Source organism: Affinundibacterium amnicola (assembly GCF_014284275.1).
GTDB lineage: Bacteria > Pseudomonadota > Gammaproteobacteria > Burkholderiales > Burkholderiaceae_D > Undibacterium > Undibacterium amnicola.
In genome coordinates, this window is record NZ_JACOFU010000008.1 from 1 (window position 1) to 115,343 (window position 115,343).

General features: G+C 45.3%; 86 protein-coding genes and 1 tRNA gene (1 of these 87 running past the window's edge). 41 read left to right on the forward strand and 46 right to left on the reverse strand.

Annotated features, from left to right (window positions below):
• Nucleotides 1-627: 627 nt before the first annotated feature.
• From H8K33_RS16355 to H8K33_RS16375, 5 genes are all read right to left on the reverse strand, one after another.
• Nucleotides 628-3,252, reverse strand: coding sequence for a DUF1631 family protein (locus tag H8K33_RS16355; protein ID WP_186892136.1), 2,625 nt, complete (start codon nucleotides 3,250-3,252; stop codon nucleotides 628-630).
• Between the two features lie 21 nt (nucleotides 3,253-3,273).
• Entirely contained in the window at nucleotides 3,274-5,850 is a 2,577-nt protein-coding gene (locus H8K33_RS16360; protein ID WP_186892137.1) for a DNA topoisomerase III, read from the reverse strand.
• 183 nt (nucleotides 5,851-6,033) lie between these two features.
• A complete protein-coding gene (locus H8K33_RS16365) occupies nucleotides 6,034-6,528 on the reverse strand; it encodes a Smg family protein (RefSeq protein ID WP_186892138.1) in 495 nt (164 codons plus the stop codon).
• 91 nt (nucleotides 6,529-6,619) lie between these two features.
• Nucleotides 6,620-7,741: a DNA-processing protein DprA gene (gene dprA, locus H8K33_RS16370; RefSeq protein ID WP_186892139.1), complete on the reverse strand. Its 1,122-nt coding sequence runs from the start codon at nucleotides 7,739-7,741 to the stop codon at nucleotides 6,620-6,622.
• A 25-nt stretch (nucleotides 7,742-7,766) separates the two neighbouring features.
• Nucleotides 7,767-8,864 (reverse strand): LysM peptidoglycan-binding domain-containing protein, encoded by a 1,098-nt coding sequence (locus H8K33_RS16375; protein ID WP_186892140.1) that lies wholly within the window; start codon nucleotides 8,862-8,864, stop codon nucleotides 7,767-7,769.
• A gap of 194 nt (nucleotides 8,865-9,058) precedes the next feature.
• Here H8K33_RS16375 and def point away from each other — a divergent pair, with 194 nt between their 5' ends.
• From def to H8K33_RS16400, 5 genes are all read left to right on the forward strand, one after another.
• Entirely contained in the window at nucleotides 9,059-9,583 is a 525-nt protein-coding gene (gene def / locus H8K33_RS16380; protein WP_186892141.1) for a peptide deformylase, read from the forward strand.
• Entirely contained in the window at nucleotides 9,580-10,545 is a 966-nt protein-coding gene (gene fmt / locus H8K33_RS16385; protein ID WP_186892142.1) for a methionyl-tRNA formyltransferase, read from the forward strand. Before def ends, fmt begins: the two co-directional genes overlap by 4 nt.
• 114 nt (nucleotides 10,546-10,659) lie before the next feature.
• Nucleotides 10,660-11,679, forward strand: coding sequence for a transporter (locus tag H8K33_RS16390; RefSeq protein WP_186892143.1), 1,020 nt, complete (start codon nucleotides 10,660-10,662; stop codon nucleotides 11,677-11,679).
• Between the two features lie 105 nt (nucleotides 11,680-11,784).
• Nucleotides 11,785-13,005, forward strand: a complete 1,221-nt coding sequence (locus H8K33_RS16395; protein ID WP_186892144.1) for an MFS transporter — start codon at nucleotides 11,785-11,787, stop codon at nucleotides 13,003-13,005.
• On the forward strand, nucleotides 13,002-13,622 hold the full coding sequence (locus tag H8K33_RS16400; RefSeq protein WP_186892145.1) for a helix-turn-helix transcriptional regulator: 621 nt from the start codon (nucleotides 13,002-13,004) through the stop codon (nucleotides 13,620-13,622). Before H8K33_RS16395 ends, H8K33_RS16400 begins: the two co-directional genes overlap by 4 nt.
• Before the next feature lie 22 nt (nucleotides 13,623-13,644).
• Here H8K33_RS16400 and H8K33_RS16405 read toward each other — a convergent pair whose 3' ends face one another.
• The 3 genes from H8K33_RS16405 to H8K33_RS16415 form a co-directional block, all read right to left on the reverse strand.
• Nucleotides 13,645-14,331: a riboflavin synthase subunit alpha gene (locus H8K33_RS16405; RefSeq protein WP_186892146.1), complete on the reverse strand. Its 687-nt coding sequence runs from the start codon at nucleotides 14,329-14,331 to the stop codon at nucleotides 13,645-13,647.
• 18 nt (nucleotides 14,332-14,349) lie between these two features.
• The gene (locus tag H8K33_RS16410) at nucleotides 14,350-15,333 is read right to left on the reverse strand and encodes a LysR family transcriptional regulator (RefSeq protein WP_186892147.1); all 984 of its coding nucleotides are present in this window, start codon (nucleotides 15,331-15,333) and stop codon (nucleotides 14,350-14,352) included.
• Nucleotides 15,334-15,459: 126 nt separating this feature from the next.
• The gene (locus H8K33_RS16415; RefSeq protein ID WP_186892148.1) at nucleotides 15,460-17,307 is read right to left on the reverse strand and encodes a phosphoenolpyruvate carboxykinase (GTP); all 1,848 of its coding nucleotides are present in this window, start codon (nucleotides 17,305-17,307) and stop codon (nucleotides 15,460-15,462) included.
• 353 nt (nucleotides 17,308-17,660) lie between these two features.
• On the opposite strand from H8K33_RS16415, the gene H8K33_RS16420 reads away from it, so the two are divergent.
• Both H8K33_RS16420 and H8K33_RS16425 read left to right on the forward strand, forming a co-directional pair.
• On the forward strand, nucleotides 17,661-18,638 hold the full coding sequence (locus H8K33_RS16420; protein WP_186892149.1) for a D-2-hydroxyacid dehydrogenase family protein: 978 nt from the start codon (nucleotides 17,661-17,663) through the stop codon (nucleotides 18,636-18,638).
• A 106-nt stretch (nucleotides 18,639-18,744) separates the two neighbouring features.
• Nucleotides 18,745-20,145 carry an L-cystine transporter gene (locus H8K33_RS16425; protein WP_186892150.1) on the forward strand — a complete coding sequence of 467 codons (1,401 nt, stop codon included), beginning with the start codon at nucleotides 18,745-18,747 and terminating at the stop codon, nucleotides 20,143-20,145.
• A 573-nt stretch (nucleotides 20,146-20,718) separates the two neighbouring features.
• Here the strand turns inward: H8K33_RS16425 and H8K33_RS16430 are convergent.
• Both H8K33_RS16430 and H8K33_RS16435 read right to left on the reverse strand, forming a co-directional pair.
• The gene (locus H8K33_RS16430) at nucleotides 20,719-23,832 is read right to left on the reverse strand and encodes a TonB-dependent receptor (protein WP_222613464.1); all 3,114 of its coding nucleotides are present in this window, start codon (nucleotides 23,830-23,832) and stop codon (nucleotides 20,719-20,721) included.
• Nucleotides 23,833-24,680: 848 nt separating this feature from the next.
• Entirely contained in the window at nucleotides 24,681-27,692 is a 3,012-nt protein-coding gene (locus tag H8K33_RS16435; RefSeq protein ID WP_186892151.1) for a TonB-dependent receptor, read from the reverse strand.
• An 806-nt stretch (nucleotides 27,693-28,498) separates the two neighbouring features.
• Between H8K33_RS16435 and H8K33_RS16440 the strand changes: the two genes are divergently transcribed.
• The 3 genes from H8K33_RS16440 to H8K33_RS16450 all read left to right on the forward strand — a co-directional run bounded on the left by H8K33_RS16440 (nucleotide 28,499) and on the right by H8K33_RS16450 (nucleotide 33,383).
• Complete coding sequence (locus tag H8K33_RS16440; RefSeq protein ID WP_186892152.1) at nucleotides 28,499-29,206, forward strand: TonB-dependent receptor plug domain-containing protein; 708 nt, start codon at nucleotides 28,499-28,501, stop codon at nucleotides 29,204-29,206.
• A 35-nt stretch (nucleotides 29,207-29,241) separates the two neighbouring features.
• A complete protein-coding gene (locus H8K33_RS16445; protein ID WP_222613465.1) occupies nucleotides 29,242-31,257 on the forward strand; it encodes a TonB-dependent receptor domain-containing protein in 2,016 nt (671 codons plus the stop codon).
• A gap of 161 nt (nucleotides 31,258-31,418) precedes the next feature.
• The gene (locus H8K33_RS16450) at nucleotides 31,419-33,383 is read left to right on the forward strand and encodes a S9 family peptidase (RefSeq protein ID WP_186892154.1); all 1,965 of its coding nucleotides are present in this window, start codon (nucleotides 31,419-31,421) and stop codon (nucleotides 33,381-33,383) included.
• Nucleotides 33,384-33,464: 81 nt separating this feature from the next.
• Here H8K33_RS16450 and H8K33_RS16455 read toward each other — a convergent pair whose 3' ends face one another.
• Nucleotides 33,465-35,390: a M64 family metallopeptidase gene (locus tag H8K33_RS16455; RefSeq protein ID WP_186892155.1), complete on the reverse strand. Its 1,926-nt coding sequence runs from the start codon at nucleotides 35,388-35,390 to the stop codon at nucleotides 33,465-33,467.
• Nucleotides 35,391-35,625: 235 nt separating this feature from the next.
• Here H8K33_RS16455 and H8K33_RS16460 point away from each other — a divergent pair, with 235 nt between their 5' ends.
• The 3 genes from H8K33_RS16460 (at nucleotide 35,626) to H8K33_RS16470 (ending at nucleotide 40,552) form a co-directional block, all read left to right on the forward strand.
• On the forward strand, nucleotides 35,626-37,209 hold the full coding sequence (locus tag H8K33_RS16460) for an amidohydrolase family protein (RefSeq protein ID WP_186892156.1): 1,584 nt from the start codon (nucleotides 35,626-35,628) through the stop codon (nucleotides 37,207-37,209).
• A gap of 142 nt (nucleotides 37,210-37,351) precedes the next feature.
• Nucleotides 37,352-38,656 (forward strand): HD-GYP domain-containing protein, encoded by a 1,305-nt coding sequence (locus tag H8K33_RS16465; protein ID WP_186892157.1) that lies wholly within the window; start codon nucleotides 37,352-37,354, stop codon nucleotides 38,654-38,656.
• 6 nt (nucleotides 38,657-38,662) lie between these two features.
• Nucleotides 38,663-40,552 (forward strand): PAS domain-containing sensor histidine kinase, encoded by a 1,890-nt coding sequence (locus tag H8K33_RS16470; RefSeq protein WP_222613466.1) that lies wholly within the window; start codon nucleotides 38,663-38,665, stop codon nucleotides 40,550-40,552.
• A gap of 2 nt (nucleotides 40,553-40,554) precedes the next feature.
• Here H8K33_RS16470 and H8K33_RS16475 read toward each other — a convergent pair whose 3' ends face one another.
• The 3 genes from H8K33_RS16475 to H8K33_RS16485 form a co-directional block, all read right to left on the reverse strand.
• Complete coding sequence (locus H8K33_RS16475) at nucleotides 40,555-41,187, reverse strand: CAP domain-containing protein (RefSeq protein ID WP_186892159.1); 633 nt, start codon at nucleotides 41,185-41,187, stop codon at nucleotides 40,555-40,557.
• 82 nt (nucleotides 41,188-41,269) lie between these two features.
• Complete coding sequence (locus H8K33_RS16480) at nucleotides 41,270-41,734, reverse strand: nuclear transport factor 2 family protein (RefSeq protein WP_186892160.1); 465 nt, start codon at nucleotides 41,732-41,734, stop codon at nucleotides 41,270-41,272.
• Between the two features lie 26 nt (nucleotides 41,735-41,760).
• Nucleotides 41,761-42,108 (reverse strand): hypothetical protein, encoded by a 348-nt coding sequence (locus tag H8K33_RS16485; RefSeq protein WP_186892161.1) that lies wholly within the window; start codon nucleotides 42,106-42,108, stop codon nucleotides 41,761-41,763.
• A gap of 345 nt (nucleotides 42,109-42,453) precedes the next feature.
• Between H8K33_RS16485 and H8K33_RS16490 the strand changes: the two genes are divergently transcribed.
• Nucleotides 42,454-43,224, forward strand: a complete 771-nt coding sequence (locus tag H8K33_RS16490; RefSeq protein WP_186892162.1) for a DUF481 domain-containing protein — start codon at nucleotides 42,454-42,456, stop codon at nucleotides 43,222-43,224.
• 56 nt (nucleotides 43,225-43,280) lie between these two features.
• On the forward strand, nucleotides 43,281-44,339 hold the full coding sequence (gene dinB, locus H8K33_RS16495) for a DNA polymerase IV (RefSeq protein WP_186892163.1): 1,059 nt from the start codon (nucleotides 43,281-43,283) through the stop codon (nucleotides 44,337-44,339).
• 212 nt (nucleotides 44,340-44,551) lie between these two features.
• Here the strand turns inward: dinB and H8K33_RS16500 are convergent, their stop codons facing one another.
• The 5 genes from H8K33_RS16500 to H8K33_RS16520 form a co-directional block, all read right to left on the reverse strand.
• A complete protein-coding gene (locus tag H8K33_RS16500; RefSeq protein WP_222613467.1) occupies nucleotides 44,552-45,805 on the reverse strand; it encodes an ATP-grasp domain-containing protein in 1,254 nt (417 codons plus the stop codon).
• A gap of 10 nt (nucleotides 45,806-45,815) precedes the next feature.
• On the reverse strand, nucleotides 45,816-47,276 hold the full coding sequence (locus H8K33_RS16505) for a pyridoxal phosphate-dependent decarboxylase family protein (RefSeq protein WP_186892164.1): 1,461 nt from the start codon (nucleotides 47,274-47,276) through the stop codon (nucleotides 45,816-45,818).
• Between the two features lie 110 nt (nucleotides 47,277-47,386).
• A complete protein-coding gene (locus H8K33_RS16510) occupies nucleotides 47,387-48,367 on the reverse strand; it encodes a hypothetical protein (protein ID WP_186892165.1) in 981 nt (326 codons plus the stop codon).
• 31 nt (nucleotides 48,368-48,398) lie between these two features.
• Nucleotides 48,399-48,770 carry a flagellar protein FlaG gene (locus H8K33_RS16515; protein ID WP_186892166.1) on the reverse strand — a complete coding sequence of 124 codons (372 nt, stop codon included), beginning with the start codon at nucleotides 48,768-48,770 and terminating at the stop codon, nucleotides 48,399-48,401.
• A gap of 314 nt (nucleotides 48,771-49,084) precedes the next feature.
• Nucleotides 49,085-49,161 (reverse strand) — tRNA-Arg (locus H8K33_RS16520).
• 230 nt (nucleotides 49,162-49,391) lie between these two features.
• On the opposite strand from H8K33_RS16520, the gene H8K33_RS16525 reads away from it, so the two are divergent.
• Complete coding sequence (locus tag H8K33_RS16525) at nucleotides 49,392-49,931, forward strand: c-type cytochrome (protein WP_186892167.1); 540 nt, start codon at nucleotides 49,392-49,394, stop codon at nucleotides 49,929-49,931.
• Nucleotides 49,932-50,008: 77 nt separating this feature from the next.
• Here the strand turns inward: H8K33_RS16525 and H8K33_RS16530 are convergent, their stop codons facing one another.
• Complete coding sequence (locus tag H8K33_RS16530; RefSeq protein ID WP_186892168.1) at nucleotides 50,009-52,042, reverse strand: NADPH-dependent 2,4-dienoyl-CoA reductase; 2,034 nt, start codon at nucleotides 52,040-52,042, stop codon at nucleotides 50,009-50,011.
• Between the two features lie 304 nt (nucleotides 52,043-52,346).
• On the opposite strand from H8K33_RS16530, the gene H8K33_RS16535 reads away from it, so the two are divergent.
• The gene (locus tag H8K33_RS16535) at nucleotides 52,347-52,970 is read left to right on the forward strand and encodes a hypothetical protein (RefSeq protein WP_186892169.1); all 624 of its coding nucleotides are present in this window, start codon (nucleotides 52,347-52,349) and stop codon (nucleotides 52,968-52,970) included.
• A gap of 23 nt (nucleotides 52,971-52,993) precedes the next feature.
• On the opposite strand, the gene H8K33_RS16540 is transcribed toward H8K33_RS16535, so the two are convergent.
• On the reverse strand, nucleotides 52,994-53,398 hold the full coding sequence (locus H8K33_RS16540) for a BLUF domain-containing protein (protein WP_222613468.1): 405 nt from the start codon (nucleotides 53,396-53,398) through the stop codon (nucleotides 52,994-52,996).
• Nucleotides 53,399-53,477: 79 nt separating this feature from the next.
• Nucleotides 53,478-55,982, reverse strand: a complete 2,505-nt coding sequence (locus tag H8K33_RS16545) for a zinc-dependent metalloprotease (RefSeq protein ID WP_246443691.1) — start codon at nucleotides 55,980-55,982, stop codon at nucleotides 53,478-53,480.
• A gap of 331 nt (nucleotides 55,983-56,313) precedes the next feature.
• On the opposite strand from H8K33_RS16545, the gene H8K33_RS16550 reads away from it, so the two are divergent.
• The 5 genes from H8K33_RS16550 to H8K33_RS16570 are packed head-to-tail and all read left to right on the forward strand — an operon-like array spanning nucleotide 56,314 to nucleotide 60,910.
• Nucleotides 56,314-57,102, forward strand: coding sequence for a substrate-binding periplasmic protein (locus H8K33_RS16550; RefSeq protein ID WP_186892171.1), 789 nt, complete (start codon nucleotides 56,314-56,316; stop codon nucleotides 57,100-57,102).
• Nucleotides 57,103-57,157: 55 nt separating this feature from the next.
• Nucleotides 57,158-58,510, forward strand: coding sequence for an MATE family efflux transporter (locus H8K33_RS16555; protein WP_186892172.1), 1,353 nt, complete (start codon nucleotides 57,158-57,160; stop codon nucleotides 58,508-58,510).
• A gap of 15 nt (nucleotides 58,511-58,525) precedes the next feature.
• Nucleotides 58,526-59,011: a hypothetical protein gene (locus H8K33_RS16560; protein WP_186892173.1), complete on the forward strand. Its 486-nt coding sequence runs from the start codon at nucleotides 58,526-58,528 to the stop codon at nucleotides 59,009-59,011.
• 52 nt (nucleotides 59,012-59,063) lie between these two features.
• Nucleotides 59,064-59,348 carry a hypothetical protein gene (locus H8K33_RS16565; RefSeq protein WP_186892174.1) on the forward strand — a complete coding sequence of 95 codons (285 nt, stop codon included), beginning with the start codon at nucleotides 59,064-59,066 and terminating at the stop codon, nucleotides 59,346-59,348.
• Nucleotides 59,349-59,401: 53 nt separating this feature from the next.
• Nucleotides 59,402-60,910, forward strand: coding sequence for a peptide MFS transporter (locus tag H8K33_RS16570; RefSeq protein WP_186892175.1), 1,509 nt, complete (start codon nucleotides 59,402-59,404; stop codon nucleotides 60,908-60,910).
• 149 nt (nucleotides 60,911-61,059) lie between these two features.
• Here the strand turns inward: H8K33_RS16570 and H8K33_RS16575 are convergent, their stop codons facing one another.
• The 3 genes from H8K33_RS16575 to H8K33_RS16585 form a co-directional block, all read right to left on the reverse strand.
• Nucleotides 61,060-62,571 carry a YdgA family protein gene (locus H8K33_RS16575; protein ID WP_186892176.1) on the reverse strand — a complete coding sequence of 504 codons (1,512 nt, stop codon included), beginning with the start codon at nucleotides 62,569-62,571 and terminating at the stop codon, nucleotides 61,060-61,062.
• 224 nt (nucleotides 62,572-62,795) lie between these two features.
• Nucleotides 62,796-65,240: a sensor domain-containing protein gene (locus tag H8K33_RS16580; protein ID WP_186892177.1), complete on the reverse strand. Its 2,445-nt coding sequence runs from the start codon at nucleotides 65,238-65,240 to the stop codon at nucleotides 62,796-62,798.
• The gene (locus tag H8K33_RS16585) at nucleotides 65,237-66,535 is read right to left on the reverse strand and encodes an HD-GYP domain-containing protein (RefSeq protein ID WP_186892178.1); all 1,299 of its coding nucleotides are present in this window, start codon (nucleotides 66,533-66,535) and stop codon (nucleotides 65,237-65,239) included. Before H8K33_RS16585 ends, H8K33_RS16580 begins: the two co-directional genes overlap by 4 nt.
• 260 nt (nucleotides 66,536-66,795) lie before the next feature.
• Here H8K33_RS16585 and H8K33_RS16590 point away from each other — a divergent pair, with 260 nt between their 5' ends.
• From H8K33_RS16590 to H8K33_RS16620, 7 genes are all read left to right on the forward strand, one after another.
• The gene (locus tag H8K33_RS16590; RefSeq protein ID WP_186892179.1) at nucleotides 66,796-67,539 is read left to right on the forward strand and encodes a metallophosphoesterase family protein; all 744 of its coding nucleotides are present in this window, start codon (nucleotides 66,796-66,798) and stop codon (nucleotides 67,537-67,539) included.
• Nucleotides 67,540-67,543: 4 nt separating this feature from the next.
• On the forward strand, nucleotides 67,544-69,052 hold the full coding sequence (locus H8K33_RS16595; RefSeq protein ID WP_186892180.1) for a bifunctional serine/threonine-protein kinase/universal stress protein: 1,509 nt from the start codon (nucleotides 67,544-67,546) through the stop codon (nucleotides 69,050-69,052).
• Between the two features lie 31 nt (nucleotides 69,053-69,083).
• Nucleotides 69,084-72,494 (forward strand): ligand-binding sensor domain-containing protein, encoded by a 3,411-nt coding sequence (locus H8K33_RS16600; RefSeq protein WP_186892181.1) that lies wholly within the window; start codon nucleotides 69,084-69,086, stop codon nucleotides 72,492-72,494.
• A gap of 263 nt (nucleotides 72,495-72,757) precedes the next feature.
• A complete protein-coding gene (locus tag H8K33_RS16605) occupies nucleotides 72,758-74,407 on the forward strand; it encodes a M28 family peptidase (protein WP_186892182.1) in 1,650 nt (549 codons plus the stop codon).
• A 98-nt stretch (nucleotides 74,408-74,505) separates the two neighbouring features.
• The gene (locus H8K33_RS16610; RefSeq protein ID WP_186892183.1) at nucleotides 74,506-74,919 is read left to right on the forward strand and encodes a hypothetical protein; all 414 of its coding nucleotides are present in this window, start codon (nucleotides 74,506-74,508) and stop codon (nucleotides 74,917-74,919) included.
• Between the two features lie 176 nt (nucleotides 74,920-75,095).
• Nucleotides 75,096-75,353 carry a type II toxin-antitoxin system Phd/YefM family antitoxin gene (locus tag H8K33_RS16615; protein ID WP_186892184.1) on the forward strand — a complete coding sequence of 86 codons (258 nt, stop codon included), beginning with the start codon at nucleotides 75,096-75,098 and terminating at the stop codon, nucleotides 75,351-75,353.
• 5 nt (nucleotides 75,354-75,358) lie between these two features.
• Nucleotides 75,359-75,772, forward strand: a complete 414-nt coding sequence (locus H8K33_RS16620; RefSeq protein ID WP_186892185.1) for a type II toxin-antitoxin system VapC family toxin — start codon at nucleotides 75,359-75,361, stop codon at nucleotides 75,770-75,772.
• Between the two features lie 134 nt (nucleotides 75,773-75,906).
• Here the strand turns inward: H8K33_RS16620 and H8K33_RS16625 are convergent, their stop codons facing one another.
• The 3 genes from H8K33_RS16625 to creB all read right to left on the reverse strand — a co-directional run bounded on the left by H8K33_RS16625 (nucleotide 75,907) and on the right by creB (nucleotide 79,690).
• A complete protein-coding gene (locus H8K33_RS16625; protein ID WP_186892186.1) occupies nucleotides 75,907-77,319 on the reverse strand; it encodes a hypothetical protein in 1,413 nt (470 codons plus the stop codon).
• A 232-nt stretch (nucleotides 77,320-77,551) separates the two neighbouring features.
• On the reverse strand, nucleotides 77,552-78,991 hold the full coding sequence (gene creC / locus H8K33_RS16630; protein ID WP_186892187.1) for a two-component system sensor histidine kinase CreC: 1,440 nt from the start codon (nucleotides 78,989-78,991) through the stop codon (nucleotides 77,552-77,554).
• Between the two features lie 3 nt (nucleotides 78,992-78,994).
• Nucleotides 78,995-79,690, reverse strand: coding sequence for a two-component system response regulator CreB (creB, locus tag H8K33_RS16635; protein ID WP_222613469.1), 696 nt, complete (start codon nucleotides 79,688-79,690; stop codon nucleotides 78,995-78,997).
• 136 nt (nucleotides 79,691-79,826) lie between these two features.
• Here creB and H8K33_RS16640 point away from each other — a divergent pair, with 136 nt between their 5' ends.
• A complete protein-coding gene (locus tag H8K33_RS16640; protein WP_186892188.1) occupies nucleotides 79,827-80,456 on the forward strand; it encodes a hypothetical protein in 630 nt (209 codons plus the stop codon).
• Here the strand turns inward: H8K33_RS16640 and H8K33_RS16645 are convergent, their stop codons facing one another.
• Nucleotides 80,457-81,659 (reverse strand): serine hydrolase domain-containing protein, encoded by a 1,203-nt coding sequence (locus H8K33_RS16645; RefSeq protein WP_222613470.1) that lies wholly within the window; start codon nucleotides 81,657-81,659, stop codon nucleotides 80,457-80,459. It abuts the gene before it with no gap.
• 91 nt (nucleotides 81,660-81,750) lie between these two features.
• Here H8K33_RS16645 and H8K33_RS16650 point away from each other — a divergent pair, with 91 nt between their 5' ends.
• Nucleotides 81,751-83,103, forward strand: coding sequence for a glycerate kinase type-2 family protein (locus H8K33_RS16650; RefSeq protein WP_186892189.1), 1,353 nt, complete (start codon nucleotides 81,751-81,753; stop codon nucleotides 83,101-83,103).
• A gap of 28 nt (nucleotides 83,104-83,131) precedes the next feature.
• Here the strand turns inward: H8K33_RS16650 and H8K33_RS16655 are convergent, their stop codons facing one another.
• From H8K33_RS16655 to H8K33_RS16675, 5 genes are all read right to left on the reverse strand, one after another.
• Nucleotides 83,132-83,860, reverse strand: a complete 729-nt coding sequence (locus H8K33_RS16655) for a tetratricopeptide repeat protein (RefSeq protein WP_186892190.1) — start codon at nucleotides 83,858-83,860, stop codon at nucleotides 83,132-83,134.
• Nucleotides 83,861-83,985: 125 nt separating this feature from the next.
• Nucleotides 83,986-84,351 (reverse strand): VOC family protein, encoded by a 366-nt coding sequence (locus H8K33_RS16660; RefSeq protein WP_186892191.1) that lies wholly within the window; start codon nucleotides 84,349-84,351, stop codon nucleotides 83,986-83,988.
• A 40-nt stretch (nucleotides 84,352-84,391) separates the two neighbouring features.
• Nucleotides 84,392-84,826 (reverse strand): DUF3806 domain-containing protein, encoded by a 435-nt coding sequence (locus H8K33_RS16665; protein ID WP_186892192.1) that lies wholly within the window; start codon nucleotides 84,824-84,826, stop codon nucleotides 84,392-84,394.
• A gap of 121 nt (nucleotides 84,827-84,947) precedes the next feature.
• Nucleotides 84,948-85,331, reverse strand: coding sequence for a nuclear transport factor 2 family protein (locus H8K33_RS16670; RefSeq protein ID WP_186892193.1), 384 nt, complete (start codon nucleotides 85,329-85,331; stop codon nucleotides 84,948-84,950).
• 290 nt (nucleotides 85,332-85,621) lie between these two features.
• Nucleotides 85,622-86,389, reverse strand: coding sequence for a class II glutamine amidotransferase (locus H8K33_RS16675; protein WP_186892194.1), 768 nt, complete (start codon nucleotides 86,387-86,389; stop codon nucleotides 85,622-85,624).
• A gap of 578 nt (nucleotides 86,390-86,967) precedes the next feature.
• Here H8K33_RS16675 and H8K33_RS16680 point away from each other — a divergent pair.
• The 4 genes from H8K33_RS16680 to H8K33_RS16695 all read left to right on the forward strand — a co-directional run bounded on the left by H8K33_RS16680 (nucleotide 86,968) and on the right by H8K33_RS16695 (nucleotide 90,358).
• Nucleotides 86,968-87,123: a hypothetical protein gene (locus H8K33_RS16680; protein ID WP_186892195.1), complete on the forward strand. Its 156-nt coding sequence runs from the start codon at nucleotides 86,968-86,970 to the stop codon at nucleotides 87,121-87,123.
• A gap of 258 nt (nucleotides 87,124-87,381) precedes the next feature.
• On the forward strand, nucleotides 87,382-87,651 hold the full coding sequence (locus H8K33_RS16685) for a hypothetical protein (RefSeq protein ID WP_186892196.1): 270 nt from the start codon (nucleotides 87,382-87,384) through the stop codon (nucleotides 87,649-87,651).
• Between the two features lie 12 nt (nucleotides 87,652-87,663).
• Nucleotides 87,664-89,886, forward strand: coding sequence for a TonB-dependent receptor plug domain-containing protein (locus H8K33_RS16690; RefSeq protein WP_186892197.1), 2,223 nt, complete (start codon nucleotides 87,664-87,666; stop codon nucleotides 89,884-89,886).
• Nucleotides 89,887-89,923: 37 nt separating this feature from the next.
• The gene (locus H8K33_RS16695; RefSeq protein ID WP_186892198.1) at nucleotides 89,924-90,358 is read left to right on the forward strand and encodes a glutaredoxin family protein; all 435 of its coding nucleotides are present in this window, start codon (nucleotides 89,924-89,926) and stop codon (nucleotides 90,356-90,358) included.
• A gap of 258 nt (nucleotides 90,359-90,616) precedes the next feature.
• Here H8K33_RS16695 and H8K33_RS16700 read toward each other — a convergent pair whose 3' ends face one another.
• The 3 genes from H8K33_RS16700 to H8K33_RS16710 all read right to left on the reverse strand — a co-directional run bounded on the left by H8K33_RS16700 (nucleotide 90,617) and on the right by H8K33_RS16710 (nucleotide 95,756).
• Nucleotides 90,617-92,230: a M20/M25/M40 family metallo-hydrolase gene (locus H8K33_RS16700; protein WP_186892199.1), complete on the reverse strand. Its 1,614-nt coding sequence runs from the start codon at nucleotides 92,228-92,230 to the stop codon at nucleotides 90,617-90,619.
• A gap of 206 nt (nucleotides 92,231-92,436) precedes the next feature.
• Complete coding sequence (locus H8K33_RS16705; RefSeq protein WP_186892200.1) at nucleotides 92,437-94,557, reverse strand: TonB-dependent receptor; 2,121 nt, start codon at nucleotides 94,555-94,557, stop codon at nucleotides 92,437-92,439.
• Between the two features lie 377 nt (nucleotides 94,558-94,934).
• Nucleotides 94,935-95,756, reverse strand: coding sequence for a D-hexose-6-phosphate mutarotase (locus H8K33_RS16710; protein ID WP_186892201.1), 822 nt, complete (start codon nucleotides 95,754-95,756; stop codon nucleotides 94,935-94,937).
• Nucleotides 95,757-95,982: 226 nt separating this feature from the next.
• Between H8K33_RS16710 and H8K33_RS16715 the strand changes: the two genes are divergently transcribed.
• A complete protein-coding gene (locus H8K33_RS16715) occupies nucleotides 95,983-97,233 on the forward strand; it encodes a GIN domain-containing protein (RefSeq protein ID WP_186892202.1) in 1,251 nt (416 codons plus the stop codon).
• 287 nt (nucleotides 97,234-97,520) lie between these two features.
• Here the strand turns inward: H8K33_RS16715 and H8K33_RS16720 are convergent, their stop codons facing one another.
• On the reverse strand, nucleotides 97,521-97,925 hold the full coding sequence (locus H8K33_RS16720; RefSeq protein ID WP_222613471.1) for a hypothetical protein: 405 nt from the start codon (nucleotides 97,923-97,925) through the stop codon (nucleotides 97,521-97,523).
• Nucleotides 97,926-97,928: 3 nt separating this feature from the next.
• Complete coding sequence (locus tag H8K33_RS16725) at nucleotides 97,929-98,924, reverse strand: TraB/GumN family protein (protein WP_186892204.1); 996 nt, start codon at nucleotides 98,922-98,924, stop codon at nucleotides 97,929-97,931.
• Nucleotides 98,925-99,486: 562 nt separating this feature from the next.
• On the opposite strand from H8K33_RS16725, the gene H8K33_RS16730 reads away from it, so the two are divergent.
• A complete protein-coding gene (locus H8K33_RS16730; RefSeq protein WP_186892205.1) occupies nucleotides 99,487-100,935 on the forward strand; it encodes an amino acid permease in 1,449 nt (482 codons plus the stop codon).
• Between the two features lie 97 nt (nucleotides 100,936-101,032).
• On the opposite strand, the gene H8K33_RS16735 is transcribed toward H8K33_RS16730, so the two are convergent.
• The 6 genes from H8K33_RS16735 to H8K33_RS16760 form a co-directional block, all read right to left on the reverse strand.
• A complete protein-coding gene (locus H8K33_RS16735) occupies nucleotides 101,033-101,638 on the reverse strand; it encodes a response regulator transcription factor (protein WP_186892206.1) in 606 nt (201 codons plus the stop codon).
• A 4-nt stretch (nucleotides 101,639-101,642) separates the two neighbouring features.
• Complete coding sequence (locus H8K33_RS16740) at nucleotides 101,643-102,791, reverse strand: sensor histidine kinase (RefSeq protein ID WP_186892207.1); 1,149 nt, start codon at nucleotides 102,789-102,791, stop codon at nucleotides 101,643-101,645.
• Between the two features lie 300 nt (nucleotides 102,792-103,091).
• The gene (gene xerC, locus H8K33_RS16745) at nucleotides 103,092-104,018 is read right to left on the reverse strand and encodes a tyrosine recombinase XerC (RefSeq protein WP_186892208.1); all 927 of its coding nucleotides are present in this window, start codon (nucleotides 104,016-104,018) and stop codon (nucleotides 103,092-103,094) included.
• Nucleotides 104,019-104,039: 21 nt separating this feature from the next.
• Nucleotides 104,040-104,699 (reverse strand): DUF484 family protein, encoded by a 660-nt coding sequence (locus tag H8K33_RS16750; RefSeq protein WP_186892209.1) that lies wholly within the window; start codon nucleotides 104,697-104,699, stop codon nucleotides 104,040-104,042.
• A gap of 123 nt (nucleotides 104,700-104,822) precedes the next feature.
• On the reverse strand, nucleotides 104,823-105,680 hold the full coding sequence (gene dapF / locus H8K33_RS16755) for a diaminopimelate epimerase (RefSeq protein WP_186892210.1): 858 nt from the start codon (nucleotides 105,678-105,680) through the stop codon (nucleotides 104,823-104,825).
• A 26-nt stretch (nucleotides 105,681-105,706) separates the two neighbouring features.
• Complete coding sequence (locus tag H8K33_RS16760) at nucleotides 105,707-107,932, reverse strand: methyl-accepting chemotaxis protein (RefSeq protein ID WP_186892211.1); 2,226 nt, start codon at nucleotides 107,930-107,932, stop codon at nucleotides 105,707-105,709.
• A 399-nt stretch (nucleotides 107,933-108,331) separates the two neighbouring features.
• Here H8K33_RS16760 and H8K33_RS16765 point away from each other — a divergent pair, with 399 nt between their 5' ends.
• The 4 genes from H8K33_RS16765 to H8K33_RS16780 all read left to right on the forward strand — a co-directional run bounded on the left by H8K33_RS16765 (nucleotide 108,332) and on the right by H8K33_RS16780 (nucleotide 114,106).
• Nucleotides 108,332-111,949 (forward strand): indolepyruvate ferredoxin oxidoreductase family protein, encoded by a 3,618-nt coding sequence (locus tag H8K33_RS16765; protein ID WP_186892212.1) that lies wholly within the window; start codon nucleotides 108,332-108,334, stop codon nucleotides 111,947-111,949.
• A 141-nt stretch (nucleotides 111,950-112,090) separates the two neighbouring features.
• A complete protein-coding gene (locus H8K33_RS16770; RefSeq protein WP_186892213.1) occupies nucleotides 112,091-112,471 on the forward strand; it encodes a DUF423 domain-containing protein in 381 nt (126 codons plus the stop codon).
• A 70-nt stretch (nucleotides 112,472-112,541) separates the two neighbouring features.
• Entirely contained in the window at nucleotides 112,542-113,024 is a 483-nt protein-coding gene (locus H8K33_RS16775; protein ID WP_186892214.1) for an SRPBCC family protein, read from the forward strand.
• A gap of 26 nt (nucleotides 113,025-113,050) precedes the next feature.
• A complete protein-coding gene (locus H8K33_RS16780) occupies nucleotides 113,051-114,106 on the forward strand; it encodes a polymer-forming cytoskeletal protein (protein ID WP_186892215.1) in 1,056 nt (351 codons plus the stop codon).
• Nucleotides 114,107-114,188: 82 nt separating this feature from the next.
• On the opposite strand, the gene H8K33_RS16785 is transcribed toward H8K33_RS16780, so the two are convergent.
• Nucleotides 114,189-115,343 carry the end of a type I secretion C-terminal target domain-containing protein gene (locus H8K33_RS16785; RefSeq protein WP_186892216.1) on the reverse strand. The gene runs 4,329 nt beyond the window's last position, so the window shows 1,155 of its 5,484 coding nt (coding positions 4,330-5,484); the start codon falls outside the window, past its right edge; the stop codon is at nucleotides 114,189-114,191.

Below are 115,343 nucleotides of genomic sequence, written 5' to 3' on the forward strand. Positions count from 1 at the left end.
GTAAGGCATGCCGCCAGCGTTCAATCTGAGCCAGGATCAAACTCTTCAGTTTAATCTCTGTTACTTGTTTCCATTTCTGGAATTCGTTCTTTCGAACGAGTCGCTCACTCAAAATACTGACAGTTGCAATAATGATTACTCACTATCGCGTCTTATCTTTACTTCTTGTGAACATTTGATATTTTTTAAGCTTCCTAACTACCGAAGTAGCTAGTCGCTTCATTATCAAGTGCCCACATTTATTGACTGTTAATTGTTAAAGATCTTATTCTTTTCTACTCAAACTCACCCAGAGGATTTTGTTTTTGCTACGAAGCGTTGTGTTCGTCAGCAGCAGAGAAATGAGATTATGCAGCACTTCTTTATTTCCGTCAACCCCCTGTTTTATATTTCATTTAAATCGCTTCTTACTCTCTCGATTTAAACACCAGGAAAATCAACGCATTACCGCTTGCACTTCTCTTTGTTTCAGCACCGCATTTCTGCGGGAGGCGAACTATAGCAAAGCAAAAGGCATCTAGCAAGTCTATTTGCCAGATGCCTTTCTTATTTGCATCATCCTTAGTTCAGCCAAGTTAAGCTTAATAACTAGCTGTCTAAAATTTCATAACGGGAACAGAGTCACTTCTAGGCTGATTTAGGTGCGTCCACGACGTCAGCAGATTTTAATAAAGATTGAACTGCTCTTTCAAACAAAGGTTCAGTCTCTAAAAATTTTACTCGACCATGAGCGATCATTCGGCGGAACATCCGCACACTCAACATAGATGGCTGCTCTTGTCCGTCCAAAGTCAAAATGACATTCGTTAGAGCCGGATCGATCCAATTGAGCTTGCCTTGACTAGGTTCACCACCCAAATTAATTTCTACTGAGACACCGGTTTTTAATTGTTCCATTACGAGATCAACTCCGCCGTCCTTCACAGGCGAAATGTCTTCAGTACTTTCTTTCGGCAACTCTTGTACATACACTTGATCCAATAACTGGACTTTCTGATCCAATTCTTTAATCGCTTTATCAAGGAATTGATTGACATCCGACCTATCAGGCTTTTCAAGGACAGCAAAATTCTGCAGGTCTGGATCAGCAAAGAAACTATTAAAGTGTTGATGTATAGCCGACAAAGATGGCTGCTTTTGTATCGTGCCAGAATGATTCAAGCGCATCGATTTGGTATGCGCATCCACCAGCCAATTCATCAATCCTTCTTGCAATGTTGGATTGCACTGAATACTCGTCATGCCTTCTTTGAGCGTTCTAAGGATAATTGGCAACAATGCCAATAATTGAGTACGCTCCTCTTCATTCGACTTAGGAATAATACTCCATAGCAGATCTGGCACAAGTAGTCGCAGTCGATGCGCAAGCTTAGGATCTTCTCTATCGGCCAATTCAAGTGCGTAGACCCATACAGTTTCAAAGAAATTTTGCAAGTAAGGATCGATCGTCAATCCCAACAAAGCTTCATGCAATTGGGCTGAAGTATGTGCGAAACGCAAAGTACGGTTGCGAATTTGCTCAGCGCCTTCGATCGCGCTTTCGGTTTTTGCATCACTTGCACGTAGCTCTTGCGCAATAAATGCATCGAACTCGTCGAGCATCTGCGAGAAAATATCTGGATTTTCGCTCTCGTCTTGCAAAATAATTTCAACGATACGACAAATCTCTTTGGTGATCTCAACACCGCTAGGATCAAGTTGTTTTAATCCCAGAGAAATAGATCCAATACGATTAACCAATAATCGTGCAGGATGTCCCTTCTGAGTTAACAGCGTATTGTCTTTCAGCGCTAGCTTGAGAACTAAAAACTGCAAACGCCCCAGTTGCGCACGAATTTCAGCAGGGACTTGAGTATCGCGCAAGATGAATTCGAACAACATTGCAACAATATCGATCGTCATCTTCTCGTCGATATTTGAGGCCAACTGATTTAATGCACTTCTCTGCTCCAGAATCAGATTGCGCAAGCCACCCCGTCCATCGAACATTTGCTCACCAGATGGTGTGTATGTTTTCTGAAAGCTCGGGATTGAGTTTGATAAATGCCCACGTCCTGGAGAAATATTGGCCGCATTGCCAACTGAAGGGGATGCGCCAATCGACGAGGAAAAATGATCAGTATCTCCACTAATACCTGATTGCGCTTGTGATTGTCCCGCTACGCTGTTTGCATCACTGGCTTGAAAGGTATTCTCCTGATTTCCAGAAGTTTGTCCCCCACCAAAAAAGCCACGAATTGCATCACTAACTGCCTCTCCACTTTTTAACCAAGAAAATGGACCGTTTGAAGCTGGTTCTTGACTATCATCAGTTTGCCATTGCTGCGTCGAACTTGGCTCAGCATTGCTATCCGCCATTGACGATGATGTGTTTCTCGTACTCGTCATTAAATTGCTCGCACGATGCATCGCTGAACTAAAAAACTGTTCAATTTGCGAACCACGCCGAGGCTTGGGTCTGGCGACCCCGCCACCATCCATCGCATTTGTTACTGGATTTGTACTAGACAATTCATCAGCCGGGTTAATTGTCTCCTCATCGTCATGGTCTGTCGCACTTGCACTATTTTGCATGACGGGAGATTTACGAATTTTTAGCTGTAGCTGGGCGGCAATACCGTTCTGCGCCAGATAATTATTCACCGAGGCATAAATAGTTGGCACGAATCCCAAAAAATTTTCTGAGATACGGTCGATCAAAATATCGAACAAAGCTGGATTAATATCGAGTCGTTCGATTGTGTTGGAAATGCACCGTGAGAATAAATAAGGACGGAACGGATTTTCCCGTTCATTTGTAATTTCTTGCTCGAAAATCAGTGCAATCCGAATATTCAGATCACGGAGCTGATCGGCGGCCTCACTGCGAAATCGACTAGTGATTTCTTCCATGCGCAAACCGCCTTCAAAAGCGGTTGGATCAATCAACGTCAGATTATCAGTATTGAAATTAGCACTTGGGCGATAAGTGCTATAGGTAGTTTGGAAACTACGCGCCAACAAATGCTCCATCCCATTTGTAAGCTGCTCAATAACATGCGAACCTTGCTCAACCAAAACAGTGCGCGCGTCCAGCAGTCGCCCCTGTTCCAAAGAGGAATAAGTGTCATCTGCTTTAACGAAGCAGTCTTCAATGCACCGAGGCAAGGTGCGTTGCATTGCCTCGGTGAAGCTGCGCATAAATTCAGCGCGAGCATTCGTCAATAGCACATTCGGATCCATACTTCCCTTAATCACGCAGCCTCCCAACATGAGAAATTTTCTGGCGCAAAACTAAACCGCCTTCTTCTTCCTGACAACTGCTTTTTTGACTGGTGCCTCAGTATCAGCACTGGCAACCTTTGCTTTTGCTGCAGATTTGGCTGGCGCTTTTGCTTTACGCTCTTCAAACTCAAAGCTGGTTTTACCATCTTTGCCGCGAACCAAGAATGCTTTGAACGGGCGACGAGTCCGTTGAGAAACAAATCCTGGCAACAAGTCAGTTTTACCTTCGACCAGTAGTTTACGCATTTGTTCTGGCACAATTTCTTGCTGCAAAATGATGCGTCCACTTCTAAAATCACAGGCTTTTGGTTTCGCTACCGTTTTTTCACACACATAGGCGAGGCCTAATTCGTACACATTGCTGCCACATTTTGGACATGCTCCGAGCACCTCAGCCTGAGAAAAATCATGATCTTCCCCTTCATCACCTTCGTCTTGATTCTGTCCGAAATCAAACTCCAACTTCAAATTCTTGATCTCTTCATCACGTACAATTTTCAGAATCGCAGCAAACGGGCGTCCCATTTTGGACCGGAAGCCCTGTAGAGGTCCGATCTCACGCTTCTGCAACAGCTCTTCAACTTCTGCGATTTCAAACTGCCGACTACCCGGCGTTTTACTCATGGAGAATTCACATTTTGTACAAGCGAAACGACGATAGTTTTCTTTCACAACACCGCCACAATTCGGACAAGGTGTGTGCAATGTCGCGTAGTCGCCCGGAATCGTGTCGTTATTAAATTCTTTTGCACGCTTGACGATGATCTGAGTCATTTGTGCAATTTCACGCATAAACTCTTCACGCGTAATTTTGCCACGCTCCATCTGCGCTAATTTATTTTCCCACTCTCCGGTTAACTCTGGTGATGTCAATTCATCGACACCTAAACCGCGTAACAAGGTCATCAATTGAAACGCTTTGGCGGTTGGAATTAGCTCACGACCTTCGCGCAGTAAATATTTCTCATAGAGAAGACCTTCAATAATGGCCGCGCGCGTTGCTGGAGTGCCCAAACCTTTGCCAGACATCGCTTCACGCAATTCCTCATCATCAATGAGTTTTCCTGCACCTTCCATCGCTGATAACAAGGTCGCTTCTGAATAACGAGCAGGTGGTTTCGTCACCAGCCCATTAGAGAAGACTTTTTCGGTTTTGACTTTTTCGCCTTTGGCAACTGCTACCAGATTCCCTTTATTTTCTGGATCGGTTTCGTCCTGGGCTTCTTTTCCATAAATTGCCAACCAGCCAGGATTAGTCATGACCTTACCTTCGGTCTTAAACTGATGTCCTGAAACTTCGGTCATGCGGGTTGTTACCTGATATTCAGCAGCAGGGAAAAACACCGCCATGAAACGACGCGTCACCAAGTCATAAAGCTTTTGTTCAGGCTCTGACAAGTTTTTTGGTAAGTGCCCTGTTGGGATAATCGCAAAGTGATCACTAATTTTAGTGTTATCGAAGATGCGCTTATTTGGCTTAATCCAGTTGTTATTCAAAATCTTCGCAGCAAATTGCTGGAAGTTATTGATCTCACTAATCTTGCTAACAGTTTCTTTCACCGTAGGCAAATAATCCTCAGGTAAATGACGTGAATCAGTACGAGGATAAGTTAATACCTTATGCTTTTCATATAATGCTTGCGCCAGACCTAGGGTATTTTTGGCTGAAAAACCAAACTTAGAGTTGGCTTCCCTCTGCAAACTAGTTAAGTCGAACAATGCAGGCGCAATTTGCGTTGCTGGTTTGGACTCTTCGGTTACATTGCCTTGCTTGTTGCGGCAAGCTGCTACGATAGATTCCGCTGCTGCTTTACTCCACAATCTTTCGGCTTTTCGCTCGGGGTCGGTCTCATCTTTCTTAAACTGATGATCTAACCAACGTCCCTCATAAATTCCAGCGGCACACACAAATTCGGCGCGCACTTCCCAAAAATCACGAGAAATGAAGTTCTTAATTTTCTCTTCGCGCTCAACAACAATCGACAATGTAGGCGTTTGCACCCGACCGACCGTGGTCAAATAAAAGCCTCCTTCTTTCGAGTTAAACGCGGTCATAGCGCGTGTGCCATTGATACCGATCAGCCAATCAGCCTCGGAACGGCAACGCGCGGCATCGGCAAGCGGCAACATTTCTTCATCGCTACGTAATTTTTTAAACCCACTACGAATCGCATCCGCAGTCATCGATTGCAGCCATAAGCGTTTAACTGGTTGCTTTGCTTTCGCATGCTGGGCAATTAGACGAAAAATCAACTCACCTTCGCGGCCCGCGTCACATGCGTTAATCAGAGCAGAAACATCTTTACGCTTAATGAGTTTATTCAACACTTTAAGACGCGACTCAGTCTTGGCAATAGGATTCAAGGCGAAATGCGGTGGGATCATCGGCAAATGTGCAAATGTCCATTTACCACGTTTTACATCGTATTCTTCGGGAACTGCGATTTCCAATAAATGACCGACCGCCGAGGACAAGACATAGTCATCAGATTCAAAATAATCGTCGTGTTTGGTGAACCCACCCAAGGTCTTTGCGATGTCATTCGCAACCGAGGGCTTCTCGGCGATGATGAGGGTTTTAGTCATAGTGGGTTTAATTTTTTATAATTTGTGCGGTTGATTGCAACTTAGAAACGATACTGGCGCCATCCTTGCCATATAAAACAAGGGAAATGCTATATATCAGCGGGGAATAATAAACGGAATGAATCAGCTACGGCAATAGAGACACTATATTTGCCACAAATAAAGAATAAATTATGTTAAAAATCAATGCAAAAGCGGGTGTCTCTGCTCATCATCACTTAATAAGAACTCATCAAACATGAGCATTTCCGACTCACGCCCTTGGCTCCAAAGTATCATTAAAACAATTATTTTAAACTTTGACAAAGACAAGCTTTGGTCATGAACTGCCATTGCACGCTCAATAACAATCTCACGTTGCTGCGCATCTAACATTTTAGTGTTTTGCAAATAATATAAGTAACCAAGAGCCTCACTACCCAGCATGGCATTTTCTTCTTCAGTGAAAACTCTAAAGCCCGCGCTATCGGATAAATCCGAGGAACTTAATTGCTCGCCAATTTCGATCTCTGCCAAATGGTTCGTGGTATCAGCCAGACCTCTTAACCAATCAAGGGCAGCGATAATTTCTTCATCATCGAATCCAACCGAAGACAATTTTTTCGCTAAAGCAATCGAATCGGGACAGGTATCCGGCCTGTAATAAGTTTCGTAAAGATAAACTAAAATATCAAACATACACGTCAATCATAATAATAATCAAGGAATACTCATAAACAAATACCAATAAACCCTTAGCGATGAGATGAGTTCATCGCTAACGTCGACTTTAGGTCGCACTTAAGCGCTGAATCAAGCCGCTTGGTAAGGTTTCTATATATCCCTGCAATTCAAGCTCTAATAATTGTGCGGACAAATCCGTCACATTCTCTCCGCACCGCGATAGCAGTGCATCAATATGCACCGGATCATACCCGATAATCGAAAGCAGCTTGTTCGCTGGCTCTTTCAAGCTTGGGGTTTCAACCAAGAATGTCGATTGACAGGCCGAAGCCGCGAAACGAACTTCATCTAAAATATCCTGGGCAGATTCAACCAGCTTTGCGCCTTGCTTAATTAACTGATGACATCCTTTCGCTAAGGGTGAGTGAATTGATCCAGGTATTGCAAACACATCGCGCCCTTGCTCAGCTGCCATTCTCGCGGTAATTAGCGAACCTGATTGTGCAGCGGCTTCAATCACCAGAACGCCCTGCGCCAAACCTGAAATAATACGATTTCGCCTTGGGAAATTCCCCGCAATAGCAGGCATTCCCAACGGATACTCACTCAACAAACACCCATTTTCAACGATCTGATGCGCCAACTGTCGATTGCGTGCAGGATAAACAATATCCGCGCCAGTACCAATCACCGCGATAGTCGATCCCTTGCCACGCAATGCGCCAGCATGCGCAGCTGCATCAATCCCCGCTGCCAGTCCAGAACTAATACATAGTCCGGCATGACTTAAATTCTCAGAGAATTTTTCGGCGTTTAAGACCCCTTGCGCGGTTGCATTACGACTTCCAACGACAGCAATTGTTGGGGCATCAAGCAGATCCAAGCGCCCTTTTACGTACAGTAACAAAGGTGGATCAGGAATGCTTAATAAACTAGGGGGAAAACGCGCATCTGCCAAACTCAGCAGAAAATTTCCGGGCAGTTCCAGCCAATCTTGGGTCAGATTGATCTGAGAACGCATGGCATCATCAGGGTCCTGCAGCAAAGCACGTGCTGATTTCGCAGAAATATACTCGGTCAAAAGTTCGAATTCGGTCGAGAAAATTTGCGATGGCAATCCAAACACGCTCAATAATTTGCGCGCCGTCTCGTTCCCAATGCCCTTGGTAAGAGACAAGCGCAGCCAATCATACAAATCTTGTTCCTGCTCGTGTTTGTTTAAATTCAATCTCAATCCACGCTAGAAAAATTTCTTATTTTGCAGGTGTCCGAACGACGTCGCCAACACTGACCACATCCGTTACCTGCATCACCAAGCCATAAGAGATATTGTTAAACACGCGGAAAATAAAAAGCTGTCCGTAGATTTCATCTGGCAAGCGAATTGGTTTTTTATCATTAGTACGATCAGGGATAATCTTGCCGTAGCGACCCAGCTCTAGCACCGTACCAATATCTATACCTGAACTGGAACCACGATTAATACTAATAATATTGTTCTGTCCTGCAAAACTCACACCACCGTAGACAGCAACAACGCGTGCAGTAATGTCTTTTTCAGGGGCATGCGGCACATAATTAATAATCGGTGTCGGTGGAATTGGCACTAAACGGTCACCAATACCCATTTCTTCTTTAGAACTGACAACAGAAAACGAATCAACACCATCTGCGGTTTTTGCCGTACGCTCTAATTTTACAGCGCCAATATAAACGGCTTCATAACCAATAATCGCCTTAGTATCCGGGTCTTTCAGCGCAATCCCGGGTCGGAATACTTGAAATGATGTGCCGCTTTTAAGATCACCCTTGACATAAATTTTGTCGCCTTTGCCCATGTAGACACGCCCTTCTGGCGCAGCAACAATTCGCGGAGCATTGGCGAATTCATCTTTCTCGATGATTAAAGGTTGGGATAAATAAGGTTCAATCAAATTATTCGGAATTGCTGAGATCGCGTCCATACCGCTACTCGAGACATTCCGAATCTGTGGGCTTAACTTGGTAACTCCAGTCGCACCGTCGCCCAAAGGATTAGCTAAGCGCAAACGTCCATTGACTCGATCGAAATAAACAATCTGCTTAGGATAAATCCAATGTGGATTGCGAATTTCATCTTTGTTCATACCCCAAACTTCAGGCCAGCACCATGGATTGCGCAAGAATCGGCCAGAGATTCCCCATAGGGTGTCACCTTTAACGACGACATGCTTGTCAGGTGCATCTGGCAAAAATGTACATTTACTACTCAATGCTGGTGGCTGAGTACTTCCTGTCTCTTGCGCAAATACAGGTAGACAAACCGCGACAGGAAAGGCAAAAGCGAGGGCGATTGTGCTAAACTTTTTCATGAAATTTTCCGATGCAGATAACTGATTCTAGGGAATGGCGGCTCACAAACGATCGCTGAGATAGAACTGATTTCATTTCAACGACAGATCAGCTCTTGCCAAACTTACCAAATTGAATCAAATTCTGCCCATAAATCCTTGAACTAGCAAGAGAAACCGCATTCTAGCGTCTCTGGCTTGTTGTGAATTGTCTTATGTCGATACTAAATATTCTCCGTTATCCTGATCCCCGCTTACACAAAATTGCTAAGCCTGTCACAGTTTTTGATGCACGCTTGAAGCAACTCGCTGCCGATATGGCGGAAACCATGTACGACGCTCCCGGCGTTGGTTTGGCTGCTTCGCAAGTTGATGTACATGAACAACTCGTCGTCATTGACACCTCGGAAGATAGCTCCCAACTGCAGGTTTTCATCAATCCTGAAATTATTTGGGAGAGTGAAGAACGCAAAGTGTATGACGAAGGTTGCTTGTCAGTGCCCGGCATCTACGATGGCGTTGAGCGCCCTGCTGAGGTTAAAGTACGCGCGCTTGATCTTGAAGGCAATTCTTTTGAATTACACGCGGACGGCTTGCTAGCCGTTTGCATTCAACATGAAATGGATCATTTAAAAGGCAAGGTCTTCGTTGAATATCTATCGCCACTCAAGCGCAACCGCATCAAGACCAAGATGCTTAAAGAAGAACGTGATATGAACAAAAAGGCTGGTCGTCGATGAAAGTGATTTTTGCCGGCACACCTGAATTTGCCGCAACCGCGCTCAAAGCCATCATTGATGCTGGCTTTGAAGTGCCCTTGGTGTTGACACAACCAGATCGACCAGCAGGACGCGGCATGCAATTGCAGGCGTCAGCGGTCAAACAATTGGCTCTGACACATCAAATCCCAGTAGCGCAGCCTGTCTCTCTGCGCTTAGATGGCAAATATCCAGAAGTCGCGCAAGAGGCACATGAACTGCTACGCAATACGCCGCATGACATCATGGTTGTAGCCGCTTATGGTCTGATTTTGCCGTTATCTTGTCTGAGCATTCCACGCTTGGGCTGTATCAATATTCATGGTTCCTTGCTACCACGTTGGCGTGGTGCTGCGCCTATCCATCGCGCGATTGAAGCTGGCGATACAGAAACAGGTATCACGATCATGCAAATGGAAGAAGGATTGGATACCGGGCCAATGTTGATGCGCCGTGCAATCAGCATCGGTGCACATGACACGACCGCCGCCTTACATGACCAGCTAGCCACATTGGGCGGTGAAATGGTAGTAGAAACCTTGCAGCAATTAGCAATCGCGCCATTGACAGCGACAACGCAGCCAGGCGAGGGAGTCTGTTATGCCGCCAAAATTAGCAAGGAAGAAGCCGCAATTGACTTCAGTATTAGTGCGCAGGTAATTGATAGAAAAATCCGCGCATTCAATCCCTTTCCGGCCGCACATGCCAACATCGATGGCACGACCATCAAATTCTGGCGTGCTGAAGTTGCCAATGGCGACAGTAAGTTATCAAGTGGCAGCATCATCGAAGCCTCTGGTCAGCAAGGGATTTTGATTTCCTGTGACAATGGCAAATCAGTCTTGCGGGTACTTGAACTGCAAAAACCCGGTGGTAAGCGTCTACCTGCACAAGATTTCTTACAAGGCTTTCCACTGAAAGCTGGGCAAGTATTTCATTCATAAGCGTTAACTTCACAGCTCTTGCAAAGACAGATCGCAGATCTGAGCAAGAACTGTCACATTTACATCATGTAAAACACTTACAATAGCCACCAATACCAGAGTACAGGCAAGGCTATGAACAAAGAACGCTTACAGTATGGTTCCGATCAATCGGGACTGATTTGTGGATATCTATTTACCGGTCAGGATGCAGGTAAGGCTTTGCATTCGACAGAGGTATTAGATTTTCTTAGTCAGGTGCGGGCACTGGAGCCATCACATTTTCTTTGGCTGCATTTCAATCTAGCAAATGCCTCTACCGAAAAATGGTTACGCGAACACAGTCATTCGCCCGAAGAGTTCTATGAAACCTTACATCAGGGTTCACGCTCAACTCGGATTGAACACGCCGATCAGCACCTAATTGCCGTCGTCAATGATGTGCTGCATGACTTCAGCTTCGATCCTTCAGAAATTGCTACATTGTGGCTCAATGTCAGTCGCGACGTCATGATCAGCGCTCGTCGTAAGCCACTCAAGTCGGTTGATCATTTACGTAATGCGGTAAACGCGGGAGAGATTTTCCATTCACCGATGGAATTACTCACGCACTTACTGCGCGATCAAGCCGATGTATTGACAGGCATCGTCAGGGATGCGACTACAAAAATTGACGAAGTCGAAGACCACCTGTTGGCTGAACGATTAAGCCGGAAACGCGCGAACCTTGGCGAACTTCGTCGCTTACTGGTGCGCCTGCAGCGCCTATTAGCGCCAGAGCCAGCGGCACTGTTTCGTCTGCTGCAAAAACCACCAGCGTGGATGGCTGACAATGATGTACATGAATTGCGACAATCGACCGAGGAATTTTCTGTCGTTTTAAGTGATATGGCATCACTGCAAGAGCGCATTAAATTACTGCAGGAAGAAATTGCCGCGCATGTCGGCGAGCAAAATAATCGCTCTTTATTTGTCTTAACCATCGTGACCGTGCTCGCACTACCGATCAATATCACTGCTGGCTTAATGGGCATGAATGTTGGCGGCATTCCGTGGGCGCAAAATGACAGCGGATTTTGGATTGTCGTCGCCTTGGTCAGCCTGATCACTGTGGTTGGCGCTTGGATAGCGCGGCACTTTAAGAATAAAGATTAGTGTTCATATCAAACATACCAAATCAATTTATTAAATAAACTTTTTAGTTTACTTAATAAGAAAATTCAACTATTCTCCTGCTATTCATTTTGATTGATGTTATGCATGAAAACTCCATTATTAATCGCTGCTGCTTGCCTGCTCGCCCTCCTTTCTACCGTAGGTGCAGCGCTACCGTATCCTATTTTGCCACCGCTATTTGCCGCCGATGCCGCAAATGATTTAAATCATTTTTTAGGATTACCACCAAAATTATTGTTCGGTATTGCGCTCAGCATTAACCCACTCGGGTTGCTGATAGGTTCAACTTTGCTAGGGCCCTTGTCCGATCGTTTTGGCCGTCGCCCAATTTTGCTAGCAAGTGCTGTCGGCGCTGCGGTTGGTCATGCGATCACCGCTTGGGCTTTGGTACAGCAGTCCTACCCTTTATTTATCGTTGCGCGCTTTATTACAGGTCTGCTGGAAGGGAATGCGCCAGTAGCGCGAGCTATGTTGGCTGACCGACTTGAGGGTGATCTACGTGTGCAAGCCCTATCTTGGCTCAATGGCGCAATTTACACTGGCTGGCTAGCAGGTCCATTATTGGCGGGGCTCACTTTAGGCTGGGGGATCACCGTGCCATTTTGGATCGCCGTGATTGCCTTACTATTGGCGGCGACCTTGATTGCCATCGCTTTGCCACGCGAAACACCATCCACCCTCACCACATCTTGGCTACAAGTCGCACGCAAGAAACACGCCTTTCATTTACTGCGCACACCAAGCTTGCGGCAACTATTCATCATTCAGTTGGCCTACACCTGTGGCGTCACAGCATTTTATGAGTTCTATCCATTATGGTTGGTGGAATTTGCAGGCTATCACTCAAAAGGAATCGCTTGGATGACGGCCGCTTTATGCGGCGTGATGACCTTGTCGTCTTTAGTTGCAGGTCGTCCTAGTCAATTAATGCCATTGGAGCGAGTTCGTTTTCACGCTTACTTCGCCGCAGCGGCGATCGCAATTGTAGGACTCGGTAACGCATGGCTAGGATTGGCAGCGATTATCCTGTTTGGCTTTCCCAATGCTTTTTATAATGCGCTTTTACCGAGCTGGTGTGCCGAGCGTTTTGGACATCATGGGCAAGGCGCCGTTATGGGTTTAATCTCGACCACTTTTTGTTTGGCAAACATCATCATGGCGATCATCGGCTCCGTGTTAACTTTGATTGATACGCGCTTAATCCTTTTGTTAGGGGCAGTGATGAGTACTTGGGCAGCATGGCGCATAGGACATTGGCAACGAGAATTAGCTGAACTTGATAGCAGAAAAATGGAAGCTGTATGAATACCGCAGAACGTATTTTATTTTTACTCAAAACACGTGGTCCACAAACTGCGCAGGAACTTGCCGATCAGTTAGAGCTCAGCTCTATGGGGGCGCGCAAACATCTGGAAAGCTGGTTAGAAAAAGGCTTGGTGACATTCGAAGATAGCGCGGAAAAACAAGGGCGTCCATGCAGACGTTGGCACTTAAATGAGGCTGGGCATGCGCGCTTCCCTGATCGACATGGTGAATTGACTGTGCAAGTGTTGCAGCAAGTACGTCAGCTTTTCGGGGACCAAGGCATCCATCAAATCATCAGCGCCCGCGAATCAGAAACATTACATTGCTATACACAAGCGACGAGTAAACTCAAAACCCTGAAAGCCAAACTCAAAGTCTTAACAGAAATTCGCACCCAAGAAGGCTATATGGCAGAGTTATTGCCACACGAAGAAGGTGGATTCTTACTCATAGAAAATCACTGTCCCATCTGCGCCGCGGCTAAAGAATGTCAACAATTTTGCAAATCAGAACTCGCTATCTTCCAAAAAAGTTTGGGCGAATCCTGTGTAGTTGAACGCACAGAACATCTACAAAGTGGCGCCCGCCGTTGTGCGTATTGGGTCAAGTCGGTTTAGAGACGCACTTCAGGCAAAACACTTATTTCGATAGCAAATCTTGCGTTGATTTTCCTTGCTGCGCCAATAAGGCATCCAAGGCAGGCATCAGCGGCCCCAGAGTTTCTTGCAACATACTGCGTACCGTATCGACCACCACTTGCGTTTGTCTTTCAATCTCAATATTCAATGCGTCACCGACTTTTTTCTGCCCGAATACCGTCATGCGCAAGGTTTCTGGAATTAACCAGACCTCAAACCAATGTTCTGTGCGATTGACTTCGGCAATCGTCAAGCTAGCGCCATTGATGGCGATATAACCCTTCGCAAAAATATAGCGCATCCATTCTTCAGGTACAGCGATGCGCAGTACATAGTTATTTTCCAACTGACGAATTTGCGCGAGCTTGGCGACAAAATCAACATGTCCCGATAAAGGATGCCCACCAATTTCCGCACCATCTTTGGCCGCACGCTCCACATTCACGGCCGCATTTTCCGCATAAGCACCGAGCGTGGTAATCGCCAAAGTTTGCTGCATGATGTCGAATTCAGCAGCATTCTCAAAGAGTTTGGTGACAGTCAAGCACACTCCATCGGTCGCTACGCTAGCACCGATCTCCAATTGATGATCAAAGCCGGGAGGGAATGCAAGCTGTATCGTCCGCAATCCAGTTTGATCTTGGATTTTTTTGATCGTGGCAACGCCTTGTACAATTCCTGTAAACATAGTGTGTTATTCGCTTGATTAATTCAAATTGGGATTGCCAGATTTCTTCATCTCGGCAAGTGGCGCAAACATTTCGTGCGTCATGTTCACGAAATGATCGCGCAGCCATTTATGTGCAGGATTACGGGCATCGCGCTCATGCCACAACATATCAACGTGGACATCAGGTGTTTCAAACGGTAATTCTTTCCATACCAAAGCATCACTCATCCCTGTGGACGCAATGAAGTGGAAGGGTAAGACAGTTAACAAATCTGAATTCGCCACGACTTTACCACCAGTAAAGAACTGATTCACTGTCAATAAAATGCGTCGCTCACGCCCCATTTTCAGCAACTCATCGTCGATCAAGCCATGCGCACGGCCAGAAAAACTCACGAGACAATGATTTGCTGCGCAATATGCGTCCAGTGTTAATTCTTGATCGGCAAGCGGATGGCTTTTACTCATCACACACACATAATGACCAGAATACAAACGCTCGTGCCGGATCGGGCTACGTGCTGCGCCCTGTCCACCGGATAATTGCGCTACCACGCCGGGGAAAAATCCTACTGCGATATCGATGTCGCCTTGCGTGAGCAAAGGTCGCGGTTCGCGCGTGGTGAGTGGCACCATACGGGCATTCATATGCGGTGCTTCGCGCTCAAAGGCTGTGATCAACGTTGGCATCCACAAGGCAGCAGTAGAATCAGCCATCGCCATTCTGAAAGTCGCGACTGCTTTGGATGGATCAAAACTACTAGGAGCAATTGCCGCCTCTAAAGTCGATAAAGCCTCGCGGATTGAAGGCCACAAAATCTCGGCACGCGGTGTTGGCTTTACGCCATAAGCCGTACGAATCAGAAGTTCGTCGTTTAAAGAGTAACGTAAGCGCTTAATCGCATTTGACACTGCGGGTTGGGTCATCGCCAATTTGTCAGCGGCGCGGGTCAAATTTTGCTCGACCATGACGGTATCAAATACGCGCAATAGATTGAGATCTAAGGTCAGAAAATTCATCAGCAGCCTTTCCGCTTATGCAATGGAGATAAAGATTATCCCAGATTTAGGCAAAATTTTGCAATGCACAAAAAAAGCGTGATTCAGTCGAAACCAAATCACGCTTTTTCTTAAAACGAAAAACGATTACGCTAAACGACTCGCCAATGTCGCTTTAGTCGCTTCCAAAGCAGCTGGCAAACGGTACTTCAGTTTATCGAACAATTCTGTATGCAATTCCAATTCCGCTTTCCACGCATCTTTATCAATCGACGTGATCAAATCAAATTGTTCAGAAGTGAAGCTCAAACCATCCCAAGTCAAATCTTCATATTTCGGGCTAATACCGAAGATGTTTTCTGTGCCAGTTGTAGCGCCGTCAATGCGCTCCAACATCCATTTTAAGACACGCATATTGTCACCAAAACCCGGCCACACGAATTTGCCGTTGGCATCGGTACGAAACCAATTGACGCAATAAATATTCGGTTGCTTTGCACCGAGTGCAGCGATCTTCTCGCCCATATTCAACCAATGTTGGAAATAGTCGCTCATGTTGTAACCCATGAACGGCAACATCGCGAATGGATCGCGGCGCACCACACCTTGTTGACCAACTGCCGCTGCCGTAGTTTCAGAGCCCATAGTCGCTGCCATGTAAACGCCTTCTACCCAATTGCGCGCTTCTGTTACCAATGGCACCGTGGTGGAGCGACGACCACCGAAAATGAAAGCAGAAATTGGCACGCCAGCTGGATCATCCCAAGCTGAATCAAGCACCGGATTTTGCGTAGCTGCAACGGTGAAGCGTGCGTTTGGATGCGCTGCTTTACGACCAGTTTCTTTGGCGATTTCTGGCGACCAATCTTTACCTTGCCAATCAATAACATGCGCTGGCGCTTCTTTGGTCATGCCTTCCCACCAAACATCGCCATCATCGGTCAATGCAACGTTGGTGAAAATTGTATTCGCAGTCAACGAGGACATGCAGTTAGAATTAGTCGCGGTATTGGTGCCTGGAGCAACGCCGAAATAACCCGCTTCTGGATTGATCGCATACAAACGACCATCTGCACCTGGTTTAATCCAAGCGATATCATCGCCAATCGTGGTGACTTTCCAACCTTTAATTGCTGGAATTAACATCGCAAAATTGGTTTTACCGCAAGCCGATGGGAAAGCTGCAGCGACATAATGTTTCTTACCTTCTGGCGATTCCACACCCAGAATCAACATGTGTTCTGCTAACCAACCTTGATCACGTCCCATGGTCGATGCGATGCGCAGAGCAAAACATTTCTTACCGAGCAAAGCATTGCCGCCGTAGCCTGAACCAAACGACCAAATCTCGCGCGTTTCTGGATAATGCACGATGTATTTCGTGCTATTGCATGGCCAAGCAACGTCTTGCTGACCAGCTGCTAACGGTGCACCAACGGTGTGTACGCAAGGAACGAAATCACCATCCGTACCCAACACATCAAATACCGCCTTACCCATGCGCGTCATGATACGCATGTTCACAGCAACATAAGGAGAATCAGACAATTCCACGCCGATGTGGGCGATTGGCGAACCCAGTGGGCCCATCGAGAACGGCACTACATACATCGTGCGACCTTGCATGCATCCATCGAACAAAGGATTTAAAGTCGCACGCATTTCTGCTGGTGCCATCCAGTTATTGGTTGGACCTGCATCTTCTTGTTTTTCAGAGCAGATATAAGTACGGTCTTCGACCCGCGCCACATCAGACGGATCAGAACAAGCAAGATAACTATTTGGGCGTTTCGCCTCATTCAATTTCTTCATGGTGCCAGCCACCACCATTTGGCCGCACAGACGGTCATACTCTTCCTGCGTACCATCGCACCAATAAACGTTTGCTGGCTTGGTCAAAGCGACCATTTCAGTAACCCAATTGATGAGTTTTTGGTGCTTGACGTGTGCAGGCACATTGATTGCCGTGACACCTTGCATGCTAGGTTGATTCATAATAAATACTCCAATGCCATTTCAATAAAAAAATCGGTGTAGCGGCACGGCAAGAACGGCTATTGAGGCAAGTAAAATAAGTAACTGGTATTATTCTGGTTATACTTCAGTTCTCAATCGACTGGCACGATAGCGGCATTTTTTGTCGGAATCAGGAAGACAGACAAGATAAAAGGTGAGGGTCTGAGATCCAAGCTTTCGCCCGGTAGATTGCACGGTACGGAAGATTCAAAAAGCTACGTGCAGCGTATTCTACACCGACCTGCGACGGTCTGCTGGATTTTGCGTCACAAACAATGTCAAAATACAATCATTTTTGAAAATATACTTACCTAATCGGCAAAATATCAACAATGAAAATCGCAATCTTAGATGATTATCAAGATGTCGTTCGCGGCCTGCAGTGCTTTTCCATGCTAAATGAACATGACGTTAAAGTCTTTAATAACCGCGCCATTGGTGTCGGCCAGCTATGCATACGGCTTAGCCAATTTGAGGTACTGGTATTAATCAGACAAAGAACAAATATAAACCGTGCATTATTAAGTAAGCTTCCGAAACTGCGCCTCATCTATCAAACAGGTGACTTAACAGACAACATCGACCTTGAAGCAGCTGAAGAATTTGGCGTGAAGGTCATAAGCGGTGAAGGTGATCCACATGCTGTAGCAGAGTTGACATGGGCTCTAATCATGACATCTTCCAGAAAAATTCCCCAATACACCAACTTACTACAAGATTGCGTATGGCAAACGGCTTCCCTTTCACCGAGATTTAATCAACTTGGCCGAAACCTAAAAAACCGACAACTGGGCATCTGGGGCTATGGCAGAATCGGCCAACTCGTCGCCAACTATGCGCGGGCATTTAACATGAAAGTCGTTATCTGGGGAAGTGAGCAAAGCAGAGCCAAAGCAAAGGCTGATGGATTTCATACCTGCTTATCCAAACAAGACTTTTTTGCGACATCCGATATTATTTCCTTGCATCTGCGTTTAGATTCAATCACACGCCACATCGTTCAACTAGAAGATCTGCTTCACATGAAAACAGATGCTTTGCTGGTCAATACCAGTCATGCTGAGTTAATCGAAACAGATGCGCTGACAACAGCACTGGCGCAAGGGCGACCAGGATTTGCGGCGCTTGACGTCTTCGAGCAAGAACCCTTGTCACAGGAATATAGCTTAAGACACAAGGAAAATGTCTTGCTCACACCACATATCGGTCACGTTGAACTAGATAGCTATGAACAAGATTTTTTCTCTGCCTTCAACAGTATTGTGAATTTCTATCAGAATGCAACTCGTTCAACTGACCATCGTATTTAAGCTTGCTTAGCAAAAAAAGCCATAAGCAAAGAAAAAAATCTACATATCGTTTCAACAAAAATATCGGCTAGAATGCCCTTTTCCCTATACCTAAAAAAGCAAAGCAATGAATCTCCAAACTCTCCATCTGTTTCTGAATATCGGTCTTGCTGCGGCTGCCTGCGGCCTTCTATATTGGATGCAAACCAAGCACATCTCTTTTACCAAAAGAGTGTTTGTTGGCTTAATCATTGGCAGCTTACTTGGGGCCTCATTCCAATTGATTTATGGTGCTGGCTCTGCAAGCATTCAAAGCACAAATGCCTATCTGGACATTATTGGTAGCGGCTACGTGAAACTGCTGCAGATGGTAGTTATCCCCCTAATTTTGGTATCAATTATCAGTGCCATCTTAAAATTGAAAGATGTCAGCGCACTAGGAAAAATCAGTACCCTAACGATAGGGACACTCATTGGCACAACGATCATCGCGGCGCTGATTGGCCTTTTAATGGCAAAAGCATATGGATTAACGACTTTAGGACTAAATTACAGCTCCGCTGAGTTTGCACGCGGACAATACCTTGAAGGCACATTGGCGAGTGCCAAAGCGATCACCCTTCCAAGCATGTTGTTGAGCTTTATTCCTGAAAATCCTTTTTTGGATATGACAGGTGCTCGTAAGACATCGACGATCGCAGTCGTGATTTTTGCAATTCTCATTGGGATCGCCGCCACCGGTATCGCAGAAAAGAAAGCAGAAGCATTTAAATCATTTAGCCACTTCATCGAAGTGGCACAAACAATTGTGATGCGTTTAGTGACGATTATTTTGCGCTTAACGCCGTATGGCGTGTTTGCCTTGATAACGCAAGTCGTCGCGAAGTCCAACAAAAACGACATCTTAAACTTGATCAATTTTGTCTTAGCCTCATACAGCGCCATATTTATTATGTTCGGCATTCATCTGGCAATTGTCGCTGCATGTGGTTTGAATCCTAAACGCTATTTACAAAAGATCTTCCCAGTTCTGGTTTTTGCATTCACCTCACGCACTAGCGCTGGCGCAATTCCAATGAGCGTACAAATTCAACATCAACGCTTAGGTACACCAGAAGGCATCGCCAACTTTGCCGCCTCTTTCGGCTCCACCATGGGTCAAAATGGTTGCGCCGGCATTTATCCAGCAATGCTGGCATTTATGATTGCACCTTCAGTAGGAATCGATCCTATGTCAATGTCCTTCATTGCATCCCTAGTGGGAATTATCGCAATCAGTTCAATTGGGATCGCAGGAGTTGGTGGTGGTGCGACGTTTGCGGCCCTAATTGTTTTGTCATCGCTAGACTTACCCGTTGCTTTAGCTGGCTTATTGATTTCTATTGAGCCACTGATTGATATGGGTAGAACTGCATTGAATGTGAGTGGATCAATTACAGCTGGAACTGTGACTAGCCGGGTGCTAGGAGAAACGGATATGTCCAAATTTAATGATGATCAAATGACTTTAGATGTAAACCAAACTTGAGATTCGCACAACGCAGCTTAATTTGCGATGAGACATTGAATCTATACTCACGTCTCATCAGCATTGATTTTAAATTTCGACAAGAACCAGAACAACTAACATCGTTACATGAATTTAGATTTTCTTTTCATTATTGAACAATATGCAGGATATTACGTCTTCTAACATTTTGAGTTGTCAGACGAGATGTAAGTGCGTATGTTTTTTTGGCGAGCTACTGAATCTGATTTCATGCATATATCTGAATAAACAAAGAAAATAGACATATCACTACAACAAAAACTCATTCACCAAAATTCAATCAAAATATCTGAAAATCATCATTTTCAGCTCTATAAGCATAGATTCATTCTTGACTGTGCTTAACTACCGTCATCAAAAGCCATCAAGTAGTTTGCAATAGTTTAAATATCTTTATCAAATGACGAAGTAAGCAATCGAAAAAGAAACAGCCCTATCGCACGTGCGACAGGGCTGTTAATTTTAAACATGCGCCGTTCAATATCCTACAAAATACTTATCTGAACGGCATTTCCGATTTCTCGTTTTTTTCTATCTTAAAATTTCTAAGAATTAGAATTTATGGTCATACTGCACGGTAATACGACCAGAACGTCCTGCGTTATAAGCATTAACACCGCCATACAATGCTGATTGAATCTTAGCACCTGTGTTATACACTTCATTCACTTTGGTTACGTATTGATTATCGAATAAGTTAAAAATATCCATTTTGACAGACATACCTTTCAAGAAATCAGGCTTGTAAGCTAAATTGACATCGATCTGATTTTCCCATGCAGTCCGTCCCAAGCTACCACGCGGTGTTACAACGTTCTTCGTGTAGTCAGCACCACCACCACAGAAGAAATTCGCATTAGAGTAATTTGGGTTGTACGGATCAGCCGGATTTGGCGGGATAGAATGCGAACCTTGGCAAGAAATTGGACGACCAGAAGCCAATATCAAATTTGCACCGATAGTGAGCTGGCTAGAGATGTCATAAAAACCGAAGGCTTTTATTTGATGTGTTCTATCGTTTGGCAATAAACCATCACCACCAATTGCCTGCTCTTTGTAATCCCAAGTAGCAGTCATAGCGATATCACCTTGTGCACCATTACCATCGGATCGGGTTTGACCTTCTGTATTACCTTTATTACGTGACAAGGTGTAGTTGACACGACCATACCAGCCATTGACATACGGATGTTCAACAAAGAAATCAAGAGCTGCATATGAACGAGTCGCCTTAGGGAAACCTAAGTCTGCTGCTGTTAACGCTACCGTGTGATACTTTTTACGCGCTTGTGCAGGATCGGCATCAGCGAAATCGACAATAAAGGTATTATTCAGTCCTGGATTGAATAATTGGCAACCATGTGGCTCTTCAGCACCTGAGTAATTACTATAGTCAACATTGTTTTTCTTCGCCCAAGCCACAAATGGGCGATTGTCGCAAAGATCATCGATTGAGGACTTGAGCAAACGGTAAGTACCTTTAACACCGAAATTCAAGCTTGTAGAGTGTGCTTTTTCGAAGCCAAGGCTAATTTCATCTTGATAGTTCGATTTCAAACCTTTGGCTGCAAGCGTCTTACCATCATATGGTTGACCATACTCACCATTTTGCGAAATTGGCTTACTTATCTCCGTAAGACCTGTAGGTAAACCATTCGAATCTGTACCTGTATATACATAGTATTGAGAAGTATTTAATGGACCATTCGCTCCACGCAATGCCATCATTGCTGGCAATGGCACATTATATCGACCTGCACTTCCAAATACTTTCAAAGAAGCATCATTATTAACATCCCATACCGCTTGGAAACGAGGGGCAATCTGATTCTTCATTTCAATATACTTCTCTTTACTACTATTGGCATTAAAATAAGATTCTGCACGCAAACCAAACGTCAACAAAATATTTTTGGTTGCTTGATATCTATCTTCGATGTACTGAGCATTCTGTCCAGCGTAGGCGTTCGAAATTGTTTTATTAAGATTTTTACCTACATAATAACCTTCAGCCGCAAAACCACCATATGGAGTCAAAGGTGGTAACACGCCACCAGCAACAGGTGTATTGCCAGATGGTGTTAATGAACGTGCGTAAACCCAAGACCCGCCACCAGCTGTCTGTGAGCCATGATTTAATGAGCTCATTTCTACTTTATCAATACCACCACGGATAGTGTGCTGACCAATACGGTATTCCAAATCCAAACGATAGGACTTCACATCTGACTTTGCATCAGGGCTAATTTGGGCAGCAGTAATGGTTTGACCTGAATTATAGTTTAAGCCTTTTACACGATTATCTGGTTCAGCAAAGACTTGAAACAGATTTGGGTTGTATCCTGCAGGTACTTGCTTTAAGGATTGCTTCGTTTGTCCAGCCAAAGCTGTCAATGTTAAGTTGTCCGTGAAATTACCGATGTAACGCAGAATCTTGGAAGAACCGCCGTTTGAACCTTCGGTCAATTCTCTGTAATTGGAGGAATTTACCTTTGTTCCAACAACTCTAGTGTCGTAATTGTACGATTTATATCTTTCATCAGTTTTTGGCAAATCACCTAGTGCTGTGAATTCGATGCGATGATCGTCTGAAATATTCCAATCCAGTTTAGCCATGTAGCGATGCAGCTTGTTTTCTCTTTCAAACCATCCATTGCCCGCTAAGCTAGTAGAAGTTCTGGCTTGATTTACACCGGAAGTTTCAGTGCGCGTCGCTTCCGCTGACACAAACATAAACAATTTATCTTCGATAATCGGACCACCAACATAAGCACCCAACAGCATTACATCAGCCTTGTTGTCTTCACGGCGCACGTTTAAAGTACCGTCGGTCGCCTTTGTGTTAGTTGCGCCAATCACTGGATAGTACAAATCCTTCGGCTTTGAGCGGAAAGCGTTAGGTGACCAAGATGCCATTGCACCTGTCTCCCACTTATTTGTACCACTCTTGGTAGTAACGTTTACAACACCACCAACCGAACGGCCGAATTCTGCGCCAAATCCACCGACTAAAACTTGCGCCTGTGAAATTGCACCAAAAGGTAATTCGGAAGAACCAAGTTGATTAAATGAGTTGGTGACTGCGTAACCATTGATGTAGTAGGAGTTCTCAGACGCGCCACCACCGGCGAAACTAGCCGCAGGATAACCAGGATCTGATTTCGTGGTATTTGGTGCTAACTGAACAACTGCTTGAATATTACGACCGATTGGCAACTTATCAAGTTCTTTTGCAGTAAAGGTCGCGCCGTTACTCGCGTTGGTCACATCTATGCGAGTACGTTTTGCGGAAACTTGTACCGTTTGCACACCAGCTGTACTCAAAATTGCTTCTGAACCTTGGCCAGCTAATACTTCAACAGTGCCTGAGCTAACGATGGACTTGTCTTTCAAAGCAGTGACTTCGTATGGGCCAGGCTGCAAAGCAGTAGCTTGAAATCTACCGTCAGCTCCAATTGTGGCCGTACGTATTGAATTTGTCGCTGTGTTCTTAATGATAACGTTATTCGCTGAGCCAGGAACCACACTTCCGTGCAAAGTACCCGCGGCGTTTGACTGAGCCATCGCCTCAGGCATTACGCCAATAGTCAAAACGCTTGCACCAAATGCCAAAACCAAGGCATGTGCAACTAAGCTTTTCTTGAAAATAATATTTCTTTTAGACATGTAATTACCTTTTAAATTTATTAACCAAATTCCGTGTTTGGATAAAGCCATAGCAACTTCGATTTGTTGGTCGACACAGCCTTAAACGCACACCCAACTTTATTGAAATTAACAGAAGAATGTGGACATGTAACAAGATTTCATTGCGAAAATTACATTTCAATTGCAGAGATAACAAACTATGAAATTGCAGGAAAAGTCGCTCTAAGATGAAAACATTTTTTGACTCTAACTGTCAATTTGATTCAAAAATGATTACCAATGAAATTACTGAAAATCATCATTTAAATGAAATCTGATTTATCTATTTTAAGAAATATTCCTATGTAAAATTGTACTTTATTTATATTTCCCAATGAAAAATCACAATAAATTCGACAAATATGGCTTTAAGCAGATTTTTATTTAGCTACATCTTTCGCCGACACATATTAATCAGGCATTTCAGATATGACTTTTTCTGCAACTTGAATCGAACAAAAATACAACACTTTAATCGTTAGTATGCACGTCAACAAAATCAAGAATGCTGCTATCAATCACCAATATCGAGTGTTTTTTGTCAATGATCAGTATTAATATCTTGCGGGTAGTGAGAGAGTCATTTGGGTAGCTACTCTAAGTGACCTTAGTCAAACTCTATTTAAAGCAACGCCACACTTATATATCCGTATATCGGTCGCTCACCACACTTGGCGAACTCTAAAAACCTACAGAAAAAGAGGTTCACCATCTAACCTAGGCATCAGTTCAACGGCACAAAAAAAAAGCCCGATGAGAAACTCATCGGGCTTTTTCACTCATTACAACAACCAATTCCCATCCATACAGGATGAGAATCTAAGCTCTTAGAACTCGTAACGGCCTGTGAAGCGAATTGAACGTGGTGCTTGGAAAGAAGTTGGTTGTCCATAGTTAGGATTACGTTTGCCGATCGCAACCGTATCCCGACTGTAGTCGTTCTGTTCAACGACTTCTACCGGACGTTGGCTATTGAATAGATTGAAAATATCCATTGCCAAAGTCAACTTACCATGAGCAATTTTTGGCATGTAGGCCAATTGGAAGTCAACTGTTCCAATCCATGGCGTTTCGCCGGCAGTTCCGCGAGGTACCAGAACAGATTTGCCTTCTTTATTCAAACAATAGTAAGACGAAGCTGTTGTGTAGTTTTGGGCATCACTGTAGTCAGGGCGATATGAAGGTACGTAACCGATACAACTAGTTGGACGACCAGAAGTCACCATCGCATTGAAACCTGCACGTAAGGTATCGGTAATCGCATAATTACCAAATACTTTGAAGGTATGACGGCGATCATTCGACAAACGACCATCAGAACCATCTGTTAACGAACCAAAGTCGAAATCTTGTGTAATACCAGCATCTTCTTGGTTAATAACAGAGTTCACATAACCTTCGGCAGTACCTGTGGTTTTCGATAATACATAAGACGCACTCATACCCCACTTGCCATCATATGGACGATCTAATGTGAATTCCAATGAATTGTGCAGACGTGTGTACTTCGCCAAGCCTAAGTACTTTGCTGGTACAGTCGATTGAACCAATTTTCCATCATTATTCACGTCAATCATCAAAGTAACGTCATTACCAGGATTGACCATCATGCAAGTAGCCATCGTGCTTGAGTCAAACTTTGTATAACCCTTGTCTTTTGCCCAATTTTCAAAACCAATATGCGAGCAGTAGTCATCCATACCATCATTGATACGACGGTGTATGCCTTTTACGCCAACAACCCATTCTTTAGTGATCGCACGTTGGAAACCAAGCATCACTTCGTCTTGGTTCATAGGCTTCAAATTAATGTCAGCAATCGTTGCTGGATTTGGCAAAGAGCCATCACTTGTAATTTGCGGCGTACCTATAGACGCAGTGAGTCCCACTGGCGCTTGAGTGACTGGATCTTTCGAAGTGTAACCATAAAATTGCTGTACGAAAGATTCGCCACGTGTGGCACGAATATTTGTATTTGATGCCACTGGGATAAAGTAGCGTCCCAAATTACCGAATACTTTGGTATCACCCGCGCCAGTTAAATCATAAGCAAAGCCTAAACGAGGCGCAAGCATACGATCTTTTTTGATAAAGCTAATACCATCAGCATTTTTATTATCAAAAGTTTCAGCGCGCAATCCACCTGAAACGAATAAAGCCTTACTGACTTTCCAGTTATCTTCAACATAGAAAGCGGAGTTATTCACTTCAAATGCACCTGAAGTCGAAGCGCTTGTACGACCACGTACATACCCTTTACCTGGAGCAACAGCACCAGCTACACCATTCACAGTGCCAGTTGGATTACCATTGTAATAACGCCAGTAAACGCCACCTGTGTATGGTGTTGAACCCGCTTGTGTTGATGTGAATCGTTGGTTATCTACACCTGCTCGAATGTTGTGATTGCCAATGTTGTAATCAATATCAAAACGATATGCACGGCGCTCATCTTTATCATCCGGTGCATTTGTGTCACGAACAGTAGGACCTGGGAATGGGCCAGACCAGCAGCCAACTTCATTTAACGCTTCATCAAGAACAACGGGGCAGCTTAAGGATTTGCGTGAATCAGTCACTCGACCCAAAAGATGATCAACTTTACCGACCAATCCAGATACTGTCAGATTATCTGTCACGTAGGCCGTGTATTTACCAATCAACACACTACCGCCGGACTCAACATTCCGAGTAACTTTTTCACCAACGTGACGTGTTGTATAAAAATATTGTGGATCTGAAACGAGTACACCTTCAGCATTTTTAATTTTTGGATGAGTATATGAATAAATATCAGACTCGTCCTTATTGGAGATCGCTGTCAATTCTAAACGATGCATATCAGATGGCGTGAAATCCAACTTGATCATGCCATTTGGCTTACCGCCTTTTGAATTACTACTACTGTCTTTACCGAAGCTATTTGCACTAAAGCGATCTGCAGTCACTAAACCGTAAACAAACAAGGTATCTTTAATGATCGGTCCACCGATATAAGCATTTGCTGTAACGGAGTCGGAAGTTCTGCCATCGTTGTAAATCGACCATTTACTGTCCGGAAACTCTGGATCAAGGTTTCTAACATTTTTACGGTCACTTACGAATGCATTTGGATTCCAATAGACTGAGGCACCGCCCTTCCATTGATTTGTACCACGCTTAGTGGACAAAGACACAATACCACCGAGTGAGCGACCATATTCCGCGCCATAGCCACCGGATTTAATTTGCTGAGAGCCGATTGCATCAAACGGCAAGTTTGCGTAAGAAAGGAAATTACGAATATTTGTTACGTCAAAGCCATTGATGTAATAACCATTTTCCGCTACCGATGCACCACCAAAGGAAGGCAAATTACCTGCGCCTAAGTTAGGATCGCCCTTAGAAACGCCTGGAGCCAACATCGCAACAGCGTTAGGATCTTTAGCAACCGGCAAAGCAGACATTTGTTCTGCAGTAAATACCGTACTAGTTTCGGTACTATTCAAGTCGATCATTACGCGACGACCAGAAACAACCACTGTTTGCGGCGCATCATTGGTCGTCATAACGACGCTTGTGCCTGAACCAATTGCTACAGTGATTTCTTTTGTGATACCAGCAGATGTGATTTTATAAACACCAGGAGGCATCTTGGAAACGCTGAAACTACCATTACTATCGACGGTTACCACACGGCTCGATCCATTTTCAGGACTCACGATAGTAACTTTTTCACCCGCCTTGCCTTTACCATTAATTGAACCCTCGGCGCTTTGACCGTACGCTGTGCCTGTGGCAAGCATACCGACAGCAATTGCAATCGCACTGAGGCGAATACTGGAAGCTTTAAATTTCATTATTTCTCCTGAAAAACCATTTATTAATCATTATGTAGATGTTTTCTACTCAATTGGAACACGTCACCTGAGTTCAGCTATACCAAATTTTGTGCGTCCTAATCGACCCGCTCAATTTATGTCTTTTGCATTGCCTCAAACCAATATTAATAAAAACACGCTTTACTCAGTAATTAATACAGCAAGCCACTGATCAAATCGAATTTGCTTTTTTAAACATCGCTACAAGTAACAAAAAACCTCTCGTATGAGACCATTTTTTATCTTTGAATGTCAATTTTCTTAAACCAAAAAAAGACACTTTCACATACTTAAAATACATATTTACATTTACATGACAATTTAGTTAATCTAATTAAAATTCAGATAATTACCGGAGAAACACCATTCAATAACTTGGTATCACTATCATTTCTCCAATTTTATTCGGTTTTTTAAAGTGAAAAATTTCTTTGAAATAACAAAAAACCACGATTTCGATACTCTATTTTTTTGTCAAAATGTGCGATAAAACAACAGAGTAACAACATAGCTAATTCTTCAATCAATTTATTTCATGAAAAAAGAGGATTAGCCCCCCCCAAGAATCACCTCGACGAACAAGTATTAAATAATTAATTACGTTCTTTTTTTGTTTGATTTTTTTCATTTCGCTGTAGCAATATGTAAAAAAACTTCGCTGCGATGTCGTCTTACGACCACAAAATGTACTTTCAATTTACGAACATTGGGATAATCTTCGCCAGATTATGAATTTATATAAATGATATTTAGCTTTATTTCGTTATATATAGCTCAAAATTACTGTGACAGGTTCCAACATCAAACGTGTTGATAAAGAAGGCACATCTCCAATTCAAACCATTACAGCAAAAGAAATCGCCGAAAGCGGTGCTGGTAATATTGCGGAATTGATGAAACAGGTTCCATCTATGGGCTCCGACATCAACCAAGATTTAACGGGTGGCACTTTTGCAGCCGGTGTATCCACTGCATCTTTACGTGGCTTGGGCTCCACTTCAACCTTGATCTTGTTAAATGGTCGTCGTATGACACCATCTGCTTATGCAGATCCAAACAACGGTAACTCCACGTTATATGACTTGAACAGTATTCCTTTAAGTGCCATTGAACGCGTTGAGATTTTCAAAGACGGTGCATCTGCGGTGTATGGTTCCGATGCTATCGGTGGTGTTATTAACTTCATCACAAAACGTAATTTCCGTGGTGCGGAAGGTGGCGTTAATATCGCTGCAAATGATGATGGAAAATTCGGTCGTAAGCGTGCGAATGCAACTTTCGGCATGGGTGACTTCGAAAGCAATGGCTACAATGCATTCTTCGCCGTTGACTACTCAAAGCGTGACCGCGTTGCACGTGCGGATGTAACGGATATCGAATACGATAAATATTTGATCATGAATGGTCGCTATGCTTCTCCGTACTCTAGTTCAGTTCTAAGTATGCATGGTTTCAAAAAGAAACAGCACCAGGCAGCCGTAACTTTGGCGTAACCCGTGCAACAATGGGCACCAACCTGATTACAGATATGAGCTGCCCCGACTCTCAAAAATTAACCCTTGGCGCACGCGAAGCCATCTTGCCAACAAGTATTTTGTTTGGCCGTACAATCTGTAACTACAATGCAGATTTGTATAGCGAAGCGCAAGGTGAAGCAACAGACTTGAGCGTGATGGGCGTAGGTAGCTTGAAAATTACTGAAAACGTCAGTGCTTTTGCTGAAGTAGCGTACACAAAATCTGAGCGTCCATACACTGGCGCTGGTGCAACTCTAGGAACTGGCCAAACCACGAATTTTAATTCCTCAGGTATCGCTGACCCATTCCAGATTATTTTACCGATCGGTCATCCAGACAATCCATTCCCAACTGCACGCGCATCTGTTTCTGTTCGCTTGGAAGACAAATTGCGTACACAAACTACGACCAATGAAAATGCTCGTGCAATGGCAGGTTTGAAGGGGTCTAACTATGGTTTCGATTGGGAAACTGCAGTGTTGTGGAATCGTTCAGAACGTTTGCAAGAATATGACAATTTCTTCTACATTCCAACTCTGAAGAAAATCAATACCGGCACTTCCATGGCAACCTTGTTCAAAGATCCAACGTTGACCAAAGATGTTAAGAACAAAGGTAGTGCTGAAATTATGCAGTGGGATGCAAAAGCGACAACTGAATTTGGTAAATTGGGTGGCGGTGCAATTGGCTTGGCAACTGGTGTTGAGTTCCGCGAAGAACGCATTGTTTTAGCGCCTGATGCTGACTTAGCAGCAGGGAATATCTTGGGCTTAGCAAATTCAGTCATCGATGGTAGCCGCAAAGTTTCATCAGCGTTTATCGAATTGCGTACACCATTCTTGAAAAACTTTGAAATGGACTTCGCAGGTCGTTTCGATAAATACCCAGGCATCAAAGCCAATTTCGTACCTAAAGTCGGTGCAAAATGGAATGTTAACGATAGCTTGTCTTTCCGTAGCACTTACGCCGAAGGATTCCGTGCTCCAGCGCTGGTTCAAGTTTTACCGGGTGGCTCACAATTCTTCTTGAGTGGCTTGTGGGATCCGAAGCGTTGCGAAGATGACGAACAAACACCGAAGCCAAATGCAACTGCGGCCGACTGTTCAAAATCAGCTTCTGGTACAGGTGGTGCGAATCCGGATCTGAAGCCAGAGACCGCGAAGAGCTATTCTTTTGGTCTGATCTTTTCTCCAACACGTAATTTCGACGTGTTAGTAGACTGGTACAAGATTCGTAAAGAAGGCGAAGTCATGTTGGGCAGCGAATTCCAAGCTTTGAAGGATGAAGACCGCTTCCCGCAAAACATTATTCGTGATCCTAACCCAGTTAACTGGGTAACAAAAGATGGCGTTCCAGTGCCAGGTACAGGTCCATTGTTATCCGTTAAGTTACCTTGGATTAACCAAGGTGCAACTGAAGTTACTGGTCTTGATGTTGAAATGCGTATGCGTAATAACTTAGGTACTTGGGGTAACTTGTCCTCCACGTTCCGTGGCTCTTACCAAATTTCATACAAAATCGCCCAAGTTCTTGGCGATGTTGAAAACAACGTAGCTGGTAAGCGTCCTGGTTTGTATGACTGGAACTTGAGCAGTGGTCCTGATACACCACGCTTCAAAGGTGGTTTATCAACGAACTGGTCACAAGGTCCGCACAGTGTTTCTGGATCAATTGCCTATGTTGGCAGCGTTTCATTAATGCGTAATCGCGATGCTGGAACAATTTATCCAGCTGAGTTCTGCCATTACGGTACAAGAAAGGCGACCGATGCAGTGCCAAATCGTAATACTTCTAACCCACGTTTTGAAGAATTCGAAGAAAGCTGCAAAGTGCCAGATTGGACGACAGTTGGTTTGGGTTACACCTACACTGGTTTCAAGAATTTAGGCTTGTCTATCAACATCGCCAATATTTTCGATTCCAAAGCACCATATGACCCAGCTTACGCAACCTCTGGTTACAACACTGGTTTGCATAACAACCGCGGTCGTTATTTCACTCTCAGTGCGAACTACAAGTTTAACTAAGTTTGTGCACAATGAAAGTTAAGGTCTGAACTGACTTAACTGACCACATCAAACGCCCCGGCAACGGGGCGTTTGTGTTTACACAGCATGAATATAAATGCTTATTTTTCTCAAAAGGAAATTCGTTAAGCATCGTTTTAATTATTACCTGGGAACTTCATATGAAAATATCTAAATGGAAAAGTCTGTTGATTGCAGCCTTTATCTGCTGTAGTTCAATTGTGCAGGCAGAAACCAAAGCACTTCCACCAATTGAAAGCTTCTTTAAATTAAATAATTTTGGCGGAGCAAATCTTGCTCCCGACGGCAAACATGTAGCGCTACTTATGGCAGGCCCCGATCAGCGTTTAGCATTGGCAGTTATGGACACGGCCACCAATAAACTACAGGTGATCGCAAAGTACTCCAATCTGGATATTGTGAGCGTCACGTGGATCAATAACCATAGACTGGCTTACACCATGGGTGACCGTCAATTGGCGGCTGGCCAACAGAGAATGGGACCTGGTCTTATCGCTATCGATAAAGACGGTAAAAATGAACGTGAAATTATTGAACGCAATAATACTGGTAGTGCAAAATTCAGGGTTCTAGGTCCGCGTTATCAATTCTATGGAGCGGTTGGAACGCCTGATTCGAACGATATCTTTGTCATTCAAGGTAGTGGAACGCGCAAAAACCCATCTGCGACCTTAATGCGTGTCAACACCACAGATGGCGTAATGACAGGTATTAATAGTCCGCTTAACACCAGCGGTTTCATGGTAGACGGCAAAGGTGAATTACGCCTTGCTGTTCGACGCATTGAGAAACAAACTGCGATTCTCTACAAAGACCCTAAAAATGAAACTTGGCGTACCCTAATCGAGTTTGATAATGTCAATGAGGACGGATTCAGCCCAACTGCGATTGCGCCAGATGGAACTTTATATGTCACCTCGCACAATGGCAGCGATACGAAATCTGTGTACAAATACGATTTGGAAAACAATCGCATTATTCCGACGCCATTAGTGGAACTAACAGGATTTGACTTTAATGGCGGTCTAATATTCAGTAGATCACTCAATAAGCTCATTGGTGTACGCTATGAAACTGATGCTCAAGGAACTGCTTGGCTGGATGAAAGCTTTAAGAAAATTCAGGAAAAGGTTGACGCCCTGTTACCGAATACCATCAATCGAATTACCCCTCCTCGCGATGGTGGTGAGGTTGTTCAAGTTAGTTCTTTCTCAGACACGATTCCAGGTTTATCGTTTATCTACAATACCGTCAGCGGAAAATTATCCCCGCTAGGAATCAGCCGCCCAGAGATCGATGAACGTCAAATGTCTTACAAAAATTTTGTAAGAATTAAAGCACGTGATGGCTTAGAAATTCCAACTTACATCACATTACCAAGAAATTCTAATGGCAAAAATTTGCCTTTGATCGTGATGGTTCACGGAGGCCCGTATGTACGTGGTGGATCTTGGGGTTGGGACCCACAAGTTCAGTTATTAGCATCACGCGGTTATGCTGTTATTGAGCCAGATTTCCGTGGCAGTGAGGGCTATGGTAAGAAACTATTTCAATCTGGCTGGAAACAATGGGGATTGAAGATGCAAGACGACCTTGACGATGCTCGTCAGTGGGCAATCGATCAAGGCTACGCTGATCCCAATCGTGTTTGTATGGCAGGCGCAAGCTATGGCGGTTACGCCACTTTAATGGGTTTGATTCGTAATCCAGATTTATATCGTTGTGGCATTAGTTGGGTTGGCGTATCAGATATCAATCTTTTATATGACGTTTCTTGGAGCGACAATTCTGAACAATGGCAAAAATACGGCATGCCATTCCTGATCGGTGACCAAGAAAAAGACGCGGCGCAACTTAAAGCAACTTCACCATTAGAACAAGCCGCCCGCCTAAAAAATCCTTTAATCTTAGCTTACGGTGCTGCTGATTATCGTGTTCCACTTGTACACGGAACTAAGTTCTACGATGCAATCAAAGATCATAATAAAGACGTTGAATGGATCGTCTATAAAGACGAAGGTCATGGGTGGCGTCGCTTAGATAACAATTTAGATTTCTGGAGCCGTGTCGAGAAGTTCCTAGAAAAGCATCTACAAAAGAAATAAGTAAATCAACAGTAAGGGTGAATAGATCTATCGATTCACCCTTATTTCCTTCAGATTAAAGAAGACGACGATATTCGGTCATCAAGTAAACAAAATCTGCCCTTCAGCAATACCAATTAGTGCCAACGCTGCTTGCGTATCAGTTGGCGTGACCGACTTGGCGATCTCAATACCTTGCTTAATCGAAGTTATATCATCAAGATAATTCAGACCCCAATCGACTGCAAATTTATTCGCGACCAAGGCCTTATTATCAAGCAAATCTGCAACCCAACCCCAAGTGACATCGCCCTTATAACTATGCGCACTGTCCAAAATTCCATGCACCACACTACCACGAGTCTGACCTGCACTTAACAAACCAGTCCAATATGCTAAGCCACCAGCATCTGCGCCATCTGTTCGTCCCAGTACATTTTTGTAAATCACATTGATAAAATTTTGATTTGACATATTTGCGGTGTATTCGGTCAAATCACCATACTCAAGCGCGGCACCATAGAATGAATTGGCAATATCAGTTAAGGATCTACCCGATTTAAATTCATCTATCCAATAATTTAATCCATTCGCATCTGGAACACGATTGAAGAAGGCGACGTACAATTCCTGCAGCGATTTCAATACTGTCGCCGGCAGGCTAGATGCGTTATGACGAATAGACAAATTCAGCGAGAAATCTTGAAACTGAATATTTTCAATATTTCTCAAAGCCCACATGTCTGATTCTTGCATGCCAAGCATCATGGTGCCCGTCTCTAAGCGATGTAACTGCAACTGAGGCAAATTCGACAAGGTCAATCCAAACTTCATGACATCGTTGCCCGCTCCGCCATCAAAATAGATCTTTTTAATTGTTTGGACATCAGGAATTTCAATCAAATTTTTGGCATCCGTGAAACGCAAAATTTGATTCGCATCCATCACATTGGAAACATAATTTACAGCGCTGATATCTTTGACTGCGACGCGTTCGCTAATGATTTCGACTTGTTGCGTTGAGCTTAAATTTTTCCGTATGATGCCGCTATTATCGATGGTAGTCAGGCTAAATGAGTTTCCACTGTTGTACACACCATGGCCATAACCGTCCAATACAGTCTTTTGCGAGCCATTGGCCAACACCATCGCGCCAGATTTCCACGTATAAGACAACAAACCATTATTCGGAGTAGCGGCACTGTACATACCTGGAAAAACCGAGCCTACCGACAGATAATCACCAATGGATTGATAGTATTTCAACGCGAAGGCTTCTTTTTGTGGAGCGCTAAATGGCACATCCAGATACAGCATTTTTGAATTCTGTGTAGCACGCCAAATTCCATTTGAACGGTAATAACCACCTTCATATGTGCCAATCACACCCAACTCACCATCAGCGTACCCCATCCAGTCTTGCCAGGGAATACGACTTAAAGAATCTGTTACGTGTGCACTATTCCGAAACTCCGAATTAGTCGTTGGAAAATCTTTGGCCACTACCGAGTCCACGTATTCGTCCTGCAAATTAGCAAAGCTATGACCAATCTCATGCAATGCCAACTCTGACGCCAATCGATTACCCGCCGACGCCCACGCAATGGAACCGCCAGCACCACCATATAAAGGCGTATTCACTAATACGATAATTAATTCGTGTGCATCTGGCGTCAGTGCTCCAGCAACTTCGCGTTCAACTTTAGCACCATCACCATAAAGTAAGCGTCCATCACTACCATGTTGCGTTGCTTCAAAATATGTTTTTACCTGAATATTATTATTCGGTTGATCGGTACCCGATTGTTCAGACGCAAAAAAGAGCGCTGTCGCATTAAAGAATCCTTGATAATCTGAAAACGGCGCGTTCAGGCGCGCATTATCTTTACTCAAAAAACTCGTGATAAACGTATTGGCATCATCAATAAACTTATCACGCTCTGCCAAAGTATACCCTTCGGCAACGATCACAATGTCAACACGCTTTGCACTGTCTCCCGTTTTTAAAATAGGAATAATATCTGCCATGATGCGTTCAATTCTCACAATGAAAAGTCATTGTTTAATATTACGCTAAATTCATTCATTCGTGAATTTTCGAGTAACCTGTTCGAAAGCATTTAATTTGTCAAATTTTGTGTCACATTGATGTAAATTCGCCAAAACTTAGAATACATCTTAATTGAACTAAGGATCAGTTCGATACTCAATATGCTGATGATATGAAGTAGCTGTAAGGTAAAAAATCATTCATGGAACTATTATGCAAAAAATCAAAATCATTGTTGCCCTGCTCTCTACGATAAGTAGCTTCAGTATTGCTGCTGAAAATCATTTCCGCGTAACTCCCGCACCCGCTCGCCAAGAAGGGCAAGGTCCATACACGCAGTTAATTTTAAGAGAAGTCACTGTCATCAACGGCACAGGCGCTCCTGCATTTGGTCCGGCAGACATTGTCATTGAAGGCAATAAAATTACCCAAGTCGCGATTGTTGGTACGCCGACTTCCAACGTCCGTAGCGGGCGACCTAAGTTGAAAGATGGTGGTAAAGAATTAAATCTGGCTGGGCATTACGTCATGCCTGGCATCGTCGATATGCATGGACACATCGGCGGTAGTGAACAAGGTACGCCTGCAGAATATGTTTACAAACTATGGCTAGGGCACGGCATTACGACGATCAGAGATCCGTCCTGTGGTAATGGCTTAGCGTTCTGTCTGGATGAAAAAAAACGCAGTGCCGCCAATCAAATTACCGCGCCACGGATTCTTGCTTACCCCTATTTTGGACAAGGACAAAAAACCGCATTTACAGAGCCTGAACAAGCGCGAGCTTGGGTTCGTGAAATGAAAAAACAGGGAGCTGATGGTTTGAAATGTTTTGGCTATCGCCCAGATATCTTGCAAGCCGCGTTGGACGAAATCAAAAAACAAGGGATGCGTTCCGCTTGCCATCATGCACAAATCGATGTGGCGCGCGTGAATGTTTTAAATACCGCGCGTTGGGGTTTAACTACCATGGAACATTGGTATGGGCTACCTGAAGCCTTGTTTGATGGGCAAACGGTGCAAGATTATCCTGCTGATTATAATTATCAAAACGAACAACAACGCTTCGGCCAAGCAGGACGCTTGTGGTCGCAAGCAGCGAAGCCTGGCAGTGCAAAATGGAATGCCGTGATGGATGAGTTGCTTAAACTCGATTTTACGATTGATCCAACCTTTACCATTTATCAGGCAACCCGCGATGTCATGCGCGCACGCCGTGCTGACTGGCACGATGAGTACACGCTACCGAGTTTAAGCAAATTCTTTACTGCCAATCCCGATTCACATGGCTCATTTTTCTTTGATTGGGGAACCGAAGAAGAAGTCGCGTGGAAAGAAAATTATCGCTTATGGATGCGCTTCGTCAACGAATATAAAAACCGTGGTGGGCGCGTCACAGTGGGCTCTGACTCTGGTTACATTTACAAAGTATATGGCTTTGGAACCATAGAAGAATTAGAACTATTACGTGAAGCTGGCTTTCATCCTTTAGAAGTCATGAAGGCAGCAACACTCTCAGGAGCAGAAGCTTTGGGCATGCAACAAAGCATAGGCAGCATCGAACCTGGTAAGTTAGCAGACCTCGCCATTTTGGATGAAAATCCTTTAGCCAACTTTAAAGTGCTATATGGCACAGGCCATATGCGCCTTGATAAAACGGGTAAAGTGAATCAAGTCGGCGGCGTTAAATACACAGTCAAGGACGGTATCATTTACGATGCCAAGCAGCTCTTGAGTGATGTCAGAAAAATCGTCAACAAAGCGAAACAAGAGAGTGACAGAAAGCTAGTTCAGTAAGATAATCAAAGACCACGCTAGCCTGACATAATCCGCTTCGAATCCCGGTACATCACGATGTTCAAGATGCAAATCGTAGGCCAGCCAGTTCGAAGAAAAATTTGCGCTATTTAAATTTATAAGTTCATCAAAAAAATGCACAATGTCTGATGATTCACAACTGATCGCGATTGATCAACTCAAAATTGGTATGTTCATCAAGCTCGATTTGAGTTGGTTTGAACATTCCTTTCCGATGAGTTCGTTTAAGATCACAAATCAAAGTCAGTTGAATGAATTACACGCCTTAAATCTCAAGCACGTACGCTATATTCCGTCCAAATCAGACCTGCTGTCGACAAGTGCACCTAACAAAGTCAACAAACAAACACTAACAGAGAATATTCCCGTATCGGCACAGATTTTCGATAACATCATCGAAGCGAAGCGAGCACGCTTTGAAAAGTTAAGCAAACAACGTGAAGAACTGGCACGTTGTGAAGAGAAATTCGTACAAGCGGCAAACGTTGTTCGAAGCATTAACAAAACGATTTTTTCTCAACCTGAACAAACAATCAAAGAAGCCAATAAATTGGTCGATAGCGTGGCCGAAGTTTTTCTCAATTCCAACGACACCGTGATGCACTTAATTCAACAGACCGGTGCCAATGAAGAGCTTTATTTTCACACCTTGAATGTTTCCGTATTAGCGATGATGCTGGCAAGTGAGATGAAATGTACAGAAGCACAAATTAAGTCTGTTGGCTTGGCGGCCTTGTTTCATGATCTTGGCAAAGTGAATGTGCCAGAAAAGATTCTGAATAAAACAGAACCGCTCACCAAGCCAGAACAAAATTTCTTCGAATTACATACGCAATATGGCGTTGATGTCGGACAAAAAGCCGGGCTTCCCAGCATCGTCTTAGAGGTGATAGAAAATCATCACGAGCACATGGATGGAAGTGGTTACCCTAAAAAGATCAAAGGCGATGCAATCCGCATGCCGACTCGCATCGTGACCATCGCCAATGTGTATGACAATCTCTGCAACCACATTGATCCCAGTCAATCGCTAACACCACACGAAGCGCTATCATTAATGTATGCGCATAAACGGGCGCAATTCGATCCTTCAGTCATGGCGACCATGATTAAAAGTTTGGGCGTCTACCCGCCAGGCACCATTGTTCGCCTATCGAATGAAGCGATAGGTTTGGTGATGAATGTGAATGTTGGCAAACCTCTGCGTCCACGAGTACTAGTGTACGACGCCGACATTCCTAAGGAAGATGCGATCATTCTGGATCTGGCGGAAGAAGGTAGTGACTTATCGATTAGTGCCAGTATCCGCCCCGGTGTATTACCAAAAGCGATCTTTGACTATCTGAACCCACGCAAACGCGTTAATTACTACTTCGATTCAACTTCTAAAAAATCCGGGAATCATCCTCAAAATGGCGGCGCTTGAGGAATCATGATGACAACGAGCCTGTCTTCACTAAACAACCAAGTGTTACAGCATATTTTGCAACACATCGATCAAGCATTGATCGTTGTCTCTGCTAATGAACTGGTGATTTTAGAAGTCAATCAACGCAGTTGCGAGATGCTAGGGCGCACACGTCAAGAGCTGATTGGGCAAGCGCTGTCCAGTATTGAATGTGCCTTACAAGATCTGTTTTTTTGGGACGACATTAACGCCAATCCACCACTGAGCGGTCAACGAATTGCTGAGAGTGAATGGCTAACCGCTGATGGTTTAGCACTGCCGATAGAAAAACGCGTGTCTGGATTCCAAGATACAAACACAAATTATTGGCTCATTCAGGTAGAAGATTTGACAGCGCGTCGTCACATCATACAAGAGCAAATTCAACTTGCATCGCAATTGCAAAGCTCCTTAGAAGCAACCGCGGAAGGTATTTTGTCCGTTGACCTGCAAGGCAAAGTCGTCAATTTGAATCGTCGTTTTGCCGCCATGTGGGGGCTCAGTGATGAGCTCATTGTGACGCGGGATGGTGTCGCGATGATGGGTCACGTTCACTCTTGCTTACACGATGCTGAGGCGTTTACTGCCCAATTAGCTTACTTAAAAGCCCATCCGGAATCTGAAAGCGAAGACAATCTGAGCTTACTGGACGGCCGTCATTTTATTTCGGTATCCAAACCTGAATATCTGCGTGACAGATTGGTCGGACGGGTATTTAGCGTGCGCGATATTAGCGCGATGAAAAAAGTTGAGCACGAATTAGTGGATGCTCTGGCACTGGCAGAACAAGCAGTGCAAGAAAAATCACAGATGTTAGATGCGCTCAAATTAAGCGAATCACGCCTGCGTCGCCTGATTAACTCAAGCATGATCGGCATCTTCCAAGGCGATATGCGTGGCCATCTAACTTTAGCCAATGACGTGCTCTTAGAGTTACTTGGTGTAGAACGTCACGAGTTAGTCAACAATCAGGTTCAATGGCTTCAACTAACCTCACCAGCCTATCACCAAGCACACCAAGCTGCGCTAAAAGAGTTGCAAGAATATGGGCACACCGTTCCTTTCGAAGCAGAACTGAGCCGCTCAGATGGCAGCAAAATCCCCGTGATGGTTGGGCTTGCACAACTCGAAGGTTCACGCTTCGAATGGGTTGGTTTTGTGTTGGATCTAACAGCACAAAAAAATGCCGATAGAGTAAAAGCAGAATTTATCTCGGTGGTCAGCCACGAACTACGTACACCACTAACTTCGATACGAGGCGCACTGGGTCTGCTTGAACACGGTGCAGCTGGAAATCTATCTCCCAAGATTCAACATTTAATTCAAATAGCGCACAGAAATAGTCAACGCTTAGGTAACCTGGTCAACGATTTACTTGATATGGAAAAACTCGTTTCAGGGAAAATGGAATTCAAATCAGAAGGAATCGATTTATGTTTACTCACACAACAAGCCATTGAAGCTACGAGTAATTACGCAGCAGCACTTGGAGTACATTATCATTTTCAAGAACCTGAAACGACGGCAAATGTCAAAGGCGATCCACAAAGAGTCATGCAAGTATTTGCGAATCTCTTATCCAATGCAGCGAAGTTTTCACCAAAATCAGCAGCGGTTGAAGTGCGTCTGCTGTGCCAACAAAATCACTGGCGCGTCGAGGTTGAAGACAAAGGTGCTGGCATCCCGCTTGAGTTCCGCGATCAAATATTTTCTAAATTTGCACAGGCCGATGGCTCTAACACCCGTCAACAAGGCGGTACTGGATTGGGTTTAAATATTGCGAAATCGTTTGTTGAGAAAATGGGTGGCGAAATCGGTTTCGATAGCGAAGTAGGTAAAGGTAGTTTGTTTTGGTTCACGCTGCCATCGAACTAGGACTATTTTTTCACTTCAGGCGATGAGACGATTGTAGATTCTGGTCTAGGGCGGCCCAAATTCATCGTCCAATACTTTTGATAAAATGAATTTTTCTTTGCCGCACAAGCCACCGCGAACTCGGTGAATTCTGCAGACAGCATTTGCTTGCAATGCCGTGGGCTACTCAACCAAGCATGTATTGCCGCCGTCAAATTTGCAGGCCCAGCAGTAATGTTCTCGCCAAGCACTGCATATCTGTATCCAACAGCATTCACACGATCACGTAATTGACGGGCATCTACGCTGGTGTGAGACACGATGTTAGTTGTCGCCATCTGTGCTGAATGTTCAAACGCAGCCGTTTGCAGTCTGACATTCCACTTCATTGCTTGTGTAACGGGCATTACGTCAGTGCCGCAAACTTGTTCTTTTTCACGTAAGGCATTGAGCATGCGAATAGCTTGCTCTTGAAATTCCTGAGCATTTTGCAGGTCACAGCGGGCATTACTTAAATCTGGCTGACTATAAGAAGATAGTGCCGCGTCTTCGGAAAAGCTTACCATTACCGACGATAATGGTATCGCGACAGGCGCCGCTTGTTGTGGTGATATCGCAGGCGTAGCTTGGTGTACGCATGCGGTCATCGGTAGCATCAAGAATCCAGCGTAACTTATCAATGCCAATCGATGCCTAATTCGATCAGGAATCCACATCAATACGTTCAAAGTCTTACGCTTACTTAGAAGAGAATTTATGCAAATTCTTCGCCGCTTGCGCGCGAATTTTGTTCTGTACCAATGGCAATCCGCCTAATAGCAGCCCTTTAATGCCCATCGCTTGTTGGCTCCATTTCCACAAATCGAAATGATCGCGATGACGACAAATTTTTCCATCACGGAATTCAAACTTCGCCTGAATGTCATTCACAATAAAACGTCCAGTCTGGCTGAAATTGTAGCTTGCAACCCAATGCGCGCTTCCTTCTGTATCGTTCGCTTGTACCGAATCAAACACAAGAGAAAAATCTTGTGCGCGCGCGGTTAACATGCGCCACATATTGCCAGCTTGTACACCGCGCAAATCCGTGAACACGGGATCAGAAAATTGAATGTCGTCGGTATAGCATGCGCACATTGCTTCTGCATCCAAGCGTTGGAAGGCTTGATAGAATTGTTCTATGAGTTGTGCATTTGGATGCATAGGATGTCCTTCCTGAGTTCAGTTTTCTAATGTGCGCTGGCACTAGCACTGGCGGATGCAGAGGCAGAAGCCTCTCCTTCAGACGCAGCGCTGGCAGCAGCATCACCAGTTGGCTTAATTTCTGCGATATTGTTTTCGCGCATGTAATCGTTCATCTCTTTCCAGCCCGCATACACGGCAGCGCGTGCAGCCTGCGGATTAAGTGCATAACAATCTTCGATTCCCCGCCCTGCATGACGACAGGCACTGCCGGTTGCACGTGCATCTGCTTCTAATATCGCCGCTTCTTTTGCCGGATCGGGAATTCCCAAACGTTCGCATGCGGTTAAGTTCAAGAGACTCAGGCTCAGCAAAACTTTTAAATAGGTAGGCATAGCATCACCGATTCTTTATATCAATTTGACATAGGAGAATTGATGCTATCACAAAACTCCTGGCGATATTGCTTAAAAAATATTCTTCCGTGGCTTGAACGCCAATCATCGACAAGTATTTTCTCCTTTCTTTTTTCAAGACAAGTGCGCAGCAAAACGCACTTAGTAAGCATCTAACAATTCGTCCCTGAACTTTCGTCATTTGAACCTGTCAACTTACATTCAAGCAGATGTCAACTTGAGCAGAACAGCAAGCGTTACGGAAAGCGCACTCATGCGCTCAAAAATCCTGATCTCGATCAGCGATATAATCTGCGGTAATGGTTTTATTTTAGGACTCACTTCATGTTTCAAATCAAGCTTCGTCAACGCTCCCTCCATCTTACGACAATATTTTTATGTAGCACATTGAGTCACTTCGCTGGCGCACAAACGCTACAAGACAATCAATGGCACGGCGGTATTGCTATCGGTGGCAGTTACGCCTCGAGTAACAATGTCGCACAAACTTTCAATCTAAGTGCCAACGGTACAAAGGCGACTCAAGAAGATAAATTAGGTCTGTATTCTGTCGTCAACTACGGCAGTAATACCGTCAACAAAGTCAAAACCAACACGGCGCAGTTGCTGCGTATTGGTGGTCGCTATGATTACAATATGTCGGCAAATAGCTTCTTCTTTGGTGGTAGCGAATTAGAGACCAATAAAATCCAGAATATCGACTCACGTTACTCATTCAACACAGGTGCGGGTTTTAAGTTGATCAAAACTGAAGACACTTCATTCGATGTATTCACAGGTCTTGGTTATTCCAATACACGATTTGGCACCACCATTCCACCATCACCCGATAGCAAAAAAGGTGTGGAATTTCTGTTCGGTGAAGAGTCAACACACAAACTCAGCAGCACTTCCAGTGTGAAGCAAAGATGGGCAATTTATCCCGGCAGCTCGGATATCGGCACTCGCAGCACTTTCGACATCAGTTTAGCAACGGTGGTCGCGAATGGTTGGACATTAAATGCCAGCGCCGCAGTTAGTTACACCAGCAAGCCCAGTAACAACTTCAAACGCACCAATAGCTTGGTGACTTTTGGCTTCGGCTATAAGTACTAAAAGCAGAACAGATCGGTTAAAATACTGAATAAATAAACAGTGTTTTAACCGATGAAATGAAGCAGGTTCAGCGCAAAATTATTCATTGCGATTGTGATTGTTTTTACGCCTCTGTCGAGATGCGTGATGATCCGCGTTTGCGTGAATTGCCGTTAGCGATTGGGGGTCAAGCCGATCAACGTGGCGTAGTTGCAACCTGCAACTACGCTGCCCGCAAATTTGGCGTGCGTTCTGCCATGCCAACTTCTCAAGCATTAAAACGCTGTCCTGACTTAGTGATCATGCGGCCGAATATGGAAAAGTATCGCGCTGCCTCGCGCCAGATTCTGGCGATCTATCGCGATTACACCGACTTAGTCGAGCCACTTTCATTAGATGAAGCGTATCTTGATGTCAGCAATACAGATCGATTACAAGGAAGCGCAACGCGCATCGCACAAGAAATACGCCAACGCATTGCTGCAGACGTTGGTATCACCGTGTCTGCTGGTGTCGCGCCAAATAAATTCCTCGCCAAAATTGCCAGTGACTGGAATAAGCCAGATGGCCTATATGTGATCTTGCCAGAGCAAGTCGAACAATTTGTCATCAAATTAGAAGTCGCGCGTTTATTTGGGGTCGGCAAGGTGACGGCAAACAAATTACACCAGCTAGGTATTCGTACCTGCGAAGACTTATTGACGTGGTCATTACCAGATTTATTGCAACAATTTGGCAAACTCGGTGGCAGTTTATTTTCGCTTTGCCGCGGCATCGATGAACGTGCGGTAGTTCCTAGCCATGATCGAAAATCAGTCAGTATCGAAGAGACTTATACCCATGACCTGATCGACTTTCAACACTGCATTGCTGAATTGCCTGTGCTGTACGCATCACTAGAAAAACAAGTTGAACGAACTGGTACTGCGAATCTGATACACAAGTTGAATATCAAAATTCGCTTCAATGATTTCAAACAAACGACAGTTGAATGTCGTGCCAATCAGCTTGATCAACAAGTGTTTGCCGACTTACTACAAATCGGCTATCAGCGACGACAACTACCAGTACGCTTAATTGGCTTAGGAATAGGTTTAAGCGAGAAAAAAACTGACGAACAATTAGCGCTGTTTTAACCCAAAATTTCCATTAGGATTTGAGACGATGGTGGATGCACTTTTCGAGGCAGTTTTTACGTGAATGAGGAGCTAATAGCTAGCTATTAGCAACGAAGAGCGAAAAAAATGACCGAAAATGCGCCGCCAGCGCTCAAATAGCATCGAAGACGCGCCTAATGGAAAATCTGGGTTTAATCCTTCGCCCTGATTCTGATACTAATACTTTTTACTTAGGCAGATGGTGTTGACGCAGATCCATTCGTCGCTGCCGTCGCAATCAACAATTGACGAAATGCCGCAAACAATTTTTGCATTGGTTCTTGCTTATATGGGAACATCTCAATTGGGTCCATCGCGTGCACGATCATATCGCTATCAACTTCGAAAATCAGCAACTTACCATCGCTCGTTTCACCACAATCGATACCAACATAATCTAATCCCGTTCGTTGGTGTATTTCAGCAAAAGCTTGCGCATGTCTTTGCGCAAAACCAGTCTCAAAATTTTGCATGAAGTGCGCTTCTTCCACGCGTTTCTCTGCACTCTCTGTCATTCCTGCGTTCAAGTAATGAATCATCCAATGCGTCGAAATACCCATGTGCGAGATGAAGGGCTGGCCATCAATCAACATAATTCGATACTTACGAAATAATCCATCGGCACTACGATAGTCGACAAACCGCGCAATATAAAATTCTTCCACCGGTACAGCTTGCAAATAATCTGCAACCGCATCTACCGACATCACTTTACGCAAACCTTGCCCGGCATGTGAGCCAAGTGGACGCGCGATGATAGGAAAATCGGTATCAGTAATCAAATCACTGAGCACAATATGTCCATCAGCCAGTGCTTGCATCTGTTGACGACTAACTCGCGCCGCTGTCGGCATTTCCAACTGGGCGGCTGGCTGTAATAGATGGCAGGCACGATCTCTACCTAATTCAGCGATTCGGATTGGCAAATTTAAAACCGGACGATGCCAGTTCTTTAGTATCTCCTGCAAATCAATCAGCAAATCGCGCTTGTCATCAGCTTCACCGATCGCGACCAGCAATACATCGTGCTCAGGAAGTTCGTGAATTGCCGGAATTCCCGCACCGACGTACCAAAGCTCAAGATCGATATCAGAATTTTCTACCAAAAACTCAACTGGCGTATTAGCCATTAAATCGCCATTCGTCATCAATACCAATAGCTTCAATTTTGCAGTTGTGTTGGATGGAATTTGGTACAAAGCTTGGGTCTGCAAAGCCAGCATTTGCGTCGACAATGCAGTATCACGATGCCCCAACAGCAACAAGACCGTCGCCAAATCCATATACGCATGCGCGTCATCTGGATTATTCTTCGCACGCTCCAATAATCCGGCGGCAATTGGCTTCATATCTTCCTCGGCAAACGCCTTGCGCATTAGCGGAGCTAATCCAATTAAGGCTGGCATCGTAGGAGCGGAATTTGCTGCCTGATCTGAAATCGTCATGGAAATATCTTTAATTTAAGCTGTCATTGGAACTACTCAGTTGATCGCCAAAACGTAAAGCGGCATCTAGCATTTGATCGATATCTTGCTTGCCAGTGCGGTGATTCACAATTGCCGCACGTATCGCTAATTGACCGTGCACCTTGGTCGTTGACGGCGCAGCGATACCTGACTCATGCAACTCAAATACAATATCGCGATTCAAGACATCAAGATCCTGATCTGCGGCGCGATAACGGAAACAAACGATATTTAAATTCACCGGTGCCAGTAATTCTAGTTTTGGCTCATTCACTATGCGCTGTTGAAGATGTTGCGCGAGTTCGCAAGTATGCGCAATCATTCGTCCTAATTGTTCAACACCATACACTTGGATGGTGAACCATGCCTTTAGTGCGCGAAAACCTCGCGATAAATCGGGACCAAAATCACAGGGCCAACGCTCACCAGCAGCGATACCACGACTCTCACGCTTTAGGTAACTGGTCGGCGTAGCAAAGGTATCAAAATGCGCCTGTCCATCGCGCACCAAAATGTAACCAGCATCATATTGAACTTGTGCCCATTTATGAAAATCGAAAGCGATAGAATCTGCGCGTTCAATGCCTTTTAAGCGTGGTGCAATTTCATCAGACAACATCGCTAAAGCGCCATAGGCCCCATCAATGTGAAACCACAATGCATGCCGTTGCGCGATATCCGCAATCGTATTTAAATCATCAATCGCGCCAACATCGACCGTGCCCGCCGTACCTGCAATCAAGAACGGAGTAAAGCCCGCAGCACGATCGGCCTCAATTTGTTTTTCCAATTCTTGCATATCCATGGAAAAATCAGCCTTGACCGGGATCAAACGTAAGGCATCTATACCGATACCTGCCATATCAATTGCTTGTGATACACAGGCATGGGCGCCAACGGACGCATAGGCAATCAGATTTTTCCCGCTGTTAGTGATGCCGACACGACGACTCGCAAGACCCAAGACTTTGGTCCGAGCAACCAAGACGGCGATAAAATTGGCAATCGATGTCCCAGTGACAAATAGACCACTCGCGCTGGATGGAAACTGGAACAATTCACGCATCCACTGTGTCACTTGCTTTTCGACTTCGATAGGCATTTGATCGCGTCCACCCAAATTCGCATTCAAACCAGCGGCTAACATTTCCGCCAACATGCCAACTGGCGTGCCGCCGCCTTGTACCCAGCCCATAAATCCTGGATGTGAATTGCCCACTGCGTAAGGCAAGACTTCTTGCATAAAGCGTTGATGTACCTGCGCCAAATCACTAGCTTGTGAGGGTAAGCTCTGTTGAAATTGTCCTCTGACTTGATCAGGAATATTCTGCCAGACGGGACGCTCGCGAATACCTTCAATATAGTCAAGCATATCATCGAGCATACGATGACCTTCAGCACGCAGGCTGGTCCAGTCTTGTGGGTCTAGGCTATGAGAATTTTCGGTCATGACTCTGTTATCGCTATGAAAATTTGCCCAAGCAAATGGGCAAAATCGAATGAAGCCGAAGGATAGCAACTATTTTGTGTTTCTGCCGCAAACATCACAGCAGACACTGTTTAGGAACAAAACAATTGCTCAAAGATCTTTGCTTTTTGTTGTGATCGTGGACTTGCCCAATAATCTGAAAAGCTAAAAATCGTCTGCTCACGATAGCAAATCTGGATACACCAAGGTTTGCCCATCAACACAACATGTACATACGTGGCGAAACTCTCGGCGAAATCCTCATACACCGTCGTTGCAGCATAAAGAGTAGAAAAGCCAGTACCACTCAAGGCCTGATAGATCGCTAACATCTGCGATGCGTTCAATTGTGCTTGACCGTAATAAGTGATACCAGAACGGTGTTCAAAATTATGCCGGATTAAAGGGATGATTTCACCACTCATCGCAATTTGCCAACAAATCGACAAGAAACTGTACTCTTCCGTATCCTTAAATTTCTGTGAACCTATCCACCAATTTGGTAGATAAGTTGTATTCATGCTGAGTACATGACCAAATTCATGCAATAGCAGATATTGCAAAGCTTGCTTACGTTGATCTTGCTCGGGTTCTGCTATGTTTGCCAGTAAAGTGTATTCTGCACTGGTGTTGAATGGGCTTGATTCTTTCCATGCCATCCAACTATTTGCAGTTCGCGATAAGAAAGCGTCTGAGTCTAGCAAGACTATGGCACCAAGCATATTGCCATCGGTATCGGAAATTACATCGGTAATAGCAGATGAACCAACTCCAGTAGCTAAAAAAACACCTAATAACTTAGGCTCAAGCTTAGCTTTAACTTGCTCGGGAAGCTCGGCGATTGCGGATCGAATGTCAGTCAACAAAGCGGAGTTTAATGAAGACACATGATCTGTCTGATTGATGCTGGGAGTGAGTGCGGGATTGAGTGCGGGTTCGATTGCAGAACCACTCTCGCGGGCATTCACTTGTTTGACATAATCAATAACTTCCGCTGGGGCAGCGGCGATTCTTTGCAAGAATGGAAGCTGTGCTTGCTTGCGCCAAAATTGCGGGTTGGAACTGCTAATCACAAGCAATCACAAATAATGACAAGTTTAATATTCAAGCTTGATCCCGTAACAACATCCCATTTTTCTTATCCAAATCTTTCGCCATCTCCAACACTTCTTTCGACGGGATTTGACGGATCACTGTATTGGTTTCTTTGTCCACAATCTGCACTAAAACCTTACCAGATTCCTGATCTAAATTGAGATTAATACTGTTGTTAGCATTTAAGAATTGATTAATCACTTCGACTGATTTTTTTAACTCAGCATCACTGACCGTATCGGCGACTTCCTCTGTAGATTCCAACTTCACAGCAGGAGATTTGCTTACTTCTCTTGTCGCAACCCGCGTTTCGGACGAAGCAGAAGAACCGACAACACCGGGCACGCGCGCTACTGCAGCGGTAATTTGATTGATGCTCATTCTCTTCCCCAATACTTATTCAAAACCAATTAGATTTTTTTACGGATTACCAGATATAGTGATTATCGGATCGATTCACGAAAAGTTTAATTGAATCATAGAAAATTCATGATTTGCGAAATGCCCAATTCACGCATTTCAAATTGGCATTGCGCTATTACAAGGACGCAATTAGACATACTAAACAGCGCAAAAAATCACGTCTATCGTCGCCAATTGCATAATGAATAATTGAAGGCAGCAAAAGTCAGCCTATGCATCAGCAATTTGTGAGGCTGTAAGAAACGCTGTATTAGGAAGGAGAAAACGATGATTGGTGCGCCAGACACGATTCGAACGTGCGACCCCAGCCTTCGGAGGGCTGTACTCTATCCATCTGAGCTACTGGCGCTATGAGAAATACAAAAAGAGGCGCGTATTCTACCGCAATTTACTCAGAAGCTCTTTAGCAATTCTTGGCTATTTTGTGGAATTATTCTTTAATTGAACCGACTCTGATGCTGCAAAAGCCGATTTTTCATTCCAAAATACAGGCTTTAGCTCTATAATCTGATGTTTTACGCTTAGCACGATTGAATGTGCTGCGAGCAAACTTCACATCATTTTTGTATCGAGGAAACCATGAGCGACGCCCACGACGAACACGAATCAGCGATTAAGACGCCTAAGCAACTGATCGTTGCCGTTCTTGCTGGATTTATAGTTCCTATTTTGATTATTGTTTTGCTGGTGAAATATGTTTCCAGTGACAACACCGTAGGCGCTGGTTCCAATGCGCAGACACCAGAGGCAATCGCTGCACGCATTAGCCCGGTTGCAAATGCTGGATTCACTTTATTAGATGCAAACGCACCAAAAGTGCTGCAAACTGGTGAGGCAGTATACAAAGCTGCATGTGCTGCATGTCATGGCACTGGCGCGGCTGGCGCACCTAAGTTAGGTGATGCTGCTGGATGGGGTCCACGCATTGCACAAGGTTATGACACCGTATTGAAACATGCGATCGAAGGTATCCGTGGTATGCCTGCAAAAGGCGGTAACGCAGACCTTGACGATGTAGAAGTTGCTCGCGCAGTTGTACATATGGTGAATGGCAGTGGTGGCAAATTTAAAGAACCTGAAGTCAAAGCTGCTGCAGCTACTGAAGCTTCTGCAAAATAATTCGCCGAGTTTCGAATATAAAAAAGCCAGTCATTGACTGGCTTTTTTTATTTCAATGAATTCGAATCATCTCGTGCTTACAGAGAAGCTGCTAGTTCAGCACCTTCTTTTATAGCACGCTTAGCATCCAATTCCGAGGCTAATGCCGCGCCACCAATTTTGTGGAACCGTGGTCCAGTTTCGTTTACTTGTGTCGGCATTAACTCTGTTAATGATTCTTGACCAGCACACAAAATAACGTGATCAACATCTAAAACCTGAGTTTTTCCACCAACACTAATATGCAAACCCTGATCATCAATTTTTTGATAATCAACTCCCGCCAACATATGAACTTTATTCCGCTGCAAAGTAGCACGGTGTACCCAGCCAGAAGTCTTACCCAAACCAGCACCCACTTTGCTTGCTTTACGCTGCAGTAAATAGATATCACGAATTGGATGTGCCTCTTCTGGCTTGATCAAACCACCATTCTGTTTCGCCTGCAAATCGATACCCCACTCACCTAGCCAAGTAGACAAAGGAATTGGCAATGCCGTCGCTGGATCATGTAACAAATACTCGGCAACATCGAATCCAATACCGCCAGCACCGATGATGGCCACTTTTTTCCCAACCGGTTTTTTGTGCAATAACACATCCAGATACGACATCACTTTTGGATGATCAATCCCATCTATACGCGGCGTGCGTGGAGAAATACCAGTCGCAACGATAATATGGTCAAAACCTTGTGCCAGCAATTCTTCACGCGTCACGCGCTTACCCAGATGCACTTTCACGCCAGTCACTTCTAAGCGCTTCGTAAAATAGCGCAGAGTTTCTTTGAATTCTTCTTTGCCCGGAATTTGCATCGCAATCTTGAACTGCCCACCAACGCTATCCGAACTATCAAACAAACTCACATCGTGTCCGCAAGATGCCGCAACTGTCGCAGCAGAAAGCCCTGCTGGACCTGCACCAACCACCGCAACACGTTTGACCACAGCCTTTTTCAGATACTGTAATTCGGTTTCATGCGCTGCACGCGGGTTCACAAGGCAACTAGCGCGTTGATTTGAAAAAGTATGATCGAGGCAAGCTTGGTTACACGCAATACAGGTATTGATTTCATCAACCCGCCCTTCCGCGGCCTTATTCACAAATTCAGGATCTGCTAAAAATGGACGTGCCATAGACACCATATCGGCGATACCGCTGGCGATAATGTCTTCTGCCTGCGCTGGCATATTGATGCGATTGGAAGCAATTACCGGAATCGACACCGCTTGTTTCAAACGCCCCGACACCGCAGCGAAAGCCGCTCGCGGAACTGAAGTCACAATGGTTGGAACGCGGGCTTCATGCCAGCCAATGCCAGTATTGAATAAAGTGACGCCCACTTTTTCTAAAGCTTGCGCTACGGCGACTACTTCATCCCAGCTGTTACCACCCTCTACCAAGTCCAGAATCGAATGGCGATACATGATAATAAAATTCGGACCAACCGCAGCACGTACGCGACGAACAATTTCAACTGGCAAACGCATGCGGTTCTCGATGGAGCCGCCCCAACGATCAGTGCGATGATTGGTACGCACACACAAAAACTGATTCAATAAATAACCTTCACTGCCCATGATTTCAACGCCATCATAGCCAGATTTCTGTGCCAATTTTGCACATCGCACATAGTCACGAATCGTGCTTTCTATACCCGCTTCAGTTAAGGCTTTTGGTTTGAATTTCGAGATCGGCGCTTTTTTATCGGAGGCAGAAACGATAAACGGTTGATAACCATAACGACCAGAATGCAAAATCTGCATCACGATCTTGCCACCTTCTTCATGCACGGCACGAGTCACTTTACGATGATTAAAAATATCCCCCAAACTGTTCATGGTGCCACCAAACGGCAATAGCCAACCACGACGATTTGGTGAAATTCCCCCAGTCACAATCAGCCCTACACCACCACGTGCACGCTCTCTAAAATAAGCCGCTAACTTCCCGTAATGATAAAAGCGATCTTCTAAACCCGTGTGCATAGATCCCATCATGACGCGATTGCGTAATTGAGTGAATCCTAGATCCAAGGGTTCGAGCAAATGAGGGAAATGTGCGTTAGCCATACCAAAGCCTATGTAAAAAACAAGATCGGACAAGAATACACAAGCTAAGCCTAATTGGCGACGATTTAGCTAGGTGAGATTCTCTAAATTGCACATGAAGAGCGTCAGAAAAACTAAATAGGCATGACAATTTTCCCTACAAAATCTCAATATGACTAGGGCGTATTGGCCTAATGACTACATGCAAACTCAGCATCAAAGTACAAGCCCAATAGGAACTGTAAAAAGATGTAATAGTTTTTGAACTGCTGGGTCGCAGAGATTAAGCTGCTCCTCAATGTTTCATTCGTTCTCAAAGGCTGCTATGACGAACACTTTCTTTAATAAGCTGCCACCAACCCAATTGTCCAAAGACACCAGCCAGCTCTTCGCTGATTTCGAGTATTTGGGACTATTTGACGAATATGGTTCTTGCTGTCTTTTCATCAATCAGCTGTTACTACAAAGTTTGCGGCAGAAAAACTACCCAGTCCAGTTGATCAGTTGCTATGCCTTAATGGAAGAACAAAATCAGCGTTTCTTTCTTGGTCACAAAGATTATATTAAGCCCGGTCAACTCGCTGGGCATGTCACCTGCTTAGTCAATCAAGAATTTCTGGTTGATTTCGGATTAGGCAATTTGCACAAATGTCTAGCTACAGCACCACAAGCGATTGCGTTTCAGGCACGAGCAAGTGACCATTTGTTCGGAGAGCTTTACTTAAGCAATTTAGCAAAAATCGCTTGGCATCCAATTCATGACATTCCAAACTTAGCGTTTGAAACTGCGCGACAACAGCCAAAGCTTGACGCGGTTTTTCAACAACTACATGCATTTCAGAAAAATCGTCTCAAGTTTGCAATTCACCGTGCCTTATTCAAAAAGCGCAAGAAATCAACGACACCAAAGTTGGTACCTCGTACCAATTTTGATGAGACTTATTTCTAGGGCGTGTTGACCTAACTATCAGCTTAAACAAAATTATTAATAATTTCCAAAGCGATCAAAGGCTGTATTTTTAAGGCGGCAAAGTCGTCTTGAAAGTAAGCTTTGTACGCAGGATACTGATCGAGATCATCCTGCTGTACATGCCGAAATCCCATATTCCAATGTGGGTATGCACGCTCAGAAATAGTTTGCTCCATTAACAGCGTCACGTCGCGATGACGTGGGTCTGCCTTGATAAGATCAAAAGTGCGGTGAACTTGTGCAGGCTCGCCTTCGAGCACTTGTAAGAACCGGCCGCTGCAATACAAGAGCTTGCCGGTAATTATATGTGCGGTGTTGTTTCTGACTGCGTGGCTATGAATCGACTGCAGCACGGATTCATCACCAGCTAAACGACTGACGTACACCAATTGGATCAAATTCATCATGCAACTCCTGCGTAGAACGATGAATTCATTCTACGCCCGAAACAGAGCGATCACCAGTGATCACGTCAGTGATTAAGGTCTAAATAGGTGCGCCTGGAGGAATTGGTGGAAGTGGACGCAACTTGACGCTGGCGGGGTCGCGTAAATACGACAATATCAGTTCAGCCGCCTGTTGACGGCTACTCGCGATACTGCCTTTGCCCGGATTTTTCTGTAACCATCGTGCCAGCTCGGTCACGCTTTGACGCACATCTGCTTGCACTTGTGGATGCAAACGTCCGTTATCAATCAAACCTAATACCGCGTCGAGTACGACCCAGTTTGCTGCTAGCTGTACCGTATTGCCGGCAAGCACAGTAGATCCTGGCTCTGCACGCTGCCAGGTTTGCTCAAATACTTGTTTGAACAATTCATTTACGCCCAGTTGCTGTTCATCGATTGCATGCTGCCAAGCCAAACGATTTATGCGGGTGGCGTCAAACAAAAACTGGCTACTTTGCGCTGCGCCCGCCTCAACCGCCGAAAGCGCATCAAACACAACATTCATGCGACCTGAAAAATATTCCGGTGTGCGGTTATAACCTTCTGATGGCGGCGTCAAAATCGCCAATACATTTTTTGGCAAAGCTAAATTTTCCGCACGCAAACTCGCAATTATTTTTTGCAAAGCTTGCCGTTGTAATGCAGCAGAAACTGGCTTGGCTCCGGGCTGTATCCGTCCGGCGTTCGCATCCTTTGCCAAACCATATTCATATTCGGCACCACCAATCAAGCGCGCCACCGCTTCGGTTTGATAGCGATGCAATAAATAGACTGGGACTAATCGGGCTTCCAACTCACCAACCTGACGTTGTGGTGGCAAGACCGCCATTGAAAAATTATTCAAAGCATGCTGACGCACCTGCATCAATTGATCATAAGTTTTCATGGAATCAGCGCCGAAATCCCATAGCAGACCATTTGGATGTGCTGCACCTGCTGCGCGTGAATCGGTATCAGACACATATTGCAAGCCACGCGCTTTGGCTTTTTCGCGCAAATTTGCCAGCGCAGTTTCTTCATCTTGCCCAGGGAAAGTTGCATACAAATGTTGAACCACAAAGTCATCCCAAGGTCCTACGCCTACTCCATAGGCATCTTTTAATTCCACTTCACCCTTACTATTCAGGCCTAAAATCGGGTGCGGATAATCCATCACAGAACCATTGCCATGACGACTAGGCGCAAAGTTATGGGCGATTCCCAAGGTATGTCCAACTTCATGCGCAGACAGCTGACGTAATCGCGCCAAGGCCATTTGTTCCGCCGCATTTTTCTTCTCTGCACTGCTTGATTTACCGTAAGGCGCTAACAAACTTTCAGCGATCAAAATATCTTGTCGCACGCGTTGCGAACCCAAGGTCACCGCACCTTTAATGATTTCACCAGTACGTGGATCAGTCACGGCATTACCGTAAGACCAACCGCGTGTTGCGCGATGTACCCACATGATGGTGTTGTAGCGGATGTCCATAGGATCAACGCCTTCCGGCAGTAATTCGACGCGATAGGCGTCTTTAAAACCCGCCTTCTCAAACGCACTCGTCCACCAACGCGCACCTTCCAACAAGGCCGTCCGCACTGGCTCTGGCGCACCACGATCCAAATAATAAATAATCGGCTTTTTCACGGTGCTGACCGCTGCGTTTGGATCGGTCTTTTCTAAGCGATGTCTAACCTGCCACTGCACGTGAATACTGTCTGCTAACGGTGTCGCAAAATCCATCTGCTCGCTATCTAAGCCTCCCGATCCTGGATGATACGACCGCGGCTTATACCCATCAGGCAAGCGAATCAAACTCACATGTTGATGTACACGCAAGCTCTTCGGATCCGCTGCCACTTGACGTACAAACGGGCCATCGCCAGCACCCGCGAAAGTCAGTAAAGCTTCTAGCTCAGTGTTATCAGGAAAATTCTTCGCTTGCTGACTCAATACAGCACTGCGTTTTTCATCGACCACGTAATTCCCTTGGCGAGTTCTTATCAAAGTATCGGCCACACCATGCCTGTCGGTCGATAAGAAAGACGAGAAATCCACCAAGTAGGTATTGCCCTCCGTTGCCAAGATATCTCCAGCCCACAACACCGCGCCAGCAAAAGCTTCACGCACAGAAGCGCGTTCATCTGGATTTTGTGAATCAGCGATAAAGCGGGTGTTCTCTTGTACTAAGAACAGGCGTTTTCCATGACGTTCGAATCTGACTAATTTACTTCTTCCTGCTTGCCCGCGATCTAGCCCGACATCATTCGATCCCAGTCCAAATGGCAGCGAGGTGACCAGCAAAAAGGGACGATCTAATTGCGGCACCGCCATCAAAATCTTTGCTTGCTCCTGGCTAGTCCAAATATCAAACAAACCACCCTGTTTCTTCATCCCTGCCGTATGTTGAGCGAAACCAGCGGATGCGACAGAAGTGCTTCCTGAGACGCCAACCCCTTGTGCTGTCTGCGCCGCTGAATAGCTGGCAGGCATCGCACTGAATACTACAACTGCTGCGGAAATGATGTTCAAGACAAATTTTGATGGTAATGGGGCTGACATGGCGGGTCCTTTAGAACAAAGCAAAACAAAGCATCGTGTAGCGGATGGAATACTTAGGAAATTAACAGCGTGAGCTTGGACAAGCAATCTTCGCATTTAGTTGCCTCAGTCTTTTGCATTTAATAAAAAACACTAGATATAAGAAATAGACCTTTCCCTCCACCCATCCCGTGCTCAATAAATGGACTCGACCTACTGAGTTAGCACGAGATAAAGACGAAGCCGCATTTAAGCAACAGTGAAATAATTTATACAATTTCAGTAGCAACAAATCCTTTGAAGCATTCGCAGCTTTGCTACAATCATTCACAAGCCATCTAACTCAATCATCATGAATCTTCACGGCATTCTTCGTTGCGGCATCATCATACTAAGTTTATATCTTAGTAGCTTTGCCTATGCACATGAAGTAGTGCAATTGCAAACCATAGAAGAATTCGATAAACATGGCAAACCAGTCCCGCTCAATAAAGTGAGCCGCGACTTACTGAATTACATTGAAAAATCCTTAAATCTTCGCTTCGAAGTCAAGCGTGTGCCGTGGAAACGCGCCCTGGATAATGCATTACATAATGATATTGTGCTGATGGGGATGTCGCACACCTCAGAACGCGCAAAACGTTATGCGTTTTCTGAGCCTATCAATGCCAACGGCAACTGGTTAATTACGCGATGTGATGCTACTTTCAAATTTAATGGCATCAACGATCTACGAGGAAAACTCATAGGTGTTGTGTTAGGTACGAGCGCAGGAGAAGAGTTCGATCAACAAATGCATGTGTTGTTCAAAGTCGAAAATGATATTGGTGCTGGCATTTCTCGCCTCAAAAAATTGATGGCGAAACGCATGGATGCGATTGTCTGGTATGGCGTCACTGGCAATCATCGCGAAATGCAAGAAACCCTAAACAAGAATTACGCCGCGCTGAGCGAATCATTTGGCTATGTTGAACGACCTGCCTTTTGTGTATTGCCCAAGCCAATTGCGATCGTCAATAACCATTTTGCTATGCGCATCAGTCCACGCAATCAAAATCTGTTAAATCGCATCAACCAGGCAATCGCAAAAGGACGCAAAGAAGGCGCCATTCCGCCCATGCAAGCAACGAATTTGGATTAATCCGCTACACTATGGCAACTTTATGTTGTTTATGTTGGCTTAGGTAGATCAATTCATGACCAGTACCCCCACGATACACGGAAAATTTGTGCATGGCTCGACCATGCGTCACGTCATCAATATGACCGCAACTGGCTCAATTGGCCTGATTGCGGTCTTTTTGGTGGATGTTTTAAATCTTCTCTATATCTCCCAATTAGGCAAACCTGAGCTGGCTGCGGCAATTGGCTACGCTAGTACGCTTTTGTTCTTTCATACCTCGATCGCGATTGGCCTATCGATTGCAACTGCTGCAACGGTATCACGAGCCATCGGGAGTGGTGATAGTCAACTAGCCCGACAATTTGCCGCGACTTCACTGATTTTGATCGCAGGAATTTCGATTCTACTAACCATCATTACTTATCCGCTACTAGATAGCTTACTAAGCATTCTAGGCGCACAAGCAGAAACAGCACGGCTTGCCAAACGTTTCTGTCAATTGGTATTGCCTTCCATTCCATTAATTAGTATTGGTATGGGACTCAGTGCTTTATTGCGTGCTTTAGGTGATGGCAAAGGTGCGATGTATGTGACTTTGGGTGCGGCAATTGCCACCGCCATCCTCGACCCGCTCTTTATTTTTAGTCTGAACTTAGGTTTGGATGGTGCGGCTTACGCAAACGTTCTGGCGCGTGTCGTGTTAGTGAGCATCGGCGCCTACAGTATCTTTGCAAGCCATCGCTTTTATAGCAAGCCGGAGCCTGAAGTTTTTCGCCGCGGTGCAAAAGCCTTCGCTACCATCGGCATTCCAGCGATACTCACCAATGTGGCGACCCCCGTTGGTAACGCCGCTGTCACTTCAGTTCTTGCAAAATATGGCGATCAGGCAGTTGCCGGTTGGGCGGTCGTGTCTCGTTTGATTCCCATGGCATTTGCAGGTTTGTTTGCTTTATCGGGCGCGGTCGGTCCAATTCTTGGTCAAAATCTGGGCGCGAAACGCTTTGATCGCTTACGATCCACCATGCTGGATAGCCTGAAATTGACCTTAATCTATGTATTAGTTGTTTGGTTCTTACTGGCCGTGTTTAGTCATATGATCGCTCGCGCCTTTGATGCTCAAGGTGCAGCAGCCGATGTCATCGTGTTTTTTTGCATTTTCGTTGCTGGCAGTTTCTTATTCAACGGCAGCCTGTTTGTCGCCAATGCGGCATTCAATAATCTTGGCTACCCACTCTATTCAACCATGTTAAATTGGGGACGATCCACAATCGGTGTGATTCCCTTTGTTTGGTTTGGCGGAATGTGGTTTGGCGCGCGCGGTGTGATTGCGGGATATGGGCTGGGCGTGGTCTTGTTCGGAATTGCTGGTGTGGTTTTGTGTTTCCGGGTGTTAGCAAAATTAGAGCAAACAAATCAACACGAATAATCGACCAAGGACATTATGCGCGCCCTCTTCTTTACTCTTACGCTACTGAGTAGCGCATTTATCACAAGCACGGGATACGCGCAAACTGTCACCAACAATTTTCCAGCATGGCCTAGTGGCCACAGTAGTGTACTCAAAGGCGAGCAAGCACTAACTTTGGGCAGGCAGTGCTCGCGTCCCTCGGTTCAAGGTGTCGATAGCAGCTGGACACCATCCCCCCAAATCATTCTGAGGCTTGAACTCAAACTCAACGAATATCTCAGCAAACATTACCCCAAAATACGTCAGCAAATTCAACAGGTTTATTTTCAATACGCGGGACTCAAAGGGAACAAACGAAAAATAATCTATATCAACGCGATTGACCAACACGCACAAAACAATCCCGATTGGCGTAAGAATGCTTTGGTGATCTGCGATGGCGGGGAGGTGTTCTGGGGTACTGAGTTTGATCCCGTGACCGAACGATTTTCACCGATACATTTTAATGGCAGTCCCTAAATGGCGATCATCGCGACATTAGCCACCATAGCCATGCTTTAAGCCTGTCTATATGAATGGATACACGCTGGCTTTCAAAATCTCAATCCATCATCAACGCCATTTACCTCTCGTCAGGCAAGGAAGTTCGGCCTTGTTGATCGCCTTATTGCTGCAAATTAATTGCGGCAATGCGCAACAAATCTTCCACTTCATCATGCGACAAATTGATCTCACAGCCAGCATTTCTAGTTTAGAATGCACCGTCGTTGAAAATCTCTGTATTTTTTGCAAACCACCAATACAGCTGATCTTGTCCGCCAATGGGGAAAATCCGGACAAAACAACGGAAATCTGAGCTTTTTATAATTTCAACAAACGTTTCACAAAATATAAACAGGAGAAAATTGCATGAGCGGTGCTGCAATCACACCGGGTCAAGAGACCCCAATTCCAGAGTTTAAGCAAATCATGGGGCATCCGGCTCCACTTTGGATGTTATTCATGTCTGAGTTCTGGGAGCGTTTTGCGTTCTACGGTATTCGCTGGGCTTTGGTGCTCTATATTGTCGAACAATTTTATAAAGGTGATGGTTCCGGTCAGGCAGCGGCAAATCTGACTTATGGCTCTTATCTGGCACTGGTGTACGCTGCTGCTTTGTTTGGTGGCTATGTTGCGGATCGCGTCATTGGTTATCAACGATCGATCCTGATCGGTGCGGTATTCATGGCTGCTGGTCTGTTTATGATCTCCATTCCAAATGAAGAGATCTTCAAACTAGGCTTGGCAACGATCATTATTGGTAACGGCTTATTCAAACCAAATATCTCCACGATGGTTGGTAAGTTGTACAGCATCGCTGATACGCGTCGCGATTCTGGTTTCACTATTTTCTACATGGGTATTAACGTTGGTGGCTTCTTAGCACCAATCTTTACCCAGTTCCTGGCGCAAAAAGTATTCAGTACTGGCGACACACCTGCGTACAAGATTGTCTTCATCGCCGCTGGTATCGGTATGTTATTGAGTTTGGTCTGGTTCGCCATTGGTCGCCGCACTTTAAAAGGCATAGGCGCACCCGCTGAAGGTACAGAAAGCATGTCCCGCGTGATTTATGTCGCGATTGGTGGCTTGTGTGTCATCCCAGTCGCTTACTTCTTGCTATCAATGGGCGCAGCGAAATTGCAAGGTATTTTGACAGTGTTGTTCATCGGCCTGGCAGTGATGTTGATGGTAGAAGGCATTCGCAACGGTAATGTAGCTCGCGACAAAGTGATCGCGATGTTATTGATCTTTACTTTCAATATCTTGTTCTGGATGTTCTTTGAGCAAGCCGGTAGCTCCTTTACCTTCCTTGCGGAAAGCATCGTTGATCGCGATTTAGGTGGCTTCGTGTTTCCAACAGCATGGTTCCAAAGTGTGAACTCCTTAGCGATTATCGGTTTCGCCCCTATCGTTGCTGCAATCTGGGTGATGTTGGGACGTCGTAATTTGAATCCATCGATTCCACGTAAATTCGGCCTTGGTTTGATCGGTAATGCCTTGGCATTTGGTTTGTTAATGTATGCGTTGACATTCTTGGTCGACGACAATAGCAAAATCCCATTCTGGACTTTGTTTATGGTGTATGTCATCCAATCCATCGGCGAATTGTGCTTATCACCAATCGGTTTATCGATGGTGACAAAATTGGCGCCAGTACGCTTAGTAGGTTTAGGTATGGGTGGCTGGTTCTTATCAACGGGTATCGGCAACAACTTATCGGGAATTTTTGCCAGCCACGTCAGTGGTGATAGCGGAATGTCTGTGGCATCTGCATTAAGCGGCTATACCTTCGGCTTCTACTCGCTGTTAGGCGCAGGCGTTGTGTTGTTCCTGATCGCACCGTTAATGCAGAAATTAATGCACGGCGTGAAGTAATCTGCATCTGATATCAGACATTAATTAAGCAATCAAATCCCGCAAATAGCTATCGTTCTTTGGCAATTGCGGGATACAAAAAAAAGAGCTGGGGTCATTTATGTGACCCCAGCTCTTTTTTACTTCAACAGCAAGATTTCTGTTGCTGTCTATTTCATTTCCATCGCCGCAGCTTCTGCAGCAGCCGGATCGATCTCTGGTTTAGGTGGAAATGCTTTGCCATTCACCAGCAATTGACCATTCTTCCAACTTACTTTAGAGCTCAACACTTTACCATCGCGCTTGACATAGCCTTGCTTTTCAAAGCCTTCAATCTGCGCGTAAAATTGACTACGCATCATGCCACGTGCGTCTGGATCGGTTTGTGTGCCATCAATTAATTCATCAATCATCGCATCGGCCAAACTCACTTCACCCACGCTTTCAATTTTAGATAACAGCAATATCGGCGTTTCAAAGTCTACCGCAGCAACATCCTTGAACTGGAATTTTCCAGACGCTTTAAATTCGCCACTCTTACCTGTCAAACTTAAACGGTCGAGTGAGATTTCTGGATTGTGTTTTAAAATTTCAATACCGTATTGCTTCCACTTCTGCTGCATTTCCAGCATTTTCTCAGGATTATTTTTGTATTGATCAATCGTCGACAATTCAACGAAGAGCTGATTAGCACTTGGTCCATGCAAACGCTTCAATGAATAGTCGTAATGGAAATTGCCGATTGGCGTGTCATTCATCGTGATATTCGCCATACCGAATTTCAAAGCAGAATCAATCAAATCGTTCTTGGAAGTCGTTGTACTTTCCAAGCTAATTTCTTTAACACTGAAACCTTTATTCGCTGCTTGTGCATTGGAAAAACTCATAGAAGCAATGCTAGCCTTAGACGCTCCGAGATACAAGAAACCGTCTGGGTAGGCACGCTCTGCATCACCTTGCATTTTGATCTCGCCAACTTTCACTGAAGTCGCACCTTTTGCTGCAAGCACATCTAAGCCTGGCGAATGCAAATCAAACTTCAATTTTTTATAAGCTGCATCAAAATCAATCTCCAACTTTGCGCCCTTCCAATCCAACTTGTCTTGATTCATGCCGACTGTCGTGTTGACCGCTGGACTGCTAATCGTTAATTTACCGCCACCACCATAATTTAAAACGGTGCGAATCTCGATAAATTTCTTATCGCCAAAAACCCGTTTAATTTCTTCTTTGGTTGTCGCATCGAGTACAAATTCTGTTTCTATCTTGCCGGCAGCAATACCCAAAATACCAGGAACAGGACCATGCTGGATAGTGTTTACAACTTGAAACTGCACTGGCTTAAGTATCTTTGGCATCTCAGGCTGATGAGGATCGGCATCCGCCGCATCCGTTGCATCTTGCGGGTTTTGTGGATCTTGTCCGGCCTGATCTTGCAAGCTCATAGGGCTTGCGGCAGGTGACATGCCAGCGATATCAAACTCAATCGTACTTTCTTGTTTCGATGAAAAAATCCCGCGGGTATAGGTTTGCTTCACAATCTTAAAATTGGCAAACAACACATCTTTTTTATCTGTCTGTGACAGTTTGGTTTCCAAACGTTTGCCCGACATCCATGAGGCAGCAGGGTAAGCAACCGCTAAAGCAGCAACGACCGCAAGCGCAATTGAACTTTTTTTCATGCGAAGTAATCCTTAATTAAAATAAACAATCCGATAAAAGATGAAATAGAAAGGCGATAGTGTAACGACAAATAGCTACACTATGATGTTATAGGCAATAAAAAATATCTTTTCACCAGATCACATCACAAATTCTGTCTGACAAAACAACGCCATATGAACTCGCAGTGGTGATCTATTGCAGTTACTTAGATGGTCACTTATTTAGTCACTTATTTAGTCACTTATTGTTTGCTAGAAGCCGATTGCTCTAACTGCTCTAATGCAGTATCCCGTTGCAAAAATCTAGCCTCAAAATCATGCGGGTTGAGCGCTTTGGCAATCAGGAATCCCTGAATCTCATTGCAATTGAGTGCGCATAACAAATCTTTCTGTTCTTGCGTCTCTACCCCTTCCGCAATCACTTTCAGTTTTAGGGCATGCGCCAAACTGATAATTGCCGTCACTATGGCAATATCGCTTTCGTCTTTTGTTAGGTTCATGACGAACGAACGATCAATCTTCAATTTATTGATGGGGAAACGCTTTAAATAGCTCAGACTAGAATAGCCAGTACCAAAGTCATCAATCGACATCTTGACGCCTAGTTTGGCGATGGCGTTAAGCTTCTTCAAGGTTTCTTCCACATCGCGAATCAAAATCGATTCAGTCAGTTCCAAAGCGATACAACTAGGATCAAGATGTGCATCGTCCAGTGCATTGGCAAGGTTATCAACAAAATTTGCCTGTTGAAACTGTAGCGCAGAGACATTCACAGAAATACTCAGATGCCGCCCATCTTTATTCCATGCAGCGGCTTGCGCGATTGCGGTATGAATAACCCAGTTTCCAATCGCGACAATCAAGCCACTTTCTTCCGCTATCGGAATAAATTTTGCCGGGCTGACTTCTCCCATATCTTTGTCATACCACCGGATCAAAGCTTCCGCACCAAATACTTGATTCGTTTCCAAACAAAGTAAAGGTTGGTAATGCAAACGAAACTCTTGATGTTCCAAAGCTTGTCGCATCGCGTGATCAATCTTCATACGCGACAACAAGCCAATGTTCATTTGGCGCTGATAAAAACGAAAATCAGAACGTCCGCGCTCTTTCACGTGATACATCGCGCTATCGGCGTTCTTAATCAAATCTTCAATTTTGCTACCATCCGCGGGATACAGCGCAATCCCAATACTACAAGTCACGCTAAATTGAATTCCATCCAAACTAAATGGCGCAGCTAAATCAGCGAGCACTCTACGCGCGCAAATTTCGGCGCCGCTGGCATTTGCTTGATGTAGCAAAAGAACAAATTCATCACCACCAAGTCGGGCAGCCGTATCAACTTGACGCAAACAATTCTTTAGACGTTCAGTCACTTCGATCAGGACACGATCACCGAATGGATGTCCTAAGGAATCATTGATTTGCTTAAAGTTATCGAGATCTAAAAACAGTAAAGCGAATTCACCATTAGAACGGCTGGCATGGGTAATCGATTGGTTGATCCGCTCTTCCAATAACAGTCGGTTAGGCAAACCCGTCAAGGCATCAGAAAATGCCAGCTCTTCTATCTTTTGTTTGGCGTTATAGCTCTCGGTTCTATCTTTAAAGAAACCGATGGTATGTAAGATTTTTCCGTCGTCATCTTGCACCCGCACCAGCGAAATCATACATAAATAAGCATGGCCATCTTTACGTCGATTCCAGATCTCTCCTTCCCAAAAACCCTGTAGGTCAAGTTCACGTTGTAAAGTTTTAATTAACTCCGCATTTCCTTGATTGAGCAAAAACTGTTCTATGCTCAAGCCCTTCATGTCGCATTCAGTAAATTGGGTTAAGCGTTCGAATCCTGGATTCGTTGTAATGATTTTTTGTTCGTGATCGGTGATGAAGATGGCATCGGTGCTGGCCTCAAAAACTTTTGACGCCAGTTGTATACGTGCATGATCTGCCAATCTTTGCGAAATATCGCGGAATGAGTAAACACGCCCTATCGGCCGGCCGCGCGCATATTGTGGCAGCGTCACGCGTTCAAGCACTTTGCCAGAATGCAGTACCAAAATGTCGTTGGACTCTAATAAGGGCGAACGACGGATAATCGCTAAACGTTCATTGTAATGACTGGCATCAACAATGCATTGATCCATCCACGAATAAATTGCCGAATCTTCTCTTTGCGTCAATAACTCTTCGGGTAAATTCCACAACTTCGCGAACAAATGGTTATAGCTGCGGATACTTCCATCTAAGTCGGTCACCAAGATTCCATCGGCAGTTGATTCCAGTGTCGCACGTAGTTCAGCGATCAATTTTTCAAGTTCAGTCTCGACATGACGTTGATCGGTATGATCGCGAATGGCCACCACATAGAGCGCCGTTTCCATATCGAGATGCACCAAACTCACACGTCTGACGACATGCACGATGCTGTCATCAGAACGCTTTAGCAAAGTCTCAGAGTAAATATTATTCGACAAACCAGCAGCCACGTCTTCCCAAAAAAACATATCTTCAGGAGAAGATGCCAGATCCACTACTGGTGCACCAATCAGGCTAGCTGCCGGCGCGCCCAATAACTTATGCGCTGAACGATTCGCCGCAATAATATGCAACTGCAAAGGATCGACCAGCAGCACACCTTCTATCATCCCCTCGATCAAGGCTTCCCATTGGCGCTGTATCATGGCAATGGTCCTTTCATGTGACTTGCAAGCGATAGCGGATCAGTGGCGCGTTCGAAAAAATAACACAAGCGTTTTCGAGGTGACAAATAATCGTAAGCCGCTTTCGGCAGTTGTATTGGTTTTAAACTACGACGAATACCAATCTGCGTTTCGTGCTCCAAATTAATGACCAATGCTTCTTCGCGCGGAATTGCCGGGTCGTGAATAATCACTTTCGGCTTAATTGGACGTATGGAATTCACCGATACAACCAAGGCGTATCGCTCATCACTTAACTGCACAACGGAGCCCGGCGGATAAATCCCCATCATCTTAATGAAGGCCGTCAGGGTTTGGGTATCCGACTGCGTTTTACTCTTAGTGAACAATTGCGATAATGCTTCGTGTGGTGTAATAGCATGCGCAACATTACTTGGATTGCATAAATTATCGAAGCGATTGACTAAAGAAATAATACGGCTCAATACCGTCATTTTCTCGCCCGAAATATGCCCGGGATATCCACTGCCATCAGCGTACTCATGATGTTGTGCGATTAAGAGCAATGCATTTGGAGACAACTGTAATTTGCGCGCAATATTCACGCCATGTGCAACATGGCTTTGATATAACTGACGTTCGGCGGGACTACTTTGTTCATCTAACCAACGCAAACGATCCGGCAATTCCATTTTGCCGACGTCATGTAACAAGGCACCAATACCCAATTCCAACATGTCTTCTTTGGGTAACTCTAAAACTTTTCCTAGCAACAGAGAAATCAAAGTCACATTCACGCTATGCAGCGCGGTTTTCTCGCCAGCCTTTTCCGATAACAAACGAATGGCAGATTCTTCTTCATTCAAAATTCCTTCAAGCATACCCTGCACCAACTTCGTCGCAGATTCTCTCGCCAGCAGTGGTTGTGCATGAACGATGTCGGTCAAATGTTTGAATTCTTGCGTGGCTTGACCAAATTGGCGTTCTGACTGCATCAAACTCGCTTGTTGCTGGTGCAGTAGCGCACGGCGTTGTTTGATCGCTAGTTCTTCAGGGCTCTCTGAAGTTGTCGGCTTCTCTAGATGCGCGTTTTTTGCCTGACTAGCTTCGCCCGCCCCTACAGTGATATGACTCTTTTCTGGTGCGTAGCGAATTTTCTGCAATCCTAATTCACGCAATTTCTGAATTTGCTCCTGGGTACGCAGCTCAAAGCTATTGACAGGAAAGGGATGCTCCATCCACCCTATATCCAGATAAATATACATACCTATCTGTAGTTCGGCCGGACTAATAAATTGAGGATGTGATTCTGTCATTGAGCGCACACTGGGGAAGTGGGTTATGATGAAAGAAAAGTTTCTTTAAATCAATCTTTTCAGTATAAGCCTAAAGTAATAAAAATACTCCATCGCAAACAGATACGCTGTAATTATTTTTCAATTTTATTGACTAACGTTGTATTCGCATCGTGCAATTGTGTCTTTTTCTAAGACAGCTCACATAGACACAAAATCATCTTCCAACTCGTCCTAAAATGAGGGCTATTAATAAAAGCTCAGAATGAAGGTTAATTGTCATGTTACTTGCCGTATTTACGGACTTGCACGCGAATCGAGAGGCGGTCGAAGCCTGTCTCGCCCATGCGAAAGAACGCTCAGCGGATCAATACGCATTTTTAGGTGATTTGGTTGGCTACGGCGCTGACCCTGGCTGGGTGATTGACACAGTGATGGCGTATGTCAATCAGGGTGCTTACGTGCTCATGGGTAACCACGACATAGGCGTACTGCAAGACGATCGCAAAGACATGAACCCTACCGCGCGCTTTGTGGTTGAGTGGACCCGTCAAAATTTAAACGAAGTGCAAACCAATTTCATTCGCGAACTGCCGATGCAATTCATGCTTGATCAATGCTTATTCGTACATGCAAATGCTTGGGCACCTGAACGTTGGGAATATGTCGATGGTACGATGGAAGCAGCGCGCAGTATGCGTGCCACCAACGCGCAGATTACTTTTTGCGGCCATGTGCATACGCCAAGTTTGTATCATATGAATCAAGCAGGGAAAGTCGGCAGCTTCACACCTAACACAGAAGTAAGTGTACCCTTAAGCAAACTGCGTCGCTGGTTGGCACAACCTGGCTCGGTCGGCCAGCCACGCGATGGCAATCCAGCAGCATGTTACGCACTGTTTGATACACAACAATTAGAGCTGACTTTTTTTCGCGTACCTTACGATACAGAGACCGCATCGCAAAAAGTATTGGCGGCCGGCTTGCCAGCTAGCTTAGCCCATCGTTTAATACACGGAGCTTGAATTCATGTCTGCTGATATCTCTCCAAAAACGCCAATCACCGCACCAGATCATGTGGCGGCAGCAACGACAGCAACACCTGCACCCACCGCAAAAAAACTCAGCCGCTTACAAGCTGGCATGATCGTTGACGATTATCAGCTGGAAGAAAAACTGCATACCGGGGGCATGGCGGCATTGTGGCGTATCACCGATTTACGGCAACGTCACGGCAATGCAGATGGCAGTTTCCCTGCGCTGATCATGAAGGTGCCTTTGATGTTTAGCATCGATGATCCAACGGCGATTGTCGCGTTTGAAGTTGAACAGATGATTATGCCGAAATTAAAAGGCCGGCATGTCCCCAAATACTACGCAGCTGGAGACTTTGATACACAACCGTTTATCGTGATGGAACAAATCGGCGGGGTGTCGCTTCGCGCGCGTTTCGACGCATCACCATTGCCGATTGATGAAGTCGTCACAGTTGGAATTAAAGTCGCAACCGCACTACAAGATCTGCATCGCCAACATGTCATTCATCTGGATTTAAAACCATCGAATATCATGTTTCGTGCAGATGGTGAAGCTGTTTTAATTGATTACGGTTTGTCACGCCATGATAAGTTGCCCGATTTACTTGGCGAAGAATTCCACCTGCCGATGGGAACCGGTCCCTACATCGCACCAGAACAAGTATTAGGCATACGCAACGAACCGCGCAGTGATCAATTTTCGTTGGGCGTCTTGCTTTATCATTTAGCGACGGGTGAGCGTCCGTATGGACATCCAACTTCAGTCTCTGGTTTGAAAAAGCGCTTATACCGCGATCCAATTCCACCGCGTAGTCATAACCCGGCAATTCCTGATTGGTTACAAGAAATCATTTTGCGTTGTCTTGAGGTTGATCCTAAAGCACGCTTCGACACGGCGGCGCAGCTCGCGTTGATGCTACAAAATCCTGAACAATTACGCCTGACCGCACGCGCCGAAAAACACGGTCAAGATGGTTTTATGTCGGTTCTGAAACGACGCTTTCAAGCGGCTGGCGCGGAACCATTTGCGCAATACAGCGTCTCAGATCACTTATCACAAGCACCGATTATTATGGTGGCGCTCCATTTAAGTGAAAGCAATACCGAGTTAGCAGATGATATTCGCATGATTACCCGGCGCTTATTACAAACCGAACCCGGTGCCAGACTCGCGTGCGTCACGATACGCAAAACCAGTCGCATCGGCCTTGACGATGGCATGGTGCAAGATGGACAAAATGTACACGTCAAACAATTGGTAGAACTTAAACATTGGGCGCGTCCGTTGCAGGTGCGCAACGATAAAATTACCTTTCATGTATTGGAAGCGCACGATCCTGCTGCTGCAATTATTGACTACGCGCATAATAATAATGTCGACCAAATTATCATTGGTTCACGTGGTAGTTCGACCATCCGTCGTTATTTAGGCAGTGTTTCCGCGCAGGTTGTCGCTGAAGCGGAATGTACGGTAACTGTAGTAAAACAAAGGCGAGAATAAATTCTCCTTTCCTCCTTTTGGAAGACAACACATGTTTGGTCTCGCACACGTTACACAATCAAACTCTCCGTTTTTGGTGCGTCCTCTTCCTCGTCTTCTGTATAGTTTTTTGATGTGTGTACTACTTTCAATGAACGCGTTTGCGTTCATTGATGGCCCAATTAATGCTCCAATTAATGCTCCAACTGATGCACCAACCAACGCCCAAACAAAAACCGCAGCACCCGCACCTGCGCACAACTGGAACAACCTGGCCGACATGGTGTTCCGCCATTTCACGATGCAACAAGGATTACCACAATCAAGTGCCACAGTATTGGCACAAGATGGCGAAGGATTCATCTGGGTTGGTACTCAAGGTGGTTTAGCACGATGGGATGGATATCGCTTTCGCAGTTACCTGCCGGCTCCCAATGATCCAACCAGCCTGCCCGACAACTATGTACTATCACTTTTTAAAGACAAGCAGAACCGTCTGTGGATAGGCACAAATGGTGGCGGTGTCGCGCGCTACGATGCGCAAACCGATAGCTTCGTTAGAATTCCCATTGGTGCCAATGGCAGTAGCCACGTCACGGTCAACTCGATTGCTGGCGATAGCGAAGGCGGCTTATGGTTCGCCACACGCGGTGGCTTAGATTACTTTCATCCAGACACCGGCGCGATTCAACATTATCGCCACGAGCCGAATAATCCAAACAGCCTGCCTAGCGACTTCACCCGCGCTGTTTTAGTGGATCAACAAGGAATCATTTGGGTTGGAACGAGTAAAGGCTTAGTCAAATTTGATGTCGTCAATCAGCGCTTCACGCGAATAAGTTTGCCGATAGACGACAACAAAGTACAAAGAATTATTAGCCTGGGGTCGAGTAAAGACGGCAAACTTTGGATAGGCTCATTTGATTCCGGTGCGTTTTACTTAGATACCAAAGACCCCGCGATCGCTCCGCTGATCAATCGTGTCATGGTAAAAAAGCCCGGTACGCGAGACTTAGTTGGTGGATCAGAAAACGTCCACGCGATCCGCCAAGTTGCCGACCATGAAGTTTGGATAGGAACCTATGGTAAAGGTATTTTAAGTGTCAATATACAAACGCTAGAATCAAGATGGATTAAGCACGAGCCTACACGGCAGAGTAGTTTGGCGGACAACGCAGTCTGGTCGATTATCCAAGACCAATCCGGTCTGATTTGGATCGGTAGCCAACGCGGCATGAGCTTACATGACCCATCGTCCCATGCCTTCGTGAGTATTTATGGCGGTGAAAATCGTCACCACGGTTTACTTGGCCTCGATTTCTTTTCTGTGGCTGGCATGAGTAATGGTGATGTTTGGGTTGGCTCACAGAACAATGGCATCGGCATCCTCGAAGCTGGTAGTAATCAATTCAGTTCGATTCATGCGGACGATACAAAACTACAAACGGCCTTACCGCAAAGTGCCATTTTTATCACTTATCCAACAAGCGATGGTCAAATTTTTATCGGTACAGATAAAGGCTTATATCAAACCATCGGCAACACGCGTGCGGTCAAACATTTAAAACTAAGCCCACGAAACCCTGTGATGCGGGTCGCAACCATGTTACAGCTTGGCGACCAATTATTAATTGGTGGCCCGGAAGGTTTATGGCAAAAAGATTTAAAACAGAGCAATCTCGATCAAGCTACGCAACCAGCTTGGGCAACGCCCATCGCCAGCAAGTTTGTGACCGATATTCAGCAAGCGCCAGACGGCAGAATATGGATTTGTACGTTACAAGATGGACTCTATCGTTACGATCCAAAAAATAATGAGCTACTGAACCTCGCACCCAATCCGAATAAGAAAAACAATCTCGCGCACAGAAATGTCTCTAGCATCTTATTTGATTCCCGCGGTTGGTTGTGGGTGGCGATGCAAGGTGGTGGACTCGATCTTTTACGCACACCGAATGCGAAACCACCGTTTGCATTTGAACATTTTGGCAAACAACAAAAACTCCCGAATGAATTAGTCAATAAAGTGCTGGAGGATAATCAAGGCAACATCTGGGCCAGTACAGATGAAGGCTTCGCCAGAATAAATCCCAAGACCATGCACATTGATCCCTTCGTAGAATCGGATGGTGTTGCGATTACTGGCTATTGGAGTAATTCTGGCGGGCGCACTAAAGATGGTGAACTGATCTTTGGTGGAGTTGGCGGACTCACCGTCATTCGTCCAGAACTGGTCAAAAAATATGCCTATCACCCGCCCGTCGTGGTCACCAATATCCAACTTGGCGGCAAGACAATCGCGGCGAACCATGCGGGATTTAGCGGCAATAAAGGAAAGAAATTATTGGTACAAGCTGACGCCAACAGCATCGTCGTAGAATTCGCTTCGCTCGACTTCTCCGCACCTGAACGCAATCGTTATGCCTATCGCTTAGAAGGTTACGACAGAAACTGGGTAGAAACTGATTACACGCGTCGCCTCGCTGCCTATACCAATCTGCCACCAGGCAACTATCGCTTAATGTTACGCGGCTCAAATCGCAACGGTGAATGGAGCGAAGGACAATTAACGCTGTCGATCAAGGTCTTACCTGCGTGGTTTCAAACATGGTGGGCGTATAGCATGTATTTACTCTTGCTTGCCTGTCTTATTTTCGGGGTGGTGCGTTGGCGTTTATGGCGTTTAAACAAAGCCAACAAAACATTAGAGCAACTGGTGCAAGAGCGCACCCGTGAACTCGAACAATCGCGCAAAATGTTAGAGGAACAAAGCCTGACCGATCATCTGACAGGCTTGCGTAACCGACGCTATTTAAATTTGTACATAGGCGAAGACATCGCGCGCGTGAATCGTAGCTATCAAGCATTACCGCATAACGAAATTCATCGCGCCGCCTTAAATATCGATATCATTTTTATGATGGTCGATATTGATCATTTCAAATCGGTCAATGATGAATTCGGTCATGCCGCAGGTGATCATGTTTTGATCCAAACCACAGAAATTTTACGTGAAGCAGTGCGTGAGGCAGATACCATTATTCGTTGGGGTGGTGAAGAATTTTTGATCGTGGTAAGACACGCAAATTATCTCGAAGCAGAGGTACTAGCAGAGCGGATTCGTACACGTATTGCTGAACACAGCTTCACCTTGGCGGATGGAAAAACTCTGCATCGCACTTGCTCAATCGGCCTCACTACCTACCCATTTATTCCAAGCGCAGTTGATCTGTTCACTTGGGAACAAGTCGTCGACATTGCCGACCAATGCTTATACGCTGCCAAACATGGTGGCAGAAACGCCTGGATAGGATTGTTCTTGTTAGGAGATAACAAAACCATCACATCCGAACAACACTCAGGCTTGAATGTCGAACAGCAAATCGCCCAAGGGCAAATTGTCGTCAAAACTTCACTCCCCGCAGACACCAAATTAGATTGGTCACACGGACGCGGAAAATAATTCACGTGTCAAACGCCCTGGGAACTTCTGCGCACCAATTGCGCTGTAAGCAGGTAAAATAAGCCGCTTGCTGATGGGTGCCGCGCATATGGTAGGTTTTTATTGCCTTTAACGTGGGCACAACTTGGCATACAAAAAAGAAAATACAGACAAGAAAACCAAACACTTGTTGGAACTTATTAGCACTTTTGAGCACTTATCAGCGTTTAAATCGACGTCTGATCAATGAACATCCGATTTGTAGAAAAACCATTAGGAGAATCATGAAAAACATTTTGTTACCAAGCGCAATCGCACTAAGTTTTGCAATGGCCTTTCCCGTACAGACTGCCAATGCTGCAGCGACGACCAATAAAACCAGCGCGGCAAAAGCCCACAACGCAAAAGTAGAAGAAGCACCATTGCGCGCACACTTGGCGCTGTTGTCATCCGATAGTTTTGAAGGACGTGGCACCGGCCAGCGCGGTGGTGATTTGACCGTGCAATACTTAGAAAGCCAATCAATGGCTTTGGGTTTAAAGCCTGGCAATGGCAACAGCTATCGCCAATTAGTTAAAATCGCTGGCGTCAAAGCGCAGCCACAACAAAGCTCTGTTCAACTACTCGCTGGCGGCAAAGCATTAGCGATTGAATTTGGTAAAGATTGGGTATGGGCACCAGGTGATGCCAAGCCAGAACATCAGTTTGATACCGAACTTGTGTTCGTCGGCTATGGTATTTCTGCGCCAGAAGAAAAATGGGATGACTACAAAGGCCAAGACGTCAAAGGCAAAATTTTGATCATGATGGTCAACGATCCACAACCAACAGCAGAAGACAGCAAACGTTTCGGCGGCAAAGCACTGACTTACTATGGTCGCTGGACGTATAAATACGAAGAAGCCATGCGTCGCGGTGCTGCCGGTGTTTTACTGATTCACACTGACGCATCTGCAAGTTACGGCTGGTCCGTCGTCCAAAATGGCGGAACCGCAGAAAAATTCCAGTTACAAGGCGCAGCCTTAGGCACCAGCATTCAAGGTTGGATCAGCAATGAAACGGCGCAACAATTATTCGCTGGTGCTGGTCAAGATTTAGAAAAAATGCGCGCAGCCGCAGAACGTAGCGATTTCAAACCAGTGACTTTAGCCGCCAAATTAACAGGCACCGCAAAAGCCGATATTCGTACGGTGGATCAATACAATGTTGCCGCAGTGGTTCCAGGTACCGATCCTAAATTAAAAGACGAAGTGATTATTTACAGCGCGCACTGGGATCACTTAGGCAAACAAGGCAACAGCGGTGACACTATCTACAACGGTGCAGTCGACAATGCATCGGGCACTGCTGGTTTATTAGCCATGGCGAAAGCCGCAATGCAATCGCCTGCTAAACGTAGCCAAATGTTCTTATGGGTCGCAGCAGAAGAACAAGGTTTATTGGGCAGTGCATTGTATGCAGCACAGCCGCTGTGGCCTTTGGATAAAACCGCCGCTAACCTCAACTTAGACAGCTTGAACTTTATTGGCATTACGCGCGACATCAGCACACGTGGTAGCGAACGCACTGAACTCGGAGCCATCGCAGAAAAAGTCGCCAAGTCCATGCAATTAAGCATCACACCGAGCGAGCCAGATTTAGCTGGCGGCTATTTCCGCAGCGACCATTTCAGTTTCGCTAAAGCGGGCGTACCAGCGTTTTCTATCGGTGGCGGCAAGGACTACATCAAAGATCCTGAAGGCGCGAAAGAAAAAGCCAAAGCCTATAGCAAACGCTACCATCAAGCTGCCGATGAATACGATCCAAGCTGGGATTTGTCAGGCATGGTACAGCAAGCACAATTCACCTTGAACTTAGGTCGTGCGGTTGGAGATGCCGCCAAAATGCCAGCATGGAAAGCCGGCGATCCTCTAGGTAAAGTACGCGCGAAATAATTCAAGGCGTGAACGATAGAGCATGAGACTTCGCGGTCTCGTGCTCTATTTTTATCCATCAACCATCATCAACATCTGCAAAAAAAGCAGAAAGTATCATGTCAACAAGCAGCCCTCGTCCTAGCGAACGTGTACTTTTACAACGCGTCAGAAACCAATTAATCGACTACCTTGAAATCGCGGCCTCCTTCGAAGCGCAGCGCGATTTTCAAACCCAAGCACCAGAAACTCACGTCGCCACCGAGGTACTAGAACAATGGGCAGACTGGGTCAGCCCGAATTGGCAAGAAGAATTGAAAACGCCCACGTTTTCAGAACAAGAAAGAAACGCGATTACACAGTTTCAAAGCATTTGGGAAAACACCCACAACACACTGGTGCGGCCACTACCGGCACTAGACTACATACAACTAGCACCAGCTTGGCAGCAATTACGCGCGGCTGCAGAAGATTGTTTGCGCGTGTTTATGTTGCGTGGGAAGTTGTCGGATGTTGAGGAAGTTATCGGGTAGGTTGACGCTGAGCTTGCGAAGCCCAACGCGGTTCAAATCGAAAATTCTCTGGGGTTTTATGATTTTCAAATTGAAGTCTATCAAGACCCAACTTCATCTCCTCCAAGCATAATTTGACAAGCACCAAAATCTTTGACAGACTAGTTACCTGACTAGTTAAATAAATGGTGAAAATCATGCACACATGGGCCGTACAAGATGCTAAAGCCAAATTTAGCGAATTTTTAGATGCCTGTCTCACGGAAGGGCCGCAAATGGTAACCAAGCGTGGGGCGGAAGCTGCGGTCTTGGTGCCGGTGCAAGAATGGCGTCGCTTACAATCCGCAGCCCGACCATCGCTGAAACAGCTTTTGCTATCAGATTCCGCACGTGGCGAACTCAATGTTCCAGTTCGTGGAAAAGCCAAACGGCGTACCCTTGACTTGATGCGCTAACGATCATGTACTTATTGGATACCAATGTCGTTTCCGAATTACGCAAACCGCGACCGCACGGTGCCGTTGTCGCTTGGCTAGAGTCGGTAGATGAAGCGAAACTTTTTTTATCTGCGGTAACGATAGGCGAAATTCAAGCTGGCATCGAATTAACCCGAGAACAAGATCCCGACAAAGCCGCAGAAATACAAACATGGTTAGAGCTCTTGGCCGCTGCTTATAACGTCTTACCGATGGATGGCTTTGCATTTCGAGACTGGGCGCAACTCATGCACAGAAAGTCTGACACCCTATACGAAGACGCCATGATTGCAGCGACTGCACGCGTGAATAATTTGATTGTGGTAACGAGAAATGTGGCAGATTTTAAATCGCTTGGTGTTGAGGTTTTTAATCCGTTTGCTAAGGCTGGTCGTTAAGTGCGACATGAGATCCGCTGCGTCCGCATGCTTCGGCTACAATTTAAGAGAAAAAATATTTTTGAGATTTGTGAATTTCAAAATGTTCACGTCACAACCCAACCTCATTTTCCCACTCATCACAACTACTACTCTTACATTGGCTGTTTCCAATGTGAGGTTACATAACGATAACGAGAATCTTCTGTTTTTGGAGCTACATAATACGAATCATCAATCTTGAAATCAGCTACCAGCATATCCCTGAATCCCCCCAAACGCTCAATACAAGTGAGTTCGTTCGTTACGTCTTTAAAGATGGTGGAAAAAGCTTTATGTTGTTTAGACTTCATAAACTCTGGTGTACTCAACGCAAAATCTTTGTCAGGCAGTGCCGGTATCCCAGCCAATGCGGTTACCGAATTTATCGACTTTATTAGAAAGCTACCTTGAATACCTTGCGCTGACCGCACGCCATACTGGCGTTTGATATCTCCCGAGATTTTATCTAAGTCACTGAGTAACTTTGTAACCCTTCTGTTCCCCGACGCTATGCCACACTCGTCATATGCGATATGAATTTCTCGAATTACCTCTCTTGCGACAACGAAGGGAGCTTCACTTTTTACTTCCAATGCGGAACGTATAATATTCTTTGGACTCCCTGATTCAGAAGCTAACCAGGCTGAAATAATAGGCAAATCTATTGAGAGCGTTGAGCATCTACCGTGATCAATTATTTCAGAAGTAGTACTACCTAGCTTTCGAGATAGGTTTTGTATAATTTTGGCTGTGTAGTCATGCCCAAAAGATCCTGTCTTTCTCATCCAATGAAGTTGATATGCGTGCCTTATAGGATGGATAAAGGAATCAGCTTTAAAATGTTTTGCAACGATGCTGTAGTAGATTGACTTATAAGCTAGCCAATTTAAGGAGGCAATAAACATTTCTAAGGCTTTAGTCATTCCGCCCATGCCCCCAGACTTGCTTTGTCTATCGTCAAGAAATTCTTCTTCAGTAAATTCATATCCAGAAGAGCTTACAAGCTTAACATCTGTGGACCAAAAACCTCGAGTAGCACTAATATCTGAAAGCTCGTTGAATATTGATGCACTTAGCTCACTGTATTTTTCATATTCGGGTGTATTAGGTTCACCTAACATTTTCATTGTTAGATAGTAAACACTGGATCTGTTATCCCAGGTACATATCATATTTAACTTAAGAAGTTCTATTAGACTTTTGAAGTCCTCATCAACAAACGCTCCACCCCGTATCTCAGGTTGGAGCGATCGAGCCTGATTTCTCGCCAGAGCATCTAGCTCATTCAAATCAAAGTCATCTTCGGATAAGAATCGAATGAAATCGAATTTTGAAGCACGCGATTGTTTAAATTGAGGCTTATAGTTATCAACACAAATTAATTCATCATAGAACAGGATGGCTTGAACAAGATTTTCAAAGGCAACCAAATCCCCATTAATAGTGTCGGGGTTCTTAACGACAATATCACCTAGCGCCCGTTCAACAGCAGTAAGTGATGCATTATCAATTAAAGCGTATGACATATATATTCACCGATTTCTATAAAGATGTCTCAAGATATAATCTAAAAAATGCAAAGATAACCGACCGCAAAGAAGATGACAATTTGTATCATCCCCGTGGCAATTTACATAGCATCTAACTATTTCAAACGTAAATTAAACTTTATCAAACCGATCAAAAAGATATTCTTCGCCAACAATTCATCAATTAACCCAATAAATCCGAGATACAAAACTAGGCAAACAAACCCATTCATCCCAAACTCAACCGCAACCTAACCCGCACCCCACCCTCAAGCAAATTCTCTAAGTTCACCTCACCACCATGCAAGCTAATCACCTCACGCACAAACGGCAATCCCAGCCCGGTGCTCTTCGCTGCATCAGCTCTAGGTAGTGAATAAAAGCGTTCAAAGATTTTATCAATGGCATAGTCGGGAATGCCACTGCCTTGATTGTCTATCAATAATATTAGCTGCTCGTTTTCAATTTGTTGATGTAGACGGATTTCAGCGCCATGTGGGCTAAAGGCGATCGCGTTGTCGATGAGATTACCGATTGCTTGGCGTAATAAGAGTGGGTCGCCTTGTATGGTTTGCGCTTGTACGTCAAATTGGATGCGTAGATTTTTTCGGGCGATAGCATCGCTGAAATCGATTAGCACTTGGTCGAGCAAATCGACAATGTTGATGCTGCTAACTTGGCTTAGCCGCTGTTGCTTTTCGACTTTAATCAATTCTAAAAGTTTGTCGATCAATTGTTTTTGGCGCTGGTTTTGCTCAATGATATTGTTGAGAAACTTGCTGCGTTCGGCTGCTGGTGGATCTTCGCTGAGTAATTCTGCCGAGCCTTGAATGGCGGCGATTGGGCTTTTAAGTTCGTGCGCTAAAGTATGCATTAAGGTTTCTACATACTGCTTGCCTTCTAATTTGTGTCGCATGCTTTCTAGTGCGCGACCTAGTTCGCCGATTTCGTTATTGCCTAATTTCGGCAGACTGACTTTGTCGTCGCGTTCTACGGCTTGCGCATAATTGCGCAGTTGCTGTAGCGAGCGATTGAGCCACCATGAAAATCCTATGCCGATAATCAAAGAAGCGAGCAAGATCCAAAAGCTGCGTTGTAAGATTTTTTGCTGACTGCGTTCGATGAACGGACCGATAGTGGAAGTCGCTTTGGCGACAGTTAAAACGCCGATGATTTTTCTAGCTTGCCCTGTTTGATTATTGTCTAAAATTGGTGCCGCGACATGCATGACGGAACTGTTTTCATCATTCGGATCGGTGCGCGTGCTACGTGCGCCGTATTGGCCGCGTAAGGTGAGATATACATCGTTCCAACGCGCATAACTTTTACCGACATCTTTTTGTTCGGTATCAAAAATCACGATCCCTTTTGCATCGGTGATATAGATGCGGTAATCGAGAGTCGCTTTGCGCACGCCGCTGATTTCGACATCGACACTACGGTCTGCATAATTTTGCATACGCTGTAGCAATGCCAGATGTTGAATGTCACCATTCTTCACGTCTTCTGCTACCAGCTGCGCGAGTAATTGCGCAGTATCGACCAGAGTGTCTTCTAAAGTGGCGCGCACGCCAGGACGAACTTCGGCAACAAAGACATTCAACACAAACCAGGCGGCCAAGCCCAGAATCAGAAAGTAACTGAGTAAAATTCGTAGGCCGATTTTCATAATCTAGGCTAATGCGATGCTGTATCCCATACCGCGATGGGTTTGGATAGGATCGTCTTGATCGTTAATCAATTTGAGTTTGGCACGTATGGATTTAATGTGGGTGTCGACAGTTCTATCCATGGTGTTCGCGGCATGGGTCCACACCAAATCCATTAATTGCGCACGCGAGAATAAAAAGTTCGGTCGCTCTATTAAAGTCTTGAGCAAGAGATATTCGTAACGCGTTAAGGTTAAGCATTCGCCAAAATAGAAAATCCGTGCTTCATCAGCGCGTAGTTCAAAACGCTCGGGCACCTGATCAAGCGGCGTTTCTGCCGCAACCGGCAATAACTGACGACGCAAAATTGCACGCACGCGCGCGACTAATTCGCGCGGTGAAAATGGCTTGGTGACGTAATCATCCGCGCCAATCTCCAAGCCGACGATGCGATCAATTTCATCACCACGGGCGGTCAAAAAAATCACCGGTGTCTGACAAAACTGGCGTAAGCGTCGGCAGACTTCAAAACCATTCAGATCAGGCAAACCCACATCCAAGACGATCAAAGCAATCTTGCTCTGATCGCTTTGCAGCATATCCAGCGCGGCTTGTCCCAAGTTCACGTGAACAGGAGTGAAACCATCTGTCGCTAGCGCGTAACACAAATTTTGCGCAATCGCGACTTCATCTTCGACAATCAAAATAGTTTGCGACATAATTCGAGGTAGACTTTATTCAATAGAGATTTAAGATAGGAATGGTAGCAGATGCGCAAGCAATGGATGCACGCAAGTCTTCGCCAAATTTAACTCTTTGATGATTTCCGATCAACGCTGTTCACAAAGGCCAAGTATGTCACAACTCGTTCGTGTTGCCATCGGTGAAAATTTTCCTGAAATTCAATGGCCGGCTTGTTGCCCAGAATGTGGTACCACCAAGTCGCTTATTCGTAACACGAGTCGATTAGGTAAAGTGAAATCGATACGTCCGAACTTGCAAGGCGGGCTCACGATGAAAAGCGAAATCATGTATCTGAATTACTGGATTTGTCCGCAGCATGCAGCCGAGACGCGCTGGGCAAATCGCTTACTAGAAAAAAGTCCAGTCATGCATTTGATCCGTTTTATTTTTTATATCGGTGTGATTTTCGCTGTCGGGCTGTTACTCGGGCCGCGTCGACTCGAAACTTTCCCCGATTTAGGACCACTGTTAGTGCTGCCACTGATTGGCATACTTGGTGTTGCCAGTTTGATCTGGGCAAGAATCGCGACTAGCTTGTGGCCGATACGGTTCGATCCTGATCAGGATGTAATCGAAATCCAATTTCGACAAGCGCCTTACGCAACCCGTTTTCGCGTGATGAACCGCGAAGCAACCAGCGCACAGAATACGGAAGAAACGCCGTGGTACAAACGTGCGCTGTTGTGGAAAGTGATTGTGATTGTGTTGTTCTTGATGTTCATGGCACGCTTGATGAAATAGTTATTTCAGCATCGCCGCATACGCGAGTTTTTTGAACTCAAACGAGTAAGGATGCCAAAACGCCATTTGGCGCTGCGTCATCAATAAGCCAGCGATATTGTGGCGTGGCGAAATCCACCAATGGGTGCCCGCGATGCCACCCCATTCAAATTCCCCTTCAGCATCCGCCGGATCATTTTCACTTGGGCGCAAAGTGACTGCGCCACCCAAGCCAAAACCTTTGCCCGGCACATCGCCCACACCGGGGAAAGCAATACCCCAACCCGCTGGCAAATGGTTTCGCATCATCATTTGTATCGATTCTGGTTTCAATACTGCATGACCACCCGGCAAGAAGCTACGCATCAAAGCAAGCATATCGTGCATGCTAGAGACTAAACCACCGCCACCGGAGAAACGTGGAATTGGTTTTAGAAAGGCTTCGGGATACGGCGACTTTTCTAAGCGTTTCAAATCACGATTTAATACATTCATAGGATCAGTACCAGCGTAGTAAGCAGTCAGGCGTTCATGCTTATGCGGCGGCACCCAAAAACTGGTGTCGTTCATCCCTAAAGGCGACAAAATATGTGCGTGCAGATACACATCAAAATTATCGCCACTCACTACTTCCACCAAACGCGATAAGACATCGGTCGCAATCGAATATTCCCAACGCTCACCCGGATGAAAGCTGAGCGGGAGCTCTTCCAAGACATCCATTAATTCAGACAAAGGCGCAAACGCATTGAGAACTTTACGTTCGACATAGGCTTTATAGATCGTACTGCCGTGATCGAGTAAGCCATAACTTAGGCCCGAAGTGTGTGTCAATAATTGATGGACTGTGATAGCAGAGCGAGCGGCTTCAGTTTGACTGATATCTGTCGCGCCGGGGATCAACACCTGACGCTTGCCGAGTTGTGGCAAATAGATTTCTACCGCATCATCCAAACCTAATTTACCTTGTTCGATTAACTGCATAATCGCCATCGAGGTCAGCAATTTAGTATTCGAAAAGACGCGAAACAAATGATCGTGGCGTAAAGGAATTTGGTTTTCGATATCCGCCCAACCTGCAGCATGGAAATGCACTAAATCTTGCCCAGACAAAATCGCGGACGACACGCCGGACAGAATTTTTCTATCGACATAGCTTTGCATCGCGGGCGCAATGGCGCTGAAATCATAATGATTGGGTGTGACTTTGATAGGAAAATTCATAGGCAAATCATGGGTAAATTCGGTGAAAAGTTTCGCAGCGAGCGCGGAAAGCTGGTATTTTAGCTGCTTAGCTACTCAGCGCCAAAGCAAGATGACAAACTGGAATCAAGCACAGACCAATACGCAAGCAACTAGGTTTTTACGCGAATTATTTGCCGCGGCACTTGCGGCAGTGGATCCACGTCTTTGCTTACCACCACATTTGCCGCCTTTCCCCACTAAAGGGCGCTGTATTGTGGTCGGTGCAGGTAAGGCAGCGGCCTCAATGGCGCAAGCTTTGGAACAGCATTGGTTCGCTTCAGACCTGAATACATCCGCCAGCAATCGTGCACGTTTTAGTGGCATGGTGATTGTACCGTATGGCTATCAATTCCCCTGCGAATACATCCAAGTTCGCGAGGCCGCGCACCCCGTGCCCGATCACGCTGGCTATCAAGCCGCGTGTGACTTACTCGATTCAGTAAAAAATTTAAGTGCTGACGATACCGTGATTTGCCTTTTATCTGGCGGTGGTTCTTCGCTAATGAGTTTGCCTGCACCTGGAATCAGTCTGGCGGAAAAACAAGAAATCAATCGCGCCTTACTGCGCAGCGGTGCCAGAATTCATGAAATCAATTGTGTGCGCAAACATTTGTCCGCAATCAAAGGTGGGCGCTTGGCATTAGCATGCGCTCCTGCCAAGGTGCTGACCTATATCATCTCTGATGTCGCTGGCGACGATGCTAGCATTATCGCCAGCGGACCTACATTGGCGGATACGAGCACCTGCGCGGACGCTTTAGCCATCTTGCAGCGTTATGCAATTCCAACTTCACCTGCTGTGCTTACGCATCTACAGCGAACCACCTCAGAAACACCAAAGTCCGATGAAGCGGCATTCATCCAAGCACATGTGCAGATCATCGCGAACGCGCAAACAGCACTGCAAGCTGCTGCCGATTATGCGCAGTCAAAAGGTGTAAAGGTGGAGATTTTATCGGATCGCTTAGAAGGCGAAGCACGAGAATTGGGACGCGCTCATGCGCAATTGGCAATTCGGTTTGCGACTAAGTTCGCAACTAAATCCACAACTAAGTTCGCAGATCAAAATCAACAAGGACCGTATCTATTGCTATCAGGCGGCGAAACCACTGTCACCGTCAAAGGCGATGGTCGCGGTGGTCGCAATACCGAATATCTGTTGAGCCTCTGCCAAAATCTTCAAGCTTACGCCGGAATTTATGCACTTGCGGTCGATACCGATGGCCGTGATGGCAGCGAACAAAACGCTGGAGCTTGGTGTACACCCGATAGCTTGCAACAAGCGGCAGCCCTGTCGGTATCAGCCAGCACTTGCTTAGCGAACAACGATGCATATACCTTCTTCGCTGCGCTAGATGCCTTGTTAGTGACGGGACCGACTTACAATAATGTGAATGACTTTCGGGCGATTTTGATTTTGTGATCACGCGGAAGATATAAGCCTTCGCTATTTATTGCTCAAGTGTCTTAAGCAAGGCGGGTATGGAGCTAATGCCGAATTGTGCTTTTAAGCTTAGCGCCGTTTTACCGGTCAACCACGAAGCACGAATTGCTTCAGATTCCGATTTTTCCTCTACGTTGAATTTTGTTTCCAGCTGCACTATATGCGCGAGTAATTCTTTGGTCGGCTCCGGCATCATCGCTTTGAGTAACAAAGCCAAGGCATGACTCTTCACAAGATTCGGTGCGGGCGAAGATGGATGTGAGAAGTAGTTTGACAGATACGCTGTTGCCGCCAAATTACCTTGTCGTGAGGCGCGTTCCCACCAAATCAGAGCATTTTGAAAATCTCGCTTTTTTGCAAAGTGCAGGCCGACATCGAATTGTGCTAGGTCGTAGCCAGCTTCGGCAGCACGCAATTTGAATTTATGTGCGTCGGCTTCATTGACAGGAACAGTGCCTGGAAATTGACCCGCTAAATAACAACCCACTTTATAAGAAGCAAGTTCGTGTCCTGACTCTGCGGCCTCAGAAAAATATTGAAATGCAGCTTTATTATCTCGCGCTGTACCAATCCCGTTATTAAGAAACATTCCAAGATTGTATTTAATCTCTGCGTTACCACCAGACGCTAATGCTGACAAACGTGAGAACATCGCCTCATTGGTGAGATCTTCAGCGCTCGCTGGTGATGAAAAAATGATGGTACTGAAAACTAGAAGATATTTAATAAAGTGCATGCTTGTTCTCATTACGAAAGGAAAGTGGATTGCAATAGAGAAAAGCATATTACACTACGTCGATCTGATTCAACCAACAACAAGAGCATTACGCATAATTTGTATGACTCTTAGACTCGTGGATATCAATCAAGCGCTTGCCCAAACATGATGCGATGTCCATCCACTGTTTGAATACCAAATTCACGCATACCCCAGATTTCATCTTGTATCCGCTTAATGAAATGAACACCCTTAGTTTCGAACTCTTGAAACAACATGCTCGCATCACGCACTTCGATATACGCGAAGTAGGAATGGTCGCCAATCTCACTCGCTGGTCGCTCATCTGCACATTCGCCTAGCATGACAATCACATTATCTCGACCAAGAAATGACCAGCCCGGAAATTCGTTTAACAAATCAAAACCCAATACATCCATGTAAAAAGTCTTTGAGACTTCAAGGTTCTTGACTGCTAAGGTATAGCGCGGTGCAAACAGGTTTTTCATGCGTGTGTCGATCTACAATATTTTTATCGGTGGGAAGGTGTTAGGCATTGGCGAAGTTCTCGTTCTTTATGCGATCGAGCTCTTGTCGGATACTATGAAACAGATCAATCACATTCAAGACCGCGCCATCTTCAATTCGCTTGGACAGCATTGTTTGAGGGAATATCAGCAAACTTGTTTCCTTGTATCGAATGCATACATCTTTACCGTATTCGTCTTCCATTATCCACCAATCATAGTTCGCTGTCGCATTAACAAAGACCTTACCAAATACAATTCCTAGCGACTCTAATTCCTGAGTGCTGTCGATCGGTATCTGCGCGGAATCGACTATGGTTTGCAGGCGACCAAGATCGCTCATCGACGCATCCATTTTATGTCCAGTAATTTGCTCGGAAATCTGGCTACCCAATAGCCACATTCTGGCGATGTAATCAATCCATTCATCATCAGGTGCCGAAATTACTTGTTCCATTTCTTCCCTCTTTACAGAATACTGACCAAGCTTGTGGTGATCGAAAGTTCACTCCGGTATGTGGGAGCTTCATCTTGGTCATTGTTGACGGTTGACTCTAAAGTTTGTACTTCATCTAATACTAAGCAGGACGCGTCTGCCCAAATGCAAACGTCGCCTTCATAATCTTCCCAGCATGCACTTCGTAGACACAAATCATTTCCACGGTTTCCAAACCATCAGCAGATGAACGAGTAACGAACTCATGATCGACGACGATATTGTCCATTGCGATTCGATGATTCAAATGCGCGTGCAGTTTCGCGTCCTTAAACCGCTCTTCCATGCGTTTTCGAATTGCCTCGTGTCCCTTTGCGAGTTCTCCGGTATGCAGCAGAAACTGTTCTGCATTTTCGCTATAGGTATTCAACCAAGCATCGAGATCACGCGCGTTGTAAGCATCAAGTTGCGCTTGAACGACTGCTTCGGAGGACTTTGAGATTTGCGATTGTTGGTGTGCGTTCATTGTCTTATCAGCGTTTAGAGAATTAAAACAAGTGAAAGGTGAATCAGCTTATCACGCTCAAAAATGCATGCGACTATTTTGCTGATTTCCGCGTACTTGGATACTTCTCGTCAAAGTAAGTTGCAACGACAAAGAAATAAGTATGAAAATATATATTTTCGAGAGGACTTTATAGTCGATGAAATCATTGTGAAATAGTTACAACCCTAGCCAGCAGTCGATTGCTGTCGCATAAAGTTCAGACAGTGCGATTTATTGCACGCTATTTTTGCCTCTTGATTCAATACTGATCAAGCCAGCGCCCGACCATCCACAAACAATTTCAGCTCCCCCGCACGCAAAGCTGTCCATTGCTCATTGGTGGTCAAAGGCTCGGTGACGATCACTGCGACGCGGTCTTGTGGAGTGGTGACTTGAGCGAAATCGACGGAAACATCTTCATCCGATAAGGCCGCGGTATTGAATGGATGTTGACGTTCGATGTAATGTAATTTGGTCGAGCAATGCGCGAACAGGGCGCTGCCGTTGGAAAGCATCATATTGAAAGTGCCGTGACTGGCGATTTCTTGACAGATTTCATTGAGGAATGCGCGTAAATCGTTTAGCTCTGGTAACTGAGTACCAAAACGCACACGCATGCTTTGCATCAGATAACAAAATGCGCGTTCGCTATCCGTTGTGCCTATTGGCAAATAACTGCCATCAAGTCGCGGATCAAAATTTTTCAAGTCCCCATTGTGCGCAAATACCCATTGATAGCCCCAAGCTTCGCGCACAAACGGATGACAATTCTCTAGCGCGATCACCCCTTGCGTCGCTTTGCGAATGTGGGCAATAACATTAGTGGATTTGATCGGATAGCGTTTGATCAATTCAGCAATCGGTGAATCAATCGCAGCTTGATGATCGACAAAATGACGTACGCCTTTGCCTTCAAAAAAAGCGATACCCCAGCCGTCTTTATGCTCGTCGGTGCGCCCACCGCGCGTAGCAAAGCCCGTGAAACTAAACACGATATCCGTCGGGGTATTGCAATTCATTCCTAATAATTGGCACATGGCTAGCGGAACCACCTGAGTTCAAAAGAGCGACTACCTTAACACCGAACTCGACGACCTAAAAGATTAAGTTGCGATTTGCTTATGCGTTTTACGTTCGCAGATCAAAAAATTGAGTGTGTATTATTCATTGTCTTTTCAAACTTAAGTTGATCACTTGCGTACTTCGTTAAAGTAACTTACTAAAAACAAAAAATTTATAAAATCAATAGCTGCTAAATTAATTAACAAACAAAAAACGACCAAGATGTTGCTAAATAAATACATTAATTACAATAAATTCTACTAAGGATTAATATTTTTTTAAAAATACATTATTGTTTCAACAATTCACCAACTTAACGTCATTTCAATATTTTCACCCACACTAGACAAAATTTAGTATCAGTAAATCTTCAGATTACAAAATCGGAAGTCTATGTTGCTTTCTTTCGCCGTGACTTCATTTTCCTAGTGTTTGCTCAGGAAATTCCTGAGCAAACTTAGACCTGCGGACCATTCTCCGGTATGTAGGTATTTTGGCAGCTGCTAATGAAAAATAGCAGTATTTTTATTTAACTCAATTGAAAGTTTTTATTATGAAAAAGACCGTAAGCTTGTTTCTTGTTGCGCTGATTTCTTCGGTTTCCATTATGGCGTTTGCTGCACCTATCAACCAAGCCCAATGTATGTATCGCTGTGGATGGCATGGTGGAACATTGGCAGCCTGTAAGGATATTTGTGGTGTTCCCTAATTCTTTACATGACTTATAATAAAGCATAGACAATTGCTTTATTAGCATGAAAGAAAACGTCATAAGCTACTAAAGCCTCAGGATACTGAAATTTAATTCACACAATCCTGAGGCTACAATTAATTTATTGTTTCGCCAAAGTACCAGCACATTTATCACGATTATTCCTTACATTATAGGAGCCACGCCTTGAAACATACACTTCTAGCAACTGTAATCATATTTTCAAGCTGCTTTGCTTATGGGCAGTCAACCTGCATGTCACGCTGCGAAGTCGTATTTGGGGTTAACGACAGTCGCTGTCCAGATATTTGCCAGCATCATCCCGATGGGCTGAAAAAACCCAAACGAAAGAAGACTGAGGTCGATGCAACTTCCGCGTCGAAAGCAATTGATTCATCAAGCTCAGTATCACAAGCTCAACAAACAGTTCCGCAACCTCAAGCACAACAAGCGCCCGTCGCCGAAAAAAAGCCCGCCCAAGCAGCTACCGCATCGAGTGCACAAGCAAGTAAAGAAAAACAATAGAAAGAAATCTCGATGATCTTGAAGGCAGGTTGCAATACATCAGCACTCACATTGGTGAGCTTTTTGTTTTTTAGCGATTTTGAAGTCTCAGCACAAACCCAGCCAACGGAAGCTAATCAAGCCGTAGAAAAAGTTGTCGTGTTGGGCGAACGCAATGAGTATTCTGGCTCACGTGAGGTGTTGGCAGGCAAGATCGTTCTAGGGCGAGCATGGTTAGATCGTAGTGCGGCTAGTACGGTTGCTGAAGCCTTGCGACGTGAATCTTCGGTGAGTGTGAATGCAGGCGGGAAGATTAGTCTCAAAGGATTGGCGGGCTACACACAAATCCTGTTGGATGGCCAAGTAGCATCGGGAAGTATCAACCCTCTACAAATGGACCCTGCTTTAATTGAGCGCGTCGAAATTATCCACAGTGCCAGTGCAGATTCTGGTGCATTTGGTTTGGCTGGCACCATCAATGTTGTGACCCGCAATCGACGGAAGGCCTTACCGAAGCAGTTGAACTTGAACGGTGGTTCAGATGGTCACGGAAATCGCGCAGGAGTCAATTTGCAAGGCGGATGGCGAGAAGACACTGGCACCATCTTCAATATCACTGGCAGTGCTACTAGTTCTCAATCGGAACTGGCTGGCGACGCGATATGGAATTGGCTTGATGCCATTGATACGAATGTGGGCAGTGTGGAATCCACAGTAAACAAAGCTGCAAGTCAACAATTCTCGCTCAGTCCCTCAATGACGTGGAAGCTAACGCCGAACGATGAATTACAACTAAATGCATCTGTGTCTGCCGTGGTAGACAAATACCACAACCAAAGTCACTTAATCAAAGGTCCAACATTGGATAACGGTGGCTCTCGCCCCCAAGCTACACAACTTGTCGATGAAAACAAAACAAACTATGTGTCACTAGACACACAATGGCGTCATAAATTAGTCAACGAAGGAACATCGACCATCCGTATCGACTTTACGCAGGAACGTATTGAGCAGAACAGAGACGCCAACACGACATGGACATCGAATTTATTCAATCAACTGGGTGTTGCTGAAACCTCGGTTAAAAACTACTTGAAAGGACGATGGCTGGTTGCCATGCCAAATCGCGAGGGACACAGGCTGCAATTTGCACTTTCGTCAGATATTTTTTTACAAAAACAAAATCAAAGCACGATGATTAACCGTGTGCTTGCAGATGGTGATTGGTTAGGTAGTTACCGCGCGGACTTATGGTCTTGGAATAGCGCGGCATGGGTACAAGATAATTGGAAGGTATCAGAGACGCTAGATCTGAAATTGGGCTGGCGACAAGAACACCGCACGAACCGCTGGAAGTCGGCAGAAATCCAATCTAAAGTTGGCGCTAATTTATCAGCACCTTCTTTAAATCTGGCATGGAAACTAGATCCAGAAGGCGAACGCACAATCACACTTGGATTAGCACGCAGCTTCTCGAATATAGGTCCAGCGATGCTCAACCCCAGACCGAGCATCGCTGGAACCAGCCTGTGCACCAGCAATGAAAAGTGTGGAACGAATGACCCAAATCAAGCTGATCGTGCAGGTAATCCAGCACTGAAATATGAAAGTGGATGGGGACTTGATGGCTCACTAGAAAGACAATTCGGCGAGGCAAGTCAATGGAATTTACGCGGCTACTATCGCTGGATCAAGGATGGATTTGCCTGGATTACGCAACGTGAAAATGTCGCTTGGGCGCACTCACCGCGTTGGGTGACTCGTCCGATGAATGTCGGTTCGGCAAATGCATTTGGAATCACGCTAGGTGTAGATACTGAGCTGAGTGACTGGATGGACAATGCGCCAGAAGTAAATATCAATTCTAGCTTGCAATGGAACCACTCTAACTTGAGTACGATACCCGGCCCTGACAACCGCATAGAAGGACAACAACCATGGTCTGGTCGCTTAGGCTTGAGCTACAAACCAGAAGGAAAACCTTTAGAGATCCAAGTTGATTTATTACTTAACCCCGCGCAATGGTGGCAGGCATCTCGGGATACCCGAATCTACACAGCAACGCATAAGGAAATGTCAGCAAAAGCAATTTGGACTTTTTCTCCACAACAAAAGCTCATTTTGTCATTGCAAAATATGCTGTCAGCGCAGAGTAAAACTCTGACACTATATACAGCAGATCGCGTAATGCAAAAGCTTGCAACGCAACGTGCTCGAACTTATTTGTCTTTGCGTTTTGAAACGCAATTTGAATAGCGCCGTGTTTATCCATTATTTTCGAAGCGAGGTAATTTTGAACCAGAATCAAAGCATCAAGCAAAATATAAAATCAATAGGTATCAACATCGCTGCAGTGGCACTTGCAATAGCCATCGGTATTCCACTTGGCGGTAGCCTATTGAAACAATTCGAATTAACAACAAGCACATCTCCTCCAATCCCAACACCTATTTCGCCTGACGTGGCAAATCGCCTCTTTCAAAATGTTGCACAAGATGTGATCGTATTTGGCGATACCACGTGTGAGTTCTGCAAAAAAGGTCTGTCTGTACTTGATAATTTAGGTATAAATTACAAAATTTACTACATCGACCAAGATGCAGAAGCAAAAAGGATTTTCAAAACACTTAATGCAGAGGGCGTTCCTGTGTTAATTTCTAGAAGTCAAATTTTCATTGGGTTTAAGCAGGATGTCTGGGAGAAATTTGTACAGAAAGAGCCACGTTAAGTAGTGAACAACTGATTTTCTCCGTCTCTACAAGAAAGCTCTGCACAATCTTCGAGAACATCCGAAATTTGACGTCGAGAAGCGTACTTGTTCAATAGAACAATGAATATTGGAGGTTTAAAATCAGTTATTCAGTAGATTATGTGGAGCTCTCTACAATTTTTTCACACGCGGAAATAAGTCTATGCAACCAATACAGAGAAGCCAGTATGGCTTATTGTCATACTGGCTTTTTTAAAATTAACGATCCGTTTTGAATTAACGTGCCGCTGGTCTTGCTGGTTCTGGTGGCATAGGCTTACGTGGAATTAATTCATCACGATTTGCTGTGTGCGCAACAAAGTTCGCCATCACCATCGCTGCTTGCATCATGTCGCCTTTTTGGATCTTGTCAAACAAATCCATATTGCTGTGATGCGTGCGTGTGAAGTAATCCATCGGTTCTTGGATAAATTGGAAGCCAGGTACGCCGACTGCGTCAAAACTCACGTGGTCCGTGCTACCAGTTTTACGCAAAGTTGCGGTCTTCGCGCCAAGATCGTGGAATGGTGCCAACCATGTATCAAAAATGGCTTTTGCTGCGGCATTGTTTTCTGCATAAATACCGCGGATTTTACCGCCACCGTTATCGAGATTGTAGTAAGCAGAAATCTTGCCATGTAATGGTTTCAACATTAATGGACCAGTTGGACGACGCATAAAGCTAGGCAGATCCTTTTCTTTTGGATCTGTCGATTCAGGACGCGCAGCGACATTTTTGTTGATGAAATCACGTGAGCCTAATAAACCTTGCTCTTCACCGCCCCACAAGGCGATACGAATCGTGCGACGTGGTTTGAAGTTGATCGCTTTTAACAAACGCACAGCTTCCATCGCAACCGCAACACCAGCGGCGTTGTCTGTTGCGCCAGTACCTGCATGCCATGAATCTAAGTGACCACCGAGCATGACGATTTCATCTTTTTTATCGCTACCTGGAATCTCTGCAAACACATTGATGGAGTTCGCTGGATCTTCGTCACCAAAATTGACGGCAACTTCGACTTCCACTTCCACATCTTTTTTCTTTTCGATCAAACGGAATACGCGGTTGTATTGTTCGGTCGACATTACCAAAGCGGATGGGCCTATTGGCTCACCTTGTTTGTAAGATCCGCCACCTGCAACGAAAATCGTACCGTCATCACCGCGCGACACATTCACGGTCGCGATCACGCCTTCTTCCGTCAGGTAAGGATTAATTTTTTTGGCAAATGCCATACGCTTTGCAAGCTCCGCCATATCTGTCGGTGGGCGAGCTGGTGCGCCGCCTAATTCCATATGTTCTAAGTCATGCAATTCTTGATCGGTGTAACGCTTAGCATCAGCTGTCGTGTGCAATTTGGTTGGTGTCATGGCATCGCGCAATATGATCGTGCCTTTCAGCTTGCCTTTCCATTTCGCCAAATCTTCATCGTTTTCTAATTTGACATAAACCACTTTACCGCGCTTCACACCGTCAGTGCCTGGTGTCCACGCTTTTGGAATCGCGACCAATTCTAAATTGGATGGTGCAACCATGCGCATCGCTGCTTTTTCTAACACCCAGCTACGACCAAAAGGGGCAATGCTAACCACTTGCGCGTTTTGTAAACCCCACTCACTTAATTGTGCCTTTGACCAATCACCGGCTTTTTTCAAACTTGGAGAACCTGTTAAACGCGGACCAATTTCATCGGTCAAGACGCTCAAAGTTTCCATAATTTTGGAACGGTTCGTTCCTTCGTCACGGATTTTATTCACTAAAGCCAGATCGACTTTCTCATCGGCTGCCAAAGCCGGCAAGGTACTGCTCACCAATAGCGAGCACACCAATAGACTGATTAAACGCATCTTATTATTCCTTATCGTGGTTAGTATCGTTGATTAGGATGAAACACCAAGTTCCCTCATCCAGCAGCGTTCGATAAGTAAACGGCAAAAATGGTTCCCGATAAAAATTGAATTCCATAAAAAAAGCCTCAGGCTTCTTGCTAAGAAGCTTGAGGCTGAAGAGAAGTCGAAACTCGCTTTGGAATTACTAAGAGAAAGTTGTGTGCTTAATATTTGAAATGCAAGCCCAAACGCACCGCACGTGGTGATCCTGGTGTGATGTTGTTATTGCTATGCGCCGCAGCGTAATAGGTTTTATCGGCGAGATTTTCTACATTCAACTGCAACTGCACATGTTTGTCCCAAGTGTAATACAAAGCGGCATCAACGCGCGTAAAGCCCGGCAAGCTGACGAGATTGTCAGTGGATGGATAAATCGCACCACGATAAACCACACCTGCAGCAAGGCCCCATTGGCTATTCAGATCGTAACGATTCCAAATCGATGCGCTGTGGGTCGGTACTTGTGCCAATTTCGCACCGGCTTTTGCAGTAGCTGACTGCGTGCGGGTAATAGTCGCATCTTGATATGCGTACCCGCCCATGATGCTCCAAGCTGAACTCAGTTTGCCGCTAACGGCCAACTCAACACCTTGGCTACGCTGGCCATCAACCAAAATGGTTTTCGTGGAATCACTAGGATCAGTAATAGCGACATTGCTGCGATCTAATTGATACACCGCCGCGCTCAAAGTTAAGTCTTTAGAGACATCCCATTTCGCACCGACTTCGATGTTCTTGAATTTTTCTGGATCAAATGCCTGATTCGTCACGGTCAACGAAGACAATTGTTCACCCGCGCGTGGCGCAAACGCTAAGCTATAACTCGCATACAAAGATATCTCCGTAAATGGTTTATAAATTAAACCAGCACGAGGAGAAATCGGGGTATCGGTATTTTCTAACTTTTGCGCATTGCGATTATTGGTGAAATCGATGCCGAAATTATCGTAGCGCAAACCCAGAATAGCCTGCCATTGTGGTGAGAATTCAATTTGATCCTGCGCATAGATCGCGACATTTTTTGCGACACTATGATTGTTTGCATCAGTGGCGGATTGACGGAAAGTCACACCATCAGCATAAGGTTTTGTAATCGCCACGTTTATGCTGGTGGCATTGGGACCAACGCTTGGGAAGTAACCAGTTTGGCGTAAGTTATCGGTCGTCTGCTGACCAATTTCCAAACCTGTCAAAATTTTATGCTTCACGCCTGCTGCCAAAACTTCAAAGGTCAGATCGGTTTGATTAAAGAAATTCTTACGCTGTGTATCTTGGTTATACGCACTGATCGCAATACTGCTTGCTGTGCTATTTACCGCGCCTGGAAAAACGTTTTGATAGAACTTGTCATAGTCTGCATAACGTGTGCGATTACGCAAAGTGACGCCATTGCCAAAATCATGATCAATGCTTGCGCTCAAGGCATCGACTTTCGACGTCGTCGGACTTAAAGCTGCGTTACCAAAAAACACACTATTGCCAACTACCAGCGGTTCACCTTGAAAAGAAGGAATGCCACGATCAGCGACACGTTCATCATTAAAATGTTCGTAGCCAACTACCACGCTAGTATTTTGTCCGGCACGAATCGCAAAAGTGGGATTGATACCAGCGCGTTTAATGTTCACGCCATCGCGGAAGCTATCGGAATTTTCTACCATACCAGTCACACGGAAAGCGAGATCTTGGTTAATCGCTTGACCAACATCGGCGGTAGCACGACGGTTGTTCCAAGAACCCAAAGTGATCGACGCTTCACGCACTGGCGACCACTGTGCTTGTTTAGTAACGCGATTGATAATCCCGCCTGAACCGCCACGGCCAAAGATCATCGCGTTAGAACCTTTCAGGGCTTCGACACTTTCGATGTTGTAAAAGTCACGATAGTATTGAACGTCATCACGGATTCCATCGACAAAGAAATCACTGGTTGATGCATTACCACGAAACACCGCCGTATCACGATTGCCTTCACCTTGTGCGGTGACTACACCCGGAACATAACGAATCGCATCCGCCATGCTTTGCATTGCCTGATCTTTCATCAATTCTTTGGTAATGACAGTGATCGCTTGTGGCGTATCGCGCAACAAAGTGTCTGTCTTGGTCGCGGTGCTGCTGATTTTTGTCACATATTTTTGTTCTGCCGCGCCAACAATCTGCACTTCTGGCAACTTGGTTTCTTGCGGTGCTGTGGTGGAGTTTTGCGCTAAAACAGGGAAACTAATCAAAGCTAATAAAGCTGGCAAAGTCGCTAAAGCGAAACGAGGGGTAGTACGTTGCATAACATTCTCACAAAATAATGAAATCGATTTGACGCTGCTCTCAGAGTCATTTTCTGAAAGCGCCAAGCCATCACTTGGCTTTCAATGAGTCGACATTATAAATGCGAATTATTATCATTACCAATCAAAACCGGGACAGCGCTTGCTGAAAATCAAGAAAATCGCCCGCAAAGCTCAAAACTTCTCTATATGAAAATCTTATTTAACAAGAGTAATGGATGTACGACAACACAGTTACATAATGATTGGTAACTAGGCAAGATTGGAATTGCAGAGGGTGCGTCGTGTGTGCTAAACACATTAACTTCGGTGCGCATGACGCACCCTACTGTATTGTCGATGTCCGTAACAGTTTTGCGCAATGAATAAGTGCAAAGCTACTTAGTATCCACGCTCATCAACTGCATGCCTGCCCAGACCTGACCTGGAGCCAAAACTACCGGCTGCATAATCGATGCGGCCTCGACACAAATCATGTGCTGGTAAGCATGCGATTCCAAGTCACTGATCTGGGCTGCTTTTTCTAACCATGGGTTCCACACCACGGCATCAGAGAAGCCAGCTTGGCGTATCTGTAATACCTGATGTGCTTGTTCAATATGAACATCGGCAATCAGATCAGCATAAATTCTGTCTGTTTCGGCCGTAATAGTAAGCACTTCGTCAGCTTGCACACAATCGTCCACATTAGTGACCGTGTCGCGATAACGCAATCCTTGCAAACCATGCAATCGGGTAGTGTGGATATCATTCACTTGAAAGTAGGTGTGTAGGGCACTCTGAAAACTTAGTTCGGCATCGCCATGATTCTCGACCGAGAAATCCAGTTGCAAACTTTGCTCTGCAATCGTCACAACCAGTTCTGCGCGAAACGCATGTGGCCAGATCGCTAAGCTCGCGGCTGTTTGTTTTAACTCAAAAACAGCCTGTGCCGCACCTTGCTCAATTTGTCCGCTACGTACTAGATGCCAATTGGCGGTTCGGGCAAAGCCGTGTTTTGGTAGAGGACCTAAATTTGAAAATTGTGGAAAAACAATCGGGACACCACCGCGGATTGCGACACCCTCACAAAACTCTGACTTCTTACTCAAAAATAATTGTTCCTCACCATTGGCGGGTATCCACGAACAAACGTGCGCGCCATGTGTCAATATTTCTGCACTGGCACCATCTCTGGCTTGAAGTCGGATCTTTTCCATGAAGTACAAACTTTCTGCTAAAACAGCGGTGTTATCAAAGCGGATGTATATTTTAGCGTTTCTCTCCGTCAAATTTGCCCTTATTTCACCCTTATTACACCATTGAAGCCATGAATTTTGCATTCTGTCGTTAACCGCAAGCATCGCCTTGGCGCTTCCAGTAAACTTCAAACATCGAAATTCCCATGAATCTTCAACATAGTTTCTACATAAATCGGAGGCGGATATGTTTAAAAAGTTAAGTATCGCGGCAGCAGTCGCATCAACCATGTTACTCAGTTTAAGTGCTTGCGAAATCAGCATTAACGATGACAGTATCAAAGGCAGCGGCAATATCATTACCGAAAAACGCGAAGCAGCTAGCTTTGATAGTATTAGTAACCATTCGCCATTCGATATTGAACTGGTAGTTGACGGTAAAACCAGCGTAGCAGTAGAAGGCGACGACAACTTTGTCAAAGAAGTCGAAACCATCGTTGAAGGTAATACCTTGGTCATTCGTAATAAGAAAAAAGGACGCTTCCATTTTGCCTGGAAAAATTCTCCAACGACAGTCAAAATCAGCACGGCAGCACTCGTCAAAGTGCTAAATTCTGGCAGTGGCGACATGCGCCTGAGTCAAATTAAAAATGAAAAACTCGAAATTATTAGCGAAGGACCTGGTGATATTCAGGCATCGGGCTATAGCAATGAATTGAATTTCCACGCGAGCGGTAGTGGCGATGTGAGCTTACGTCAGCTCAGTACCAAAAAAGTGACCTTGGAAATGCAAGGTCCCGGCGACACCGAGTTTGGTGAAGTCACACAAAGCCTAAATGCCAAGTTAAGCGGCAGCGGCGATTTAAATGTCGCTAAATTACAAAGCGAACAAACTAGCATTTCGATTTCTGGCCCTAGCAATGTGAATTTGCGCGGTGTGAGCAAGAATCTAGACGTTGATATGTCTGGTTCGGGGGATTTATCCATTGATGAGATTCAGGCAGAAAAAGCGACGATTGAAATGTCTGGTCCTGGCGAATTGAGCTTGTCTGGCGAAACAAAATCCTTAAAACTCAGAGCTAGCGGCTCTGGCAATGTCGATGCTTCGCGCTTAAAAATTGGTGATGCCGATATTCGTAACTCAGGCCCAGCCGATTTACAGTTTAAAAGTATGAGCGGCAACGTATTAATCGATGCCTCTGGTTCAGGCAATATCGAAGCTGATTTGTCTTCCGCGAATGAAGTCGAAATCAGTTCTGATGGTCCAGGCAATATTACTTTGCATGGCACCGCGAAGAAATTAAATGCGAACTTGAATGGTTCAGGGGACTTACATGCAAGTGAATTATTGCTTGAACATGCATCTGTTAAAGTGAATGGCCCTGGCGAAGCCGCGGTCAACGTGAAAGCAGCTGGCTCGGTCACTTCACAGGAAAGCACCATCAAAAACGGCTCGCGTGTCGTCACGATTGATAGAAACGGTGTCGTTCAACAATAGATCGGTATCATCTTTGTCACCCATGTGACATGAAAAAGCCATGCGTTTTGAAGCGCATGGCTTTTTTTTCGCTCAACACGACAAAACTGAAACGGTCTAAGCTGGTTTCATTAAACCCAGAATTTCCATTAGGATTTGAGACGATGGTGGATGCACTTTTCGAGGTAGTTTTTACGTGAATGAGGCGTTAATAGCTAGCTATTAGCAACCAAGAGCGCAAAAAATGACCGAAAATGCGCCGCCAGCGCTCAAATAGCGTCGAAGACGCGCCTAATGGAAAATCTGGGTTAAAACTTCTGAATCCGATATGCATGTTTGAGAACCAAACGACTAGTCGCGATCAAGGTATTTAGTCCCATTAACAGTGGCATCAAGACATGCTGCGGCAATAACCAGATTTGACCTTTCGGTGCTTGAACCTTCGTCGTTGCCGTAATAACCGGGATCACCCATTCAGCATCCGCCGTGACGTCGAGTAGAACATCACCAGCCGCGTTGGTATGAAAATAAATTTCACCGCCATGTAACAAACTCAGGCAAATACCCTGTCCTTGATTACTAAAAGAGGGCTGTGATACCAAGAGTTTCTGCAATTCTTGGTTATTCAGCTCCATCCATCCTTCTAATTCAACAGGAGATTCCAACATCACCCACGGGTGCTCGACCTGTCCTTGCGTTTCTTCCGTCATCATTGATTAGCGTATCTGTTGAATCTGTAAACCTTGCTGCTTCAAAAGCGCAATCAAGTTGTTTTCGCCCGCTAAATGACCAGAGCCCATCACAATAAATAGCTTCTTGCCAGTCAACATCAAATCTTGGATTTTAGTTGCCATACCGGGATTTCTCTCATCCATCAATTTTTGCGTCATTTTCTTGGAACCGATATCTCGATTGCTCGCATCCACAAAAATTTGCGCCAAACGCTCGGCATCGCCAGTTCGCCAAGCATCACTCATGCGATTGAACTCTTTACTAATTTCACCATTTTTAAATGAGTTCAAGGTATTCGCTAACACCGCGTCACCCTCTTCATCGCTTAAATTGGCTAAAACATCGGCCTGATATTGAACACTTTCCAGTTCAACCAAATTCTTCTTATCTTTTTTTGCTGCCAAAATAAAGTGACGGTCTAGCACATGCGCTGGATCGTAGCCAAGTTGCATACCAGCGCTGACGGTTAATCCCATGGCAACTAAGACCGGCTTATAGAATTGGAATTGTTCAATCGACTCCGCCGTCATGCTGGTGAGTGTGCTCCAAGTGGCGGGTGTCAGATGATTTTGTAGCTTGTCGCCAGCGGCATAACTCAATTTGCTAATCACAGAACGATTAGACGCCTCATCCGAAGTATCCGCCTCAATCACAACGGTATCTGCTTGTGCATAAGCCTTACGAACGACTGTTGAAAGAGGATAGAAATTTGCCTTTGCTATATGGATCGTGCCATATAAATAGGCAACAACTGGTTTACTTGTCGTCTTGCTACTTTTCTGTGGATCTTGCGGTAAACGGATTTCATACAGCAAACCCGTCACTTTTTGCGCCTTGCCAGACACTGGCTTTCCTTGTTTAGCTATATCTTTATTTTGTAGTGGATCGGCATTCGCTAACTGGCTGATGCCAAGAGAGCAAACAGCAAGTAAGCTAAGCACTAGCTTACTAGGAACAAAACGGAAAATTTGATGTGACATGATGCATCCCAAAATTGATCAATAAATATGGCGGCAAAGGAAGCTGCACGTGCCGGCGAATATACACCAATTCATCTTTCAATCAAGCAAGTAACTTACTAGGAATCACATGACTTCAGACTAACGGCAGATTTTAGCTCGCCTACGGATGCTTCTAAGACGTCCCATTTTTATATACAAGCGAGATTCTTAGCGCTTTGAATTACTTTGAATGAAGGAATAATTATTTTTACATGTTATTTCCACACGGAAAATTCCATCTTTTTAGGGAACTTAAATTGACTTGATCAATCGAAGACGCGCGCAAAATCAAGCGATGGCTGTGTTCCTGGCTGGTCTACCACAATTCACAACATTGTTGCTATGCAGTGAAGAAATTTTGTCTGAAACATGCTCATAACGTGTTTTTTCACGTATTTGCTCTTTACTGTTTAGCTATAAATCGCTTATGTTACGCAGGTTTGACAAAACAGATCCTTTTCGCCGTTTTTTTTGAGAAAAATCAAGAACTGGCGCGAGGGAATAAGAAATTCAATTATCGTATTTGCCTTAAGGAAACACTATGTTTTTTGATCGTGTAAAATCGCTGGACCAGATTCTGGAATCCGCGGAAAAGAAAGGTCTCAAACGCCAATTAGGCTGGTTTGACCTGATGATGCTTGGCGTTGGCGCCATCATCGGTACTGGTATTTTCGTTTTGACTTCGGTTGCAGCGAATAAAGCAGGTCCAGGCATGATTTACAGTTTTATCATCGCTGGTTTTGTATGTGCACTGACGGCCTTGATCTATGCTGAAATTGCGTCGATGGTACCGGTTGCTGGTTCTGCCTATACTTACTCTTACGCGGTCTTCGGCGAGTTAATCGCTTGGATTGTAGGCTGGTCCCTGATCCTCGAATACGCAATTGCTGCTGGTGCAGTAGCGGTCGGTTGGGCAGGTTATGCGAATGGTTTCTTACACTCCATCGGTGCTGGTTTGCCTTTAGCGTTAACTGCTGGTCCAGGTGACACAATCACTTTGGCTGATGGCACAACTAGCCATGGCGCGTTTAACTTAATCGCTTTTGCGATTTCTTTATTAGTTACTTGGTTACTGGTAATCGGTACTTCTAAGAGTGCAAAAGTCACTTCGATTTTGGTGATCGTTAAAATCGTCGCATTAGCAACTTTCGTCGTGTTGGCATTGCCAGCAGTACAGTCTGCTAACTTCGAACCAATGTTACCAAATGGCTGGGGTACACCATTATCTGGTGTCGGTGTGTTGGGTGCTGCTGCTTCAATTTTCTTTGCCTATGTTGGTTTTGATGCTGTATCAACCGCTGCTGAAGAAACCAAAAATCCCAATGTTAATTTGCCTATCGGTTTGATTGGCTCTCTGTTTATCTGTACTGTGTTCTATTTATTGGTAGCTTACGCAGCAGTTGGTGCAGTTGGCGCGCAACCAAATGGCGCATTGTCTCAGTCTAAAGAACCATTAGCATTTATCTTGCGTGAATTAGGTTATCCACGTATTGGTGATTTGGTTGGTATTGCTGCGATCGTCGCTTTGCCATCCGTTATCTTAATGATGATTTACGGTCAAACACGTATTTTGTTCACGATGGCACGCGATGGTTTGATGCCAAAAGCGTTCACGGCAGTGCATGAGCGTTTCCATACACCGCACATCGTCACGATCGTGACTGGTGTGTTTGTATCTTTGTTCGCGGCGATGTTCCCAGTCAGTATGTTGGCGGATATTTCTAACTCAGGTACTTTGTTTGCGTTCTTCATCGTTGCTATCGGTGTAATGGTATTGCGCGTAACGCAACCAAATCGCCCACGTTCATTCAGAACACCATTGATCTGGGTTGTTGGTCCATTGGCTGTTGGTGGCTGTGCATTGTTGTTCGTAAGCTTGGGTTGGAATCCAACCATCAAGTACTTCACCATCTGGGCTGTGATTGGTCTGGTGGTCTACTTCGCATTTGCACGTAAGAATAGTGTGATGGGTAAGTTAGAGCAGAAGTAATTCTGTACTAGGAATGAAAAAAGCGACGCTATTGCGTCGCTTTTTTTTGCCTGTTCATTTTAGCTTAGAAGCACCGGCCTCAAGAATTAAGCCTCGTCTATAACCACCCTTCATCGCGCGCTAATCGAAATGCTTCAACACGATTCTTTGCGTTCAATTTACTGATCGCTTCTGATAAATAGTTGCGCACCGTGCCTTCAGATAAATGCATGATCTTGGCGATCTCAGAACTACTTGAACCCGTTCCCGCCAAGCGCAAAACTTGGCGCTCTCGCTCACTTAATGGATCTTGTTGTCCACTCCAACTTTCCAAAGCCAATTCCGGTGCAATCGCTCTCCCTCCGCCATGTACCGTGCGTATCGCTTTCGCTAAATCTTCTGCCGGGGCGTCTTTCAACATATAACCGCGCACGCCGCTGGCCATAGCGCGGCGTAAATAACCGGAGCGGGCGAAAGTCGTCAGCACAATCATTTTGCAAGGTAATTTTAATTCTGTGACCTCGGCAGCTAATTCAAGCCCGGTCATGATCGGCATTTCTATATCGGTAATCAACACGTCAGGCCGCATCGTTTGACACAAATCCAAGGCTTCTTTGCCGTTTTTAGCCTGTGCTAACACATCGATATCGCCTTCAAGCCTCAATAAGGCGGCTAAAGCCCCAGAGACTAAAGCCTGATCTTCTGCGAGAATAATTTTTATCATGATTTTAAGATTGTGCTGATTTAAGAGGTAAGACAATATCAATGGCAACACCCTGCTTGCAGCTTGTTTGCAATTGTCCGCCGAGTGCTCTGACACGTTCGCTCATGCCAGTTAATCCATTTCCTTTTTCTAATTTAGGAACCTGTGTCATGCCCTCAAAACCGTTATCAGAAAGATGGAAATAAACATAGTCGTCATCACTATTGAGCTTGCAATGACACACGGTCGCTTGCGAATGCCGAATGATATTCGTAATCGCTTCACGCAGTGCTAAGGCGATCACATTTTCTATCGCTGCGGGCAGGGGTTTTATTTTTGAATCTGCATCAAATTTGCCTTCAAGCTCACTGACAAATTTCACATTTGCGGAGTCCAGCGTATTTCTTGCGCCGCGCAATTCATGCGCTAACCCGGTATCACGATAACCAAGCACCGCAGAGCGCACTTCTGCTAATGCCTGACGTGCGGTTTGTTCAATATCGGCGATCTCTTTTTGACATGCACGCTGATCACGATCAAATAGCTTACGCGCCAACTCGGCTTTTAAGGTAATCACGGACAAAGTGTGTCCAAGTAAATCGTGCAAGTCACGAGCAATACGTTCACGCTCGGCCAACGTTGCGAGATGTTCGATTTCTTCCTGCTTACGGAATAACTTCTCATTGGCGCGTTCAAGTCTCTCGCCAATAATTGCGCCAACCGCACTAGGGATACTAAAAATCAGAGCGGGAACCCAAAACGTCGGTGCCAATTTCATCACGTAGCTACATACCGCAACGATAAGCCACACCGATCCCAAAGCAATATATGCATAGCGTGGATTATGTTGAAAGCGTGAACTCATGGCGGCGGCGAAAATGACGAAAGTAGAGCCGCCAGGATTGAATCCTGCCCAGGCGATTCCAAAGCCGCAGGTAATCGCAATACACACACCAACACGCCAGTCGTAGACCCAAAAACTATATAAATAAATCGGCAAAAAAACCAAAATACTCAGCGCCACTAAACATAATTCCAGCGCACTTGGGAACACATAAAAATACTTCCAACCAAAAAACACAAAGGACAGTAACCAGAAATACGGCGCTTTGCCATAACGAGGCGGTATCCAATCGCGACTCCAGATAGGCGTTAACTGTGTAAAAACCGACATGTCTCTCCTTTTTGTTATTGTGATTGCGCTTGTTCCTGCGTTCTAACCAGCGCTAATCTGGCTTCTCAATGTGAGCGAAAGTATATGCCGAACTAGGGCGTGTTGAGCTAATATCTTGAACAAACCAGTATCTTCACAAGCTTGTCATGAACACCTGATGTTTACTTTTCGATCAGCGATACAATTCGGTCAAACAGTAATGTAATGTTGCCCGACTATCGACATGATTTGTAGAGTCAATTGACACACAATTTACCTGACAATTGTCACCTGTCCCGATTGATGAATTATCGATGCGTATTATTTCTTTGCGCGCGGATGGGTCGCATCATAAACTTGCGCCAGATGTTGGAAATCTAAGGCGGTATAAACTTGCGTCGCTGCGATGGAACTATGGCCGAGCATCTCTTGCACCGCACGCAAATCTCCAGATGATTGTAAAACATGTGACGCAAATGAATGACGCAAAACATGCGGATGCACATCGGCCGGAATACCAATCGCCCGTGCATGTGCCTTCAATCGTAATTGTACTGAGCGAACCGACATCCGATTGCCACGTTCATTCAAAAATAGCGCCTGACTTTCTAGCTTGAGTAAGGTGGGGCGTATCGCCAACCAATCTTGCAATGCCACTAAAGCTGGCTTACCAACTGGTACGATACGTTGCTTATTGCCTTTTCCGGTCACATGGACTTCTGCCTGCGCGACATCTACCCAACCCAAGCTGGTATAACTGGCATCGCTGAAGTCACGCACATCCAGACTAACTAATTCAGATACCCGCAAGCCACTGGAGTAAAGCAATTCGAACATCGCACGATTCGCTAAAGGCGTAGCCTCATCGCTGCCATGATGGGCGACCAAATGCACAGCGTCATCTGCGCCCAAAGCTTTTGGTAAGGACTTGGATTTCTTTGGTGCTTTAATGCCTTCAACCGGATTCGCTGGCATCGCTGTCTGCTCAGCCAACCAACGATAAAAGCCGCGCCAACTCGATAATTTGCGGGCAATACTGCGCGGGTTCAGTTGCTGCGAGTGCAGTTGTGAGGTTAGCCTACGGAGATCAAAATAGCTCAAGCTTTCTAAGCTTCGTTCTCCGGCAAATTGCTGCAATTCGATTAAATCTAAGCTGTAGGCACTAATCGAATGTTCGGATAATTGACGTTGATGACGCAGAACGCCTAGATAGGTTTGTATCCAGCCATTCTGCGTTTCGTCTGTCATGTTTGCCAACAAATCGGTGTGTTAGGCATCAATCATGCACAGCAAAGCGGCGCTCGAGGTGTCTGCAATTTTCGATAAGAAATCGGTTGCCATGTCTTTGGTGAAGCGTGTGGAATCAGGCGAACCCAAAACCAATAAACCAAAACATGGTTCATCCAAACTCAAGCGCAAAGGCAGCATGGCTATCGATGCAACTGGTTGATCTGATTCTATCCACGCAGCCGCTTCAAAATCATTATTGGCACCACAAAATGGTGTTCTCAGACCTTTCGCGAAGAGTTGCACATCTTCGGTGGTTGGTGCAGCAAACCAGGTATGGGTGAAATCCGGCGCGACATTCCATAAACGTAAAGTAGCGTGTGGCAAAGCAAAAATTTCTTGTAAGCTGCGCGTCAAAATATACGGCAAATCGACATCATTGCGTGCCAATAACAGTTCGCGTGTCCATTGTTGAAAACGATCAGTAATGACGTCGTTGTCTTGTGCCACGCGCATTAAATCTGACAGGCGTAATTCCATCACCTTCAATTTTTCACGCACGATTTCCATTTGCCGCTCTTGCAAAGAAATACTGCGCCCCATAACCGGACTAGTCAGTTTAATCTGCGCCAAAAGTTCAGCATGCTCTTCAAAAAAGTGCGGATGTTGGCTCAGATATTCAGCGATGTCGTTGCTATTCATTATTCGTCAACTCAATTCTTAATTCAATTTTTTAACTTGTTTTTTACTTGTTTCTTCACTTGTCTCGTGGCGTATTTTGTGACGTATCTCGCAACTGGTTTATTCAAACCAAGGTCAACATATTCATCCAGCGACGTCAATCTCGCCTTCAAAGACCGCAACAGCAGGTCCACTCAAAAATACAGGTTGACCTTCTCCAGCCCAGGCAATTTGTAAATCACCGCCACGCATCGCTACTTCCACCGGGCTTTGTAATAGCCCCCGACGTATGCCAGCAACTGCGGCAGCACAAGCGCCCGTACCACAAGCTAAGGTTTCACCCGCACCACGTTCATACACGCGCAAATTCACGTGATGCATATCGTGTACTTGCATAAATCCGGCGTTCACACGTTTTGTGAAAAGAGGATGCCTCTCAATGGCAGGGCCTTCACTCGCCACTGGATGCAAGGCTGTATCACGGACAATCTGTACCGCGTGCGGATTTCCCATAGAAACACAGGAAATCTCAACGACATGATCTGTCAACGGCAATAAATACAGGGTGTCGGCGGCCTGATGTTGTGTTGCCAAACCATCGGCATCAAAACTAGCATCAGCCGGAACGAAACTTGGAACGCCCATATTGACAGTAATTCTGCCGTCAACAGCAATTTCTGGTTCGATCACGCCCGACATCGTCAACACACGAATTTTCGATTTATTCGTCAAGCCTTTATCCAGCACAAAACGCACAAAGGCGCGCGAGCCATTTCCGCACTGTTCAACTTCGCCACCGTCCGCATTAAAAATACGATAACGGAAATCCAGATCAGCACTAGGCGCCACTTCAACTACGAGAATTTGATCAGCACCGATACCGAAACGGCGATCGGCGAGCGCACGCCACTGCTCGGTAGAGAAATTAATTTGTTGATTGATGGCGTCAATCACAATAAAGTCATTGCCGGCACCATGCATTTTGGTGAATTTAAGTTTCATCCTGAGATTATAGCTTGTGTTGGTGTTCAGACTGACTTATACACGCCACATCCGATCACGATATCCTCACTAATTCTTTCAATATAAGAGGTTTTCACCTCGACTCGATTCAATACTGGGTTTTCAATTGCATAATCGACCCAACCACCTTTTTCTGGTAAAGCAAAAGCATCGGCGACCAGTTTACGTCCATCTAAACCCGGCACATTAAAAAGATTCACCTCTAATTTTGCCGCATTACCAGCAAAAGCACGGTATTGACCACGACGATCAAATGCGAACACATACATATCGCGATCGGCAAACATCTTCTGTGTATCTTTGGTGATGTAATCTAATAAATTCATGCCCTGGTTTTTATACAAACTCATGGCTTTTCTGACCAGTGCATGCGCTTCATCAGCAGTACCCTGACGCAATTTGAACGCGGCAACGACCGCCGTTAATTTTTCAGCGCGCACGCCCAATTCAGATGATGCAGATTTTGCATTATCAACCATTGCACTATTGCTTTTCGTAATTTCATCGAGCTCATGAATCGCTTGTGAGATTTGAATCAAACTATGACTTTGCTCAGTTGATGCGGTGGAAATCGCATTAATGTCCGTTGCCAAACTACGAATACCAGAAACGATTTCCGATAAAGTTGTGTTCACCTCATGAATTTGTTTGACACCAACCTCTACCCGATTCACCGAATCGTCAATCAAATGCCGGATCTGTCGCGCAGAATCGGCGGTGCGCTGGGCAAGGCCACGGACTTCATTCGCCACCACAGCAAAACCACGGCCTTGTTCACCCGCGTGTGCGGCCTCGACTGCTGCGTTCAAAGCAAGAATATCGGTTTGAAACGCAATTTTGTCGATCATGCTCACAATTTCATGCACCTTGATTGAGCTGGTATGAATTTCCTGCATGGTATTGACCGCGGCACGCATGGTTTCATTGCTAGACTCCGCAATCATTCGTACATTGGATGCCAAATTATCGACTGACTTCGCGTTCGCGGCATTGTTCTTCACCGTCTCGCTCAAGGTGCCCATATTACTTGCAGTATCGACCAAGCTATGAGCTTGTTGCTCGGTCCGAATCGCCATATTATGAATGTCCTCGGATAACTCTTTACCCAGTTCAAGTACCATACTCGCATTGGTTCTGACATTCGCGACCAAGGCCGATAGATTGAAGTTAGCTTTATCAATCGCCATCGCAGTTTTCGCTATTTCATCGCTGCCTTCCGCATGTGTGGTGGTGGTCAAATCACCGGAAGCAACCACTTCGGCAGCGTGTTCCAGATTTTGTACCGCACGAATCAAATTCACATAAAAGCCAAAAGACATATACAGGCTCACAAGAATCATCAGCACCAACAGCGCGACGAGCGCATAAATTGTCCGATGCAATGCTTGCTTATCTTGCTGTAGTAATTGACTCAAACGAACTTGCGTTTCTGTTTGTAATTGCGCCGTCGACACCCATGCCTGCTGCGCTTTTTCCAGCACGATTTTCGGATTAGCGTCGATCTGCAAATGTTCTAGAAGTTGCTGGCTCGCCTGTTGCGCAGAAACTTGGGCTGGCAAAATAGGCTCTCCTGTACGCAGCATAGCTGCATACAGATGATCGCCAGCGCGCTTAGCCGTTTGCAATTGATCTCGCAACAAGTTCAACTGCATCGCAGTGAGTGGCGTTTGATTCTCGGACTTTAGTAGTGCCTGATGAAGGGCGAGGTGTTTGGCAAAGTAGCTAAGTGATTGTGTGAGATTCTGCGCACCTAGCTTTGCCAACAAGACGATGTTCGCCTCGGCATTGAAGAACAAGCCACTTTTTTCAATGACAGTATCGGAAAATTCTGCAAAACCAGTCTCTATCTGATTTAGGTCGCTCAATGCCATCTGTTCAAGAGAGGCATTTTTATCAGAAAATGCTAGTAACTGAGTGGATAGCTCTTGCCAACCTGAGCGCACAGTTAGTTGATCATGTTGCGCTAATCGGGCATCGGTCGCAGCGATTGCGGCTTTCAGACTTCGTTGATGTTCAAGCAGATTTTTCTGCGTATCGGTGCTACGCATCTGCTGTGTCAATCGCAACAGTTCATTACCTTGCTGCACCAGTTCAAGCCCATACAGCTTATTTTGAACTGCGTCGAAGCGCTTGATTTGCTGCATCAATACAGCGAAACCAAACAATACAGCGATCAGCAAAACACTTCCCAGCATTCCCAACAACTTAGTACGTAAGCCTAACTTGCTCATAACAAAAAGGCATGGGCGCATGAGCGTCGACAGCAATGATCTATTGACAGATTTCATCGTGATTTCTTTCTAGGGCGAAGAAGTAAGACGGCTTTATGCATTCTGGCAGATTTTTATCTATTTTCTAGTTAATTTAACGTTAGGTGAGCTAGGAATAACACTTACATGAGCGAATAGACCAGTACACTTATGCAAATTGTCAGTCATACTGTACTGGTCTTTTTGGTAGTGACTGTGCATGGGGAGGCAAAGAGTCACATGTTACTGTGCGAGCCTCGTAATTTAGACCCATTTTGGTTCACTTTTAGGCTTTGAGCGTATGATGCAGCCACAAGCTAGCATTTTCCGTTTCAGGGCATAGGCACATTCAAGCCACATTAGAATAATTCCGGAGGCAGCATGAATTCACCCAATAAGACCGAGCAATCCGCAGTCGCAGACACCTATGCAGATGCATCGATCAATACCAAAGTTACCCTAGACGATAAGTACACCTTAGAGCGCGGTCGCGCTTTTATGACAGGCACCCAAGCCTTGATTCGCCTAACGATGTTGCAACGCCAAGCCGATGAAAAGGCTGGTTTGAATACTGCTGGCTTTTTGACTGGTTATCGCGGTTCGCCACTCGGTGCGGTCGATATGACGGCTGCCAAAGCAAAAAAACATCTGGACAAGTACCACGTTAAATTTCACCCAGGCGTGAATGAAGATTTAGCGGCGACTTCGGTATGGGGTACGCAACAAGTCAATTTATTCCCCGGCGCAAAATACGATGGCGTGTTCGGCGTATGGTATGGCAAAGGCCCGGGCGTGGATCGTTGCGGCGACGTATTTAAGCACGCGAACTTAGCCGGTACTTCACCACACGGTGGTGTATTGGTGATTGCTGGTGATGATCATGCCGCGAAATCTTCTACGGCTGCGCATCAAAGTGAACATATTCTGAAAGCTTGCGGTATTCCCGTTTTGTATCCATCGTCGGTACAAGAATATCTGGACTACGGCCTGCACGGTATCGCGATGTCGCGTTACACCGGTTTGTGGGTAGCGATGAAATGCGTAACCGATATCGTCGAATCTGGCTGCGTGGTCGATATTGATCCTGATCGCGTCAAACCAGTGATTCCTACCGATTTCGTGATGCCAGCAGATGGCGTACACATCCGTACACCAGACCCAATTCTGGCGCAAGAAACGCGCATGAATAATTACAAATGGTATGCGGCTTTAGCGTATGCCCGTGCGAATAAACTTAATCAAATTATTTGGGATAGCCCGAACGCGAAGATCGGTATTATCACTGCCGGTAAATCTTACCTCGATACACGTCAGGCTTTGGCAGATTTGGGGATTGATGAACAAGTCGCGAAAGATATCGGTATTCGCCTCTACAAGATTGGTTTGACTTGGCCATTAGAATCTGACGGTGTGCGCGAATTTGCGACTGGCTTGGAAGAGATTTTGGTGGTGGAAGAGAAGCGTCAAATTCTTGAATACGCGTTGAAAGAAGAGCTTTATCACTGGGAAGAAGCAGCACGTCCACGCGTGGTTGGTAAGTTTGATGACACGGGTGAGTGGACCAATATTCAGGGCAGCGGTCACGGCGAATGGTTATTGCCAGCAACGTATGAACTGAGTCCAGCGCAAATCGCGCATGCGATTGCTTCACGTATCAGCCGCTACTTCGCTGGTCATCCAGTTGAACAACAAGTCAAAGAGCGCGTCGCTTATTTAGAGGCGAAAGAAGCGGCTTTGAATTCTGTGTCTAAGCCTGATGCGAACAAAGATCGTATTCCGCATTTCTGCTCAGGTTGTCCACACAATACGTCCACTAAAGTACCAGAAGGTAGCCGTGCTTTAGCCGGTATTGGCTGTCACTACATGGTGACTTGGATGGACCGTGAATCCACAACATTCACCCACATGGGCGGTGAAGGCGTGACTTGGGTTGGTGCTGCGCCATTCACCACCGAGAAGCATGTGTTCTCGAACCTGGGTGACGGCACTTATTACCACTCTGGTTTATTGGCAATTCGCGCTGCGGTATCCGGCAATGTGAATATCACTTACAAGATTTTGTTTAACGATGCGGTGGCGATGACTGGCGGTCAGGAATTTGACGGTCCACTCGATCCGGGTATGATCTCACGCCAAATCGCAGCCGAAGGCGTATCACCTATCATTGTGGTGACCGACGAGCCAGAAAAATATCCAGCGAATTATCCATGGGCAGCTGGCGTGACGATTCGCCATCGTAGTGAACTCGACGCCGTACAACGTGAATTGCGTGAATGCAAAGGCGTTTCCGCGATGATTTACGACCAAACCTGTGCGTCAGAAAAACGTCGCCGCCGGAAAAAAATTGGTAAAGACGGCAAGCCAGGTTTCCCTGACCCAGCCAAACGTGCAGTGATTAATGAAGCCGTCTGTGAAGGTTGTGGTGATTGTGGCGTGCAATCGAATTGCTTATCCGTTGAACCTTTGGAAACCGAGTTCGGACGCAAGCGTCAGATCAATCAATCTTCATGCAATAAGGATTACTCCTGCGTGAATGGTTTCTGCCCAAGTTTTGTGACGGTCGAAGGCGGCAAGTTGAAAAAGCCAGCCAAGACCAAGGTCGAAGCGGGCGGCGCATTTGATGTCAGCAGTTTGCCAGCACCAGTATTGCCAAGCACCACAACGCCGTATGGCGTGATCGTGACTGGTGTTGGTGGTACAGGCGTCATCACGATTGGTCAAATCATGGCGATGGCGGCGCATTTGCAAGGTAAATCTTGCTCCGTGCTGGACATGACAGGCTTGGCGCAAAAAGGCGGCGCGGTGATGTCGCATGTACGTTTAGCGGACAAAGCTGAAGATATTCAATCAACGCGTGTTGGTACTGGCATGGCGGATCTTGTGATTGGTTGCGATTTGATCGTCACAGCAGGCAAAGATGCAGTTTCTCGTATGGGCGAAGGTCGTACCCAAGGCGCTATCAACGCGAGCAGTAGCCCGACTGCGACCTTTATTAAGAATCCTAACTGGCAATTCCCAGCCGGTTCTGCCGAAGCGGAAATTCGCAAAGCTTGCGGTCAGGATCGTGTCGATATGGTCGATGCGACCACGATCGCCACCGCTTTGATGGGCGATAGTATCGCGGCAAATATGTTCATGCTCGGTTACTCATGGCAAAAAGCTTGGGTGCCCTTGACTGAAGCAGCTTTGATGCGCGCGATTGAATTAAACGGCGTACAAATCGACTTCAATAAGCAAGCTTTTAATTGGGGTCGGATTGCTGCGAATGATCTGGCAGCGGTACAGCGTTTAACCACGCCAGCGCAAGTCATCGAACTCAAGCGTGCACCAACGCTGGACGATACGATTGCGAAACGCGTGGCTTTCTTGACCGACTATCAAAACACAGCTTACGCACAAATCTATAGCGATTTTGTGAATCAAGTCAAAGCAGCGGAAAGCAAATTGGTGGATGGTAAAGGCTTGCGCTTGACTGAAGCGGTGGCGAAGTATTTGTTTAAATTGATGGCGTACAAAGACGAATATGAAGTTGCGCGTCTGTACACCGATGGCAAATTCAAGCAAAAAATTGCCGATATGTTTGAAGGGGATTACGCGATTAACTTCCATCTTGCACCACCATTATTGGCGAAGCGTAATGACAAAGGCGAGTTGATCAAGCAGCAGTTTGGACCATGGATGATGAAGGCTTTTGGTGTGTTAGCTAGCTTCAAATCTCTGCGCGGCACGGCATTAGACGTATTTGGCTATACCGAAGAACGTCGCATGGAACGTGCTTTGCCTGTCGAATACAAGCAATTGATCAGCAAGCTACTACCGCAGCTGAATGCAGACAACTTATCGAAGGCAGTCGCGATTGCGAGTATTCCAGAAGACATTCGCGGCTATGGTCATGTGAAAGAACGTCATTTCAAATTGGCGAAAGAAAAAGAAGCAAAACTGTTAGCGGAATTTGGCCGTCCTACTACGCCAGAAACCCAAGTACAGTCAGCAGCATAAGCACAACAGGCTTGATCAAGCATCACATGCTAGAATTCACACCTGATAGCAGCTTGGTTTAATTCAAAGTGCACAAGAAAAATGATCGGCTAGTCCGGTCATTTTTTATCCTGTTTACTGTAATTTAAGAAAGCATTTCCCATGCAAGAACGTCATCTAATCGCTTATGCGGCAATCAATTTATTCATTGCAATCGCTGCTGGTGCCTTCGGTGCACATGGTTTAAAAGCGATACTGAGCGCCGAGATGCTCAGCATTTGGCAAACTGCTGTGCAATATCAAATGCTGCATGGTTTAGCTTTATTAGCATTAGCAAATTTTTATCCGCGATGGCAAACCAAGCCGATTCGTCTCAGCGCCATCTGCATGTTAATCGGTATCGTTTTATTTAGCGGCAGCTTATATTTGTTAGCTTGGACTGGGGTGCGCGTACTCGGGGCGATTACACCAATCGGTGGCGTGGCTTTCTTAATGGCCTGGGCAATTTTGTTATGGGCAGCACTCACTGACAAATCGCTCTAAGCATCGCTCTGCACCTGTGGTGCGCGCGCTGTAAGCGGTGTAAACTGTCTTGATATCAAAAGGACTTGCTATGAAATTTGAACATCTGGTTGAAATCAATGATTTAACCAATCCCGCGATCCCCGTCATCACGCGTGATCAGTTATGGCGTGGCTTGATCATGCGCGCTGAATCGCCGCAGCTATTTGTCGATTACATTGATGAGTGCAGTATCACAGAGCGTAGTGAAGTCGCGATGACGCGCGTACTGCGCTATGGCGAGCTAGTCATTCGTGATCAGGTGAACTTCGTTCATCACACACATGTACATTACGATGTACCATCGCAAAAAGATATTCCGCAATCTTCATTACGTATGAGCATAGAAGAACCATCGCCAAATGCGCTGTTTGTACGCTTTGAGTACGACAATGGTCAAACCGAGCAACAAGATAAAGAGAACGAAATGTATGACGCCTACCGTCGTTCTGCCTACGAAGAGGCAGATGTCGATACAGTACGAGTGATCCGCGATCTGGTAGAAAGCGGTCGTTTAGATTCACTACTTTCCTGATTTCCCACCAAGACTACGAGCCCAATATGACGATGACCACAACTGCACCAGTACCTTTCCTGGCAAAAAAACTTAAACGCAAACAATTTGCCAGCACTGGCGATGCACATATCCAAGGTGACTTACAGATCACCAATCAAGTCATCATCGGTGGCGACCTCTTAGTTGACGGCAATCTCGAAGCAGAAGAAGTCTTCTGCCTCGGCAAATTAACTGTGACAGGCGACATCAAAGTACAGTCTTTGTATGTCGGCCAAGCGCTTGATTGCGCTGGTGATATTGAAGTCGAATTCTTATTAAAAACAGGCTGCAATGCAGAGTGGATGGCACGTCTGTTAGAACTTGACCAAGCTAAGCCAGCCAAAGATGGTAGCGCGTACATGGATAAACTAGTACATCCAGCGATTCTAAAACGTGATGCACACCACGAGACTTTTGGTGGTTATGGCGATATCCAAGTGCTTGGCTATTTGTCTTGCGATGTCCTTGATTGCCACGGTAATTTGCAATTGGATGATGTATTGGATGTCGCCGAAGTGCAATACGTCGGCGGCCATTTGAGCGCCATTGCGATTGCAGTAGATGGCGACGTCAATGTCAAAGGTGAAGTGTTTAGTGAAACCGATATCGCCGTCAACGGCGGTTTGTTCGCTGGTGAAGTGATCTGCCAAGGCAATTTGAATGTGGGCTCGGTGCACAGCCATGGCGACATCAGTGCTTGGGGCACAATACGCGCGGTCGGACAAATCACTAGCCTTAATGGTGAAATCCATAGCGGTCGCTGGATCGCCACCAAGGGCACCGTGTACGCCGCAAAGTACATCAAAGCGGGCGAAGCGTTGGTCGCTGAAAAAGGCATCACTTGTGGTGCTGATTACGGCATTCTGGCAGCAACCACTGTCAAACGCTCTTTATGGGAAACACGCGGTTTTGTTTCTGCACCGACCAAGCCAAAGTTAGTTTTGTCGGGTAAATTTGTCGAAGACAAAAAACTCAAGCATATCGATGCTTTAGAAAAGAAGCGTGATTGGGAATTAGACTGGGAAGTACCGCGTCGTTTGCAACGCGATATGGTGGGTTAATATTTATAAATTTAAATAAATTTCTCATAAAAATAAGGCTTCTAGTTTCTTAACTAAGAAGCCTTTTTAGACAAAAACGAATTTAGAAGAAATTCATGTCGCTTGAGGTTACGCCAACTAAACCCAAGGCGTATGCTGTGTTGCTAGGCGTAACTGCGGCAGCAATTCGAACCCCCTGTTCGTAACCGTTTTCCACATAGTTAATACCCCAATCAATCGCTACCGTTCTTCCAACCAAGTACTTATTGTCCAGCAGATCCGCAACATAACCAAACTCAGCATCTCCTTTAAAGGTGTGTGCTGAGTTCAGAATATCTTGTGCTAGGGAACTGCGACTAGCGGCTCCCGTCGTCAGCTTGTTATTCCAATAATTGAGACCACCCTCATCAGCTCCATTGTTTCTACCAAGGACATTTCGGTAAAAGGTGTGAATGAAATCTTCATTCGTCATCGATGTTGTAAAGCCTGTTAATGCAGCAAATTGGTCAGAAGCACCAATGTTATAAAACGACTCTGAAATTTGCGCAATCGATTGACCGTTTTTGAACTCATCGATCCAATAAGCAACTCCATCTGCATCTGGTGTGCGATTGAAAAATGCGACGTAAAGCTCAATCAGCATTTTGACATCCGCCTCAGCAATAGACGCGGCTTTTTCTTTGACCGTTAAATTAAGATTTATATTGGAAAATTTTAAATATTCAACACCAATCAAAGTGTCGACCTCCTTATTTCCATAATATTTATCTTCCACTTTAAAACCTGTATCTGTCTTGGTGAATTTATAGTCAGATAAATAGCGTGAATAAGGAACGGTATCAAAGCCTGATCCTCCTATAATATGATCGTCTCCGGCACCACCGACCAGCGTATCATTACCCGCTCCGCCATCAAGCACATCATTACCGCCATTGCCGGATAAATAATCACTGCCAGCCATACCGAATAAATTATCTTTCGTCCAGCCGCCAATGAGATGGTCATTAGTAAAATCGCCTGTCTTTTCGATTCCCGCGACACCACCTTTTGGATCGAACAGTTCCACAAAATGATTTTGACTAAATTGACTAGCATCGACGTTTTTGAGATTCAATATAGCTTTCCCTATACTCGGCCCTGTACCATCCAAATCTGCGATCAGTAAAGTATCTTTTTCACTTTGTTGCAGGCTTAGATAGCCATTCGCAAAAGGATTGCCTTTAATCGACGTGGAATAATTCATCTCCGCTAAAACGGC

Bases quoted from the DNA above. Each gene is read 5' to 3' on its own strand.
- H8K33_RS16355 (WP_186892136.1), bottom strand. From the start codon at position 3,252: ATGTTGGGAGGCTGCGTGATTAAGGGAAGTATGGATCCGAATGTGCTA.
- H8K33_RS16360 (WP_186892137.1), bottom strand. From the start codon at position 5,850: ATGACTAAAACCCTCATCATCGCCGAGAAGCCCTCGGTTGCGAATGAC.
- H8K33_RS16365 (WP_186892138.1), bottom strand. From the start codon at position 6,528: ATGTTTGATATTTTAGTTTATCTTTACGAAACTTATTACAGGCCGGAT.
- H8K33_RS16375 (WP_186892140.1), bottom strand. From the start codon at position 8,864: ATGAAAAAGTTTAGCACAATCGCCCTCGCTTTTGCCTTTCCTGTCGCG.
- def (WP_186892141.1), top strand. From the start codon at position 9,059: ATGTCGATACTAAATATTCTCCGTTATCCTGATCCCCGCTTACACAAA.
- fmt (WP_186892142.1), top strand. From the start codon at position 9,580: ATGAAAGTGATTTTTGCCGGCACACCTGAATTTGCCGCAACCGCGCTC.
- H8K33_RS16390 (WP_186892143.1), top strand. From the start codon at position 10,660: ATGAACAAAGAACGCTTACAGTATGGTTCCGATCAATCGGGACTGATT.
- H8K33_RS16395 (WP_186892144.1), top strand. From the start codon at position 11,785: ATGAAAACTCCATTATTAATCGCTGCTGCTTGCCTGCTCGCCCTCCTT.
- H8K33_RS16400 (WP_186892145.1), top strand. From the start codon at position 13,002: ATGAATACCGCAGAACGTATTTTATTTTTACTCAAAACACGTGGTCCA.
- H8K33_RS16405 (WP_186892146.1), bottom strand. From the start codon at position 14,331: ATGTTTACAGGAATTGTACAAGGCGTTGCCACGATCAAAAAAATCCAA.
- H8K33_RS16410 (WP_186892147.1), bottom strand. From the start codon at position 15,333: ATGAATTTTCTGACCTTAGATCTCAATCTATTGCGCGTATTTGATACC.
- H8K33_RS16415 (WP_186892148.1), bottom strand. From the start codon at position 17,307: ATGAATCAACCTAGCATGCAAGGTGTCACGGCAATCAATGTGCCTGCA.
- H8K33_RS16420 (WP_186892149.1), top strand. From the start codon at position 17,661: ATGAAAATCGCAATCTTAGATGATTATCAAGATGTCGTTCGCGGCCTG.
- H8K33_RS16425 (WP_186892150.1), top strand. From the start codon at position 18,745: ATGAATCTCCAAACTCTCCATCTGTTTCTGAATATCGGTCTTGCTGCG.
- H8K33_RS16430 (WP_222613464.1), bottom strand. From the start codon at position 23,832: ATGTCTAAAAGAAATATTATTTTCAAGAAAAGCTTAGTTGCACATGCC.
- H8K33_RS16435 (WP_186892151.1), bottom strand. From the start codon at position 27,692: ATGAAATTTAAAGCTTCCAGTATTCGCCTCAGTGCGATTGCAATTGCT.
- H8K33_RS16445 (WP_222613465.1), top strand. From the start codon at position 29,242: ATGAGCTGCCCCGACTCTCAAAAATTAACCCTTGGCGCACGCGAAGCC.
- H8K33_RS16450 (WP_186892154.1), top strand. From the start codon at position 31,419: ATGAAAATATCTAAATGGAAAAGTCTGTTGATTGCAGCCTTTATCTGC.
- H8K33_RS16455 (WP_186892155.1), bottom strand. From the start codon at position 35,390: ATGGCAGATATTATTCCTATTTTAAAAACGGGAGACAGTGCAAAGCGT.
- H8K33_RS16460 (WP_186892156.1), top strand. From the start codon at position 35,626: ATGCAAAAAATCAAAATCATTGTTGCCCTGCTCTCTACGATAAGTAGC.
- H8K33_RS16465 (WP_186892157.1), top strand. From the start codon at position 37,352: ATGTCTGATGATTCACAACTGATCGCGATTGATCAACTCAAAATTGGT.
- H8K33_RS16470 (WP_222613466.1), top strand. From the start codon at position 38,663: ATGATGACAACGAGCCTGTCTTCACTAAACAACCAAGTGTTACAGCAT.
- H8K33_RS16475 (WP_186892159.1), bottom strand. From the start codon at position 41,187: ATGCTACCGATGACCGCATGCGTACACCAAGCTACGCCTGCGATATCA.
- H8K33_RS16480 (WP_186892160.1), bottom strand. From the start codon at position 41,734: ATGCATCCAAATGCACAACTCATAGAACAATTCTATCAAGCCTTCCAA.
- H8K33_RS16485 (WP_186892161.1), bottom strand. From the start codon at position 42,108: ATGCCTACCTATTTAAAAGTTTTGCTGAGCCTGAGTCTCTTGAACTTA.
- H8K33_RS16490 (WP_186892162.1), top strand. From the start codon at position 42,454: ATGTTTCAAATCAAGCTTCGTCAACGCTCCCTCCATCTTACGACAATA.
- dinB (WP_186892163.1), top strand. From the start codon at position 43,281: ATGAAGCAGGTTCAGCGCAAAATTATTCATTGCGATTGTGATTGTTTT.
- H8K33_RS16500 (WP_222613467.1), bottom strand. From the start codon at position 45,805: ATGACGATTTCAGATCAGGCAGCAAATTCCGCTCCTACGATGCCAGCC.
- H8K33_RS16505 (WP_186892164.1), bottom strand. From the start codon at position 47,276: ATGACCGAAAATTCTCATAGCCTAGACCCACAAGACTGGACCAGCCTG.
- H8K33_RS16515 (WP_186892166.1), bottom strand. From the start codon at position 48,770: ATGAGCATCAATCAAATTACCGCTGCAGTAGCGCGCGTGCCCGGTGTT.
- H8K33_RS16525 (WP_186892167.1), top strand. From the start codon at position 49,392: ATGAGCGACGCCCACGACGAACACGAATCAGCGATTAAGACGCCTAAG.
- H8K33_RS16530 (WP_186892168.1), bottom strand. From the start codon at position 52,042: ATGGCTAACGCACATTTCCCTCATTTGCTCGAACCCTTGGATCTAGGA.
- H8K33_RS16535 (WP_186892169.1), top strand. From the start codon at position 52,347: ATGACGAACACTTTCTTTAATAAGCTGCCACCAACCCAATTGTCCAAA.
- H8K33_RS16540 (WP_222613468.1), bottom strand. From the start codon at position 53,398: ATGATGAATTTGATCCAATTGGTGTACGTCAGTCGTTTAGCTGGTGAT.
- H8K33_RS16545 (WP_246443691.1), bottom strand. From the start codon at position 55,982: ATGTCAGCCCCATTACCATCAAAATTTGTCTTGAACATCATTTCCGCA.
- H8K33_RS16550 (WP_186892171.1), top strand. From the start codon at position 56,314: ATGAATCTTCACGGCATTCTTCGTTGCGGCATCATCATACTAAGTTTA.
- H8K33_RS16555 (WP_186892172.1), top strand. From the start codon at position 57,158: ATGACCAGTACCCCCACGATACACGGAAAATTTGTGCATGGCTCGACC.
- H8K33_RS16560 (WP_186892173.1), top strand. From the start codon at position 58,526: ATGCGCGCCCTCTTCTTTACTCTTACGCTACTGAGTAGCGCATTTATC.
- H8K33_RS16565 (WP_186892174.1), top strand. From the start codon at position 59,064: ATGAATGGATACACGCTGGCTTTCAAAATCTCAATCCATCATCAACGC.
- H8K33_RS16570 (WP_186892175.1), top strand. From the start codon at position 59,402: ATGAGCGGTGCTGCAATCACACCGGGTCAAGAGACCCCAATTCCAGAG.
- H8K33_RS16575 (WP_186892176.1), bottom strand. From the start codon at position 62,571: ATGAAAAAAAGTTCAATTGCGCTTGCGGTCGTTGCTGCTTTAGCGGTT.
- H8K33_RS16580 (WP_186892177.1), bottom strand. From the start codon at position 65,240: ATGATACAGCGCCAATGGGAAGCCTTGATCGAGGGGATGATAGAAGGT.
- H8K33_RS16585 (WP_186892178.1), bottom strand. From the start codon at position 66,535: ATGACAGAATCACATCCTCAATTTATTAGTCCGGCCGAACTACAGATA.
- H8K33_RS16590 (WP_186892179.1), top strand. From the start codon at position 66,796: ATGTTACTTGCCGTATTTACGGACTTGCACGCGAATCGAGAGGCGGTC.
- H8K33_RS16595 (WP_186892180.1), top strand. From the start codon at position 67,544: ATGTCTGCTGATATCTCTCCAAAAACGCCAATCACCGCACCAGATCAT.
- H8K33_RS16600 (WP_186892181.1), top strand. From the start codon at position 69,084: ATGTTTGGTCTCGCACACGTTACACAATCAAACTCTCCGTTTTTGGTG.
- H8K33_RS16605 (WP_186892182.1), top strand. From the start codon at position 72,758: ATGAAAAACATTTTGTTACCAAGCGCAATCGCACTAAGTTTTGCAATG.
- H8K33_RS16610 (WP_186892183.1), top strand. From the start codon at position 74,506: ATGTCAACAAGCAGCCCTCGTCCTAGCGAACGTGTACTTTTACAACGC.
- H8K33_RS16615 (WP_186892184.1), top strand. From the start codon at position 75,096: ATGCACACATGGGCCGTACAAGATGCTAAAGCCAAATTTAGCGAATTT.
- H8K33_RS16620 (WP_186892185.1), top strand. From the start codon at position 75,359: ATGTACTTATTGGATACCAATGTCGTTTCCGAATTACGCAAACCGCGA.
- H8K33_RS16625 (WP_186892186.1), bottom strand. From the start codon at position 77,319: ATGTCATACGCTTTAATTGATAATGCATCACTTACTGCTGTTGAACGG.
- creC (WP_186892187.1), bottom strand. From the start codon at position 78,991: ATGAAAATCGGCCTACGAATTTTACTCAGTTACTTTCTGATTCTGGGC.
- creB (WP_222613469.1), bottom strand. From the start codon at position 79,690: ATGTCGCAAACTATTTTGATTGTCGAAGATGAAGTCGCGATTGCGCAA.
- H8K33_RS16640 (WP_186892188.1), top strand. From the start codon at position 79,827: ATGTCACAACTCGTTCGTGTTGCCATCGGTGAAAATTTTCCTGAAATT.
- H8K33_RS16645 (WP_222613470.1), bottom strand. From the start codon at position 81,659: ATGAATTTTCCTATCAAAGTCACACCCAATCATTATGATTTCAGCGCC.
- H8K33_RS16650 (WP_186892189.1), top strand. From the start codon at position 81,751: ATGACAAACTGGAATCAAGCACAGACCAATACGCAAGCAACTAGGTTT.
- H8K33_RS16655 (WP_186892190.1), bottom strand. From the start codon at position 83,860: ATGCACTTTATTAAATATCTTCTAGTTTTCAGTACCATCATTTTTTCA.
- H8K33_RS16660 (WP_186892191.1), bottom strand. From the start codon at position 84,351: ATGAAAAACCTGTTTGCACCGCGCTATACCTTAGCAGTCAAGAACCTT.
- H8K33_RS16665 (WP_186892192.1), bottom strand. From the start codon at position 84,826: ATGGAACAAGTAATTTCGGCACCTGATGATGAATGGATTGATTACATC.
- H8K33_RS16670 (WP_186892193.1), bottom strand. From the start codon at position 85,331: ATGAACGCACACCAACAATCGCAAATCTCAAAGTCCTCCGAAGCAGTC.
- H8K33_RS16675 (WP_186892194.1), bottom strand. From the start codon at position 86,389: ATGTGCCAATTATTAGGAATGAATTGCAATACCCCGACGGATATCGTG.
- H8K33_RS16680 (WP_186892195.1), top strand. From the start codon at position 86,968: ATGAAAAAGACCGTAAGCTTGTTTCTTGTTGCGCTGATTTCTTCGGTT.
- H8K33_RS16685 (WP_186892196.1), top strand. From the start codon at position 87,382: ATGTCACGCTGCGAAGTCGTATTTGGGGTTAACGACAGTCGCTGTCCA.
- H8K33_RS16690 (WP_186892197.1), top strand. From the start codon at position 87,664: ATGATCTTGAAGGCAGGTTGCAATACATCAGCACTCACATTGGTGAGC.
- H8K33_RS16700 (WP_186892199.1), bottom strand. From the start codon at position 92,230: ATGCGTTTAATCAGTCTATTGGTGTGCTCGCTATTGGTGAGCAGTACC.
- H8K33_RS16705 (WP_186892200.1), bottom strand. From the start codon at position 94,557: ATGCAACGTACTACCCCTCGTTTCGCTTTAGCGACTTTGCCAGCTTTA.
- H8K33_RS16710 (WP_186892201.1), bottom strand. From the start codon at position 95,756: ATGGAAAAGATCCGACTTCAAGCCAGAGATGGTGCCAGTGCAGAAATA.
- H8K33_RS16715 (WP_186892202.1), top strand. From the start codon at position 95,983: ATGTTTAAAAAGTTAAGTATCGCGGCAGCAGTCGCATCAACCATGTTA.
- H8K33_RS16720 (WP_222613471.1), bottom strand. From the start codon at position 97,925: ATGATGACGGAAGAAACGCAAGGACAGGTCGAGCACCCGTGGGTGATG.
- H8K33_RS16725 (WP_186892204.1), bottom strand. From the start codon at position 98,924: ATGTCACATCAAATTTTCCGTTTTGTTCCTAGTAAGCTAGTGCTTAGC.
- H8K33_RS16730 (WP_186892205.1), top strand. From the start codon at position 99,487: ATGTTTTTTGATCGTGTAAAATCGCTGGACCAGATTCTGGAATCCGCG.
- H8K33_RS16735 (WP_186892206.1), bottom strand. From the start codon at position 101,638: ATGATAAAAATTATTCTCGCAGAAGATCAGGCTTTAGTCTCTGGGGCT.
- H8K33_RS16740 (WP_186892207.1), bottom strand. From the start codon at position 102,791: ATGTCGGTTTTTACACAGTTAACGCCTATCTGGAGTCGCGATTGGATA.
- xerC (WP_186892208.1), bottom strand. From the start codon at position 104,018: ATGACAGACGAAACGCAGAATGGCTGGATACAAACCTATCTAGGCGTT.
- H8K33_RS16750 (WP_186892209.1), bottom strand. From the start codon at position 104,699: ATGAATAGCAACGACATCGCTGAATATCTGAGCCAACATCCGCACTTT.
- dapF (WP_186892210.1), bottom strand. From the start codon at position 105,680: ATGAAACTTAAATTCACCAAAATGCATGGTGCCGGCAATGACTTTATT.
- H8K33_RS16760 (WP_186892211.1), bottom strand. From the start codon at position 107,932: ATGAGCAAGTTAGGCTTACGTACTAAGTTGTTGGGAATGCTGGGAAGT.
- H8K33_RS16765 (WP_186892212.1), top strand. From the start codon at position 108,332: ATGAATTCACCCAATAAGACCGAGCAATCCGCAGTCGCAGACACCTAT.
- H8K33_RS16770 (WP_186892213.1), top strand. From the start codon at position 112,091: ATGCAAGAACGTCATCTAATCGCTTATGCGGCAATCAATTTATTCATT.
- H8K33_RS16775 (WP_186892214.1), top strand. From the start codon at position 112,542: ATGAAATTTGAACATCTGGTTGAAATCAATGATTTAACCAATCCCGCG.
- H8K33_RS16780 (WP_186892215.1), top strand. From the start codon at position 113,051: ATGACGATGACCACAACTGCACCAGTACCTTTCCTGGCAAAAAAACTT.